At 72.6% G+C, this 115,343-nt stretch carries 96 protein-coding genes, 1 rRNA gene and 3 pseudogenes (1 of these 100 running past the window's edge); 57 read left to right on the forward strand and 43 right to left on the reverse strand.

The genetic code is table 11. From position 1 onward, the window contains the following. Positions 1–188: 188 nt before the first annotated feature. From rrf to ACFY12_RS05230, 3 genes and pseudogenes are all read left to right on the forward strand, one after another. A 5S ribosomal RNA gene (rrf, locus tag ACFY12_RS05220) occupies positions 189–305 on the forward strand. A gap of 201 nt (positions 306–506) precedes the next feature. Further along, positions 507–1,421: pseudogene (locus ACFY12_RS05225) on the forward strand (hypothetical protein); the annotation flags it as partial. A 21-nt stretch (positions 1,422–1,442) separates the two neighbouring features. Continuing rightward, on the forward strand, positions 1,443–2,330 hold the full coding sequence (locus ACFY12_RS05230; RefSeq protein WP_390715049.1) for a hypothetical protein: 888 nt from the start codon (positions 1,443–1,445) through the stop codon (positions 2,328–2,330). Positions 2,331–2,425: 95 nt separating this feature from the next. Here the strand turns inward: ACFY12_RS05230 and ACFY12_RS05235 are convergent, their stop codons facing one another. The 5 genes and pseudogenes from ACFY12_RS05235 to ACFY12_RS05255 form a co-directional block, all read right to left on the reverse strand. Beyond that, positions 2,426–4,231: an IucA/IucC family protein gene (locus ACFY12_RS05235; RefSeq protein ID WP_390715050.1), complete on the reverse strand. Its 1,806-nt coding sequence runs from the start codon at positions 4,229–4,231 to the stop codon at positions 2,426–2,428. A 105-nt stretch (positions 4,232–4,336) separates the two neighbouring features. Further along, positions 4,337–4,846: pseudogene (locus ACFY12_RS05240) on the reverse strand (GNAT family N-acetyltransferase); the annotation flags it as partial. Next, positions 4,843–6,168 carry a lysine N(6)-hydroxylase/L-ornithine N(5)-oxygenase family protein gene (locus ACFY12_RS05245; protein WP_390714390.1) on the reverse strand — a complete coding sequence of 442 codons (1,326 nt, stop codon included), beginning with the start codon at positions 6,166–6,168 and terminating at the stop codon, positions 4,843–4,845. The gene ACFY12_RS05245 and the pseudogene ACFY12_RS05240, both read right to left, overlap by 4 nt. Before the next feature lie 37 nt (positions 6,169–6,205). After that, positions 6,206–7,732: a pyridoxal phosphate-dependent decarboxylase family protein gene (locus tag ACFY12_RS05250; RefSeq protein ID WP_390714391.1), complete on the reverse strand. Its 1,527-nt coding sequence runs from the start codon at positions 7,730–7,732 to the stop codon at positions 6,206–6,208. A gap of 183 nt (positions 7,733–7,915) precedes the next feature. Next, entirely contained in the window at positions 7,916–9,229 is a 1,314-nt protein-coding gene (locus ACFY12_RS05255) for a DUF1015 family protein (RefSeq protein WP_390714392.1), read from the reverse strand. Positions 9,230–9,395: 166 nt separating this feature from the next. On the opposite strand from ACFY12_RS05255, the gene ACFY12_RS05260 reads away from it, so the two are divergent. Continuing rightward, the gene (locus ACFY12_RS05260; protein WP_390714393.1) at positions 9,396–10,445 is read left to right on the forward strand and encodes an HAD-IIA family hydrolase; all 1,050 of its coding nucleotides are present in this window, start codon (positions 9,396–9,398) and stop codon (positions 10,443–10,445) included. A 61-nt stretch (positions 10,446–10,506) separates the two neighbouring features. On the opposite strand, the gene ACFY12_RS05265 is transcribed toward ACFY12_RS05260, so the two are convergent. Beyond that, positions 10,507–11,397, reverse strand: a complete 891-nt coding sequence (locus tag ACFY12_RS05265) for a siderophore-interacting protein (protein ID WP_390714394.1) — start codon at positions 11,395–11,397, stop codon at positions 10,507–10,509. An 87-nt stretch (positions 11,398–11,484) separates the two neighbouring features. Beyond that, the gene (locus tag ACFY12_RS05270; protein ID WP_390714395.1) at positions 11,485–12,525 is read right to left on the reverse strand and encodes an ABC transporter substrate-binding protein; all 1,041 of its coding nucleotides are present in this window, start codon (positions 12,523–12,525) and stop codon (positions 11,485–11,487) included. Between the two features lie 67 nt (positions 12,526–12,592). Here ACFY12_RS05270 and ACFY12_RS05275 point away from each other — a divergent pair, with 67 nt between their 5' ends. The 3 genes from ACFY12_RS05275 to ACFY12_RS05285 all read left to right on the forward strand — a co-directional run bounded on the left by ACFY12_RS05275 (position 12,593) and on the right by ACFY12_RS05285 (position 15,940). Beyond that, complete coding sequence (locus ACFY12_RS05275; RefSeq protein ID WP_390715051.1) at positions 12,593–13,651, forward strand: FecCD family ABC transporter permease; 1,059 nt, start codon at positions 12,593–12,595, stop codon at positions 13,649–13,651. A gap of 128 nt (positions 13,652–13,779) precedes the next feature. After that, on the forward strand, positions 13,780–14,835 hold the full coding sequence (locus tag ACFY12_RS05280; RefSeq protein ID WP_390714396.1) for a FecCD family ABC transporter permease: 1,056 nt from the start codon (positions 13,780–13,782) through the stop codon (positions 14,833–14,835). A 175-nt stretch (positions 14,836–15,010) separates the two neighbouring features. Further along, entirely contained in the window at positions 15,011–15,940 is a 930-nt protein-coding gene (locus tag ACFY12_RS05285; protein WP_390714397.1) for an ABC transporter ATP-binding protein, read from the forward strand. Here the strand turns inward: ACFY12_RS05285 and ACFY12_RS05290 are convergent. After that, positions 15,924–16,271 carry an SCP2 sterol-binding domain-containing protein gene (locus tag ACFY12_RS05290; protein ID WP_390714398.1) on the reverse strand — a complete coding sequence of 116 codons (348 nt, stop codon included), beginning with the start codon at positions 16,269–16,271 and terminating at the stop codon, positions 15,924–15,926. The two genes, ACFY12_RS05285 and ACFY12_RS05290, sit on opposite strands and share 17 nt — an antisense overlap. 76 nt (positions 16,272–16,347) lie before the next feature. Between ACFY12_RS05290 and ACFY12_RS05295 the strand changes: the two genes are divergently transcribed. The 6 genes from ACFY12_RS05295 (at position 16,348) to ACFY12_RS05320 (ending at position 23,111) form a co-directional block, all read left to right on the forward strand. After that, on the forward strand, positions 16,348–16,746 hold the full coding sequence (locus ACFY12_RS05295) for a hypothetical protein (protein ID WP_390714399.1): 399 nt from the start codon (positions 16,348–16,350) through the stop codon (positions 16,744–16,746). Between the two features lie 37 nt (positions 16,747–16,783). Then, positions 16,784–17,599, forward strand: coding sequence for a TlyA family RNA methyltransferase (locus tag ACFY12_RS05300; RefSeq protein ID WP_390714400.1), 816 nt, complete (start codon positions 16,784–16,786; stop codon positions 17,597–17,599). A gap of 104 nt (positions 17,600–17,703) precedes the next feature. Next, positions 17,704–18,582 carry an NAD kinase gene (locus ACFY12_RS05305; RefSeq protein ID WP_390715052.1) on the forward strand — a complete coding sequence of 293 codons (879 nt, stop codon included), beginning with the start codon at positions 17,704–17,706 and terminating at the stop codon, positions 18,580–18,582. A gap of 267 nt (positions 18,583–18,849) precedes the next feature. Further along, the gene (recN, locus tag ACFY12_RS05310) at positions 18,850–20,577 is read left to right on the forward strand and encodes a DNA repair protein RecN (RefSeq protein WP_390715053.1); all 1,728 of its coding nucleotides are present in this window, start codon (positions 18,850–18,852) and stop codon (positions 20,575–20,577) included. Between the two features lie 105 nt (positions 20,578–20,682). Further along, entirely contained in the window at positions 20,683–21,546 is an 864-nt protein-coding gene (locus ACFY12_RS05315; RefSeq protein WP_390714401.1) for a hypothetical protein, read from the forward strand. 395 nt (positions 21,547–21,941) lie between these two features. Continuing rightward, positions 21,942–23,111: a glycosyltransferase family 4 protein gene (locus ACFY12_RS05320; protein ID WP_390714402.1), complete on the forward strand. Its 1,170-nt coding sequence runs from the start codon at positions 21,942–21,944 to the stop codon at positions 23,109–23,111. 283 nt (positions 23,112–23,394) lie between these two features. Here the strand turns inward: ACFY12_RS05320 and ACFY12_RS05325 are convergent, their stop codons facing one another. Both ACFY12_RS05325 and ACFY12_RS05330 read right to left on the reverse strand, forming a co-directional pair. Beyond that, on the reverse strand, positions 23,395–25,104 hold the full coding sequence (locus ACFY12_RS05325; protein ID WP_390714403.1) for a PucR family transcriptional regulator: 1,710 nt from the start codon (positions 25,102–25,104) through the stop codon (positions 23,395–23,397). Between the two features lie 66 nt (positions 25,105–25,170). Then, complete coding sequence (locus ACFY12_RS05330) at positions 25,171–27,003, reverse strand: glycoside hydrolase family 15 protein (RefSeq protein WP_390714404.1); 1,833 nt, start codon at positions 27,001–27,003, stop codon at positions 25,171–25,173. Between the two features lie 451 nt (positions 27,004–27,454). Between ACFY12_RS05330 and ACFY12_RS05335 the strand changes: the two genes are divergently transcribed. The 10 genes from ACFY12_RS05335 (at position 27,455) to ACFY12_RS05380 (ending at position 40,521) form a co-directional block, all read left to right on the forward strand. Then, positions 27,455–29,146, forward strand: a complete 1,692-nt coding sequence (locus tag ACFY12_RS05335; protein WP_390714405.1) for a CTP synthase — start codon at positions 27,455–27,457, stop codon at positions 29,144–29,146. A 102-nt stretch (positions 29,147–29,248) separates the two neighbouring features. Further along, positions 29,249–29,875 (forward strand): NUDIX domain-containing protein, encoded by a 627-nt coding sequence (locus ACFY12_RS05340; protein ID WP_390714406.1) that lies wholly within the window; start codon positions 29,249–29,251, stop codon positions 29,873–29,875. A 165-nt stretch (positions 29,876–30,040) separates the two neighbouring features. Next, a complete protein-coding gene (locus ACFY12_RS05345; RefSeq protein ID WP_390714407.1) occupies positions 30,041–32,242 on the forward strand; it encodes a tetratricopeptide repeat protein in 2,202 nt (733 codons plus the stop codon). A 152-nt stretch (positions 32,243–32,394) separates the two neighbouring features. Beyond that, complete coding sequence (ald, locus tag ACFY12_RS05350) at positions 32,395–33,510, forward strand: alanine dehydrogenase (protein WP_390715054.1); 1,116 nt, start codon at positions 32,395–32,397, stop codon at positions 33,508–33,510. Between the two features lie 494 nt (positions 33,511–34,004). After that, positions 34,005–35,021, forward strand: coding sequence for a ParA family protein (locus ACFY12_RS05355; RefSeq protein WP_384439633.1), 1,017 nt, complete (start codon positions 34,005–34,007; stop codon positions 35,019–35,021). Continuing rightward, a complete protein-coding gene (locus tag ACFY12_RS05360) occupies positions 35,018–35,659 on the forward strand; it encodes a hypothetical protein (RefSeq protein ID WP_390714408.1) in 642 nt (213 codons plus the stop codon). Before ACFY12_RS05355 ends, ACFY12_RS05360 begins: the two co-directional genes overlap by 4 nt. A gap of 378 nt (positions 35,660–36,037) precedes the next feature. Next, positions 36,038–37,276, forward strand: coding sequence for a segregation and condensation protein A (locus tag ACFY12_RS05365; RefSeq protein WP_390714409.1), 1,239 nt, complete (start codon positions 36,038–36,040; stop codon positions 37,274–37,276). Continuing rightward, positions 37,273–38,058, forward strand: coding sequence for an SMC-Scp complex subunit ScpB (scpB, locus tag ACFY12_RS05370; RefSeq protein ID WP_390714410.1), 786 nt, complete (start codon positions 37,273–37,275; stop codon positions 38,056–38,058). The genes ACFY12_RS05365 and scpB overlap by 4 nt, the downstream gene beginning before the upstream one ends. Further along, complete coding sequence (locus ACFY12_RS05375) at positions 38,058–39,230, forward strand: pseudouridine synthase (RefSeq protein WP_390714411.1); 1,173 nt, start codon at positions 38,058–38,060, stop codon at positions 39,228–39,230. Before scpB ends, ACFY12_RS05375 begins: the two co-directional genes overlap by 1 nt. Before the next feature lie 193 nt (positions 39,231–39,423). Continuing rightward, on the forward strand, positions 39,424–40,521 hold the full coding sequence (locus tag ACFY12_RS05380) for an ADP-ribosylglycohydrolase family protein (RefSeq protein WP_390714412.1): 1,098 nt from the start codon (positions 39,424–39,426) through the stop codon (positions 40,519–40,521). A 107-nt stretch (positions 40,522–40,628) separates the two neighbouring features. Here the strand turns inward: ACFY12_RS05380 and ACFY12_RS05385 are convergent, their stop codons facing one another. After that, entirely contained in the window at positions 40,629–41,402 is a 774-nt protein-coding gene (locus ACFY12_RS05385) for a DNA polymerase beta superfamily protein (RefSeq protein WP_390714413.1), read from the reverse strand. Positions 41,403–41,683: 281 nt separating this feature from the next. Here ACFY12_RS05385 and ACFY12_RS05390 point away from each other — a divergent pair, with 281 nt between their 5' ends. The 4 genes from ACFY12_RS05390 (at position 41,684) to der (ending at position 45,906) form a co-directional block, all read left to right on the forward strand. Continuing rightward, positions 41,684–42,769, forward strand: a complete 1,086-nt coding sequence (locus ACFY12_RS05390; protein ID WP_390714414.1) for a prephenate dehydrogenase — start codon at positions 41,684–41,686, stop codon at positions 42,767–42,769. A gap of 108 nt (positions 42,770–42,877) precedes the next feature. After that, positions 42,878–43,609 carry a (d)CMP kinase gene (gene cmk / locus ACFY12_RS05395; RefSeq protein WP_390714415.1) on the forward strand — a complete coding sequence of 244 codons (732 nt, stop codon included), beginning with the start codon at positions 42,878–42,880 and terminating at the stop codon, positions 43,607–43,609. Between the two features lie 74 nt (positions 43,610–43,683). Next, positions 43,684–44,352 (forward strand): lysophospholipid acyltransferase family protein, encoded by a 669-nt coding sequence (locus tag ACFY12_RS05400; protein ID WP_390715055.1) that lies wholly within the window; start codon positions 43,684–43,686, stop codon positions 44,350–44,352. 90 nt (positions 44,353–44,442) lie between these two features. Further along, entirely contained in the window at positions 44,443–45,906 is a 1,464-nt protein-coding gene (gene der / locus ACFY12_RS05405; RefSeq protein ID WP_390714416.1) for a ribosome biogenesis GTPase Der, read from the forward strand. Between the two features lie 102 nt (positions 45,907–46,008). On the opposite strand, the gene ACFY12_RS05410 is transcribed toward der, so the two are convergent. Together ACFY12_RS05410 and ACFY12_RS05415 are read right to left on the reverse strand one after the other, a co-directional pair. Next, complete coding sequence (locus tag ACFY12_RS05410) at positions 46,009–46,290, reverse strand: hypothetical protein (RefSeq protein ID WP_390714417.1); 282 nt, start codon at positions 46,288–46,290, stop codon at positions 46,009–46,011. 173 nt (positions 46,291–46,463) lie between these two features. After that, positions 46,464–47,282 (reverse strand): hypothetical protein, encoded by an 819-nt coding sequence (locus tag ACFY12_RS05415; RefSeq protein ID WP_390714418.1) that lies wholly within the window; start codon positions 47,280–47,282, stop codon positions 46,464–46,466. 283 nt (positions 47,283–47,565) lie between these two features. Between ACFY12_RS05415 and ACFY12_RS05420 the strand changes: the two genes are divergently transcribed. Together ACFY12_RS05420 and ACFY12_RS05425 are read left to right on the forward strand one after the other, a co-directional pair. Further along, positions 47,566–48,528, forward strand: a complete 963-nt coding sequence (locus tag ACFY12_RS05420; protein WP_390714419.1) for a transglycosylase family protein — start codon at positions 47,566–47,568, stop codon at positions 48,526–48,528. 407 nt (positions 48,529–48,935) lie between these two features. Continuing rightward, positions 48,936–49,838, forward strand: a complete 903-nt coding sequence (locus tag ACFY12_RS05425; protein ID WP_390714420.1) for a hypothetical protein — start codon at positions 48,936–48,938, stop codon at positions 49,836–49,838. Between the two features lie 42 nt (positions 49,839–49,880). Here the strand turns inward: ACFY12_RS05425 and ctaD are convergent, their stop codons facing one another. Beyond that, positions 49,881–51,560 (reverse strand): cytochrome c oxidase subunit I, encoded by a 1,680-nt coding sequence (gene ctaD / locus ACFY12_RS05430; RefSeq protein ID WP_390714421.1) that lies wholly within the window; start codon positions 51,558–51,560, stop codon positions 49,881–49,883. Positions 51,561–52,163: 603 nt separating this feature from the next. Between ctaD and ACFY12_RS05435 the strand changes: the two genes are divergently transcribed. Next, the gene (locus ACFY12_RS05435; RefSeq protein ID WP_390714422.1) at positions 52,164–52,379 is read left to right on the forward strand and encodes an I78 family peptidase inhibitor; all 216 of its coding nucleotides are present in this window, start codon (positions 52,164–52,166) and stop codon (positions 52,377–52,379) included. Positions 52,380–52,518: 139 nt separating this feature from the next. Here the strand turns inward: ACFY12_RS05435 and ACFY12_RS05440 are convergent, their stop codons facing one another. Together ACFY12_RS05440 and ACFY12_RS05445 are read right to left on the reverse strand one after the other, a co-directional pair. Then, a complete protein-coding gene (locus ACFY12_RS05440) occupies positions 52,519–53,553 on the reverse strand; it encodes a phosphatase PAP2 family protein (protein ID WP_390714423.1) in 1,035 nt (344 codons plus the stop codon). Between the two features lie 297 nt (positions 53,554–53,850). After that, positions 53,851–55,224 (reverse strand): hypothetical protein, encoded by a 1,374-nt coding sequence (locus ACFY12_RS05445; RefSeq protein WP_390714424.1) that lies wholly within the window; start codon positions 55,222–55,224, stop codon positions 53,851–53,853. Between the two features lie 224 nt (positions 55,225–55,448). On the opposite strand from ACFY12_RS05445, the gene ACFY12_RS05450 reads away from it, so the two are divergent. Both ACFY12_RS05450 and ACFY12_RS05455 read left to right on the forward strand, forming a co-directional pair. Then, positions 55,449–57,104: an MFS transporter gene (locus ACFY12_RS05450; RefSeq protein ID WP_390714425.1), complete on the forward strand. Its 1,656-nt coding sequence runs from the start codon at positions 55,449–55,451 to the stop codon at positions 57,102–57,104. Between the two features lie 199 nt (positions 57,105–57,303). Then, positions 57,304–58,509 carry an acyl-CoA dehydrogenase family protein gene (locus ACFY12_RS05455; protein ID WP_390714426.1) on the forward strand — a complete coding sequence of 402 codons (1,206 nt, stop codon included), beginning with the start codon at positions 57,304–57,306 and terminating at the stop codon, positions 58,507–58,509. 128 nt (positions 58,510–58,637) lie between these two features. Here the strand turns inward: ACFY12_RS05455 and ACFY12_RS05460 are convergent, their stop codons facing one another. After that, the gene (locus tag ACFY12_RS05460) at positions 58,638–59,090 is read right to left on the reverse strand and encodes a cell division protein SepF (protein WP_390714427.1); all 453 of its coding nucleotides are present in this window, start codon (positions 59,088–59,090) and stop codon (positions 58,638–58,640) included. A 371-nt stretch (positions 59,091–59,461) separates the two neighbouring features. On the opposite strand from ACFY12_RS05460, the gene ACFY12_RS05465 reads away from it, so the two are divergent. The 3 genes from ACFY12_RS05465 (at position 59,462) to ACFY12_RS05475 (ending at position 63,146) form a co-directional block, all read left to right on the forward strand. Continuing rightward, positions 59,462–60,361 (forward strand): S1 family peptidase, encoded by a 900-nt coding sequence (locus ACFY12_RS05465; RefSeq protein ID WP_390714428.1) that lies wholly within the window; start codon positions 59,462–59,464, stop codon positions 60,359–60,361. A 229-nt stretch (positions 60,362–60,590) separates the two neighbouring features. Next, positions 60,591–61,595 carry a slipin family protein gene (locus tag ACFY12_RS05470; RefSeq protein WP_390714429.1) on the forward strand — a complete coding sequence of 335 codons (1,005 nt, stop codon included), beginning with the start codon at positions 60,591–60,593 and terminating at the stop codon, positions 61,593–61,595. Between the two features lie 486 nt (positions 61,596–62,081). After that, positions 62,082–63,146, forward strand: a complete 1,065-nt coding sequence (locus ACFY12_RS05475) for a S1 family peptidase (RefSeq protein ID WP_390714430.1) — start codon at positions 62,082–62,084, stop codon at positions 63,144–63,146. A gap of 181 nt (positions 63,147–63,327) precedes the next feature. Here ACFY12_RS05475 and ACFY12_RS05480 read toward each other — a convergent pair whose 3' ends face one another. Together ACFY12_RS05480 and ACFY12_RS05485 are read right to left on the reverse strand one after the other, a co-directional pair. Continuing rightward, positions 63,328–63,771, reverse strand: a complete 444-nt coding sequence (locus tag ACFY12_RS05480) for a subtilase-type protease inhibitor (RefSeq protein WP_390714431.1) — start codon at positions 63,769–63,771, stop codon at positions 63,328–63,330. Positions 63,772–64,141: 370 nt separating this feature from the next. Then, complete coding sequence (locus ACFY12_RS05485; protein WP_390714432.1) at positions 64,142–65,221, reverse strand: DUF3533 domain-containing protein; 1,080 nt, start codon at positions 65,219–65,221, stop codon at positions 64,142–64,144. A 284-nt stretch (positions 65,222–65,505) separates the two neighbouring features. On the opposite strand from ACFY12_RS05485, the gene ACFY12_RS05490 reads away from it, so the two are divergent. From ACFY12_RS05490 to ACFY12_RS05500, 3 genes and pseudogenes are all read left to right on the forward strand, one after another. Then, positions 65,506–69,123 (forward strand): DNA polymerase III subunit alpha, encoded by a 3,618-nt coding sequence (locus ACFY12_RS05490; RefSeq protein WP_390714433.1) that lies wholly within the window; start codon positions 65,506–65,508, stop codon positions 69,121–69,123. Further along, positions 69,120–70,240 (forward strand): annotated as a pseudogene (locus tag ACFY12_RS05495) (hypothetical protein). Before ACFY12_RS05490 ends, ACFY12_RS05495 begins: the two are co-directional and overlap by 4 nt. A gap of 342 nt (positions 70,241–70,582) precedes the next feature. Further along, positions 70,583–70,792 carry a hypothetical protein gene (locus ACFY12_RS05500; RefSeq protein WP_390714434.1) on the forward strand — a complete coding sequence of 70 codons (210 nt, stop codon included), beginning with the start codon at positions 70,583–70,585 and terminating at the stop codon, positions 70,790–70,792. Between the two features lie 70 nt (positions 70,793–70,862). Here the strand turns inward: ACFY12_RS05500 and ACFY12_RS05505 are convergent, their stop codons facing one another. After that, positions 70,863–71,444: a TetR/AcrR family transcriptional regulator gene (locus tag ACFY12_RS05505; RefSeq protein ID WP_390714435.1), complete on the reverse strand. Its 582-nt coding sequence runs from the start codon at positions 71,442–71,444 to the stop codon at positions 70,863–70,865. Positions 71,445–71,585: 141 nt separating this feature from the next. Here ACFY12_RS05505 and ACFY12_RS05510 point away from each other — a divergent pair, with 141 nt between their 5' ends. Further along, the gene (locus tag ACFY12_RS05510; RefSeq protein WP_390714436.1) at positions 71,586–72,071 is read left to right on the forward strand and encodes an SRPBCC family protein; all 486 of its coding nucleotides are present in this window, start codon (positions 71,586–71,588) and stop codon (positions 72,069–72,071) included. Positions 72,072–72,104: 33 nt separating this feature from the next. Here ACFY12_RS05510 and ACFY12_RS05515 read toward each other — a convergent pair whose 3' ends face one another. Then, entirely contained in the window at positions 72,105–73,394 is a 1,290-nt protein-coding gene (locus tag ACFY12_RS05515) for an APC family permease (protein WP_390714437.1), read from the reverse strand. Between the two features lie 80 nt (positions 73,395–73,474). On the opposite strand from ACFY12_RS05515, the gene ACFY12_RS05520 reads away from it, so the two are divergent. Then, the gene (locus tag ACFY12_RS05520; protein WP_390714438.1) at positions 73,475–73,942 is read left to right on the forward strand and encodes an Lrp/AsnC family transcriptional regulator; all 468 of its coding nucleotides are present in this window, start codon (positions 73,475–73,477) and stop codon (positions 73,940–73,942) included. A gap of 95 nt (positions 73,943–74,037) precedes the next feature. On the opposite strand, the gene ACFY12_RS05525 is transcribed toward ACFY12_RS05520, so the two are convergent. The 4 genes from ACFY12_RS05525 to ACFY12_RS05540 all read right to left on the reverse strand — a co-directional run bounded on the left by ACFY12_RS05525 (position 74,038) and on the right by ACFY12_RS05540 (position 77,827). Beyond that, positions 74,038–74,364, reverse strand: coding sequence for a phospholipase (locus ACFY12_RS05525; protein ID WP_390714439.1), 327 nt, complete (start codon positions 74,362–74,364; stop codon positions 74,038–74,040). Between the two features lie 230 nt (positions 74,365–74,594). Continuing rightward, positions 74,595–75,617: a helix-turn-helix domain-containing protein gene (locus ACFY12_RS05530; RefSeq protein ID WP_390714440.1), complete on the reverse strand. Its 1,023-nt coding sequence runs from the start codon at positions 75,615–75,617 to the stop codon at positions 74,595–74,597. A gap of 91 nt (positions 75,618–75,708) precedes the next feature. Continuing rightward, on the reverse strand, positions 75,709–76,707 hold the full coding sequence (locus ACFY12_RS05535) for a lytic polysaccharide monooxygenase (RefSeq protein WP_390714441.1): 999 nt from the start codon (positions 76,705–76,707) through the stop codon (positions 75,709–75,711). 181 nt (positions 76,708–76,888) lie between these two features. Continuing rightward, entirely contained in the window at positions 76,889–77,827 is a 939-nt protein-coding gene (locus ACFY12_RS05540) for a GNAT family N-acetyltransferase (RefSeq protein WP_390714442.1), read from the reverse strand. A 242-nt stretch (positions 77,828–78,069) separates the two neighbouring features. On the opposite strand from ACFY12_RS05540, the gene asnB reads away from it, so the two are divergent. From asnB to ddaH, 3 genes are all read left to right on the forward strand, one after another. Then, complete coding sequence (gene asnB, locus ACFY12_RS05545) at positions 78,070–79,920, forward strand: asparagine synthase (glutamine-hydrolyzing) (protein ID WP_390714443.1); 1,851 nt, start codon at positions 78,070–78,072, stop codon at positions 79,918–79,920. Between the two features lie 108 nt (positions 79,921–80,028). Beyond that, the gene (locus tag ACFY12_RS05550) at positions 80,029–80,484 is read left to right on the forward strand and encodes a GntR family transcriptional regulator (protein ID WP_390714444.1); all 456 of its coding nucleotides are present in this window, start codon (positions 80,029–80,031) and stop codon (positions 80,482–80,484) included. A 78-nt stretch (positions 80,485–80,562) separates the two neighbouring features. Then, positions 80,563–81,339 (forward strand): dimethylargininase, encoded by a 777-nt coding sequence (gene ddaH, locus ACFY12_RS05555; RefSeq protein ID WP_390714445.1) that lies wholly within the window; start codon positions 80,563–80,565, stop codon positions 81,337–81,339. 20 nt (positions 81,340–81,359) lie between these two features. Here the strand turns inward: ddaH and ACFY12_RS05560 are convergent, their stop codons facing one another. Beyond that, positions 81,360–82,634 carry a cytochrome P450 gene (locus tag ACFY12_RS05560; RefSeq protein ID WP_390714446.1) on the reverse strand — a complete coding sequence of 425 codons (1,275 nt, stop codon included), beginning with the start codon at positions 82,632–82,634 and terminating at the stop codon, positions 81,360–81,362. Positions 82,635–82,702: 68 nt separating this feature from the next. Beyond that, a complete protein-coding gene (locus ACFY12_RS05565) occupies positions 82,703–83,488 on the reverse strand; it encodes an alpha/beta fold hydrolase (protein ID WP_390714447.1) in 786 nt (261 codons plus the stop codon). Between the two features lie 223 nt (positions 83,489–83,711). On the opposite strand from ACFY12_RS05565, the gene ACFY12_RS05570 reads away from it, so the two are divergent. From ACFY12_RS05570 to ACFY12_RS05585, 4 genes are all read left to right on the forward strand, one after another. Beyond that, positions 83,712–84,485 carry a DUF72 domain-containing protein gene (locus ACFY12_RS05570; protein ID WP_390714448.1) on the forward strand — a complete coding sequence of 258 codons (774 nt, stop codon included), beginning with the start codon at positions 83,712–83,714 and terminating at the stop codon, positions 84,483–84,485. 133 nt (positions 84,486–84,618) lie between these two features. Continuing rightward, positions 84,619–85,329 carry a YoaK family protein gene (locus tag ACFY12_RS05575; protein ID WP_390714449.1) on the forward strand — a complete coding sequence of 237 codons (711 nt, stop codon included), beginning with the start codon at positions 84,619–84,621 and terminating at the stop codon, positions 85,327–85,329. Between the two features lie 172 nt (positions 85,330–85,501). After that, on the forward strand, positions 85,502–86,308 hold the full coding sequence (locus ACFY12_RS05580) for an SGNH/GDSL hydrolase family protein (protein WP_390714450.1): 807 nt from the start codon (positions 85,502–85,504) through the stop codon (positions 86,306–86,308). Between the two features lie 274 nt (positions 86,309–86,582). Beyond that, positions 86,583–86,846 (forward strand): hypothetical protein, encoded by a 264-nt coding sequence (locus ACFY12_RS05585; RefSeq protein WP_390714451.1) that lies wholly within the window; start codon positions 86,583–86,585, stop codon positions 86,844–86,846. A gap of 161 nt (positions 86,847–87,007) precedes the next feature. On the opposite strand, the gene ACFY12_RS05590 is transcribed toward ACFY12_RS05585, so the two are convergent. After that, positions 87,008–88,288 (reverse strand): type ISP restriction/modification enzyme, encoded by a 1,281-nt coding sequence (locus ACFY12_RS05590; RefSeq protein ID WP_390714452.1) that lies wholly within the window; start codon positions 88,286–88,288, stop codon positions 87,008–87,010. A 223-nt stretch (positions 88,289–88,511) separates the two neighbouring features. Here ACFY12_RS05590 and ACFY12_RS05595 point away from each other — a divergent pair, with 223 nt between their 5' ends. Next, a complete protein-coding gene (locus tag ACFY12_RS05595) occupies positions 88,512–89,885 on the forward strand; it encodes an MFS transporter (protein WP_390714453.1) in 1,374 nt (457 codons plus the stop codon). 4 nt (positions 89,886–89,889) lie between these two features. Here the strand turns inward: ACFY12_RS05595 and ACFY12_RS05600 are convergent, their stop codons facing one another. Both ACFY12_RS05600 and hmgA read right to left on the reverse strand, forming a co-directional pair. After that, complete coding sequence (locus ACFY12_RS05600; RefSeq protein ID WP_390714454.1) at positions 89,890–90,639, reverse strand: GntR family transcriptional regulator; 750 nt, start codon at positions 90,637–90,639, stop codon at positions 89,890–89,892. Between the two features lie 13 nt (positions 90,640–90,652). After that, the gene (hmgA, locus tag ACFY12_RS05605; protein WP_390714455.1) at positions 90,653–91,978 is read right to left on the reverse strand and encodes a homogentisate 1,2-dioxygenase; all 1,326 of its coding nucleotides are present in this window, start codon (positions 91,976–91,978) and stop codon (positions 90,653–90,655) included. A 680-nt stretch (positions 91,979–92,658) separates the two neighbouring features. Between hmgA and ACFY12_RS05610 the strand changes: the two genes are divergently transcribed. The 4 genes from ACFY12_RS05610 to ACFY12_RS05625 all read left to right on the forward strand — a co-directional run bounded on the left by ACFY12_RS05610 (position 92,659) and on the right by ACFY12_RS05625 (position 97,792). Then, positions 92,659–94,071: a CitMHS family transporter gene (locus tag ACFY12_RS05610; protein ID WP_390714456.1), complete on the forward strand. Its 1,413-nt coding sequence runs from the start codon at positions 92,659–92,661 to the stop codon at positions 94,069–94,071. A 121-nt stretch (positions 94,072–94,192) separates the two neighbouring features. After that, positions 94,193–95,605, forward strand: coding sequence for an aldehyde dehydrogenase family protein (locus tag ACFY12_RS05615; protein ID WP_390714457.1), 1,413 nt, complete (start codon positions 94,193–94,195; stop codon positions 95,603–95,605). Positions 95,606–95,685: 80 nt separating this feature from the next. Beyond that, complete coding sequence (locus tag ACFY12_RS05620; RefSeq protein WP_390714458.1) at positions 95,686–96,786, forward strand: Zn-dependent alcohol dehydrogenase; 1,101 nt, start codon at positions 95,686–95,688, stop codon at positions 96,784–96,786. Between the two features lie 133 nt (positions 96,787–96,919). Beyond that, on the forward strand, positions 96,920–97,792 hold the full coding sequence (locus tag ACFY12_RS05625) for a GyrI-like domain-containing protein (RefSeq protein WP_390715056.1): 873 nt from the start codon (positions 96,920–96,922) through the stop codon (positions 97,790–97,792). Positions 97,793–97,897: 105 nt separating this feature from the next. On the opposite strand, the gene ACFY12_RS05630 is transcribed toward ACFY12_RS05625, so the two are convergent. After that, positions 97,898–98,542: a TetR/AcrR family transcriptional regulator gene (locus ACFY12_RS05630; protein WP_390714459.1), complete on the reverse strand. Its 645-nt coding sequence runs from the start codon at positions 98,540–98,542 to the stop codon at positions 97,898–97,900. Positions 98,543–98,785: 243 nt separating this feature from the next. On the opposite strand from ACFY12_RS05630, the gene ACFY12_RS05635 reads away from it, so the two are divergent. Beyond that, positions 98,786–99,430, forward strand: a complete 645-nt coding sequence (locus tag ACFY12_RS05635) for a TetR/AcrR family transcriptional regulator (RefSeq protein ID WP_390714460.1) — start codon at positions 98,786–98,788, stop codon at positions 99,428–99,430. On the opposite strand, the gene ACFY12_RS05640 is transcribed toward ACFY12_RS05635, so the two are convergent. Continuing rightward, complete coding sequence (locus ACFY12_RS05640; RefSeq protein WP_390714461.1) at positions 99,411–99,872, reverse strand: MaoC family dehydratase; 462 nt, start codon at positions 99,870–99,872, stop codon at positions 99,411–99,413. The two genes, ACFY12_RS05635 and ACFY12_RS05640, sit on opposite strands and share 20 nt — an antisense overlap. A 116-nt stretch (positions 99,873–99,988) precedes the next feature. On the opposite strand from ACFY12_RS05640, the gene soxR reads away from it, so the two are divergent. Further along, positions 99,989–100,534 carry a redox-sensitive transcriptional activator SoxR gene (gene soxR, locus ACFY12_RS05645; RefSeq protein WP_390714462.1) on the forward strand — a complete coding sequence of 182 codons (546 nt, stop codon included), beginning with the start codon at positions 99,989–99,991 and terminating at the stop codon, positions 100,532–100,534. A 15-nt stretch (positions 100,535–100,549) separates the two neighbouring features. Here soxR and ACFY12_RS05650 read toward each other — a convergent pair whose 3' ends face one another. From ACFY12_RS05650 to ACFY12_RS05665, 4 genes are all read right to left on the reverse strand, one after another. After that, the gene (locus tag ACFY12_RS05650) at positions 100,550–101,992 is read right to left on the reverse strand and encodes an amidase (protein ID WP_390714463.1); all 1,443 of its coding nucleotides are present in this window, start codon (positions 101,990–101,992) and stop codon (positions 100,550–100,552) included. Between the two features lie 131 nt (positions 101,993–102,123). Beyond that, on the reverse strand, positions 102,124–102,765 hold the full coding sequence (locus tag ACFY12_RS05655) for a hypothetical protein (RefSeq protein WP_390714464.1): 642 nt from the start codon (positions 102,763–102,765) through the stop codon (positions 102,124–102,126). A gap of 112 nt (positions 102,766–102,877) precedes the next feature. Then, positions 102,878–104,221: an MFS transporter gene (locus ACFY12_RS05660; protein WP_390714465.1), complete on the reverse strand. Its 1,344-nt coding sequence runs from the start codon at positions 104,219–104,221 to the stop codon at positions 102,878–102,880. 155 nt (positions 104,222–104,376) lie between these two features. Next, the gene (locus ACFY12_RS05665) at positions 104,377–105,663 is read right to left on the reverse strand and encodes an exo-beta-N-acetylmuramidase NamZ domain-containing protein (RefSeq protein ID WP_390714466.1); all 1,287 of its coding nucleotides are present in this window, start codon (positions 105,661–105,663) and stop codon (positions 104,377–104,379) included. A gap of 196 nt (positions 105,664–105,859) precedes the next feature. Here ACFY12_RS05665 and ACFY12_RS05670 point away from each other — a divergent pair, with 196 nt between their 5' ends. Beyond that, positions 105,860–106,633, forward strand: a complete 774-nt coding sequence (locus tag ACFY12_RS05670) for an SDR family oxidoreductase (protein WP_390714467.1) — start codon at positions 105,860–105,862, stop codon at positions 106,631–106,633. Between the two features lie 86 nt (positions 106,634–106,719). Continuing rightward, on the forward strand, positions 106,720–107,343 hold the full coding sequence (locus ACFY12_RS05675) for a TetR/AcrR family transcriptional regulator (protein ID WP_390714468.1): 624 nt from the start codon (positions 106,720–106,722) through the stop codon (positions 107,341–107,343). A 136-nt stretch (positions 107,344–107,479) separates the two neighbouring features. Here the strand turns inward: ACFY12_RS05675 and ACFY12_RS05680 are convergent, their stop codons facing one another. The 7 genes from ACFY12_RS05680 to ACFY12_RS05710 form a co-directional block, all read right to left on the reverse strand. After that, complete coding sequence (locus ACFY12_RS05680) at positions 107,480–107,617, reverse strand: hypothetical protein (RefSeq protein WP_390714469.1); 138 nt, start codon at positions 107,615–107,617, stop codon at positions 107,480–107,482. A 43-nt stretch (positions 107,618–107,660) separates the two neighbouring features. After that, complete coding sequence (locus tag ACFY12_RS05685) at positions 107,661–108,257, reverse strand: molybdenum cofactor guanylyltransferase (protein WP_390714470.1); 597 nt, start codon at positions 108,255–108,257, stop codon at positions 107,661–107,663. A 320-nt stretch (positions 108,258–108,577) separates the two neighbouring features. Further along, complete coding sequence (locus ACFY12_RS05690; RefSeq protein ID WP_390714471.1) at positions 108,578–109,816, reverse strand: acyl-CoA dehydrogenase family protein; 1,239 nt, start codon at positions 109,814–109,816, stop codon at positions 108,578–108,580. 8 nt (positions 109,817–109,824) lie between these two features. Then, complete coding sequence (locus ACFY12_RS05695) at positions 109,825–110,847, reverse strand: phosphotransferase family protein (RefSeq protein WP_390714472.1); 1,023 nt, start codon at positions 110,845–110,847, stop codon at positions 109,825–109,827. Between the two features lie 198 nt (positions 110,848–111,045). After that, positions 111,046–112,002 carry an MBL fold metallo-hydrolase gene (locus tag ACFY12_RS05700; RefSeq protein WP_390714473.1) on the reverse strand — a complete coding sequence of 319 codons (957 nt, stop codon included), beginning with the start codon at positions 112,000–112,002 and terminating at the stop codon, positions 111,046–111,048. Positions 112,003–112,175: 173 nt separating this feature from the next. Then, on the reverse strand, positions 112,176–112,745 hold the full coding sequence (locus ACFY12_RS05705) for an NUDIX hydrolase (RefSeq protein ID WP_390714474.1): 570 nt from the start codon (positions 112,743–112,745) through the stop codon (positions 112,176–112,178). Positions 112,746–112,759: 14 nt separating this feature from the next. Next, positions 112,760–113,656: a DMT family transporter gene (locus ACFY12_RS05710; protein WP_390714475.1), complete on the reverse strand. Its 897-nt coding sequence runs from the start codon at positions 113,654–113,656 to the stop codon at positions 112,760–112,762. Positions 113,657–113,958: 302 nt separating this feature from the next. Between ACFY12_RS05710 and ACFY12_RS05715 the strand changes: the two genes are divergently transcribed. After that, positions 113,959–115,343, forward strand: partial view of an FAD-binding dehydrogenase gene (locus ACFY12_RS05715; RefSeq protein ID WP_390714476.1) — the 5' portion only. The gene runs 265 nt beyond the window's last position; 1,385 of the gene's 1,650 nt are visible here — the first part of the coding sequence; it begins with the start codon at positions 113,959–113,961; the stop codon falls past the right edge of the window.

The following is a 115,343-nucleotide window of genomic DNA, read 5'->3' on the forward strand; positions in this document are numbered from 1 at the left end:
GGTTGATAGGCCAGATATGGAAGCATCGTAAGGTGTGGAGTTGACTGGTACTAATAGGCCGAGGGCTTGTCCTCAGTTGCTCGCGTCCACTGTGTGGTTCCCGGGTTGCGAACAGTCGCAGCGTCGGTTGAACCAAGTTTCACTTACTTAACTGAAGAGTGTGCTTGTTCGCTCGAACCCGATAGGGTTTCGGTGGTCATAGCGTTAGGGAAACGCCCGGTTACATTCCGAACCCGGAAGCTAAGCCTTTCCGCGCCGATGGTACTGCAGGGGGGACCCTGTGGGAGAGTAGGACGCCGCCGAACAATCTTTCAAGGACCCTTGGTCCCAGCGTACATGCTGGGACCAAGGGTCCTTTTGCTGTTTTGAAACATGCACAGCCCGAAGCGCGCCGAACCGTTCGGTGCGTGAGAATGAATGCAGTACCGAAGACAGGAGTCACGTCGATGTCCACCAACTCTTCCGACGATCGTTCGGAGCGCCGGCCGCAGCGGCGTGACGACGGTGACCGCGGTGGTTTCCGGCGTGACGACCGGGGGCCGCGTCGCGACAGCCGTGGTGGCGACCGCGGTGAGCAGCGCGGCGGCTTCCGACGCGATGAGCGGGCCGGCGGCGGACGCGGGGGCTTCCGCCGCGATGACCGCGACCGCTCCTCCGGCGGTGACCGTTCCTACGGCGGCGACCGCGGGGGATTCCGCGGGGGTGACCGCCGCGACGAGCGGGGCGGGGAGCGTTCCTCGTTCCGGCGCGATGACCGGCCGTTCGGCGGTGGCCGTGGTGGCGACCGTGGTGAGCGCGGCGGCTACCGACGTGATGACCGTGGCGGTGAGCGGGGCGGATTCCGTCGGGACGACCGCGGCGGTGAGCGCGGCGGTGAGCGCGGTGGGTTCCGTAGGGACGACCGCTTCTCCGGACGTGACCGTGGCGGCGAGCGGGGCGGGTTCCGCCGCGATGACCGACGGGACGACCGGCGTGACGAGCGCCGCGACGACCGGGGCGGATTCCGTCGGGATGACGAGCGCGGTGGCTTCCGCCGGGACGAGCGTCGATATGAGCGACGTGACGACCGTCGGGATGATCGGCGTGACGAGCGGCGTGACGAGCGGCCTTCGTTCCGTCGGGATGACCGGCGCGACGACCGGCGTGACGACCGTGGGGGCGCGCAGCGGGGCGGGTTCCGTCGCGATGACCGGGGCGGTGACCGTGGCGGTGAGCGCGGCGGCGGCCGTGGTGGTTTCCGGCGTGACGACCGGGGGCCGCGTCGGGACGACCGCGGCGGGTTCCGTCGGGACGACGAGCGCGGTGGCTTCCGGCGTGACGACCGCGGTGGCTTCCGGCGCGATGACGAGCGTGGCGGGCGGCGTCCGTACGGCGGCGACCGCGGGGGATTCCGCGGTGGTGACCGTCGCGACGAGCGGCGGGACCGGGAGCCGATCAAGCGGCTGCCGATTCCGGAGGACGTCACCGGTGAGGAGATCGACAAGGACGTGCGGCAGGAGCTGATGAGCCTGCCGAAGACGCTCGCCGAGGATGTCGCCAAGAACCTGGTGATGGTCGCCAGGATGCTGGACGAGGACCCGCAGAAGGCGTACGGGTACTCGCGGGTGGCGTTGCGGCTGGCGTCCAGGGTCGCGGCGGTGCGCGAGGCCGCCGGCTTCGCGGCGTACGCGGCCGGCAAGTACAGCGAGGCGCTCGCCGAGTTCCGTGCGGCGCGGCGGATGACCGGCGGTGTGGAGCTGTGGCCCGTCATGGCGGACTGCGAGCGTGGTCTGGGCCGGCCGGAGAAGGCGCTGGCGATGGCCGGTGAGCCCGAGGTGCAGAAGCTGGACCGGGCCGGTCAGGTCGAGATGCGGCTGGTCGCGGCGGGTGCCCGTCGGGACATGGGGCAGGCGGACGCGGCGGTGGTGACGCTGCAGAGCCCCGAGCTGGCGTCGAACGCCGTGCAGCCGTGGACGGCGCGGCTGCGGTACGCGTACGCCGACGCGCTGCTGGAGGTCGGGCGCGAGGACGAGGCGCGTGACTGGTTCGCCAAGGCGCTGGAGGCGGACCAGGGCGGTACGACGGATGCCTCGGACCGGCTCGCCGAGCTGGACGGTGTGGAGTTCACCGATGTGCTGGAGGACTCCGACGAGGTCGACGAGGCCGAGGAGACCGACGAGGCCGGGGAGAGCACCGGGGACACCGAGAAGGCGAAGGACGCCGCCGGCGGCGGTGAGCGGCGTGACGGCGGTGTGCCGCCCGTGGCGCTCGACGACGATGTGACCGATGAGGTCGTGGAAGTCGTGGACGTTGATGACGCCGCGGAGCGGGAGCGGCCCGAGAAGGGCTAGTGGGTGACGTAAGGCCTGGTGCCCCGAGCCCCGACAGGCAGTGATGAAGGGCGGGATCCCGGAGGGGGTCCCGCCCTTCGTCGTGTGTGGTGGTGTCAGGCCGTGGGCGCGTAACGGGCGATGGGGTTGCGGAGGGTGCCGATGAGCTGGAGGGCGCCCGCCGGGTCCTGGAGGTCGACCATCTGCTGGTTGTTGCGCAGCTGGAGGCGGTTGAGGCAGGAGAGCGCGAACTCGTCGGTGAACATGTCGTACCGGGCGAACTTGTCGGCGAGGTGCGGGTGCGACGTCTGGTAGTCGGTGACGCACTCGGCGACCGTGCGCCAGAAGGTGTCCTCGTCGAGGACACCGCGGTCGGCGAGGGTGCCGGACAGGAAGCGGAAGAAGCAGTCGAAGACGTCGGTGAAGACGGAGAGGAGTTTCTTGTCCTCGGGGACGTCGGCGCGGATGCGTGCGACGGCGGGGGGCAGGACTGCGTCGGGATCCATGACGGCGATCTCCTCGGCGATGTCCTTGAAGATCACGCGGTTCACCACGCCGTCCTCGATGACCAGGATGGCGTTCTCGCCGTGCGGCATGAAGACCAGGTCGTAGGCGTAGAAGGAGTGCAGGACGGGGGTGAGGTACGCGTCGAGGTAGCGGCGCAGCCAGACGGCCGGGGCGAGGCCGGACTCCTCGATGAGGGCGGCGGCGAGGGAGCCGCCGTCGCGGTCGGTGTGGAGGAGCGCGGCCATGGTGGCCAGGCGCTGGCCCGGCTCCAGGGCGGGGACGGGGCTCTCCCGCCAGAGGGCGGCGAGCATCTTCAGGTAGGGGGAGCCCTTGTCGGTGGCGGCCTCGTACTGGCGGTGGTGGTAGCCGATCGCGGCGCGCTCGCGGATGATCGAGAAGCGGGCGGCCCGGAAGGTGTCGTCCGCGTCGATCAGGCGGCCCAGCCAGTCGTTGATGGCGGGGGTGGCCTCCATGTACGCGGCGGAGAGGCCGCGCATGAAGCCCATGTTGAGGACGGAGAGGGCCGTTTTGACGTAGTGCTTCGCCGGGGCGGTGGCGTTGAAGAAGGTGCGGATGGACTGCTGGGCGAGGTACTCGTCGTCGCCGGGGCCCAGGCACACCAGGTGCTGCTGGGCGACCTCGGCGGCGAAGGTGACGGAGAGCTTGTTCCACCACTGCCAGGGGTGGGTGGGGAAGAAGTAGTAGTCGTCGGGGTCGAGGCCGCGGGCGGTGAGCGCGGTGGTGAAGCGGGTGCGGGTGGCCTCGGGGAGTTCGTCGCGGATCAGGGTGTCGTAGTCGAGACCGTCGCCGGCGGTGAAGGTGGCGTGGTCGCGGCGGGCGGCGAGCCAGATCAGGCGGAGGGGGCTGGCGGTCTCGGGGGCGTAGGCGTGGTATTCGTGGATGCCGAAGCCGAGGCGGCCGTTGTTGGCGACGAAGCAGGGGTGGCCCTCGGTCATCCCGGTCTCGATGGCCTGGAAATCGCCGGTGGCGAGCTCGGCGGCGGTGGGCCGGTCCTGGCTGAGTTTGTAGGCGGTGCCGGAGAGGGTGGAGCTGATCTCCTCCAGGTAGACCGGGAGGATCTTGTCGCCGAGGCCCAGGGTGTCGCGGAGTTCGATGAAGAACTCCAGGGCGTCCAGGGGGAGTTCGGTTCCGTCGCGGTGGCGGCTGATGCTGTCGGCGTCGACCTGCCAGTGGTCGAGGGCCTGGCGGCGGGCGGCGAAGCGGTATTCGGTGCCGTCGTCGTCGCTGCGTACGGCGTAGTGGCCGTCCTGCGGCAGGCGCTTGGGGGTGAGCAGCCGCTCATGGGCGAACTCGGCGAGGCCCTTGCGGATCAGCAGGCGGTTGGCCTGGGCCCACATGCGGGGGGTGAGGTGGGCGACGGCGTCCTGGGCGGTCGGCCGGGTGCCGGCGGTCATCGGTTCTCTCCTCGGGTGGCCGGGACGGCGCTCTCCGCGGGCGGCCAGGAACTGGTCGCGGGTGCAGGTGCTGAGCAGGGCTTGTTTGGACGGCAGGTCGACGGTGCGCCGGACCTCGAAGCCGACGGCCTTGTTCAGGGCGTGGACGGCGGTGTTGAGGGCGTCGGGTTCGACGACGACGCGGCGGTGGGCCGGGTCGTCGAAGAGCGCCTCCATGACGGTGGTGATCACGGCGCGGGTGAAGCCGTGGAGGGGGGTGTCGGTGGGGGCGCACAGGAAGTGCATGCCGACGTCGCCGGGTTCGGCGGGATGGATGCCGACCAGTTCGCGGTGGGCGGGGTCGTAGCGCTCCATCAGGAAGGCGGGGGTGCCGTTGTGCAGGCCGAGGAAGGCGTCGTGGTAGGGGTCGGCGGCGATCCGCGCGAACTCCTTCTCGACGTCGGCGGGGTCGCAGTCCTGCATCAGCCAGAAGACGGCTTTGGGGTGGGTGACCCAGGAGTGCAGGAGGGCGGCGTCGGCGGCGGGGTCCACCGGCCGCAGGGAGAATTCCCCCAGAGCGGGGTCGGTGCGGGTGAAGAGGGGAGTGGGGACGGGGGTGGAGAGGGGGGCGTTCATGCGGATATCTCCGTGGGGTGGTGCGGGCCGGCCGGGGCGGCGAACTCCTGGAAGGCGATGGCCTTTTCGACCGGGTAGTACTCGCGGCCGAGCAGCTCGCGGATGAGGCAGGAGTTGCGGTACGCGGCCATACCGAGGTCGGGGGTGACGAAGCCGTGGGTGTGCAGCTCGGCGTTCTGCACGTAGATGCCGTGGCCGGTGGTGTCGATGCTGTAGTTGCGGGCCACGTCGTAGCGGCCGGCGTCGTCCCAGGCGATGCGGTCGCGTACGGGGGTGAGGAAGTCCGGTACGCGGTAGCGGTAGCCGGTGGCGAGGACCAGGCCCTGGGTGTCGAGGGAGAAGCCGGTGTCCTGTTCCTCCTGGCGCAGCCCCAGGGTGTAGGTGCCGGTGGTCTCGTCGTAACGGGCGGTGTGCAGCGCGGTGTTGGTGAGGAGACGGGTGCGGACCGGGCCGTTCAGGTTCTTCTGGTAGAGCAGGTCGTAGATGTCGTTGATCAGCGCGGAATCGATGCCCTTGTAGAGGTGCTTCTGGGTCGCGTTGAGCCGGTCGCGGGTGGCCGGGGGGAGGGCGTGGAAGTAGTCCACGTACTCCGGTGAGGTCATCTCCAGGGTGAGTTTGGTGTACTCGAGGGGGAAGAAGCGCGGGGAGCGGGTGGCCCAGGTGAGGTGGTAGCCGTGGGTGTCGATATCCGTCAGGAGGTCGAAGTAGATCTCCGCGGCGCTCTGGCCGCTGCCGATGAGGGTGATGGACTCCTTGGCCTGGAGGGCGGCCTTGGCGTCCAGGTAGTCGGTGTTGTGCAGCAGGTCGCCGCCGAGGTCCCGGCAGGCGTCGGGGAGGTACGGCGGGGTGCCGGTGCCCAGGACGAGTTTGCGGGCGCGGAAGGTCCGGCGTTCGCCGTCGTGGTCGGCGTGGACGGTGTAGAGCTCCTCGTGCTCGTCGTACGCGACGCCGGTGACGCGGTGGGAGAAGCGGACGGTGCCGAGTTTGCCGGCCGCCCAGCGGCAGTAGTCGTTGAACTCGGCGCGCAGCGGATAGAAGTTCTCGCGGATGTAGAACGAGTAGATCCGGCCCGATTCCTTGAGGTAGTTGAGGAAGGAGAAGGGCGAGGTCGGGTCGGCGAGGGTGACCAGGTCGGCCATGAAGGGCACCTGGAGGTGGCTGCTCTCCAGCATCATGCCGGGGTGCCAGTCGAAGGACGCGCGTTCGTCCAGGAACAGGCCGTTCAGGTCGTCGATCGGCTCGGTGAGGCAGGCCAGGCCCAGGTTGAACGGGCCGAGGCCGATGGCGATGAAGTCGTACGGGGAGGGGTGCGGGGCGGACACAGGGGGCTCCGGGAGGGGGTTGTTCGCTGGCGGAGGGTCACGCGCTGAGCGCGGGCTGCTGCTGCGCGGCGAGGAAGGTGCCGGCGTGTTCGGCGATCAGGTCGAGGACGGTGGCGATGTCCTCGAGGGTGGTCTCCGGATTGAGCAGGGTGAACTTGAGGTAGTGGCGGCCGTCGACCTTGGTGCCGGCGACGATCGCGTCACCGGAGGCGAACAGCGCCTCGCGGGCGTGCAGGTTGACCCGGTCGGTGAGCTCGGCGTCCAGGCCGGTTCCGGGGACGTAGCGGAAGACCAGGGTGCTCAGCTGCGGTTCGACGACGACCTCGAAGCGGGGGTCGTCATGGAGGAGTTTCCAGGCGTCCGCGGCGCGGTCGATGACCTCGTCGAAGAGTTCGCCGATGCCCTGGGCGCCCATGACGCGGAGGGTGAGCCAGAGCTTGAGGGCGTCGAAGCGGCGGGTGGTCTGGATCGACTTGTCGACCTGGTTGGGGATGCGCCGCTCGGCCATCCGGCGCGGGTTGAGGTAGTCCGCGTGGTAGGTGACGTGCCGCAGGGTGGACCGGTCGCGGACCAGGATGGCGCTCGAACTGACCGGCTGGAAGAAGGACTTGTGGTAGTCGACGGTCACCGAGTCGGCGCGTTCGATACCGGCGAGCAGGTCGCGGCGGCGGGAGACCAGCAGGCCGCAGCCGTAGGCGGCGTCGACGTGCATCCAGGCGCCGTACTGGGCGCAGAGGTCGGCGATCTCGGGCAGCGGGTCGATGGAGCCGAAGTCGGTGGTGCCGGAGGTGGCGACGACGGCCATGGGTATCAGGCCGTCGGCGTGGCAGCGGGCCAGGGCGTCGGCCAGGTCGGCGGTGCGCATCCGCTTGTGCTCGTCGGCGGGGACGGCGATGACGGCCTCGGCGCCCATGCCGAGCAGGGTGGCGGCCTTGCGGATGCTGAAGTGGCTGCACTCGGAGGTGAGGATGCGCAGCCGGGGCAGGACGTCGGTGACCCGGGCGTCCGAGGAGCCGGCGCGGGCCAGTTCGCGGCGGCAGGCCTCGTCGCGGGCGAGCAGCATGGCCTGGAGGTTGGACTGGCTGCCGCCGCTGGTGAAGATGCCGTCGGCCCGCTCGCCGAGGCCGATCCGCTGCGCGGTCCAGTCGATCAGCCGGCGTTCGATGAGGGTGCCGCCGGCGCTCTGGTCCCAGGTGTCCAGGGAGGAGTTGACCGCGGAGAGCACCGCCTCGCCGACGAGGGCGGGGATCACCACCGGGCAGTTGAGGTGGGCCAGGTAGCGCGGGTGGTGGAAGTAGACGGCGTCGCGGAGGTAGACGTCCTCGAGTTCGTCGAGCGCGGCGGCGGCGTCGTGGAGCGGGGTGTCGAGGTCGACGGCGGCGACCGTGGGGGCGAGGCCGTCGACGGAGATGCCGGTGAACGGGCGGGCGGTGCCGGCGATCCGGTCGCTGATCCGTTGGACGCTTTCGGTGACCGCGGTGCGGTAGTGCGGGGCCGTGCCGTTGGTGAGCAGGTGTGTCCGGCTGTCGGCCGGGTCCTCGGCGGAGTGCGCGAGGAGACTCATGAAGGTGTCCTCCCTGGTGCGGAGTTGACCACGTCCTGTGCCGGGCGGAGAGCGCGCGGAGTGCACAGGGCAGGGAGACCGCCCCGGCGACGTGGTGAGGTAAGCCTAACCTAACCACGCGCCGGGTCGGATGGGGGCCTCGACGGGCGGGCCCCGGGTGAGGGTGAGTTATCGGATTCTTCGTCAGTTGTCGGACTTGTTCAGGGGGTGAATGCCGGACTCGTCCACGGTGCCGTCGTCGGACTCGTCCAGGATGCGCAGGACCAGTCCGGTGGCCGGCTTGGGCCCGAAGGACGTGGACTTCCGCGGCATCGTCACACCGCACTCCGCGAGCTGACGGACCGTCTCCTCCGAGGTGGCGCGCATCAGGACGGCGGTGCCGCCCTGCCGCACGGCCTGCTCGACGGCGGCCTCGGGGTGGTGCAGGTAGTTGATGTCGGACGGGTGGTCGGGGATGTGCCAGACCTCGTCCAGCAGGACCGAGTGCAGCACGGTGGCGTCCAGCCGCCGCCACGCCTCCGGCCGGTCGCGGCGGATCGTACGGTCCAGCAGCCCGGGGTCGGGACGGTCCAGGAGGTGGAACACGCCCGGCTCGCCGGCCAGGACGAAGGCGGTGCCGGGCGTCTCCTCCAGCGCCTCCAGGGCGGCGGACGGCCCGCCCGTGAGCGTACGGGAGCGGAAGACGCCGTCCAGGTCCGCCAGCGCCTTGGCGGGCGGCAGATGCGGCAGCACCCGGTGGATCGCCCGGACCTGGAGCGGATACCGGTCGGTGTCGACCAGCAGCACCAGGCCGGACGCCCACGGAGAGTCCGCCCCGGCGCCGGGCTGTTGCTCGTAGAGCCGCTGGTAGGTCGCCCAGCGGTGGTGACCGTCGGCGATCAGGGCCTGCCGGTGGGCCAGGTCGGCGTCGATGGCGGCCAGGTCGGCGGGGTCGGTGACCGCCCACAGGCGGTGCCGGAAGCCGTCCTCCGTGGTGGTGGTGAGCAGCGGGTGACCCTCCACCACGCGCTCGATCACCGCCGTGGCGCCGTTCGCAGCGTTCCGGCCACGGTAGGAGAGGAGCAACGGCTCGAAGTTTGCGGCCGCGGCGCGCATCAGAGCGGCGCGGTCCTCGACGACTTCGGGGATCACGTCCTCGTGGGGCAGCACCGGGCCGTCCAGGCACAGCGCGCCGATCAGCCCGCGCTGGAGCACCTCCCCGGCCCGCTGCTCGTAGACGTAGAGCGCCGGCTCCGGGTCCGGCCTCAGCACGCCCTCGGCGCGCCACCGGCGCAGCGTGTCGGCGGCCTGGCGGTGACGTGCGGAGGGGTCCGCGGCGTGCGGGAGGATCAGCCGGACGATGTTGTACGGATCGGCGGTCTCCAGATGGCGCACGCCCTCCGGCCGGACGACCACGTCGTACGGCGGAGAGGTCACGGCGGTGAGGTTGCTGACCCGGTCCGGGGCGTAGCGCAGGCCGCGGAACGGGCGGAGGCGGAGGCCGTCAGTACTCGTCATCCAAGAATGCTATGCCGCGACGGAGATGAGGGAAGATCGGGGGACAGCCCGGGGCAGCCCGGGAGTGGCTGGAAACATCGGTACGCGCGCTGTCGGTATGCGCGGTACGGAACACGGTGCGCCCCGGCGGTCCGGAGCGCGCCCTGGGAACGAGGAGCGGGACGGCATGAACGAGCAGGTGCGCGGGCGGTCGGAAGGGAGCGTGCGGCGTCGGCCCGACGGGTGCCGGAGCGCGCTGAGCGAGGCGTACGACACGGCGCTGCTGGATCTGGACGGGGTCGTCTACGCCGGCGGACAGGCCATCGCGCATGCCGTGGAGTCGCTGACCGCCGCGCGGGGCGGCGGGATGCACCTGGCGTATGTGACGAACAACGCGGCCCGCACCCCGCTGACGGTCGCCGATCAGCTGACCGGCCTCGGACTGCCGACCGGCCCGGACGACGTGATCACCTCGGCGCAGGCGGTGGCCCGGCTGATCTCCGAGCAGGTGCCCGCGGGCGCCCGGGTACTGGCCGTCGGGGGCGAGGGGCTGGTGGTGGCGCTCCGGGAACGCGGTCTGCAGCCGGTCTTCTCCGCGGACGACGATCCGGCGGCGGTGGTCCAGGGCTTCGACCCGACACTGGACTGGGGGCGGCTGGCGGAGGCCGCGTACGCGGTGCAGCGCGGGGTGCCGTGGTTCGCGTCCAACACCGATCTGACCATCCCCAGGGAGCGCGGGATCGCCCCCGGCAACGGTGCACTCGTGGAGGTGGTCCGGACCGCGGCCGGCGGGGCGCCGCAGGTGGCCGGGAAACCGCGGCCGCCGATGCACCGGGAGACCGTGCTGCGGACCGGCGCACAGCGGCCGTTGGTGGTCGGGGACCGTCTCGATACGGACATCGAGGGCGCGTACCACGGTGAGGTCGACGCGCTGCTGGTCCTCACCGGAGTCGCCACCGCCGCCGAGCTGCTGGCGGCCCCGCCGCAGCACCGGCCGGCCTACGTGGACGCCGATCTGCGCGGGCTGCTCGTGCCGCAGCCCGGGGTGACCGAGGACGGCGACGGCTTCCGCTGCGGCGGCTGGCGGGCCGCCCTGGCCGGGGACACGTTCACCGTGGCGGGCGAGGGCGCACCGCTGGACGGACTGCGGGCGCTGTGCGCGGCGGCCTGGACGGCGGCGGGGAACGGGAGGTGTACGGCGGACGCGGGGAAGGCGCTGGCGCGGATAGGGATGTAGCGGTAGTGGGGCGGGGCCCGGTGCGGGTGGGAGCCGGGCCCCGCCGAGCGTCGGCGGCGGCTCAGTCCTCGTCGGACGGTGCCGTGCCCGCCGTCAGCTCCGCGATCAGGTCCTCCTCGGTGGCCCCGCGCCGCCAGTAGCCGGTGAACTTGACGGCCCGGCGGTCGAATCCGCGCTCGCGGACCAGATGGCGGCGCACCGCCTTGATGGTTCCCGCCTCGCCGGCGATCCAGGCGTACGGGGTGCCCTCGGGCAGCTCGGCGGCGCGCAGCGCGTCGAGCACCGGCTCGCCGCCCGCGGCGGCCGCGTGGTCCGGGACGAGCCAGGTGACGTCGGCGTCCGCGAAGGACGGCAGCGGCTGCCGGTCGTCCTCGTGACCGACCTCCAGCCAGACCTTGGCGCGGGTGCCTGGGGAGAGCCAGGACAGGATGCCGGCGATGGCGGGCAGCGCCGTCTCGTCGCCGGTGAGCAGGATCCAGTCGGTGCCGGCCGGCGGGCGGAAGTCGACCCCGCCGTTGTCCTGCACCACGGGGGCGAGCACGGTCAGCCGGTCGCCGGGCCGGGCGCCGGCGGCCCACCGGGAGGCGGGCCCGCCCGCCGTCACCGAGGCCCCGGGGCCGGCGCCGTGCAGCGCGAAGTCCACGTCGAACTCCCCGGTGTGGGGGCGCTGTTCGCGGATCGTGTACGACCGCATCACCGGGCGCTCGGCCGGATCCTGCACCCGCCAGGCGGCGTACCAGCCGTCGCCGGTGTCCTCGAAGACCGGCCGGTCCTGGTGGGGCTGCGGGAGGAAGAGCTTGAAGCGCTGGTCACGACCGCCGGAGGCCAGTTCGTCCAGCCGTTCACCGGCGAAGGTGATCCGCACCATGGACGGGCCGAGCCGCCGGGTGCGGACGACGTGCACATCGAAGAAGCGGAACGGTGCGGTGGCGGGGGCGGCGGTCGTGGTCATTGCGGGTACCTCCCGGAACGGTGGTGGGGGTGGGTGCCGCGGTGGAGCGCGGTGGCGGGTGTTCCACCGCGGCGGTGGAACGGTGCGTCAGCCGACCTTCTTGGCCTTCTCGATCGCCTCGGCCAGCGACTCGATGAGCGGTGCGGACCCGGCGTAGGAGAAGCGCGGCTCGCTGGACCACGGGGTGATCTGGTTCGCCTTGACGGCGGGCAGCTTCGCCCAGGAGGGCTTGGCAGCCAGGTCCTTGGGCTGGAGGGTGGCGGTCCGGTTGTCCAGCAGCAGCACGTCGGCCTGGTACTTGTCGGCGTTCTCCCAGCTCAGGCTCTCGAAGTAGCCGCCCTTGTCCAGGTGGTCGGGCACGATCAGATCGACGCCGAGGGACTTGTAGTACATGAGGTCGGCGCTGATACCGGGGTTGGAGGCGTAGAAGAGGTCGGCGCTGCCGGAGCAGGCGAGCACCTTGACCGGGTGGGCCTTGGCGGCCTGGCGCAGTCGCTCGGAGGCCTTCTCGAAGCGGGCCTTGGCGTCGGTGACCTTCTTGGCCTTGAGGTCGGCGCCGAGCGACTCCGCCAGTTCGGCGTACCGCTCGATGATCTTGACGAGCGGGGTGCGGGAGGAGGTGATCGCGACGGACTTGGCCAGTGCGGTGATCTTGTCCTTGCCGGCGTCCGGGACGAACCACAGCTGGCCCGGCTCGTACATGTTGGTCACCAGCAGATCGGGGCGCAGGCCCGCGTACTTCTCCACGCTGAACTGGTTGTAGGCGTTGCCGATGATGGTGACCTTGTCGACGTCGAGGTCACCGGCCTGCGGATCGGGCTTGCCGTCCTTGAGTTTGGTGGGGCCGAAGACGCCGACGATCTGGTCGTCGATGCCGAAGTCGTGCAGCGCGGCCGCGGTACCGGTGAAGGCGACGATGCGCTGGGGGGTGTTCTTGAGGGAGACCTTCTGCTTACGGTCGTCGGTGAAGGACCACGGACCGCTCCTGGCGCCGTCCTTGGCACCGCCGTCGGCACCCGCCGAGCCTTTGCCCCCACCGCAGGCGGCGAGCAGGGCGCCGATGCCGACGGCGCCGCCCGCGGCCAGGATGCCGCGGCGGGAGGGCGATACGCTTCGGGAGGTGCTCATGTGGGTGCGCTTCTCTCTGGGAGGGCCTGCAGGTCCAATGTGAGGGTAGGCTAACCTAACTCACGTGTTGGTCGACAGTCCCCCCGAAGCAACCACGGCCGCGGCTCCGGCCCCGGTCCCCGCGGCATCCCGACGGCGTCATGTCCTGCGTTCCGCGGGGCTGGTCGTCTCCGTGGCCGTGCTCGCCGTCGTCGTCGTCCTCGGAATAGCCGTCGGCGCCAAGCAGATACCCCTCGACCAGGTATGGCACGGGGTGTTCCACTACAGCGGCGACGACACCGACGTGGTCGTCCACGACCTGCGCGTCCCCCGCACCCTGCTGGGCCTGATCGTCGGCGCCGCCCTCGGCCTCGGCGGCACCGTGATGCAGGCGCTGACCCGGAATCCCCTGGCGGACCCGGGACTTCTGGGCATCAACGCCGGCGCCGCGGCCGCCGTCGTCTCCGCCATCAGCTTCTTCGGCGTCACCTCACTGACCGGCTATGTGTGGTTCGCCTTCGCCGGCGCCGCGGCGGTCTGGGGCGCGGTGTACGTCCTGGGCGGCACCCGTGGCGCCACCCCCGTCCGGCTCGCCCTGGCCGGCACCGCGCTCACCGCCGTCCTCATCGGCTACATCAACGCCGTCAATCTGATGGACAGCGCCGCGCTGGACCGGATGCGCTTCTGGACGGTCGGTTCGCTGGCCTCCGCCACCATGCCGACGGTCACCCAGATCGCACCCTTCCTCGCCGCCGGCGGCGTCCTTGCGCTGCTGATCGCCCGGCCGCTGAACGCCGTCGCGCTCGGCGACGACCAGGCGCGGGCGCTGGGCGCCCGGCTGACCCGCACCCGGGTACTGGCGATGCTCGCCATCACGCTGCTGTGCGGCGGGGCGACCGCCGCCTGCGGCCCGATCGTCTACGTCGGCCTGATGGTTCCGCACGCCGTACGGGCCGTCACCGGGCCCGACCTGCGCTGGATCCTGCCGTACTCCGCGGTGCTCTCACCGGTCCTGCTGCTCGGCGCGGACGTCCTGGGCCGGATCGTGGCCCGGCCGGGCGAGCTCCAGGTCGGCATCGTCACGGCCGTCATCGGCGGCCCGGTCTTCATCTATCTCGTACGGCGACGGAGGATGGCCCAGCTGTGAGCACGACTGTGAAGCGCGGGAAGTCCGTCGGCCCCGGACGGCCCGTGGAGTCGGAAAAGCCCGTGGAGCCCGGGAAGTTGCCTGTGGAATCCGGGAAGTCGGGGAATTCTGTGAAGTCCGGGAGGTCCGTGAAGTCCGCGAAAGGCGCGAAGCCGGTGCGGGCGGTGCGTACCAGGGGAGGGATCTCGTTCCGGCTGGACGTCCGCGCCCTCGTCGTCGGACTGCTGCTGCTGGCCGTCGCTCTCGCCGCCGCCGTCGCGCTGATCGGCTCCGGCGACTACCCGATGACGCCGGCCGAGGTGCTCGCCACGCTGTCCGGCGGCGGCGACGCCGGACAGCAGTTCATCGTCCACGACCTGCGGCTGCCGCGGGTCCTGGTGGGGCTGCTGGTCGGCGCCGCGTTCGGGGTCGCCGGCGCGGTCTTCCAGACCGTCTCCCGCAACCCGTTGGGCAGTCCCGACGTCCTCGGCTTCGCCCAGGGCTCCTCCGCCGGCGCGCTGGTCGCCATCGTCTTCTTCCAGGCCGGGACCTTCGCGGTCGCCGCCGGCGCCATGGCCGGCGGGGTGGCCACCGGACTCGCCATCTTCCTGCTCGCCTGGAAACGCGGCATCCATGGCTGCCGCTTCGTGCTCGTCGGCATCGGGGCCGGCGCGATGCTCTACGCGACGGTGCTCTACCTGATGACCAAGGCGGACATCGTCGACGCGACCCGCGCCACCGTCTGGATGACCGGCTCCCTCAACGGCCGCGACTGGGACCAGGTCTGGCCGCTGGCCGCGGTCTGCGCCGTCTGCCTCCCCCTGGTGCTCTGCCACGGGCGGCCGCTGCGCATGCTGGAGATGGGCGACGACTCCGCGTACGCGCTCGGCGTACGGGTCAACCGGGTCCGTATCGTCGCCCTGCTGGCCGCGGTCGTGCTGGTCGCCGCCGCCACCGCGGCGGCCGGGCCGATCTCCTTCGTGGCGCTCACCGCACCCCAGCTGGCCCGCCGCCTCACCCGGTCGCCCGGGCCCAGCCTGCTGCCCGCCGCCCTCATGGGCGCAGGCCTGCTGGTCGGCGCCGACTGGGTCTCGCAGCAGCTGTTCGGCGCGGATCAGATGCCGGTGGGTGTGCTGACCGGGGTCCTCGGCGGCGGCTACCTGGTGTGGCTGCTGGCGACGGAGCGGAAGGCGGGCCGGATGTGACGGCGGAGACGACCGTGGCCGCGACGGCGGAGACGACCGTGGCTGCGACGGCGGAGACGACCGTGGCTGCGACGGCGGAGACGACCGTGGACCAGTGGACCAGCCGGACCGCGGCGGCGCCCCCACCACCGCAGGGCAACGCAGGACAACCCAGGACAACCCCAGGAGCTTCGAAGTGAGCCGTCTCACGGCTGAGAACCTCACCCTCGCCTACGACCAGCGGGTCATCGCCGAGAACCTCTCGGTCGCCGTCCCCGACCACTCCTTCACGGTCATCGTCGGCCCCAACGCCTGCGGCAAGTCCACCCTGCTGCGGGCGCTCTCGCGGATGCTCAAGCCGGCCGCGGGGTCGGTGCTGCTGGACGGCTCCGCGATCTCCTCGCTCCCGGCGAAGAAGGTCGCCAGGACCCTGGGGCTGCTGCCGCAGTCCTCGACCGCGCCGGACGGGATCACCGTCGCCGACCTGGTGGCCCGCGGCCGCTACCCGCACCAGGGGCTGCTGCGGCAGTGGTCCGCCGCCGACGAGCGGATCGTCCAGGAGTCGATGGCGGCGACCGGCGTCGCCGAGCTCGCCGACCGCTACGTCGACGAGTTGTCCGGCGGACAGCGTCAGCGGGTGTGGATCGCGATGGCGCTCGCTCAGCAGACGCCGCTGTTCCTCCTGGACGAGCCGACGACATACCTGGACATCCAGCACCAGATCGAGGTGCTGGACCTCTGCGCGGAGCTGCACGAGGAGCAGGGGCGGACGCTGGTCGCGGTGCTGCACGACCTCAACCAGGCCGCCCGTTACGCGACCCACCTCATCGCCATGAAGGACGGCGCGGTGGTCGCCGAGGGCGCGCCCGCCGACATCGTCACGGCGGAACTGGTGCGGCGGGTCTTCGGGATCACCTGCCGGGTCATCGAGGACCCGGAGAGCGGGACACCGCTGGTGGTTCCTGCGGCCAGGAAGCCGCTCAGGAAGCCGCGCCGGTCGGGCCAGGGAGACGCCGAGGCCGAGTCCGGGGACGCGGGGGCCGAGGACGGGGCCGTGGGGGCTGACGCCGAGAACGCGGGGGCTGACGCCGAGGACGAGGCCGTGGAGGCTACAGCAGCGTCCTGAGGCGCATCAGGTCGCGCAGCCCGGCTTCCAGCTTGACGCGGCCACTGCCCCACGCCCGGGCGAAGTTCAGCCGCCCGTCGACCAGGGCGACCAGGTCGTCGCCCGCCATGGTCAGCCGGATCTCGGCCTTGTGCGGGGGCGGACCGGCGACGCTGGTGACGTCCCGGAGCGTGCCGTCGGCCAGCCGTCCGACGAAGGTCACATCGAGGTCCGTGATGCGGCAGCTGAGCGAACGGTCGAGCGCGGCGGCGCTGCGCACGCCGCCGTCGGCGGAGGACAGGTTCTGGGCCAGCCGGTCGAGCGCGGCACGGCACTGGTCGAGGGTTGCCATCGCGCCCGACGATACAGCCAGGTCGGGGGCGGCTCGTTCGCCCCGTGACACCGCTCGCCGAGGTAGCGTCGAGGGCATGAACGAGCCGATGCCCGCCGCAGAGCCGGAGCCGGAGCCGGAGGCGGCCCCGGGGGCCGCGCACACCGACGGGACCACGGAAGTCCCGGAGGCCACGGAGGCCACGGAGGCTGCGGAAGCCACGGAGGCCACGGAGGCCGAGCCGGTGGTGCCCGACGGACCGCGGCCGCTCGGCGTGGGCGTGGCACCCACCGGACAGCCCGCGGTCGACGCCGGTCTGCGGCGCCTCGCCGACGCCGACCACCTCCCGTCGAGCGGACACCTCCAGGTGTACGAGGATGTGCACCGTGGACTGCGCGAGGTGCTGGCCGGCCTCGACCGGCACCCCGGGCCGCCCGCACCGTCCCCGGCCCCTCCGGGGACGGCTTCCCCCACGCCGGCAAGCCGACGTCCGTGACGGCGGACGACGTACGACAACAGGAGCTGAACCACAGGTGGCAGGAGTGGCACGACGCCGACTCGACGCGGAGCTGGTGCGCCGCAAGCTGGCCCGCTCGCGCGAGCACGCGAGCCAGCTGATCGCCGCGGGCCGGGTGACCGTCGGCGGCACCACCGCGACCAAACCGGCCACCCAGGTGGAGACCAGCGCCGCCCTGGTCGTCCGCGCCGACGAGAACGACCCCGAATACGTCTCGCGCGGCGGCCACAAGCTCGCCGGCGCCCTCGCCGCCTTCGTCCCGCGCGGACTGCGGATCGAGGGCCGGCGGGCGCTGGACGCGGGCGCCTCGACCGGCGGGTTCACCGATGTGCTGCTGCGGGCCGGCGCCGGTCATGTCGTCGCCGTCGACGTCGGATACGGACAGCTCGCCTGGTCGCTGCAGAGCGACGAGCGGGTCACCGTCAAGGACCGCACCAACGTGCGCGAGCTGACGCTGGAGGCGATCGACTCGCAGCCCGTCGACCTCGTCGTGGGCGATCTCTCCTTCATCCCGCTGGGGCTCGTCCTGCCCGCGCTGGTCGGCTGTACGGCACCGGACGCGGACCTCGTGCTGATGGTGAAGCCGCAGTTCGAGGTCGGCAAGGAGCGGCTGGGCAGCGGCGGGGTGGTGCGCAGCGCGGCGCTGCGCGCCGAGGCGGTGCGCGCCGTAGCCGGGCGCGCGGCCGAACTGGGACTCGGCGTACTCGGCGTGGTGGCGAGCCCGCTCCCTGGACCTTCCGGGAATGTCGAGTACTTTCTGTGGCTGCGCGCCGGGGCGCCTGCACTCGACCCGGCGGATGTCGACCGTGCAGTGGCGGAGGGGCCTCGTTGACCACTACCCAGGCAGTTGAGGACAGCGCAGTTGTCGAAGGCAGCGCAGTTGTCGAAGTCAGCGCAGCACACGAGAACACCGGAGACACCGGAGCCGGCCGGACGGTGTTCCTCCTCGCGCACACCGGCCGCCCCGCGGCCATCCGCAGCGCCGAACTCGTCGTCCAGGGGCTGCTGCGCAGCGGCATCGGGGTGCGGGTGCTGGCGGAGGAGGCCGCGGACCTGCCGCTGCCGCCGGAGGTCCAGCGCGTCGAGACGGAGCAGTGCGCCGCCGAGGGCTGCGAACTGCTGGTGGTCCTGGGCGGCGACGGCACACTGCTGCGCGGTGCGGACTTCGCCAGGACGTCCGGGGTGCCGATGCTCGGCGTCAACCTCGGCCGGGTCGGCTTCCTCGCCGAGGCCGAGCGTGACGACCTCGACAAGGTCGTCGACCGGGTCGTCACCCGCGCCTATGAGGTCGAGGAACGGATGACGCTCGACGTCCTCGTCCGCAACAACGGCACCGTCGTCCACACCGACTGGGCCCTCAACGAGGCGTCGGTGGAGAAGGCCGCGCGGGAGCGGATGCTGGAGGTCGTGACCGAGGTCGACGGCCGGCCCGTCTCGCGCTTCGGCGGCGACGGAGTGGTCTGCGCGACCCCGACCGGCTCGACCGCCTACGCCTTCTCGGCCGGCGGTCCGGTGGTCTGGCCCGAGGTCGAGGCGCTGCTGATGGTCCCGATCAGCGCCCACGCCCTCTTCGCCAAGCCGCTGGTCACCTCGCCGCGCTCGGTCCTCGCCGTCGAGGTCCAGCCCAAGACCCCGCACGGCGTGCTCTGGTGCGACGGCCGCCGCAGTGTCGAACTCCCCGCCGGCGCCCGCGTCGAGGTCCGCCGGGGCGCCGTCCCCGTACGCCTGGCGCGGCTGCACCACGCCTCCTTCACGGACCGTCTGGTCGCCAAGTTCGCCCTCCCGGTGGCGGGGTGGCGGGGCGCACCGCAGTAGGCGCACCGGCCCGTGGCAACGGTGCACCGGCCTCGACGGCGGTGCACCGGCCTCGACGGCCGAGCGACAGTGGATCTTCTCCGGATCTTCTCCGCGCGGTACTTGGATCTTCTTCGCGTGCTTCTTCGATCTTCTTCGCCCGGTACTTGGATCTTCTTCGCGCGGAATTCCGGAAGCGCTGGTCCGCGGGCCGGGGACGGAGGAGAAGGGGGAGGCCGTCGCGGGGTGCCCCCGGGACCTCGTAAGGTCATACCCGTGTTGGAGGAGATGCGGATCCGGTCCCTGGGCGTCATTGACGACGCCGTAGTCGAGCTGTCCCCCGGCTTCACGGCGGTGACCGGCGAGACGGGCGCCGGCAAGACCATGGTCGTCACCAGCCTCGGCCTGCTGCTCGGCGGGCGGGCCGACCCCGCCCTGGTGCGGATCGGCGCCCGGTCGGCGGTTGTGGAGGGCAGGATCGGCGTCGGCCCCGGGACCCCCGCCGCGATACGGGCGGAGGAGGCGGGCGCCGAGCTGGACGACGGCGCGCTGCTGATCAGCCGCACCGTCTCCGCCGAGGGCCGCTCGCGCGCCCACGTGGGCGGCCGCTCCGTACCGGTCGGCCTGCTGGGGGAGTTGGCCGACGAACTGGTCGCCGTACACGGCCAGACCGACCAGCAGGGCCTGCTGCGGCCGGCCCGCCAGCGCCAGGCCCTGGACCGCTACGCCGGAGACGCGGTGGCCGTTCCGCTCACCGGGTACACCGCCGCCCACCGTCGGCTGCGCGCCGTCACCGCCGAGCTGGACGAGCTGATCACCCGGGCCCGTGAGCGCTCCCAGGAAGCCGATCTGCTGCGCTTCGGCCTCGACGAGATCGCCGCGGTCGAACCGCAGCCCGGCGAGGACGCCGAACTGGCCGCCGAGGCCGAGCGGCTCGGGCATGCCGAGGCACTGGCCTCCGCCGCCACCGCCGCGCACACCGCGCTGGCCGGCAACCCCGAGGATCCCGAGGGCGTCGACGGCACCACCCTGGTCGCCGGCGCGCACCGGGCGCTGGAGGCGGTACGCGGCCACGACCAGGAGCTCGCCGTGCTGTCCGACCGGCTCGGCGAGATCGGCATCCTGATGGCGGATGTGGCGGGCGAGCTCGCCGGCTACGCCGACAACCTGGACGCCGACCCGCTGCGGCTCGCCGTGGTCGAGGAACGCCGCGCCGCCCTGAACCACCTCACCCGTAAATACGGCGAGGACATCACGGCCGTACTGGCGTGGTCCGAGCGGAGCGCCGCCCGGCTCGCCGAACTGGACGGCGACGACGACCGGATCGGCGAGCTGACCGCCGAACGGGACGCGCTGCGCGCCGAACTCGGCGAGCTGGCACAGACCTTGACCGACGCCCGCACCGACTCGGCGAAGCGTTTCGCGGACGCGGTCACCGCCGAACTCGCCGAACTGGCCATGCCGCACGCCCGGGTGACCGTCGAGATCCGCCAGACCGAGGTGCCCGAGGACGCCGACGGCATCGAGGTCGGCGGCCGGACCGTGGCCTACGGACCGGCCGGTGCCGACGAGGTCGAACTCCTCCTGGCCCCGCACCCGGGCGCACCGCCCCGCCCGATAGCCAAGGGGGCGTCCGGGGGCGAGCTCTCCCGGGTGATGCTCGCCGTCGAGGTGGTCTTCGCCGGCTCCGATCCCGTACCGACGTACCTCTTCGACGAGGTCGACGCGGGCGTCGGCGGCAAGGCGGCCGTCGAGGTCGGCCGGCGGCTGGCCAGGCTCGCCAAGTCGGCGCAGGTCGTGGTCGTCACGCACCTTCCGCAGGTCGCGGCGTTCGCGGACCGGCAGCTGCTGGTGGCGAAGACCAACGACGGCTCGGTCACCAGGAGCGGTGTCACCGTCCTGGAGGGCGAGGAGCGGGTCCGCGAACTCTCCCGCATGCTGGCCGGCCAGGAGGACTCCGAAACGGCTCGCGCGCATGCGGAGGAACTGCTGGAGACGGCGCGTACGGGCCGCTAGCACCGGCCTCCAGGGGCGGCTTTTCAGGGGGCCGGCTCTCCAGCTCGCCAGGGTGCGGCGGGGGCCGGGCGGAAGTGGAAGAACGGGAAAAAGGGGGAGTGGGGCATGGTGAGGGCGGGTGGCAAGGTGCTGGGGCGGGTCTCGGCGCTGCTGGCCGGGGCAGCGGCGACCCGGGTCACGTACACGGCGCTGAGGAGCCGGCCGCCGGGCGGTGCCGTCCGGTGGGAGCGCGAGAACCACTCCGGCCGGACCGTCCACCTGCACGCCGGGCTCGCCACGGCCGCCGGTACCGCGCTCGCCGCCGCCACCGCCCCCGGGCTGCCCGCCCGGGTCCGGACCGCGGCGGCGCTGGCCGTGCTGGCCGCCGGGAGCTGCGGGGCGTACGACGACGTCTTCGGCGCCGGTGACCCACGGCGCGGATTCCGGGCGCACCTCTCGGCGCTGCGGGACGGCGAGGTCACCAGCGGCGCGGTGAAGCTCTTCGGGATCGGCGCCGCCGGACTGGCGGCCGGTGCCCTCCTGCAGGAACGTGCGGCCGACAAGCTGCTGGCCGGTGTGGTGATCGCGGGCTCCGCGCATCTGGTGAACCTCCTGGACGTACGTCCGGGCCGGGCGGCCGGTGCCGTACTGGCCCTCGGCACGCCCGGCCTGCTGCGAAGCGGACCGGCCGGGCCACTGTCCGCCGCGCCCGTCGGGGCCGTGGCCGCCGTCGTCGGCGACGACATGGGGGAGCGCACGATGCTCGGGGACGCCGGGGCGCATGCGCTCGGCGCGGCCCTCGGCCTCGCCGTTGTAGCGGCATGGGGGTCCCCCCGGGCATGGGGGTCCCCCCGCGCGAGCGGAGCCGAGCGTGGGGGAGGAGCCGGGAGTGGGGGAGGCCGTACCGGGCTGGCCGCACACGCCGTCGGCCTGGTCGCCGCCGCGGCGGCGGGGGATCGCGTCAGCCGGGCGGCGGCCGCGGGGTTCTGAGGGCGGGCCACGGGCCTGCGGAGCCTCGGCGTACGCGCCCCGCAGAGGCGCGGTGGGCGCGCTCCGGGGAGCGGATCACCCGTAGGGACCGTTCGTCCGCGCGGGCGGTTTGTCGCCCATGTGGGTGATCCGGTGGGCGCTGGAGTGAGACTTCCCACCGGAACAGCGTGCGAACGATGCCGAATTGACGCCGCCGGGCTGGCATCCTGGGCGCGGTGCGCAGTTCCGGTGGGCCGGCCCGTCGTGCCCGTGTCCGGACGGGCTCACCGTGCCCGTGTCCGGGTGGGTGGACGGCCGCCCGGCCGCGCGCAACCGCAGTTCCCGCTGTCCGCTGTCCGCCGACCGGCCTCCCGGTACGGACGGTCCGCTTCCCCCGACTCAGGAGTCCCCGCCACGTGATCAGTACCCCGACCTCGACGCACGGGCTGTCGCCGCTGCGCACGGTCCAGGTGCTGGGGCACGGCAGCGCGGGCAGTGCGGCACATGTCCGCTCGCTGGCCGAAGGGCTGGTCGCCCGTGGGGTACGGGTGACCGTCTGCGCCACACCGGAGGCCGAGGAGGCCTATGACTTCACCGGCGCGGGCGCGCGGTTCGTGCACGTCCCGCCGCGGGCGGACCCGGCGAGCGTGGCCTTGCTGCGCAGCGCCTGCTGGGACGCCGATCTGGTCCACGCGCACGGCCTGCGGGCCGGACTGCGCGCCTCCACGGCGCTGCGCGGACTGCGTCCCCCCAGGGGAGGGCGGCGGGTCCCCCTGGTCATGACCTGGCACACGAAGGCACACAGCGAGGGCGCGCGGGCCGGGCTGGTGCATCTGATGGAGCGGAGGGTGGCGCGGGCTGCCGCCGTTGTCCTGGGGGCCTGTTCCGACCTCGTGGACCGGGCACGTGAACGTGGCGCCCGGGATGCCCGGCTGGCACCGGTGGCGATTCCGCGGCCCCGGTCCGGTAACGGGGCCGAGCCCGAGGAGCAGGACCGGACGCGTCACAAGGAGCGTGCCGAACTGGGCGCGGTGGACCGCCCGTTGCTGCTCGCGATCGGCCGCCTCGACCCGAGCCAGGGGCACGACCTGCTGCTGGACGCGGCGCACGCCTGGTGCGCGCTCGACCCGCAACCGCTGGTCGCCATCGCGGGGGAGGGCGGCCGACGGGCCGCGCTGCAGCGGCGGATCGACCTGGAACGGCTGCCCGTCCAGCTGCTCGGCCGCCGTGACGACGTACCCGAACTCCTCGCGGCCGCCGATCTCGTGGTGCTGCCCAGCAGGTGGGAGGCGCGCTCGCTGATCGCCCAGGAGGCACTGCGGGCTGGGGTGCCGCTCGTCGCCACCGACACCGGGGGAACCCGCGAACTCGTCGGCCGGGCCGCGGAACTGGTCCGCTACGGGGATGCCGCCACCCTGGCCCGTACCGTTCTCGCCCTGCTCGCCGACCCGGCGCGCCGGGACGCACTCGCCGAGGCGGGCCGCATCCAGGCGGCCGGCTGGCCCACCGAGAACGACACGGTGGCCCAAGTCCTCAGCGTGTACGACGAGTTGACCCAGCCGCTCCAGTCGATCCAGCCCTTCTAGAGCCTCTCTCCTTCCGGTCTAGAGCCTCTCTCCTTCAGGGCTCCCTCCGGACCTCAGCCTTGTCTCCCTCCGGACCTCAGCCCTGTCTCCCCGGTCGTTGTGCGGCCGGCGGACGGGAACGACGGGAATACCGCCTGGCCCCGCCCGGTTGTGGCCCCGCAGGGGGCCTTCGCGTCCCCTAAGGGATCTGTTCGACCGACCCCTACGGGACGGCCGCCCCCACGGACCGCCCCCACGGGCCGTCCCCACAGGACGCCCCCTCGCGCGAGGCTGGCGTCGTCCGCTACGGCTTGTCCGTGTGGCGTCGGGCGCGCAGGGCCAGGCGGAGGCTCAGCACCGTCTGCGGGTCGTCGAGGTCCGTGCCGAGGAGCTGGGCGATGCGGGCCAGCCGATCGTAGAGCGTCTGGCGGTTGACGTTCAGGTCGCGGGCGGTCTCGGCCTTGCGGCCCGCGCTGGCCAAGTAGGCCTCCAGCGTGGGCAGCAGCGGCTGGCGGGCGCCGCGGTCGTGGGCGAGCAGGGGGCCGAGGGCGCGTTGCACGAAGTCGGTGAGCACGTTCTGCTCGCCGTGTTCCCGCATCCGCCACAGCAGCAGCTCGATGTCCAGCCGTCGGGCGTCGTACCAGGGCTGTTCTGGCAGGCCCTGGGCCGCGGCGGCCGCCTCCGCCGCATGCCGCAGGCCGGGGCCCGCGGCGGCCCAGTCGCCGGCCGCGCCGACGACGACCACCGGGCGGGCCGCCGCCGGCCGGTCCAGGCCCGCGCGGACCACTCCGGCGTGCAGCGCCTCGGCGATCCGGTCGGCGAGCGTGGTGCGGTCGGCGAGCGTGGCGCGGTCCTGGCCGGCGCGCAGCGCGACCAGCAGCGGGACGCGGCCCTCCACAGGGCGTACGCCGAGGAGTACCGGCACTCCGGGGGCGGCGAGTTCCTCGCGCAGCGTCCGGGCGAGGAGGGCCCAGCCGCCCGGGGTGGGGAGGCCGGCGGGCAGCCGCATGACCACCGGGAGTACGACCGGTTCCGGTCCGGGGCGGAACCCCAGCAGACGGGCCTGGGCCGGTGCTTCGGCCGCGGAGATCCGGCCCTCCGCCAGGTCGGCGAGGAAGTCACCGCGGCCCCGGGCGGCGAGCACCTCCTCCTGCCGGGACTGGAGCATTACGACGGCGAGCAGACCGGCGGCCCGTTCGGCGGCGATCCGGTGCACCGGCGCGACGGGGCCGTTGACGGGCAGCAGGACGAGCCGGGCGCGGACCGCGTCGGGCCCGTGGCCCCCGCCGGGGACGTCGATGCGGACGCCGGTGTCGCGCAGCCCCTCCCAGGCCAGCAACGGGTCGGCGTCCGCGGGTCCACTGCGGCCGTCGCCGCCCTCGCCGTCGCCGCCGCCGGTGTCCGGGCCCGCGGCGTACAGGGGGCTGCCGTCGGGGGCCTCCAGGCAGAGGGGATTGCCGGTGAAGACGGCCAGCAGACGCAGCACTTCGGGGGCGCCACCGCCGCGCAGCAGGACGTCGGTGCAGCGCCGCAGGATCTCGTCGGCGCGCCGCAGCACGGCGTAGTGGCTGTTGATGATCTCGGTGTGGATCGCCTCGGTGACCGTGACGTACGGGACTTCGCGGTGCAGCTGGATCAAGGGCAGACCGTGGTCCCGCGCGGCCTCGACCAGCGCCGGGGGCAGTGCCGCGAAACGCGACCCCAGCTCCACGACGAGAGCGGCGATCCCGCGGTCGGCGAGCCTGCGGACGAAGGCACGCTGCTCGGACGGCCGGGACCCCAGGCCCAGACCGGTGGTCAGCAGCAGCTCGCCGCCCTTGAGCAGCGAGGCGATATGCGGGACCTCGCCCGCGTGCACCCAGCGCACCGCGCGGTCCAGCCGGTCCTGGCCGGCCAGCACCTCCGGCAGCCCGCGCCGCAACGCGGGCAGTTCCAGCGCCCTGCGCACGGTGATCTCGGCTTCGACCGCCGCGTTCGCCGCCGCGGTGTCGTCGTCCTTCGCTTCCGGCCCCATGGCGAGGAACCGTACCCGGAGCCCGTCGGCCGGAACGCCGCCGCCGCGACGTCCCGGTACGCCGGACTAGCCCCCGTAGGCCCCGCTGGCCGTCAGCCGCAGCGCCGTGTCGATCAGCGGGACGTGGCTGAACGCCTGCGGGAAGTTGCCCACCTGGCGCTTGGCCTTCGGGTCCCACTCCTCCGCCAGCAGGCCCAGGTCGTTGCGGAGCGAGAGCAGCTTCTCGAAGAGCTTGCGGGCCTCGTCCACCCGGCCGATCATCGCCAGGTCGTCGGCGAGCCAGAACGAGCAGGCCAGGAACGCCCCCTCGTCGCCGGGCAGGCCGTCCACGCCCTCTTCCTCGCCGGCCGTCGGGTAGCGCAGGACGAAGCCGTCCTCGGTGGACAGCTCCCGCTGGATCGCCTCGATCGTGCCGATGACGCGCTTGTCGTCCGGCGGCAGGAAGCCCATCTGCGGGATCAGCAGCAGCGACGCGTCCAGCTCCCGCGAGCCGTAGGACTGGGTGAAGGTGTTGCGTTCCTTGTCGTAGCCCTTCTCGCAGACGTCCCGGTGGATCGTCTCGCGCAGGTCCTTCCAGCGCTCCAGCGGGCCGTCGACGTCGCCGGACTCGATCAGCTTGACCGTGCGGTCCACCGCCACCCAGGTCATGATCTTGGAGTGGACGAAGTGCCGGCGCGGACCGCGGACCTCCCAGATGCCCTCGTCCGGCTCGTCCCAGTGCTTCTCCACCCACTGGATCAGCTTGATCTGGAGGAGGGAGGCGTAGTCGTTACGGGACAGCCCGGTCATATGAGCCAGATGCAGCGCCTCGATGACCTCGCCGTAGACGTCCAGCTGGAGCTGGCCGGCGGCGCCGTTGCCGACCCGTACGGGCTGCGAATTCTCGTACCCGGGAAGCCAGTTGAGCTCGTTCTCGCCCAACTCCCGCTCGCCGGCGATGCCGTACATGATCTGGAGGTTGTCCGGGTCGCCGGCCACCGCCCGCAGCAGCCACTCCCGCCAGGCCCGCGCCTCCTCGCGGTAGCCGGTGCGCAGGAGGGACGACAGGGTGATGGCGGCGTCGCGGAGCCAGGTGAAGCGGTAGTCCCAGTTGCGGACGCCGCCGATGCACTCGGGCAGGGAGGTGGTCGGCGCGGCGACGATGCCGCCGGTGGGGGCGTACGTCAGCGCCTTGAGGGTGATCAGCGAGCGGACCACCGCATCGCGGTACGGGCCGTGGTACGTGCAGTGCTCGACCCACTCGCGCCAGAACTCCTCGGTGGCCTCCAGCGCCCCCTCGGGGTCCGCCACGGCCGGCGGCTGCTTGTGCGAGGGCTCCCAGCTGATGGTGAACGCGATCCGCTCGCCCGGCGAGACGGTGACGTCGGAGAACGTGGTGAGGTCCTTGCCGTACGTCTCGGCCTCGGTGTCCAGCCACACCGAGTCGGGGCCGGCGACCGCGACGGTACGGCCGTCGATCTTGTGCACCCAGGGCACCACCCAGCCGTACGCGAATCGCATCCGCAGCTCCGAGCGCACCGGGACGCGCCCGCTGACGCCCTCCACGATGCGGATCACCTGCGGCGCGCCGTCACGCGGCGGCATGAAGTCGATCACCCGGACGGTGCCGCGCGGGGTGTCCCACTCGGATTCCAGGACGAGCGAATCGCCCCGGTAGCGCCGGCGGTCGGCCGGCCGCGGTCCGGATCCGTTGACCGGCCCGATCCGCCAGAAACCGTGCTCCTCCGTGCCCAGCAGCCCCGCAAAGACCGCCGGTGAGTCGAAGCGGGGCAGACACAGCCAGTCGACCGTGCCGTCCCGGCACACTAGAGCGGCGGTCTGCATATCGCCGATAAGTGCGTAGTCCTCGATGCGCCCGGCCACGTGCGTCTCCCGTCGAACTGGAGTCACGCCCCCCATGGGACGTTGTGAATCGGTCCGTCCTGCCCATGAAACGTCGCCGAGCAGCGGGACCGGAAATCGGGCGGGGGTGGTGCCTTCCCGGACGGCTCGTTGCGAGTGTCCGAGCAGGATACGACGCACGCGGGTGATCCGCGCGACGCTCGCGAGGAGTGAGGTGCTCCGAACGGGTGGGCTCCGTCACGTGACACTGTCAAGCAGAGCCGTCACACAGCCGTCACGCAGGCGTCACACACGGTCATGGCGGGGCTGTCGGGCGACCCTCGCGCGCACGGCCGGGAGCGACCGCGCCCCGGCGCTGATAGCCTGGTACCCCGTGGACCGGTGGGCCAGCCCGATGCCGCAGCAAGACGACACGGCACCCCCGAACCGCAGCGACGGCACCCCTGACAACACCGGGACGGCGCCTCGTACCTCTCCACCTCGCGACCACGGGAGCTTCCTCTTGGCCATGCCGCCCAAATCTCCGACGACCAAGCACATCTTCGTCACCGGGGGCGTCGCCTCCTCGCTCGGCAAGGGGCTCACCGCCTCCAGCCTGGGCGCGCTCCTGAAGGCGCGCGGCCTGCGGGTCACGATGCAGAAGCTCGACCCGTACCTGAACGTCGACCCCGGCACGATGAACCCGTTCCAGCACGGCGAGGTCTTCGTCACCAACGACGGAGCCGAGACCGACCTGGACATCGGCCACTACGAGCGGTTCCTCGACGTCGACCTCGACGGCAGTGCGAACGTCACCACCGGCCAGGTCTACAGCACCGTGATCGCCAAGGAGCGCCGCGGCGAGTACCTCGGTGACACCGTGCAGGTCATCCCGCACATCACCAACGAGATCAAGCACCGCATCCGGCGGATGGCGACCGAGGACGTCGACGTCGTGATCACCGAGGTCGGCGGCACCGTCGGCGACATCGAGTCGCTGCCGTTCCTGGAGACCGTCCGCCAGGTCCGCCACGAGGTCGGCCGGGACAACGTCTTCGTCGTGCACATCTCGCTGCTCCCCTACATCGGGCCGTCCGGCGAGCTGAAGACCAAGCCGACCCAGCACTCGGTCGCCGCGCTGCGCAACATCGGCATCCAGCCCGACGCGATCGTGCTGCGCGCCGACCGCGAGGTGCCCACCGCCATCAAGCGCAAGATCTCGCTGATGTGCGATGTGGACGAGGCCGCGGTGGTCGCCGCCATCGACGCCCCCTCGATCTACGACATCCCCAAGGTCCTGCACGCCGAGGGCCTGGACGCCTACGTCGTGCGCAAGCTGGACCTGCCGTTCCGCGATGTGGACTGGACCGTGTGGGCGGACCTGCTCGACCGCGTCCACAACCCCGACCACGAGGTCAACGTCGCGCTGGTCGGCAAGTACATCGACCTGCCCGACGCCTACCTCTCGGTCACCGAGGCGCTGCGGGCCGGCGGCTTCGCGAACAAGGCCCGGGTGAAGGTCAAGTGGGTCGCCTCCGACGACTGCAAGACCGCCAAGGGCGCCGCCGAGCAGCTCGCAGACTGCGACGCGATCTGCATCCCCGGCGGCTTCGGCGACCGCGGTGTGGACGGCAAGGTCGGCGCGATCACCTACGCCCGCGAGAACAAGATCCCGCTGCTGGGCCTCTGCCTGGGCCTCCAGTGCGTGGTCATCGAGGCGGCCCGCAACCTGGCCGGCATCGAGGGCGCCAACTCCACCGAGTTCGACTCGGCCGCCGCCCACCCGGTCATCTCCACGATGGCCGAGCAGCTGGACATCGTCGCCGGTGAGGGCGACATGGGCGGCACGATGCGGCTGGGCATGTACCCCGCCAAGCTCGCCGAGGGCTCGATCGTCCGCGAGGTCTACGACGGCCAGGCGTACGTCGAGGAGCGCCACCGCCACCGCTACGAGGTCAACAACGCCTACCGCGGTGAGCTGGAGAAGAAGGCCGGGCTGCAGTTCTCCGGCACCTCCCCGGACAACAAGCTCGTCGAGTACGTCGAGTACCCGCGCGAGACGCACCCCTACCTGGTCGCCACCCAGGCGCACCCGGAGCTGCGCTCCCGCCCGACCCGCCCGCACCCGCTCTTCGCCGGACTGGTGAAGGCCGCGGTCGCGCGCAAGACGGGCGCCGGGCAGCCCGCGGGTGCCGCGAAGAAGGCGGGCGCCGCGAAGTAGGCGGAGCCACGGCGGATACCGTTGCCGGGGTACGGACTCGATCTGCGAGGCCGTGCCCCGGTTTCGCGTGGCCGACGCGCAAGGCACAAGGGAGGACGCACCATGGCGATCGAGGACACCCCGGAGGAGTGGACGGTCACCTCGACCACGACACCGTTCACCGGGAACAAGACCAGTGTGCGCACCGACGAGGTCGTGATGCCGGACGGCACCGCCGTCACCCGCGACTACCAGGTCCACCCCGGTTCCGTGGCGGTGCTCGCCCTGGACGGCGAGGGCCGGGTGCTGGTGCTGCGCCAGTACCGCCACCCCGTACGCCACCGGCTCTGGGAGATCCCCGCCGGGCTGCTCGACGTCCCCGGTGAGAACCCGCTGCACGCGGCGCAGCGCGAGCTGTACGAGGAGGCGCACGTCAAGGCCGAGGACTGGCGGGTGCTGACCGACGTCTACCCCACGCCGGGCGGCTGTGACGAGGCGGTCCGGATCTTCCTGGCCCGCGAGCTGTCCGAGGCCGAGGGGGAGCGGTTCGAGGTCTCCGAGGAGGAGGCCGACATGGAGCTGGCGCGGGTACCTGTCGAAGATCTCGTACGGGGCGTGCTCGCCGGTGAGCTGCACAACAACTGCCTGGCGATGGGGGTGCTGGCGCTCACCGCGGCGCAGCGCGGCGCGGGCCCGGACGCGCTGCGGCCGGCCGACGCGCCGTGGCCGGCCCGGCCCTTCGAGGCCTGATCCGCTGCTGAGACCCGTGTCGTCGGCCGGATGATCCGCCGATCCGATCGAGTGAGCAACCGCCCTGCTCCGTACGGCACGTGACAGGCCGTGAACTACGCTCGACAGCGATCCCGTGCGCACTCGCGACGGGCTCGTACGCGCGGCTGGACGGGAGCGTGACCGGTGACGGAGCAGGCGGTGGACGGGGGGCACGTCCCGCCCGGGCCGCGGGACGGGTCCGCCGCGGCGGCACCGGGCCGGCGGATGCCCCAGGCGCGGCGGGCGGACGGCGCCGCCGTCCGCCCGGGCGCCCCCGCGGCCGCCCCCGCGCCGGACACCACCGGCTTCGCCGGGCGCCACCGTGAGCTCAGGGAGCTGCACGCCGAGATCGCCCGGGCCGGCCTGGACACCCTCTCCGGGCGCAAGGGCGCCCGCAGCCGGGTGCTGCTGATCGCCGGCCGTCCCGGCTCCGGCCGTACCGCGCTGGCCGAGCGGCTGCTGCGCGAGCTGGCCGGCGACTACCCGGACGGGGTGCTGCGGGCGGCGCTGACCGGGCCCGGCGGCGAGCGGCCCGGCACCGCCCGCGTCGCGCGCGAGCTGCTGGCCGCCCTCGGGGAGCAGCCGGCGCCGGGCGCGTGCGAGGACGAGCTGACCGAGCGGCTGCGCGGTGCGCTCACCGGGCGCCGGGCCCTGCTCTTCCTGGACGACGCCCCGGGTGCGGACGCCGTCGCACCGCTGCTGCCGGACGCCCCGGACTGCCTGGTCGTGGTGGTCTCCCAGGGGCCGCTGACCGGCATCCCGGACGTCCGGCCGTGCGTGCTGGGCGGCCTGGACGGACCGGCCTGCGTCGAGATCCTCAGCCGGTACGCCGGGCCGACCCGGATCACCGTCGACCCGCGGACCGCCGAGAGCGTCGCCGAGGAGTGCGGCGGGCAGCCGGCGGCGCTGATCCTGGCCGGCGCCTGGCTCGCCGCCCGCCCCAGGGCGTCCGTCTCCGATCTGCGCCAGGGGCTGCGCGCCGTCCCGCTGCCCGGGGACCTGCCCCGCGCCGCCCGCCCGCTGTTCCGCGCCTTCCACCTCGCCCAGGCGGCGCTGCCGGCGCCCGCCGCCCGGATACTGCGGCTGAGCACCCTGGCCCCGGCCGGCCTCGTGGACGCGCAGATCGCCTCCGCGCTGGCCGGCTGTTCGGTGCCGGTGGCCGCCACGGTGCTGGACGACCTGGCCGCGCTCGGCCTGCTGCGGCCGGTGCCCGCCGAGCACGGCGCTTCCCCCAAGTTCTCGACTCCGCTCGAACAGGGGGGACCCCCATCCGGGCCGCCGCTGCCCGACGCCGCGCTCCACACCCCGTACCGGCTCCCCGGCTCCCTCGCCCCGCTCGTCCGCGAGCTGCTCCACGCGCAGGAGCGGCCCGCCGACATCCAGCTGGCCCGGGCCCGGATGCTGGAGCGGACCGTACGGCTGCTGCACTCCTGCCGGGCGATGGCCGAACCGGCCGGTTCCCCCGCCCGCCAGAAGGCCGACGGGCTGCCGCGCTCGCTGCGCTTCTCCTCCCGGGCCGCCGCCGCGCACTGGCTGCGCGGCCGGCGCGGCGCGCTCCTCGACGCGGCCGGGGTCGCGGTGGCGGACGGGGGACTCGACACGCTGGACCGGCGGCTGGTGGCCGCGCTGACCCGGACGCTGCTGGCGCACGAGGGCGCCGAGGCCGCCGCGCCGGACCTCTACGGGCTGCACGAGCTGGTCCTCCGGGTCGCCGAGCGGCGCGGGCTGGCCCGTGAGCAGGCTGCCGCGCTGCTGAACCTCGCGGACCTGGACGGCCGGGCGGGGCGCCCGGAGCAGGCGGCCGTCCGCTACCGGGGCGCGCTGGAGGCGGCCCGTTCGGCGCGGGACCCGGTGGCCGCCGGCCGGGCGCTGGAGTCACTGGGCGGTACGTACACCGAGCTGGGCGACTGGCAGCGGGCCGCCGACTGGTACGGGCGGGCGCTGGAGCTGCGGCTGGCCCGTGGCGAGCGCGCGGACGCGGCTCGGCTGCACGGCCGGACCGGCGCCGCGTACGCGTGCGCGGCCCGGTGGGACGAGGCGCTCAGGGAGTGGCGGGCGGCCGCCAGGACGTACCGCCGGCTCGGCGACCCGGCAGGCCGGGCGCGGGCGGCCGGTGAGATGGCGGGGGTCCAGGAGCGCGCGGGGCGGCCGGAGGAGGCGCTGCGGACCCGCCTGGAGGCCCTCGAAACGGCCCGGAAGGCGGAGGACGGGCGGCTGGAGGCGGAGCTGCGGCTGCGGATCGCGGACACCCTCGACCGGCTCGGGGACCCCGCGGCGGCGCGGCTGCACCGCGACGCGGGGGAGCGACTCCTGGAAGATCACCCCGATCACCTACGAAACCGGTAGCGCATCTCGCAGAAATTAGTGCTTTGCAAGGCTAGACAACAGCAGATCCTTCAATAGACTGGCTGGGCCGCGTACGGCGCGGTCAGTTCCGTCATGCATTGCGGGAGGGGATAATTCCTCCTGCACCCTCCCATTCAAGGACCGTGATCGACGTGAAGGTCGGCATCCCCCGCGAGGTCAAGAACAACGAGTTCCGCGTGGCCATCACGCCCGCCGGAGTCCACGAGCTCGTCCGCCACGGCCACCAGGTCTTCATCGAGAAGGACGCCGGTCTCGGCTCGTCCATCACGAACGAGGAGTACGTCTCCGCCGGTGCCACCATCCTGGACACCGCCGATGAGGTCTGGGGCACCGCTGACCTGCTGCTCAAGGTCAAGGAGCCGATCGCGGAGGAGTACCACCGCCTCCGCAAGGACCAGACGCTCTTCACCTACCTGCACCTGGCCGCCTCCCAGGAGTGCACCGACGCCCTGCTGCAGTCCGGCACCACCGCCATCGCCTACGAGACCGTCGAGACGGCCGGCCGCCAGCTGCCGCTGCTCGCCCCGATGTCCGAGGTCGCGGGCCGGATCGCCCCGCAGGTCGGCGCGTACCACCTGATGCGTCAGGCCGGCGGCCGTGGTGTGCTGCCCGGTGGCGTCCCCGGTGTGGCCGCGGGCAAGGCCGTCGTCATCGGCGGCGGCGTCTCCGGCTGGAACGCCGTGCAGATCGCCGTGGGCCTCGGCTTCCACGTCACCCTGCTCGACAAGGACATCAACAAGCTCCGCGAGGCCGACAAGATCTTCGGCACCAAGGTGCAGACGATCGTCTCCAACGCCTACGAGCTGGAGAAGGCCGTCGTCGAGGCCGACCTCGTCGTCGGTGCCGTCCTGATCCCCGGTGCCAAGGCCCCCAAGCTGGTCACCAACGAGCTCGTCGCCAAGATGAAGCCCGGAAGTGTCCTTGTCGACATCGCCATCGACCAGGGCGGCTGCTTCGAGGACTCCCGTCCCACCACGCACGCCGAGCCGACCTTCGAGGTCCACAACTCGGTCTTCTACTGCGTCGCCAACATGCCCGGCGCGGTGCCGAACACCTCCACCTACGCGCTCACCAACGCCACGCTGCCCTACATCGTGGAGCTGGCGAACCGCGGCTGGGTCGAGGCGCTGCGCCGTGACCCGGCGCTGGCCAAGGGGCTGAACACGCACGACGGCAAGGTGGTCTACCCGTCCGTCGCCGAGGCCCACGGCCTCGAGTGCGTCGAGCTGCGCACCCTCCTCGGCTGAGACGGGGCGTCAACAAGCGGCGTCAATGCCGCACCTCCGGCCGGGCCTTGGCGACAGGGCCCGGCCGGTCGCATATCCGGCCCCCGGCGCGTACCGTTCCGGAACGTCGTCTCTCAACTCGCCGTGAACGTAACCCTTTAACCGATTCGCGCACTCCCGGAACTCCGAAGGGATCCCGCCTGCGCTCTTGACATCGAAGGGTCCGGTTACCGACACATCGTGCCGGGTCCGGTGGATTGTGTTGCTGCGGACGCCCGACACGCCATAGAGTCGCCAACCGTCGGCATGGTGCCACGCTGACCTATCGATAAAGTTTCCTGGTCACGTCCAAGGAGGTAAGACGACTTGTGAATGAGTCGACATTTACTCCCGGAGGTCGTCACCCAGGAGCGGTCGCACGGGGCCAGGGTCCCTCGGGGCTCGAGGCTGTCGGCTCCGTAGCGGTCCACACCTTCGCAGCGCACCACAGCATTTCCACGACAGCCCACCAGAGTATGGACGGCCATCACGTGAACGCCATGGCCGGCGACCGGGGCAGTGGAGAACCCGCCCGTCTCGCCGACTACGACGACCTGCCCCAGGGGCACTTCTACGATCCGGACGCGGAGTACGAGCCGGACCCCGAATACGCCGCGACGCTCGCGCCGGACGCCGCGCGCCAGCGCCGCGAACGCGTCGGCCCGACCGGACGCCCGCTCCCTTACTTCCCCATCCCGGGACCGCTGTCGGAGCACGGCCCGGCCAAGATCATCGCGATGTGCAACCAGAAGGGCGGGGTGGGCAAGACCACCTCGACCATCAACCTGGGCGCCGCACTCGCCGAATACGGACGACGGGTGCTGCTCGTCGACTTCGACCCGCAGGGCGCCCTGTCGGTCGGACTCGGCGTCAACCCCATGGAGCTCGACCTGACGGTCTACAACCTGCTCATGGAGCGGGGCATGTCGGCCGACGAGGTGCTCCTGAAGACCGCGGTCCCCAACATGGACCTGCTGCCCAGCAATATCGACTTGTCGGCGGCAGAGGTGCAGCTGGTCAGCGAGGTCGCCCGTGAGTCGACGCTGCAGCGCGCCCTGAAGCCGCTGCTGGCCGACTACGACTACATCGTCATCGACTGCCAGCCGTCCCTCGGCCTGCTCACCGTCAACGCCCTGACGGCCGCTCACAAGGTCATCGTGCCGCTGGAGTGCGAGTTCTTCGCGCTGCGCGGTGTGGCGCTGCTCACCGAGACGATCGAGAAGGTTCAGGAGCGGCTCAACCCCGAGCTGGAGCTGGACGGCATCCTGGCGACGATGTACGACTCCCGTACCGTGCACAGCCGCGAGGTGCTGGCGCGCGTCGTGGAGGCCTTCGACGACCACGTCTACCACACCGTCATCGGCCGTACGGTCCGCTTCCCGGAGACCACCGTCGCGGGCGAGCCGATCACCACGTACGCCTCCAACTCCGTCGGTGCCGCCGCCTATCGCCAGCTCGCCAGGGAGGTGCTCGCCCGGTGTCACGCCGAGTGAGTCTGCCGGGAGCCGACGAACTCTTCCGCACCACCGGGGGAGTGGGGCTGCAGCCCTCCAGCCCCCGTCGCGCCGCGAACGGTTCGGCGGCCGCGGTCAACGGCGAGGCCCCGCGGGTGCCCGCGCCGGGCGGCGAGCCCGAGCAGGCCACGGAGGCACCGGAGACGACCGCCCCTGCCCGGCAGCGGCGGCAGAGCGGCGATACGGACACCCCGGCGACGGCCGCTGACGGCGGACCGGCCACCCCGCCCCGGGTGCCCTCGGTCACGCCCGCGGCCGAACACGGCGGGCGCGAGCAGGACGGGGACGGCGGCAAGGCCCACCGCGCCCAGCCGGGCCAGGTCACGGCGGACGCCGCCGCGGCCGCCGCACAGGCGGGCGGCCAGGGCCGCCGCCGGGGCACCCGCGGCGCCAACCGCCGCCCCAGCGGCCGGGAACGGCACGACGAGAAGATCACCGTCTATGTCTCCGCCGAGGAGCTCATGGACCTCGAGCACGCGCGCCTGGTGCTGCGCGGTGAACACGGCCTCGCGGTCGACCGGGGCCGGATCGTCCGCGAGGCGGTCGCCGTCGTCCTCGCCGACCTGGAATCCCGCGGCGACGCCAGCATCCTCGTACGGCGCTTGCGCGGGCGTTAGACACGGCGCCTGCACGGTGCCGGGACGCCTGCACGGTGCCGGGTTGCCGGGCGCGGTGCCGGGTTGCCGGGTGCGGCTGCCCGCGTGGGCGGAATACCGTCCGCCCCTGGTTCGTTGTGGCCCCGCAGGGGGCCCTCGCGTCCCTTAGGGGATCTGTTCGACCGTCCCTTACGGGGAGTCCCCCGTCCCCCTGAGGGAGACCTCCGACCTTCCTGAGGGAAACCCCCGACCTTCCTGAGGGAAGACCTCTGAGGGCCCGCCGCGCGGCCTGGAGCGTGTCCCGGGTGCGTACGGGATAGCCTGCCTCTCCGGCGGGCTTCCCGCCCGTGACCAGCCCGTCGCCCCTCCCGGCACGGGACCGCAGCACCCTGGACCGCGATGCCGACGACCAACGACGATGCCCCCGTGCCCCGCGCCCGCAGACGACTCGGGCGCGGGCCCGGTGCGGGGGCGGCGGATCCGGAGGCGCCGGCGGTGGATTCGGAGGCACTGGCGGTGGCGCCGGTGGCGCCGGTGGGGCCGGAGCTTGCGGAGGCCGGTGAGGGGCCGGATTCCGGTGCGTCCCCAGTGGTGGCTGGTTCCGTGGAGCCGACCGAGAGGGACGGCGGGGGCGGCAAGGGCAGTGAGGGCGGCGAGGACGGCGCGGGCGCTGACGGCGGCGACGGAACGTTCACGCTGCGGCTCGACAACTTCGAGGGCCCCTTCGACCTCTTGCTGCAGCTGATCTCCAAGCACAAGCTGGACATCACCGAAGTCGCGCTCTCCAAGGTGACCGACGAATTCATGGCGCACATCCGTGCCATGGGTCCGGACTGGGACCTGGACCAGACGACGGAGTTCCTCGTCGTCGCGGCGACCCTGCTCGACCTGAAGGCGGCCCGGCTGCTGCCCGCCGCCGAGGTGGAGGACGAGGCCGACCTCGCGCTCCTGGAGGCCCGCGACCTGCTGTTCGCGCGGCTGCTCCAGTACCGCGCGTACAAGCAGATCGCGGACATCTTCCAGGGGCGGCTCGCGGACGAGGCCCGGCGGTACCCCCGTACGGTCGGGTTGGAGCCGCACCACGCCGAGCTGCTGCCCGAGGTCGTGATCAGCATCGGCGCGGAGGGTTTCGCCAAGCTCGCGGTGAAGGCGATGCAGCCCAAGGCCGCACCGCAGGTCTACGTCGACCACATCCACGCCCCGTTGGTGAGCGTGCGGGAGCAGGCCGAGGTGGTGATGGCGCGGCTGCGCGAGGCGGGCGTGAGCAGCTTCCAGGAACTGACCGCGGACGCTCCGGACACCCTCACCGTCGTGGCGCGCTTCCTGGCCCTCCTGGAGCTCTACCGGGAGCGGGTGGTGGCGCTGGACCAGGAGGAGGCCCTCGGCGCGCTCACGGTCCGCTGGACGGGCGCGGAGGGCGCTGCGCCGAGGGTGACGGACGAGTTCGACCAGGACCACCCGTCCGGCGAGGAACCGCTCGACCAGGAACCGTCCGACCATGAACCGCTCGACGAGGAACCGTCCGATCACGAACCGTCCGGCCAAGAACCGGGCGAGCACACCGCCGCAGGGGGAGAGCGGGAACAGCCCCGGCGAGCGGAACGCGCACGAGCGGAAGCGGAAGAGGAGCAGGGATGAGCGGCGCGGCCGGTGGCGGCGGGACGGACGACGGGGCCACGGAGGCCGGCGGAGCCGCGGAGGCTCACCGGGCCACGGAAACCCGCCGGGCCGCCGAGGAGGCGTACGACGTCACGGAGGCCGCCGGCGCGGACGGTGCCGGCCCCCGGGAGCGGCCCGAGGTGCCGGCCGGCGCGCTGGGCGTCGCCGAGCTGGACCTCAAGCCCGCGCTGGAGGCCGTCCTCATGGTCGTCGACGAGCCGGCGACCGAGGAGCACCTGGCCAGGGTGCTGCTGCGGCCCCGGCGAGCGGTCGCGCTGGCACTGCGCGAGCTCTCCGACGACTACACCCGCCAGGGCCGCGGTTTCGATCTCCGCCTGGTGGCCGGCGGCTGGCGCTTCTACTCCCGTGCCGAGTACGCGGACGCGGTGGAGGCGTTCGTCCTGGACGGCCAGCAGGCCCGGCTCACGCAGGCCGCATTGGAGACTCTGGCCGTGGTCGCGTACCGTCAGCCGGTCAGCCGTTCCCGGGTCTCGGCCGTTCGCGGTGTGAACTGTGACGGTGTGATGCGCACGCTCCTCCAGCGCGGCCTGGTGGAGGAGGCGGGGACGGAACCTGAAACAGGTGCGATCCTGTACAGGACGACGAATTACTTTCTGGAGCGGATGGGCCTGCGCGGCCTGGACGAGCTCCCCGAGCTCGCACCGTTCCTCCCGGAGGCGGAAGCCGTCGAGAGCGACTCCGCGGAAGGTATCCCGTCGTTCGACGTAGACGACAGCGGCGACTCTCAGACGGATCATTGATGCGAAGCAGCGGCAGGAACAGCAGGGACAGCGGGCGCGGCAATTACCGCGGTGCGGGCAACAAGAGGGACGACAAGCAGCAGCGCGCCGGCCGCCCGCGTCCCGAGGAGCGCCGCTACGACGTGGGCGGACAGGGCGGACAGGGCGATGGCCGCGGCGGCCCGGCGGGCTCCCGTGACGAGCGCCGGGGCGGCGGCAAGGCCGGCGGGCAGACCGGCGGCGGCCGGGGCGCGGCGGCCCGCGGCGGTGCCAAGGGCGGTCCCCGTAGGGGCGCCGCCGACACGACGGGCCGTCCCGGCGGCAAGGGCGGCGGCCCCCGGGGCGGCGCCGGCCGGCCCGGCCGGGGCCAGGCGCCCGCACGGCCCCGCGAGTACGACGCGCAGATCGAGGAGCGCAACCGCGCCCGGCACAACAAGCCGCGGGTCACGACGCCCAAGACGTTCGGTGAGCAGGAGGGCGAGCGGCTGCAGAAGGTGCTGGCCAGGGCCGGTATGGGCTCGCGGCGGGCCTGTGAGGAGCTGATCGACCAGGCGCGGGTCGAGGTCAACGGCCGGATCGTCACCGAGCAGGGCGTCCGGGTCGACCCGGAGAAGGACGAGATCAAGGTCGACGGCCTGACGGTCGCCACCCAGTCGTACCTCTTCTTCGCCCTCAACAAGCCGGCCGGTGTGGTCTCCACGATGGAGGACCCGGACGGCCGCCAGTGCCTGGGCGACTACGTCACCAACCGCGAGACGCGGCTGTTCCACGTGGGCCGGCTGGACACCGAGACCGAGGGCATCATCCTGCTCACCAACCACGGCGAGCTGGCGCACCGCCTGACGCACCCCCGCTACGGCGTCAAGAAGACCTACCTCGCGGCGATCCAGGGTCCGCTCCCGCGCGACCTCGGCAAGCGGCTGAAGGACGGTATCCAGCTCGAGGACGGCTACGCCCGCGCCGACCACTTCCGGGTCGTCGAGAACACCGGCAAGAACTACCTCGTCGAGGTGAGCCTCCACGAGGGCCGTAAGCACATCGTGCGCCGGATGCTCGCCGAGGCCGGCTTCCCGGTCGACAAGCTGGTGCGTACGGCCTTCGGTCCGATCACGCTGGGCGACCAGAAGTCGGGCTGGCTGCGCCGGATGACCAACACGGAGGTCGGGATGCTGATGCGCGAGGTGGAGCTGTAGGGGGACCCTGTAGGGGCGTTCCCGCAGGGGTTACCACTCCCGTACCCGCCCACCACTGGCGCGGCGCCCGTCGGAATCCGGCTTGTGGTGCCGCGCCCCCACATCCGGCTTGCGGTGCCGCGCCCCCACATCCGGCTTGCGGTGCCGCGCCCCCACCCCTTAACGTCACCATGACGATTAAGGGGTGGTTTTCATGGGGTTCGAGTGCGAGTCGGCAAGGCCCGCCGGGGCGGCGGCGTCCGCCGCCACCGGCGCGCTCATCGGCCTGGCGCTCGGCGATGCGCTGGGCTTTCCGACGGAGTTCGACGACGTACCGGCGATCCTCGCCACGTACGGCCCGTGGCGGCGGATGGCGCTCCCCGACCCCGCCCTCGTCACCGACGACACCCAGATGACCCTGGCGCTGGGGCGTGGGCTGCGTACGGCGCTGGAGCACGGCGAGCTGCGCCCGCGGAGCCTCGTCCGTCCGGTGCGCGAGGAGTACGTCGCCTGGTGGCGCTCGCCCGACAACGACCGGGCACCGGGCGCCACCTGCCTGCGCGCCTGCGAACTGCTCAGCGACCCGGAGCGGCCCTGGGCCGAGGCCGGCCGGATCGGGTCGAAGGGGTGCGGCGCCAATATGCGGGTCGCGCCCGTCGGGCTCGTACCGGGGCTGAGTCCGAGGCAACGCTCCGGCGCCGCCCAGCTCCAGTCCGCGCTGACCCATGGGCACCCCACCGCGCTCGCCGCCGGCGACCTGACCGCGTACGCGGTCCGCGCACTCGCCGACGGCGCGCCGCCCGCCGGGCTGCCCGGCCTGCTCCGCACGTACGCCCTCGATCAGCGCACCGTCTATCGGGAGGACTGGCTGGGCGACCTGTGGCGGCGCGCCCAGGACCCCTCCGCGACGGCGTTCATCGTCCGGGGCTGGGACGAGTGCCTCGGCGCCCTGGACCGGCTCGACGCGGCGCTCGCCGCGCCGGACCCGGAGGCAGACCCGTGCCTGGCCACGGGCGCAGGCTGGATCGCGGAGGAGGCGCTGGCCACCGGCCTGCTGTGCTTCCTGCTCTTCCCCGGCGAGCCGCTCACCGCGCTGCGCCGGGCCGCCTGCAGCTCCGGCGACTCCGACTCGATCGCCTGCCTGACCGGCGCCTTCGCGGGCGCCTGGGGCGGAGCCGGCGCCTGGCCCGAGGAATGGGCCGCCCGTATCGAGTACCGCGCGGAACTGCTGGCACTGGGGGAAGCCTGGGACGTCCGGGATACCCGGGATGTCCGGGACGCCGAGGAACACGGTGGTCCGGCGGATGCCTGAGACATGGCTCCGGATGCCTCAGGACATGGCTCCGGATGCCTGAGGACAGGGCTCCGGCGCCCGGTCGCCCGCGCCGGAGCCCTGTCCTCAGGCGCCCGGGCGCGGCTTCAGTGGCCGAGGGCTGAGGATTGCCGGGCCCGGAACAGGAAGTCCGCGATCCGGGCCCGGTCCGGCTCGGCCGGCAGCGGCGACCGGGACACCGCTTCCTCGGCCTCCTCGGCCAGCCGCGCGATGCGCTGCTCGACCGCCTCCCAGGGCACCTCCCCACGCCTGACCGCCAGCAGCCGCTCCCGCTCGGGTCCGACGTCCAGCGTGAGCACGCCGGTACGGAGCAGATCGCGTGAGCCGGCCAGCAGGCGCAGCAGATGCATGGCGGGCTTCCAGCGGGGTGTGCCGCGCTGCCGCAGATCGGCCTGGAGCCGCCGGAGCTGACCGGTGGCGTAGCCCGCGAAGGTGCGGTGGACCTCCCGGGACAGGAAGGCGTCGCGCAGCGCGAGCAGTTCCTGGCCGGTGGCGTCGACGCGCTCCACAAGGGGGGAGTGCAGACACTCCAGGGCGGTGGGGTTGGCCCGCAGCGCCAGCTCGCAGAAGCGTTCCAGCTCCCAGGAGAACTCTTCCTCGCGGGGGCCCTCCACATGCGTCGGCGGCTTCTCGAAGCCCCAGAAGAGCCGGGTCGGGGCCTGGTACACCCCGCGCCGGTCGGTGTCGCTGCTCTCCGTCGCCAGTCCGAAGGCGCGCGAGCCCATCACACACGCGTAGACGGTGTGCTCGGCGACCAGGGAGTGACCCGTGGCGGTGGGGGTGGGCGCGGACGCACGTCGGGAGGCGTACGCGGCGGAGGAGTGCGGGGAGGGGGAGGAGGTCGTGGCGGCTTCCGGCATGACGGCGATTGTGGCTGGTCAGGAGGGTGGACGCCACCGATTTGGAGGACGGACGCCACCGGGTTGGCGGGTGGCACGGAGCCGGGAAACCTCGCGGCGCACGGGCCCGGCGAACGGGGCACCTCACCGCGCACGGCCCGTGGTCACCCGCCGCGTACGGAATGTCAGTGCCGCTGGTTACGCTGATCAGTGCGTGCACAGGAGCGTGACTGCGCAGGAGCGTGACGCGGCACACGACATAAGGGGAGCAGTGACGTGGCGGCACGAAAGGACATCGCGCAGTGAGGACCGCACTCGTCATAGGAACGGGCCTGATCGGCACCTCGGTCGCCCTCGCGCTCCACGGGCGCGGTGTGCAGGTGTTCCTGGAGGACCACGACCAGGCCCAGGCCCTGACGGCCGCCGCGCTCGGCGCGGGCGTCGCCGAGGCACCGCCGGGGCCGGTCGACCTGGCCGTCGTGGCCGTACCGCCGGCCCATGTCGCGACCACGCTGGCCGGGGTCGTCCGGCGCGGCGCGGCGCGGGCGTACATCGACGTCGCCAGCGTCAAGGGCGGCCCGCGCCGGGAACTGGAGGCGATGGGCTGCGATCTGACCGGCTACCTCGGTACGCACCCGATGGCCGGCAAGGAGCGCTCCGGCCCGCTGGCCGCCACCGCCGACCTCTTCGAGGGCCGCCCGTGGGTGCTGACCCCGGCCCCCGGCGGCGACACCGAGGTGCTCAACCTCGCCCTGGAGCTGGTGGCGCTGTGCCGGGCCGTCCCGGTGGTGATGGACGCGGACGCCCATGACCGCGCCGTCGCCCTGGTCTCGCACACCCCGCAGCTGCTCTCCAGCCTCGTCGCCGCCCGCCTCGAGGGAGCCGACGAGACCGCGGTACGCCTCTGCGGCCAGGGCATCCGCGATGTGACGCGGATCGCGGCCTCCGATCCCGGGATGTGGATCGAGATCCTCTCCGCCAACCCCGGCCCGGTCGCCGATGTGCTGTCCGAGATCGCCGCCGATCTGGACGAGACGGTACGGTCCCTGCGCGCCCTGGACTCCGCCGACGAGGACAAGCGCGGCACCGGTGCCGGCGGTATCGAGGACGTGCTGCGGCGGGGCAACGCCGGCCGCGAGCGGGTCCCCGGCAAACACGGCGCCGCCCCGGCCGCGTACGAGATCGTCGCGGTCCACATCGGCGACCAGCCCGGCGAGCTGGCCCGGATCTTCGCCGACGCCGGCCGGGCCGGGGTCAACATCGAGGACGTCCGCATCGAGCACGCCACCGGCCAGCAGGCGGGCTTCATCCAGCTCATGGTCGAGCCGCAGGCGGTGCCCGGGCTCACCGCGGAGCTGCGGGAGCGGGGGTGGTCGATCCGGCGATGACTCCGTGGACGGCGCCGTGCGGGTGAGCCAGTAACCTTGTGCGGGGCTCTTACGGCCCCGGACCGCCCGCTGGACCCCCGCCCCGTGTGCAAGACGTGGACAAGAAAGGTGTTCGTCACCGTGGAAACCGCCGCTCGGACCGCCCCGGCTGCAGTGATTGTCGCCATCGACGGCCCCGCAGGCACGGGCAAGTCCAGCACGTCCAAGGCCGTCGCCGCCAAGCTGGGCCTCGGCTACCTCGACACCGGCGCCCAGTACCGCGCGATCACGTGGTGGATGCTGAGCAACGGCATCGACGTCCAGGACGCCGTGGCCGTGGCCGACGCCGCCACCAAGCCCGTGATCGTCTCCGGCACCGATCCGGCCGCCCCCACCATCACGGTCGACGGGCTGGACGCCGCGGGCCCGATCCGTACCCAGGAGGTCACCGCCGCGGTCAGCGCCGTCAGCGCGGTCCCCGAGGTGCGGGCCCTGATCACCGAGCTGCAGCGCACCATCGCCATGACCGCCCACGGCGGCATCGTCGTCGAGGGCCGGGACATCGGCAGCACGGTCCTGCCGGACGCCGACCTGAAGATCTTCCTCACCGCCTCCCCCGAGGCGCGGGCGGCCCGTCGCAGCGGCGAGCTCAAGGGCAAGGAGGCCACGGACCTGGCCGCCACCCGCGAGGCGCTGATCAAGCGGGACACCGCTGATGCGTCCCGGAAGACCTCCCCGCTGGCCAAGGCGGACGACGCCGTCGAGGTCGACACCACCGAGCTGACGCTGGAGCAGGTCATCGAGTGCGTGGTCACCCTCATCGAGGGCGTCAGCGCCGAAAAGGCGGGACTCGCCCGGTGACCGAACCTGGCAGGACACCGACACCGCACGCCACGGGCAGCGGCACGGACCGCCGTTCCGGCCTCCGCAGCGCCATGGGCGCCTGGGCCGGCCGCCGTTCCGGTGCTCCCAGCGCTTCGGGCGCCGGGGTCGGCCGGCGGATCGGCATCGGCCTGATGTACGGGCTGTGGCGGCCACGGGTGCTGGGCGCCTGGCGGGTGCCGTCCGCCGGGCCGGTGATCCTCGCCGTCAACCACTCGCACGGTATCGACGGCCCGATGCTGATGGGCACCGCGCCCCGGCCGGTGCACTTCCTGATCAAGAAGGAAGCCTTCGTCGGCCCGCTGGACCCGTTCCTGCGGGGCATCGGGCAGCTGAAGGTGGACCGCGACTCCCCCGACCGCAAGGCGATCACCGACGCGCTCGGCGTGCTGGAGCGCGGCGGGGTGCTGGGGATCTTCCCGGAAGGCACCCGCGGCGAGGGCGACTTCGCCTCGCTGCGGGCCGGCCTGGCGTACTTCGCGGTGCGCTCCGGCGCTCCCGTCGTACCGGTGGCGGTCCTCGGCGGCAAGGACCGGCACAGCAGACTGACCCACGCGCTGCCCCCGCTGCGCGCCCGCGTCGACGTCGTCTTCGGCGACGCCTTCCCCGCGGGCGACGGCAGCGGGCGGCGCACCCGTAGGGCGCTCGACGAGGCGACCGTACGGATCCAGGAGCGGCTGACCGCCCACCTGGCCGAGGCCAGGCGCCTGACCGGGCGCTGAACCACACTTGAGTAGTGGGCCGCGACGAGCGGGCCCACCGATGACCACGCGGCGGTGAGCCGCACAGTGAATGCGTGAGGAACGGACTTCATGAACGACCAGATCCCCACCGGCGACGAGCACGGTGCGCTTGGCGACGCCGAGTACGCGGAGTTCATGGAGCTCGCCGCGCAGGAGGGCTTCGACCTCGAAGAGGTCGAGGGTGACATCGCCGCAGCCGGCCACGGCCCGCTGCCCGTCCTCGCCGTCATCGGCCGCCCCAACGTCGGTAAGTCGACATTGGTGAACCGCATCATCGGCCGCCGTGAGGCGGTCGTCGAGGACCGGCCCGGCGTCACCCGCGACCGGGTCACCTACGAGGCCGACTGGAACGGCCGCCGCTTCAAGGTCGTCGACACCGGCGGCTGGGAGCAGGACGTGCTCGGCATCGACGCGTCCGTGGCGATGCAGGCCGAGTTCGCCATCGAAGCCGCGGACGCGGTCGTCTTCGTCGTCGACTCCAAGGTCGGTGCGACCGACACCGACGAGGCCGTCGTCAAGCTGCTGCGCCGGTCCGGCAAGCCGGTCGTGCTGGCCGCCAACAAGGTCGACGGCGCGTCCGGCGAGGCCGACGCCGCCATGCTGTGGTCGCTGGGTCTCGGCGAGCCGTACCCGGTCTCCGCGCTGCACGGCCGGGGCACCGGCGACATGCTCGACGCCGCGCTGGAGGCGCTGCCCGAGGCGCCCGCGCAGACCTTCGGCGCGGCCGTCGGCGGCCCCCGCCGGATCGCGCTGATCGGCCGTCCCAACGTCGGCAAGTCCTCGCTGCTGAACAAGGTCGCCGGCGAGGAGCGGGTGGTGGTCAACGAGCTGGCCGGCACCACCCGTGACCCGGTCGACGAGATGATCGAACTGGGCGGCAAGACCTGGAAGTTCGTGGACACCGCCGGTATCCGCCGCCGGGTGCACCTCCAGGAGGGCGCCGACTACTACGCCTCGCTGCGCACCGCGGCGGCCGTGGAGAAGGCCGAGGTCGCGGTCGTCCTGATCGACGCCTCCGAATCCATCAGCGTCCAGGACCAGCGGATCATCACGATGGCCGTGGAGGCCGGGCGCGCCCTGGTCATCGCGTACAACAAGTGGGACACCCTCGACGAGGAGCGCCGCTTCTACCTGGAGCGGGAGATCGAGCGGGACCTCGTGCAGGTCCCGTGGGCGATGCGGGTGAACGTCTCCGCGCGCACCGGCCGCCACATGGAGAAGCTCGTCCCGGCGATCGAGACCGCGCTGGCCGGCTGGGAGACCCGTATCCCGACGGGGCGTCTGAACGCCTTCCTCGGCGAGATCGTCGCCTCCCACCCGCACCCGATCCGCGGCGGCAAGCAGCCCCGCATCCTCTTCGGCACCCAGGCCGGCACCAAGCCCCCGCGCTTCGTCCTCTTCGCCTCCGGCTTCCTCGAGGCCGGCTACCGCCGCTTCGTCGAGCGCCGGCTGCGCGAGGAGTTCGGCTTCGAGGGAACGCCGATCCACATCTCGGTGCGGGTACGCGAGAAGCGCGGCAGCAAGAAGAAGTAGGGCGACAAGAAGAAGCAGCGGGCGCGGCCGCGGCCCGGAGGCCGCCGCGTGCCCCGCGGCCGGCCGGGGCGGGAACGCCCCCGGCCGGCCGCGGGGCCGGGCTCAGTGACGGGGACGGGTGTCCCGAGGGCCCGGGGGCAGGGCCGGGAGGTGGCCGGCCCTGGGGTGGTACGGCTGGCGGCCGACGACCTCCCAGTGGCCCGTGGACGCCGTCGTACGGCCCCAGCTCCCGCGCAGCACCTCCGGGAGCTCCGGCTCGTCCGTGCGGTCCCCGGGCAGGGCGCGGAAGGCGCGGCGGTACTCGGCGTACAGCGCGTCATAGATCGGCGTCGCCGAACCGCGGTCGCCGGAGGGCGCCGGCCGGTGTTCGTGCGAGGAGCGCATGCCGGGGATCGGATGGGGGTACGGGGCGCGGGCGGAGGGGTCGTATGCGTGCACGTATGTGCCAACGACCCTGATGGCCCAGGGATGCGGTCTCACTGCGGAAATGGCTGATCGCGGGGGCGGGACCGGCCGGATCGGCGGTCCCGCCCCCGCGATCGGGTGCGGACGGACGGTCAGGTGCCGGCCAGCGGCATCGCCGCGGCGACCAGGATCCGGTTCCTGGCGGCCTTCTCCAGCGCCTGCCGCATCAGGTCCTCGCGCGGCTGCTGGCCGATGGTGCCCGCGGGCGCCGCGTACATCAGCACGGTCCGGGTCTTGGTGGCGGCCTGGCGCCAGCCGTCGGAGACGGGCAGCGGCTGGTGGGCCTGCCACCAGGCGGCCTGGCTGCCGGCGTTGCCCGGCTGCAGCACGGCGTGCAGTTTGCCCATGGCCAGCAGCGCGGACCAGCCGTGGATCGTGACGGGCAGCTGGTTCACGTCCTCCACCTGCTGGAAGCCCTGCTCCATGAGGAGGGTGAGGAACTCGTCCTGCTGGCCGGTCGAGCCGGGGCGGACGATCGGGCCGTCCGGCTCGACGACGAGGGCGGGGCGCAGATCTTCCCCCACCAGCACCAGACCGCAGGTGATGCCGAGCGTGGCCTGGCGTCCGCTCGCGGGGGCCGGAGCGGCGGGAGCGGCCGGCGCGGGCTCCGGGGCCGGGGGGGCCGGGGCGGGCTCCTCTCCGGTGATGGAGCGCACGGCTCCCTGGAGCTGCTCCTCCGATACCGGGACGACCTGCGAGGGGATGCACGTGGCGTGGGCGAACGCGAGCACCGCGGTCTCCTCGCCCACGAACAGGACGGTGCTGGTGCGCTCCTGCTCACTGTCCCCGGGGGTCCGGCAGGAGGTGCAGTCGTAGTTGCCGGGGGCGCCGTCACCGTCCAGCAGCCGGTCGGCTTCTTCGTCGCCGATCTCGGCGCGAACGTCGGCGCTGACGTCGAGCATGCGCGGCACGGGGGCTCCTCGATCTCTGTGCGTCTGCCGGGCGGTCTCCCGGCTTGTACAAGGACAACGGGTGATCTGCGGCAGGGGTCACGCGGCGACGGGAACAGAATCGAACCAATCCCCGCACAGTGGGAAACCATGGAAAGGCGTCCGAAAAGCGATCACATACCGCCAACTTCTGCGCAAAACCCGGCGCAGTCGGGCGCTTTCCGTACACCGGACCGGGTGGGGCCGGGCCGGGGCGGGCGCGGCGCCCTGGCCAGCGGCGGACGGCTGCCTACCGTCACCGGCTATGTCGGACAACTCTTCGGCGCCGCGGCGCTTCGTGGGATCCGTCGGGCGGTTCACCGCGGTCGTCGCCGCCCTGGTGCTGTGGCTCCCCGGGGGTGCCGCGGTCGGTGAGCCGTACGGGGGCGGGGGCGGCGGTGACGGAGGCGGGGGCGGGGGGAAGACCCGGCACGGGTGTGCCGAGGACGAGTGGCCCTGGACCTGTCTCGCCGACTGCGAGAGCGGCGGCGACTGGCGCAGCAACACCGGCAACAGGTTCTACGGCGGCCTGCAGTTCTGGCAGCCCACCTGGGAGGACTTCGGCGGCCTCGCCTTCGCGCCGCGGGCCGACCTCGCCTCCCGCGACGAGCAGATCGAGGTCGCGAAGCGGGTCCAGGCGGCGCAGGGCTGGCGCGCCTGGCCGGTGTGCGCCAAGCGGTACGGACTGATCGGCGACGGCGACGGCGGGGGTGGCGGTGGAGAGGACAGCGCGGAGGAGAGCGGCGGGAAGGGCAGCCGGACGTACGTCGTGCGACCGGGGGACTCCCTCGGCTCCATCGCCGCCGCGCACCGTGTGCCGGGCGGCTGGCGTGCGCTGTACAAGGCCAACCGGAAGATCATCGGACGCGACTCCAGACGGCTGCAGGTCGGGACCCGGCTGAGACTTCCGCGGGGCACGGACCAAGACGGCCCGCAGGCGGTACCGGACGTTCCGCAGGCGGTACCGGTCCAGCCCGGGAGCGGTGAGTCCTGGCCGGCGGCGGACGACATGAGGCAGGGCGGCGCCACCGGGCTGGACGGCGCGGCCGGGCTCGACGGCATGGGCGCCATCGGCGGGGCGGGCGGCGACGGCGCGTCGTCGGACCCGGCCGGCGACGTGATCGTTCCCCGTGCCGAGATGTTCGAGCCCGCCATGGAGGATGCGCTGTCGTGGCAGGACGGGTCACGCGGGCGCCGGAGCCCGCACGCCCGGCGGAGGACGCCGTAGGGAGCGTGGGGACGCGCTCCGCGGCCGACGCCCCGCGGGCGGCACTCTGGGGGGCTCTGTGGGGGGACTCCGCAGTGCGCACCTCTGGTGCGGACGCCAAAAGAAGCGAAGAGGTTCCCTGGCGCCGCTATCGATGACCTAACTTTTGCGGCACATCTTGGTCAAAGCGCCCAACCGGGAACGTCCTTCCCCGGTCTTTCCGTTCAGCGAGTTGGACGCTTTGTGCTGTCAGGAGGGGAGCGCGAAGCGGTCAGCGGGGGGGCGCAGGGACAATCCGGAAGACCAGGGACGCAGGGACGGATGTACAGCTCATTCCTGATTCACCGTGCGTACGGCACCGGGCCCGCCCCGGTCTTCCACGCCGGCGGCAGCGGCACGCGCGCCGCACGGAGAGGGGTGCGGACGGCATGACCGCATCGAGCCGGCCGACCGCGACCGGGGGAGAGGCGGCCGCGGACGCCGTGACCGGGCAGGCCGACCTGCGGGCCGACTGCATCGCGGACTCGGCGGGCGGCCTCACCTTCGACCTGACGGCTCCTCAGGACGCCGCCGGTTCCTGGAGCGCGGCGCTGGTGCTGCGGCGGCGCGGCGGTGACGGCGCGGACGACGAGATGCGGCTGCCGCTCGGCCCGAACGGCGCCGGCCGGCTGCGCGCCGTGCTGCCCAGCACCGTCGCCCTCGCCGAGGGCCGCTGGAACGCCTACGCGGACCTCGGCGACGGCCAGGACCCCCGCCCCTTGCAGCTCGGCGTCAACGACCTCGGCTCGCTGGTGGACCGCCGCCCCCTGGCGGGCATCGGCCGGCTCGGCGTACGCATCCCGTACGCCACCGCCTTCGGCGACCTCGCGCTGCGCAGCTGGCTGCGCGGTCCGCACGCGGAGGCCGGCGACATCCTCGTGGCGCCCGACGGGATGACGGTCTCCGGCCGGCTCTACGGCGCGGTTCCGGCCGCCGGGGCCCGGGCCGAGGCTCGCGCGCGCCGCGTCCCCGGGGCGCCGGACGCCGAGTTGGCCACGGTCACCGCCCCGCTCGCCGTCGACGGCGCGGACTTCACCTTCACGCTGTCCTACGAGGAACTGGCCGGCCACTGGGAAGCGGGCGGCAGTCGCTGGGACCTGTGGCTGCGCCCCGCCGAGGGCGCCCACCCGGTCCGGCTGGCCCGGCTGCTGGACGATGTCGCGGACAAGAAGCAGGCCGTCAGCTACCCGGCGCTTCCGGTGCGGGCCGCCACCGGGCGGTTCCGCATCGGCCCCTATTACACGCTCGACAACGACCTGGCCATACGGGTCACCGGACCGGACGGAAGCTGACCCGGGGACGGGAGATACGGAAGCTGACCCGGGGACGGGAGATCAGGGACCGGCCGCCCCGGGCGCCGGTGCCGGCGACGGGTGGCCGGCCATCTCCGGGTGGTGCAGGTCGAATGCCGGGGACTCGGAGCGGATCCTCGGGAGCGAGGTGAAGTTGTGCCGGGGCGGCGGCGAGGAGGTCGCCCACTCCAGGGAACGGCCGAAGCCCCAGGGGTCGTCCCGGTCGACCAGGGCGCCGTACCGCGTGGTCTTCCAGACGTTGTAGAGGAACGGCAGGGTGGACAGGCCCAGCAGGAAGGCGCCGATGGTGGAGACGGTGTTGAGGGCGGTGAAGCCGTCGGCGGCCAGGTAGTCGGCGTAGCGGCGCGGCATACCGCCCACGCCCAGCCAGTGATGGACGAGGAAGGTGACCTGGAAGCCGGTGAACATCGTCCAGAAGTGGATCTTCCCCAGCCGTTCGTCGAGCATCCGGCCGGTGAACTTCGGCCACCAGAAGTAGAAGCCGGCGTAGGTGGCGAAGGCGACCGTCCCGAAGACGACGTAGTGGAAGTGGCCGACGACGAAGTACGAGTCGGTGACCTGGAAGTCCATCGGCGGTGAGGCCAGGATGACGCCGGTCAGCCCGCCGAACAGGAAGGTCACCAGGAAGCCGGCCGCCCACAGCATCGGCGTCTCGAAGGACAGCGAGCCGTTCCACATGGTGCCGATCCAGTTGAAGAACTTCACCCCGGTCGGCGCCGCGATCAGGAACGACATCAGGGAGAAGAACGGCAGCAGCACCGCGCCGGTCACGAACATGTGGTGGGCCCAGACCATGACCGACAGCGCCGTGATGGCCATCGTCGCGCCGATCAGCATGGGGTAGCCGAAGACCGGCTTGCGGGAGAAGACCGGGATGATCTCCGTGATGATGCCGAAGAACGGCAGCGCGATGATGTAGACCTCGGGGTGGCCGAAGAACCAGAACAGGTGCTGCCACAGCAGCGCACCGCCCCACTTCGCCTCGAACACCACCGCACCGAACCGCCGGTCCGCCTCCAGCACCAGCAGCGTGGCCGCCAGGACCGGGAAGGCCATCAGGACCAGGACCGAGGTGAAGAGGGTGTTCCAGGTGAACACCGGCATCCGGAACATCGTCATGCCGGGCGCCCGCATCACGGCGATCGTGGCGATGAAGTTGACCGAGGCGAGGATGGTGCCGAAGCCGGACAGCGCCAGGCCCATGATCCACATGTCGATGCCGTGGCCGGGTGAGCGGATCTGGGAGTTCAGCGGCGCGTAGGCCGTCCACCCGAACGCCGCTCCGCCGGTATGGGTGAGGAAGCTGCCCACCACGATCAGCCCGCCGAAGAGGTAGAGCCAGTACGAGAGCATGTTCAGCCGGGGGAAGGCCACATCGGGCGCACCGATCTGCAGCGGCACGATCTCGTTGGCGAAGCCGGAGAAGGCGGGGGTGGCGAACAGCAGCAGCATGACCGTGCCGTGCATGGTGAACGCCTGGTTGTACTGCTCGGCGTTGATCAGCTGCAGCCCCGGACGGGCCAGTTCGGCGCGCATCACCAGCGCCAGCACCCCGCCCACCAGGAAGAAGCCGAACGAGGTGATCAGGTAGAGGTGCCCGATCTTCTTGTGGTCGGTGGTGGTCAGCCAGTCGACGACCACCGCCCCGCGGCGGTGCGCCGCCGGGCGCGGGCCGCTCGCCCGGCCGGTGTCCGTAACCATCCGCTGCGCCTTGTCCGTCGAAGGAGTGCCGAAGGGGTGTCGAAGGGGTGCCCCAGGGGTACCGGAAGGGGTACTCGGCGGCATGATCCCCGGGCGTGGAGCCCGGCGCGAGGGGGCGCTCCGGTCCGTTCCGGTGGGATCCGGAAGCCGACGGGCCGGGCGGGGCGCGCGCGGGGAGGAGGCACGGGGGAGGCCGTGCCGGGAAGTTCCGAGGGCGGCCGCGCCGCGCGGAAGTGCGTTCCGGTGGCCGGGAATGTGCGGGAAATGTGTGGGGAATGCGTCCCGTTGGCTTATTTTCGGACGTCCGATAAAAGACGCCGGGCGGCGGGAATGCGGCGGCGCCCCGAAGGTCGTATTCCGGTGGCTTCGCCGCCTTCCCGGAAGCGCCCGCACTCCGTTACGTAATTGATCACGGCGGAATTCCGGCGGCTTTGTTTTCCACCCGGTCGAGGTGCGACACGGCGCGTACGGGTGACAGAACTCCGGGCAAACGCAGGAGCGTTCGCTGTAACACAAGTGTGACCATCACCGGACCGGAAAGTCATCGACGTGTGGGACGGCCGGCCCTTCCGCGAGCCGATCAGGGCGCCTACGGTGGCTGCCATGGCTGATGTACCGACCCTCCCGGAGAACCCTCAGGACGACCCCGAGGCGTATGTCGGCCTCGGCCGGCAGGACGCCGAGGAGCGGGCCCGGTCGCGGGGCTGGACCACCGTCCGCTCGCTCGCGCCGGGCACGGTCATCACGATGGAGTTCCTCGCCGGGCGGCTCAACTTCGAGGTCAAGGACGGCACGGTGCACCGCTGCTGGCCCGGCTAGCGCGGGTCGCGTCCGCGGGGCACGTACCGCCGCAGGACGACGAAGGCCCCGGACGCCCTCCGGTTCAGGAGGAGCGGCCGGGGCCTTCGCCGCGGGGCAGGGTGTGCGTACCGGCCCCGCGGACCGGGGGAGGGGCTGGTCAGCCGCTTCCGTTGCGGCCGCGCCCGGAGGACGGGCTCAGCGGCGTGGTGCGCGGGAAGCGGTCCGCGTGCGGCGGCCGGCGGCTGCCCGCCGGGGTGACCGGGGTGCGTTCGGAACGGATCGTGTACGGACGCGCCGGGTGGTGCGGCCAGCCGTCCGGCGGGCGGCTCGCGGACCGGCCGCCCGATCCCGCGCCGATCGCCTCGCGCACCAGTACCTCGCCGTCGGGGGAGATGCGCTGCGGGGACACCCCCGGGGCCAGCGGACCGGCCGGCAGCGGACCGCGCAGCGAACCGGGGCGCAGCCGCAGCCAGAGCCGCAGGATGATGCCCATGAGGCGGTCCTCCACCCAGGTGACGCCGGGCTCCAGCCACGGCATCGCCAGCAGGACGAGCAGGCCAGCGGCCCAGCCGAGCAGCACATCGCTGACCCAGTGCGTACCGAGGTAGACGGTCGTCATGCCGACGCCCAGCGCGCCCAGCGCGGCGATCACCGACAGCGTGCGGCGGCGCAGCGGCGTGGTCGCCAGATAGGCCAGCACACCCCAGGTGACCACGGCGTTCGCGGTGTGGCCGGAGGGGAATATGTCGCCGCCGAGCCCCATCTCGGTGGAGCCGACGGAGGTCGCGTAGTGCGGGCCGAGCCGGCCCATGCCGAGCTTGGCGGCGCCCACGGTCATGTTCAGCAGCAGCAGCGAGGCGCCGAGTACCAGCAGCGGGTGGAGGTTGCGCTGCCGCCAGCAGCGCCAGCCGAGCCAGGCCGCCACCGCCACCGCGGTCGGCCCGCGCTGTCCGAGCACCACGAAGTAGTCGAGGAAGGCGTGCATCTCCGGCCACTGCTTGTACGGCCGGAAGAACATGACCTGCCAGTCGAAGGCGACCAGCCATGAACTGGTCAGCACTCCGATCACGATCGCCGCGTACACCGCCAGAGTGCCGCCGAACAGCCATTGGCGGGTCCGGGTCATCCGGGGTGGCCGGGCGCGATCGGTCGGGCGCTCCTCCATCTGGTCGAGCTTCTCATCGGTACGCACTCAATCGACGTTACCGCGTGTGATGAAGGCACCTGGCCAAACCGTGCGCTTTGTAATGACGATGTGATGTGGAATGGGTCTCAAACGAGGCGGCGGGGCAGGGCTTTGAAAGTGAATTCACAGCGATTCTCCATCCCTTCGAGCCATCCGCGTGTCGTCACGCTCAGCGCCTTATCGGGTTTTCTCCGGCGGAGTTTATCTTTCCTTCGTCCGAGTGTCGCGCGGGGTTTCCCCGGTGCCGGAAGGGGCGGAAGGGGATCATTCGTTCCCCCGGCCTTCCCGCCGACCGGAAGATGATCATGGCGGGCCCGAACCGTTCAGCCAGAACGCGCCGTAGACCGCGGAGCCCACCGCCAGCAGCCCGACGACCAGCCCGGACCACACCGGGCGCCACCGCGCGAGCCCCGCCGCCGGCGGCAGCAGCAGCGGATAGGCCGGGAGCATCAGCCGGGGCTTGGACCCGAAGTAGCCCTTGGCGGCGAGCGCGAGCAGCAGCACCAGCCCGCCGTAGACCGCCAGCGGCAGCGGCTGCCCCCGCCGTACGCCGTGGACGTACAGCCAGATCACCAGGCCGACGCCGGCCAGCAGCCCGAGCCCGGCCGCGAACCCGGGCCCCGTCAGCTGGTCCCGGAGGAAGCCGGCGAACGCCAGACCGCCGTCGAAGCCGTTGCCCCAGCCGCCCTGGACCTCCAGGTAGCCGGTCAGCGAGCCCTGCCGCGCCGCCACCCACAGGAAGTAGCCGCACCAGCCGAGCGGCGCCAGCAGCACACCGGCTGCCATGCCGGGACGCGCCCGGAGCGCCGCCCGCAGCCGTATGGGCCTGTGCCGGAAGTCCCGTCTGCTCCGCGCCGCCCGGCACGCACGCTCGCTGCGTTGTCGGGATCGCCCCGATACGTCCAGTATCGGGGCGACCCTCCGTCTTGCGATCGCACGCACCGGACGCCGCGGAGCCCGCCCTTCAGGCGGACGACGGGACTTCCGGCACAGGCCCATGCCGCCCCCGGCCCGCTCGCGCCACAGCGTCACCGCCGCGGTGATCCACACCGCCGCGACCACCGCCGCGCCCACCGGCCGGGTCAGCCCGGCCAGCGAGGCCAGCGCCCCCGCCCACACCCAGCGCCCGGTCAGTACGGCGTACCCGGCCCAGGCCGCGAGCGCGGTGAACAGCGACTCGGAGTAGGCCATCGACTGCACGACCCCGACCGGCAGCGCGGCCCACAGTGCTGCCAGCGCCACCCCGGCCCGCGGCCCGTGCAGCCGCTCACCGGTCACGTACAGCGCCCACGCCGCCGCCAGTGACGACAGCCAGGCCACGACCATCCCGGCGTCGGCGGGGGAGAGCGGCGAGACCGCCGACAGCCCTCGCTCCAGCCACGGCAGCAGCGGGAAGAACGCCAGGCTGGAGTGGACCTCGCCGTCCGGCAGCTGGACCGCGAAGCCATAGCCCTGCTCGGCGACCCGGGTGTACCAGAGCGAGTCCCAGCGGGTGGTCAGCAGCGCGTGCCAGTCCCTGCCCTCGGCGGCGGACCACCCGGCGAGGACCACGAGGCCCAGCAGCCGGATCGCCGCGTACGCCGCCAGCGCGGGGGCGGCACGGCGCAGCGCGGCCCCCGCGGCGGAGCCGCCGGGCGCGGTCCGGCCGGTGACGGAAACCGGGGCAAGATCTTTCATCCGGACGATTATCGACGATGGACCAGGTGGCCGAAGAACGCCCGGCGCCGGAGGGCGGGGGAACGTACGGCGCTGCGATGCGCGTCTCATCGTGAGGTGAGCCACGCGGGCCCCTCGGGGACTCGCGTAGTCTGACGACTCAAACTCGCCCGTGCCACCGGTTCCACCGGGGCGTTTTTTCGCGCCCTGATCCGTGGCCGCGAGAGCATGACTGGAGGTGCTGCATGTCCGGGACGACCGCGTCCGGCAGTGAGCGGACGGCTGGTGTTGCCCGGCTTTCAGACGGCGGTGCGAACCGCTGGACCGTGCTGATCGTGCTCTGCGTCAGCCTGCTCTTCGTCGCGCTGGACACCACGATCCTGTACGTCGCCGTGCCGTCGGTCACCGAGGACCTGCGGCCGGGACCGGTGGAGCTGCTCTGGATCGTCGACGTCTATCCGCTGATCGCGGCGTCGCTGCTGATCCTCTTCGGCACCCTCGGCGACCGCGTCGGCCGCCGCCGGGTCCTCCTCCTCGGCTACGGCCTGTTCGGCCTGGCCTCGGCCCTCGCGGCGCTCGCGCCCAACCCGCAGATCCTGATGGTGGCCCGGGCCCTGCTCGGCATCGGCGGCGCGATGATCATGCCCGCGACACTGTCGATTCTGCGCCAGGTCTTCCCCGACCGGCGGGAGCGCGCGGTCGCCATCGGGGTGTGGAGCGCGGTGGCCGCGGTCGGCGCCGCGGTCGGCCCGGTCCTCGGCGGCTTCCTCGTCGAGAACTTCTGGTGGGGCTCGGTCTTTCTGATCAACATCCCGATGATGACCGTGATGCTGCTGGTGGGGCGGTGGCTGCTGCCCGAGTCGCGCGGTGAGCGCAATGGCCCCTGGGACGTGACCGGCGCGGTCGTCGCCTCGCTCGGTGTGCTGGGCATCGTCCTCGGTGTCAAGCGGATCGGCAGCGGCGAGGCCGTGATCGGCCCGACCACGCTGCTCCCCATCATCCTCGGCACCGCCCTGCTGATCGTCTTCGTACGCCGCCAGCGCCGGCGCGCGCACCCGCTGATCGATATGCGGCTGTTCGCCCGCCCCGCGTTCGGCACCTCCGTCGGCTGCATCGTGCTGGCCATGCTCGCCCTGGTGGGCCTCCAGCTGATCGCCGTCCAGTACCTCCAGCTCGTCCTGGGGCTCAGCCCGCTGCAGACCGGCCTGCGGATGCTGCCGCTGGTCTTCTCGGCGATGGCCGCCGGCCTGACCGGCTCGAAGATGCTGCACGCCCTCGGCCCGCGTGTCATGGTCTCGCTCGGCTTCGTGCTGACCGCCGCCGCGGTGCTCACCCTGACCGCGATGAGCGACCACGACCAGCCCTGGCTGCTGTCCGGCGGCTTCGTCCTGCTCGGCTTCGGCTTCCAGTCCACGCTGTTCGGCGCGTACGAGTCGATGCTCAGCGAGGCCCCCGCGGAGCAGTCCGGCGGTGCCGCCGCCATCGGTGAGACCTCCTACCAGCTCGGTGCCGGCATCGGGGTCGCCCTGCTCGGCAGCGTCATGAACGCCGCCTACGCGCCCGGTCTGGCCCAGGTCGCCGGGGTCCCCGCCAGGGCCTCCGAGGCGGCCGCGCACTCCCTCGGCGAGGCCTACAAGGTGGCCGCCGGCCTGAGCGGCGCCGCCCGGGACGTGCTGCGGGAGGCCGCCCGTGACGCCTTCGTCCGCGGGCTGCACACCACCCTGGTCTCCAGCGCCGTACTGCTGCTGATCGGTGCGGCGATCGCGCTGCGGCTGCCGCGCCGGGCCGCGGAGTCCACGGAGCGCGCGGAAGGCGAGGCCGCCGCCGGCGAGAGCACGGCGCGGGCCACCGGACCGGGCAGCGGCGAGCCCGCGTCGGCGAGCTCCGGCTCCCGCCCCTGAGCGGAGCTCCGGCTCCCGCCCCTGAGCGGCCGCACCAGGGCCGGTCGTCACCAGGTCTTCACCGCACGCCGGTCGTCACCGGGTCTCCACCGCACGGCGGTGACCCTTGCCGCGCGGCACCCCGGGCCGTACCGTCGAACGCACGCGTAACTACCACTGCTAGTTTTCGTTGCGAGCGCTGACCCGCCGGAGGCCCGCCATGTCCGCCACGCCGTCCTCAGCTTCCCCGACGCTCCCGCCGTTCGACCCCGGCGACCCCCTGGGCATCGACGACCTGCTCACGGACGAGGACCGCGCGGTCCGCGACACCGTCCGCCAGTGGGCCGCCGACCGCGTTCTGCCGCACATTGCCGAGTGGTACGAGGCCGGCGAACTGCCCACCCTCCGCGAACTCACCCGCGAGCTCGGCTCGATCGGCGCGCTCGGAATGTCCCTCACCGGATACGGCTGCGCCGGCGCCTCCGCCGTCCAGTACGGCCTGGCCTGCCTGGAGCTGGAGGCCGCCGACTCCGGCATCCGCTCGCTGGTCTCCGTCCAGGGCTCGCTCGCCATGTACGCGATCTGGCGCTTCGGCTCCGAGGAGCAGAAGCAGCGGTGGCTGCCCGCGATGGCGTCCGGCGAGGTCATCGGCTGCTTCGGGCTGACCGAGCCCGACGCCGGCTCCGACCCGGCATCCCTGCGCACGTACGCGAAGCGGGACGGCACGGACTGGGTGCTCAACGGGCGCAAGATGTGGATCACCAACGGCTCGGTGGCCGGGGTCGCGGTCGTCTGGGCGCAGACCGACGACGGCATCCGCGGCTTCGCCGTGCCGACCGGGACCCCCGGCTTCTCGGCCTCCGACATCAAGCACAAGTGGTCCCTGCGCGCGTCGGTGACCAGCGAACTCGTCCTGGACGACGTACGGCTGCCGGCTGACGCGGTGCTTCCCGGGGCCACCGGCCTGCGCGGCCCGCTCGGCTGCCTGAGCCACGCCCGTTACGGCATCGTCTGGGGCTCCATGGGCGCCGCCCGCGCCGGCTTCGAGGCGGCGCTAGAGTACGCCAGGACCCGGGAGCAGTTCGGCAAGCCCATCGGCGGCTTCCAGCTCACCCAGGCCAAGCTCGCCGACATGGCCGTCGAACTGCACAAGGGCATCCTGCTCGCCCACCATCTGGGGCGGCGGATGGACGCGGGGCGGCTGCGCCCCGAGCAGGTCAGCTTCGGCAAGCTGAACAATGTACGGGAGGCGATCGAGATCTGCCGCACGGCCCGGACGATTCTCGGCGCCAACGGGATCTCTCTGGAGTACCCCGTGATGCGGCATGCGACGAACCTCGAGTCGGTGCTCACCTACGAGGGCACCGTCGAGATGCACCAGCTGGTGCTGGGCAAGGCTCTCACCGGGCTGGACGCTTTCCGGTAGGCGGGGCCTGCCCCGGGCGGCTTGTCCTGGGTGGCCTGTCCGTCAACTCCGGTTACCGCGTGGCCCCGAGGCGGCCCCCGGCCGGAATGACCATCCGGCTTCCCCCGCTCCCCCCGGCCTCCCCATGCTCAACTCTGGTTGAAGAAGCCCCCGTTGCGGTGGTCGCGGGTCTCGCCGCTGCACACCTGGTAGTCGGCGGGGGTGAGCAGGAACACGCGGGTGGCGACCCGTTCGATCGACCCGCGCAGGCCGAAGGTCAGACCGGCCGCGAAATCCACCACACGCTTGGCGTCGGCGGGCTCCATGGACGTCAGATTGACGATCACCGGGACGCCGTCCCGGAACAGCTCGCCGATACCGCGGGCGTCCCGGAAGCTCTCCGGAGTGACCGTGGCGATGCGGGTGCCCTGGTCCTGGGCGGTTTCGTCGGCGACCCGGACCCGCGGGTCGGTCACCCAGGGATTGCTGCCGCCCTGGCCGCCGGCATCGGGTCCCTCGGCGTAGTCGTCGTCGTAGTAGCGCTCGTCGTCACTGTCGTCGACGAGGCCAAGCCAGGCGCTCGCCTTGCGTACCGATCCCATTGACGCCTCCTCTCACCCGCGGTGTCTGTGTGTCCGACCCCTATCGTCGTCCATGAGGCCGAGGGTGTGCCAAGTGGATAGCCGCCGCACGGGGGGTTCGTGACACATCTGGTGCAAAGAGGGTGGCACACCATCACCTTGCGCGCCCCGTAGGGCAACTGACGATACGAAGAGTGCGAACGTGATCACTTTCGGTACCGATATCGGTACCACCTCTTGCGCGCCAGCGGTAGTACGCCCGAAACTCCGCTCAGCGCTTGTCAGGGGCACGTAAAAACAGATGTGCGGATTGATGTGCGGATTTCCGTGCCCTTCGGCTGCGCCTCACCGGGCTGCTCACCCGCGGCCCCCGATCCCCCTCGGAGGAATCAGTGAGGAACGAGCGCACCACCCCCCGCAGCGGCGTACCCAGACGCATCCGGCTGACCGCCGTCGCGTCCGGAATAGCGGCCATCGGGGCCCTCGCCGTCCCCGCGGCCCACGCCCAGAACCCCGCCCCCGACCGGACGTTCGGCGCGGCCCAGCTGTCGGCCGCCGCTGACGCGGTACGTACCGCGGATGTCGCCGGTACCGCCTGGCGGGTCGACGACACCACCCGCACCCTGGTCGTCACCGCCGACCGCACCGTCTCCCAGGACGAGATCGCCCGGATCCGGCGGGCCGCGGGCGGCAACGCCGCCGCGATCCGTATCGACCGGATCGCGGGCACCCTCCGCAAGTACATCTCCGGCGGCGACCCCATCCACGCCCCCAGCTGGCGCTGCTCGCTGGGCTTCAACGTCCGCAAGGGCAGTACCTATTACTTCCTGACGGCCGGACACTGCACCGACGGCAGCCCGCCCTGGACCACCGGTTCCGGGAGTTCCCTCGGCAGGACCGTCGGCAGCAGCTTCCCCGGCGACGACTACGGCATCGTCCAGTACACCGGCTCGACCGATCACCCGGGCACCGTCGGCAGCCAGGACATCACCAGCGCCGCCACCCCGGGCGTCGGCCAGACCGTCACCCGGCGCGGCTCGACCACCGGCATCCACAGCGGCCGGGTCACCGGCCTGAACGCCACCGTCAACTACGGCAACGGCGACATCGTCCGCGGGCTCATCCAGACCACCGTCTGCGCCGAACCCGGCGACAGCGGCGGACCCCTCTACTCGGGGACCACGGCGCTGGGTCTCACCTCCGGCGGCAGCGGCGACTGCCGGTCCGGCGGCACCACCTTCTTCCAGCCCGTCACCGAGGCGCTCGACCGGTACGGCGTGAGCGTCTACTGACGCCGCTGACACCGACCGGCTGATCCGTGTACGGACGTCCCGCCGGCACCCCGGGCCCGGGTCCGGCGGGACGGAGCCCCGTATCGCCGGTGTACGAGGGGCCGCCCCGCGAGCCTCGACCCCTCTCCGGGCCGGGCATACCATGGAAAGCGGCTCGATTCGGGCGGCATGCGACCGCATCGACGACATACGGCAGACATCGGCATACGGCAGATATCAGGGAGCCGTGATGGTCGAAGAACTGGTGCAGACCGCGGTGGGGCTGGGGTTCGCCGGCGCCGTGTATTTCATGGCGGCGGCCCGCGTGGTCAAGCAGTACGAACGCGGTGTGGTGCTCCGGCTGGGGCGGCTGCGCTCGGCGGTGCGGGAGCCCGGCTTCACCATGATCATTCCGGGCATCGACCGGATGCACAAGGTCAATATGCAGATCGTCACGATGCCGGTGCCCGCACAGGAGGGCATCACCCGCGACAACGTCACAGTCCGGGTGGACGCGGTGGTCTACTTCAAGGTCGTGGACGCCGCCGATGCGGTCATCCGGGTCGAGGACTACCGCTTCGCGGTCTCCCAGATGGCCCAGACCTCACTGCGGTCGATCATCGGCAAGAGCGAGCTGGACGATCTGCTGTCGAACAGGGAGAAGCTCAACCAGGGCCTGGAGCTGATGATGGACAGCCCGGCCATCGGCTGGGGAGTGACCGTCGACCGGGTCGAGATCAAGGACGTCTCGCTGCCGGAGACCATGAAGCGCTCGATGGCCCGCCAGGCGGAGGCGACCCGGGACCGGCGCGCCCGGGTGATCAACGCTGACGCCGAGCTGCAGGCGTCGAAGAAGCTGGCCGAGGCCGCCGCGGCGATGTCCGACCAGCCCGCGGCGCTGCAACTGCGGCTGCTGCAGACCGTGGTGGCGGTCGCCGCTGAGAAGAACTCCACCCTGGTCCTGCCCTTCCCCGTGGAGCTGCTGCGGTTCCTGGAACGCTCCGGGCTGGAGTCCAAGGCGCAGACCGAGCTGGCCGTGGCCGAGGCGGAGGCCGCGCGGGAGCGACTGGCACAGGCATCCGCACCCGCCGGCGAGCCGACTTCAGGCGGGCCGGCCTCCGGCGGGCCGGCTGCCGCCGAACCGCAGGCTGCCGCTGAACCGCAGGCCGCCGCCGAGGCGTCGCGCGTCGAGGGCACCGCGACCGAGCCGCCGCCGGTACTGGAGGAGCTCCCGAAGGCGGAGAACCTGCCCTGAGCCGCGGGCCCCTGAGCCATGAGCCTCTGAGCCGTGGGCCCCTGAGTCATAGGCCCCTGAGCCATGGACCCCTGAGCCATGGGCCTCTGAAGACATGGGCCCCTGAACCGTAGACCGCATCCTTCGCCGTACGGACCCGTCGCCGCGGGTGCGTACGGCGCGTCGCTTTCCGGCCAGTTCCGGTCGTCACAAACCCGCTCGGCCCCGGCCGCTCCGCATGCCCTCTGATGTCCGCACTCAGAACCGCTGTGCGCGGATATCGGTGTGACGACCTTGTGAGAAAAGTGTGAATTCCCTTACGTGGGACCGGAATTGGGTCTTGTGCATGAGTGAGACGGGTGGGAATACTCAAGAGCACACGTTGGCATGGACGCGACTCCCCGGGCGCTGCTGACGGGGCGGCTCCGTCCGTGTCCCGAACACTCACTCTCCGGGCCCACGCGACTCCCCACAGTCCGGGCCCTTCCCCCCACGGGAGGCTCTGAGTTGAAGCATCGACGCATACCCAAGCGACGTGTCCTGATAGCCGGCGCCGGGGCGCTCGCGCTCGCCGCCACCGGCACCCTCACCCTCGCCAGCGCCCATGCGGCCCCGGCCCCCACCGCGGCCCGGCTGACCCCGGCCGCGGCGACAGCCCTGGCATCCCAGTTCAAGACCGGTACGGCTGGCGCGTTCTACGACGCCCGGGCCGGGAAGCTGGTGGTCAACGTCGTCGACGAGGCGGCGGCCCGTACCGTGCGGGCGAAGGGCGCGGAGGCCCGGATCGTCCAGCACACCCAGGCCCAGCTCGACGCGGCCCGGCACACCCTGAAGGCGAAGGCGACCGTTCCCGGTACGTCCTGGAGCATGGACCCGCGGACCAACAAGGTCGTGGTCACCGCCGACCGCACGGTCAAGGGCGCCGCGCTCGACCGGCTCACCAAGGTCGTGGGCAGTCTGGGCGACAAGGCCGAACTCCGCCGCACCAAGGGAGAGTTCAAGCGCTTCATCGCCGGCGGCGACGCGATCTGGGGGGACAGCGCCCGCTGTTCGCTCGGCTTCAACGTCGTCAAGGGCGGCCAGCCGTACTTCCTGACCGCCGGTCACTGCGGCAACGCGGTCAAGAGCTGGTCCGACAAGCAGGGCGGCCAGGAGATCGCCACCACCGAGGAGTCCAGCTTCCCCGGTAACGACTACTCCATCGCGAAGTACACGGGCGACACCCCGCACCCGAGCGAGGTCGACCTCTACAACGGCAGCACCCAGAAGATCACCAAGGCCGCGGAAGGCACGGTCGGCGAGAAGGTGCAGCGCAGCGGCAGCACCACCCAGGTGCATGACGGGTCGGTCAAGGCGCTCAACGCCACCGTCAACTACCAGGAGGGGACCGTCGAGGGCCTGATCCAGACCGACGTCTGCGCCGAGCCCGGTGACAGCGGCGGCGCGCTCTTCGACGGCGAGACCGCGCTCGGCCTCACCTCCGGTGGCAGTGGCGACTGCTCCGGCGGCGGCGAGACCTTCTTCCAGCCGGTGCCCGAGGCCCTGCAGGCCTACGGGGCGGAGATCGGCTGACGGGTCCGACGGGTCCGACAGGTCCGACAGGTATGGCGCATGACGAGCGGCACCGGCCCCCGGACGGGCGCGACGTCCGGGGGCCGGTGCCGTGCTCCGGTGCCGTACGCGGAGGCCTCCGGGCATCGCCGTCCGATGCCCGGGGACCGTCCGGTGCCCGGAGGCCTTGGCCATGGCGCGGTCAGAACAGGAAGACCGAGCCGGTGCCGCCGGCCATCGTGCAGGCGTTGGCGAAGGTGTACGTGTACGACACCCGCTTGCCCTGCCATACGCCGTCCGCGGTGACCAGTATCGGTGCCCACTCCTTCGTGCACACGCGCTCCGACACGGTGGTGTTGGTCACCTTGTCGAAGTCACCGGATACCGCGCGTAGTTGGGTACAGGCGGCCTTCGGGGCCGGGTGGCTGCCGGTCGCCGTCGGCGCGCAGCTGAGCGTCACCGCGCGCTGCACCGTGGCGGTCGCGCGGCTTTCGCCCTGACCGACGGTCAGCACCAGTTCCGTCGGCGCGTAGAGCCCACCGGACCGTCCGGACTGCGCCGGCGCGGCGACAGCCTGTGCGGTGGTGGCCAGGGTGCCGAGAACCAGGGCCGTACCGAGCGCGATCGCCCCAGCGATGTACCGCATGACAACACTCCTTTGTGTTTGCGGGTGCAGATGCCGAACGGGAGTCTGGCCCAACCGCACTCCGAAAGCATCTGGATCTCGCACCGGGGCGATTGCTTTGAGTCGATGAGCGGGAGCTGAGGGTAATGGCGGGAACGCATCGCAGGCGGTGCGGGGGAGCCGGGAGGAATCATGTGCGGCCAGCCGGAATGCCGGGTTCGCCGTGCTGGTGGCAAGAAAGGTTCGGACCCGGAAGGTAGGAATCCGGCCGCCGACCGGTCGTTCGGGAGGATTTCGATCTCCGGTGATTGGCCGAAGAGCAGGGCCGGAGGCGGCCTCCGTCCGGCCCGGGCGGCCGGCCGGGGTAAGAGCCGCCTGCCCTCGGTCCGCCTTACTCCGGCAAAGTCCCGTTCTCCCGCTTTCCCGAAGTCCCGTTCTCCCGCTTTCCGTTCTCCTGCTTCCGGAAAGCCGAGAGGATCATGGTGAGCGCCGTGCCGCCCGCCGCCCAGGCGGAGAGCACCAGAAGGGAACAGGTCAGCGCGTTGCCGTGGAAGTAGGCGAGTGAGCGGGCCGACCAGGTGCCGGCTCCGGGCGGCAGCGCGGGGCCGATCTCCCGCCAGAAGGGCGGCAGCAAGGGGTACGGATAGGCGCCGCCCGCGCTCGGGTTGCCGAGGATGACGATCAGCAGGATCGCCAGGCCGATGCCGATGAGGCCCAGCAGGGCCTGGCAGGCCAGGGTGGTGGCGCCGACCGCGAAGACGATCAGGGCGCCCAGGCCCCACAGTCCGGGGAAGGAGCCGGGCAGTGCGCCCAGGACCGGTCCGACGACGATCGCGCCGGCCAGCCCGGCGGCGATCGCGTACACGGCGAGCGCGGCCAGCCGGATGACCGCCCGGTGCGTGTTGGAGGGGCGCGCCCCGGCGCTGATCGCGAGGATCGCGGCGCACAGATAGCCGCCGACGCACCAGCCGACGACGAGGTAGAAGGCGGAGAGGCTGCGGCTGTCGCCCGGGGTGGCGGGGGCCACGTCCACGGTGTGCACGGTGCGGTTCCGGGCCTTCTCGGCCGTGCGGACGACCAGTTCGACCGCCTGGGAGAGGGAGGCGCCGCCGCCGCTGGCCACCAGCAGCCGGTCGGTGCTGCCGCGCGGGTCGACGATCAGGGCGCCGTCGATCTCCCGGTCGGCGATCTGCTGCCGCGCCGCCCGCTCGGAGTCGAGCGGGCGCGGGTCCAGAGGGGAGCCGGGCAGGCGGTCCAGCTCGGTCACCAGCTGTCCGCGGACGGGTGCGGGGGCGGCCACGCCGAGCGGTACGTCGGCCGGCCGGGGCTGGTGGAAGGCCCCGGTGTACGACGTGATGAACGCGGTCATCAGGCCCAGGACGCCGAGCACCAGCAGGAAGGCGTGCGGGGTCACCGCGCTCTTCACCTCCCCGAGGAAGGTGGTGCGGGCGCCGTCGTCCGTCGTGGCCATGCGTCGCTCCTCGTCGCAGATGCGACTGCCGGTGCACCGGTACAAGGGCCATCTTGCGGTCGGTGGCCGGGTGGCGCAGATCGGGCGGGTCGATCGGGTGGATGGTCGGGCGGGTCGATCGGGTGGGTGGTCGGGAGTGGTCAGGGGGGCGATCGGGGGAGTGGTCGGGGGAAGTGGTCGGGCCACCGCAGCGTTCGTACGAATGTTCGATCGCGGGGTATGGTGGAGGGGAGGAGCAAGAGACAGCAGGTCAGCTGGGGGCGGATGAGGTGCAGGAGGTGCGGATGCCGGGGTTCACGCATCTGCACACCGCTTCGGGCTTCTCCCTGCGCTACGGCGCCTCCCACCCGGAGCGGCTCGTCGAGCGCGCCGCCGAGCGCGGTATGGGTGCCCTCGCGCTCACCGACCGGGACGCGCTCTCCGGAGCCGTACGCTTCGCCAGGGCCGCCGCCGGGGCCGGTGTCCGGCCGCTGTTCGGTGCCGACCTCGCCGTGGCGGACCGGGCGGGCGACCGGCAGCCGGTGCGGGCTGCCGCGGCGCGGCGCCGGACCCCGGTCCGCGGCGGCGCCTTCCTCGACGAGTCCGCCGCCCGCGCGGTCTTCCTGGCCCGCGACGGAGCGGCCGGCTGGGCCGCCCTGTGCCGGCTGGTCTCAGCGGCCCACGCCCATGCCCACGCCCACGCCCACGCCCACCGGGCCGAGCGGCCCGTCCTCCCGTGGGACGCCCTGGAGGCCGCCCCGGACGGCCTGACCGTGCTGCTCGGACCGGACTCCGAGGTCGGCCGGGCGCTCTCCGCCGGCCGCCCGGACCGCGCCGCCCGGCTCCTCGCGCCCTGGCGCGAGCTGTACGGCGAGGCGCTCCGCCTGGAGGTCGTCGACCACGGCCGGCCCGGCAGCGGCCCCGGCTCCGCGCGGCTCGCCGCCCGCACCCTCGGCTTCGCCGTCGACCAGCGCGTCCACGCCGTGCTGAGCAACGCGGTCCGCTACGCCGACCCCGGCCAGGGCCCGGTCGCCGACGTCCTGGACTCCGCCCGCCGCCTGGTGCCGGTCGACCCGTACCGCCCCGAGAGCTGGGACAGCGGCGAACGCTGGCTCAAGGACACCGCCGCGATGGCCGCGACCGCCGAGCGGATCGCCGAGGCGGCCGGCTTCCGCCGTGAACTGGCGCACCGGCTGCTCGCCATGACCGAGGAGACCGCCGGTGCCTGCCGGGTCGACCCTCGGGACGACATCGGGCTCGGCCGGATCCACTTCCCCGAGCCCCGGCTGGTCGGCGCCGGACACCGCACCGCCGCCCGGGTGCTGCGCTCCCGCTGCACCGCCGGAATGGTGCTGCGCGGCTACGACCAGGACCGTACGCGCTGGGCGCGGCTGCACGACGAGCTGCGGACGATCGAACGTCTCGGCTATCCCTCCTACTTCCTGACGGTCGCTCAAGTCGTGGACGACATATGGGAGATGGGTGTACGGGTCGCGGCCCGCGGGTCCGGCGCCGGATCGCTGGTCAACCACCTCCTGGGGATCGCGCACGCCGATCCGGTCGAGCACGGGCTGCTGATGGAGCGCTTCCTGTCCGGACGGCGGGCGGCGCTGCCGGATATCGACATCGATGTGGAGTCCGCCCGCCGGCTGGAGGTCTACCGCGCGATCTTCGACCGCTTCGGCACCGAGCGGGTCGCCACGGTCTCGATGCCCGAGACCTACCGGGTACGGCACGCCGTACGGGACGTGGGCGCCGCCCTGGGCATGGACCCGGCGCGGGTGGACCGGCTCGCCAAGGCCTTCCCGCACATCCGCGCCCGCGATGCACGGGCGGCGCTGGCCGAACTGCCGGAGCTGCGCGGTGTACGGGAGGCCGGCACCGAACGGCTGTGGCAGCTGGTCGAGGCGCTGGACGCGCTGCCGCGCGGGATCGCCATGCACCCGTGCGGGGTGCTGCTCTCGGACGCCACCCTGCTGGACCGTACGCCCACCGTGCCGACCAGCGGTGAAGGCTTCCCGATGTCCCAGTTCGACAAGGACGACGTGGAGGAACTGGGGCTGCTCAAGCTCGATGTGCTGGGCGTACGGATGCAGTCCGCGATGGCCCACGCGGTCGCCGAGATCGGCCGGGCCACCGGGCGGCGGATCGACCTCGACGACCCCGCGCAGGTGCCGCCCGGCGACCCGGCCACCTACAGCCTGATCCGCTCGACCGAGACGCTCGGCTGCTTCCAGATCGAGTCGCCGGGCCAGCGCGACCTGATCGGGCGGCTGCAGCCGGCCACCTTCCACGACCTGGTCGTCGACATCTCCCTCTTCCGGCCCGGACCGGTCGCCGCCGACATGGTGCGGCCCTTCATCGAGGCTCGGCGCGGCCGCGCGCCCGTCCGCTATCCGCACCCCGACCTGGAGAAACCGCTGCGCGAGACCTATGGGGTGGTGGTCTTCCACGAGCAGATCATCGAGGTGCTGCGGATCATGACGGGCTGTGCGCGGGACGAGGCGGACGAGCGGCGGCGCGCGCTGTCGGACCCGGAGCGGCAGGGCGAGGTGCGCACCTGGTTCGCCCGGTGCGCCGAGCGGCGCGGCTACCCGCCCGACGTGATCGCGCGCACCTGGGAGATCGTCGAGGCCTTCGGCTCGTACGGCTTCTGCAAGGCGCATGCGGTGGCGTTCGCGGTGCCCACCTACCAGTCCGCCTGGCTCAAGGCGCACCACCCCGCCGCCTTCTACGCCGGGCTGCTCACCCACGACCCGGGGATGTATCCCAAGCGGCTGCTGCTGGCGGATGCCCGGCGGCGCGGGGTGCCGGTACTGCCGTTGGACGTGAACCGGTCGGCGGTCACCCATCGGATCGAACTGGTGTCCGGTAATGCTGGTGGTTCCGGTGGCGTCTGGGGGCTGCGGCTGGCCCTCTCCGACGTCCACGGGATGAGCGGGGCCGAGGCGCGGCGCATCGCGGCCGGGCAGCCCTACCACTCCCTCCAGGACCTGTGGCAGCGGGCCCGGCCGTCCCGCCCGGTCGCCGAACGCCTCGCCCGGGTCGGCGCGTTGGACGCCTTCGGCGCGAACCGGCGGGATCTGCTGCTGTACCTCGCCGAGCTGCACCACCACGGGCGGCATGCGCCCGGCGGCCAGCTGACGCTCCATACGGACCCGGCGCTCTATGCGGGCCAGGAGGAACGGGCCGAAGCGGCTGAACTGGTCGAACAGGTCGAGCCGGTCGAGCCGGCGGGCCTGCCCGACCTGAGCGACGTCGAACGGCTCAGCGCCGAGCTGGGCGTCCTCGGCATGGACGCCTCCCGCCACCTGATGACCGATCACCGGGAGTTCCTCGCCGAGCTGGGCGTCCTGCCGGCCCGGCTGCTGCAACGCGCCCGGAACGGGGAGACGGTGCTGGTCGCCGGGGCCAAGGCGGCCACCCAGACTCCGTCGGTCCGCTCCGGCCGCCGGATCATCTTCACCACCCTCGACGACAGCACGGGCCTGGTCGACTGCGCCTTCTTCGACGACAGTCACGAGCAGTGCGCCCGCACCGTCTTCCACTCCTGGCTGCTGCTGGTACGCGGTACGGTCCAGCGGCGCGGCCCGCGCAGCCTCAGTGTGGTCGGCGCCGCCGCCTGGAACCTCGCCGAACTGGCCGAACTCCGCCGTACGGGCGGTCTGGCGGCGGTCACCGCCCGGCTCACGGAGGAGCCGGGGGAGGAGCGGGGGGAGGCGCGGGAGAAGGGGTCCGGGAAGGCGCCTGGACGGGAGCCCGGGACGGGGCCCGGGGCAGGGCCCGAGAAGGCCGCCGCGGGCCGCACCATCCGGCTGGAGACCGGCTACGAGCTGCACCCCTGGGCCGACCTCCAGCCCCCGGGTGAACGCGCCGCCACCGGCCGCAAGTTGTGGCACTCCAGCCCGGGGAGCGCGGGATGAACTCCTCCGATGCCGGCACCGTTGCCGGGCCGCCCGCCGCGCCGCCGCCGGAACCCCCCGGTGCGAGTACCGGCTCCACCTCCACTGGAGCGGCTGACGCCGCGCCTCCTGCCGCGCGGCCGCCGGGCGTGCTCCACATCCGCTTCTTCCACACCGACGGCACCCCCGTCGGCGCCGGGCAGTACGAGCAACTGCTCCGGCTGCTCGCCCAGTTCACCCCGGTGGCCGAGGCGCTTCCGCCGGACGCCGCGCTGGCCGATGTACGCGGTGCGCTGCGCTACTTCGGCCGGGACGCGGCGGGCGTCGCCGAGCTGATCCGGCTGCGCGCGCTGTCTGGTGCGGCGTACGGTGCACGATCGGGATCGCCGCCAACCCGCTGCTCGCCCGGATGGCGGCCCAGGGGGCGGCACCCGGGGAGACCCGGGCCGTCCCCGGCGACGCCGGCACCGTCGCGGCCTTCCTCGACCGCCGGCCCGCCTCGGCGCTGCACGGTGTCGGCCCGGCGGCCGCGCGCGCCCTGTCCGCGTACGGACTCGACAGCGTCGGCCGGATCGCCGCCGCACCGCCCGCGACCCTGCAGCGGATCCTCGGCGCGAAGACCGGCCGGGCCGTCCACGAGCGGGCCCGCGGCATCGACCCGACGCCGGTGGTGCCCAACGCCGCCGCCCGCTCGATGGGCGCCGAACACCGCTTCGCGCACGACGAGCTGGATCCGGTCCGGCGCCGCCGGGCGCTGCTCTCGCTCGCCGACGAGCTCGGGGCCCGGCTGCGCGCGAGCGGACAGGTGGCCCGCGCGCTCACCCTCACCGTGCGGTACGCCGACCGTTCCACGACCGTCCGCACCCGGCGGCTGGCCGAACCCACCGCACACGGGCCCGCACTCACCGAGGCGGCCTACGCTCTGCACACCGCGCTCGGACTCCAGCGCGCCCGGGTACGGTCCGTGGCGCTGCGGGCGGAGGACCTGTGCCGCGCCGAACTCGCCGCGCGGCAGCTGACCTTCGACCCGTCCGACGACAAGGCACACCGCATCGAAGCCGCCACGGACCGGGCCAGGGCCCGGTTTGGGGCTGGGGCTGTAGGGCCCGCCGCTGCCCGTCCGCTGCGCTTGGCCTGATTCCCACGTTGTCGGCTTTCCCGCCGCGCTGGTTGCTCGCCGTTGCGCCGTCGCGGCGCCCCGTTTGTTTTTGGCGTTCCTCGCCGTGTCGCCTGGCGGCGGGCCGTTGCCGCTGCGCGGGGCTGTACGTCACGGGTGCGCCCCTCCGAACTTCGTTCTGCGGTGCGCCCCCTCCCGTGGGTGGGTGGAAGAAGACCGGTGGGGGTGCACGTGATCCCCTGCGTGCGCGCAGTGGCTCTGGACGCCACATCTACGTTGACAGCGACGGGACTTACGAAGATCTCCCGTGTCAAGCGTGCGGTCAGCCCTACAGTGGCCCGAAGCCGACGAGGAGGGGTGGACATGGCCGACGATGAGGAGAAGTACTGGGTCAGCCCCGAGTACGAGAATGTTCTTAAGTACTACGTCGGGCAGATGCAAGAGACAGCCAAACGGCGCGGTCTCGTTCCGTGCAACAACTGCCATGGTTTGCGCGTCATCGTGGTGCTCAACCCGGAGACCAAGGAGCCGTTCAACGCTCCCTGCTCCCAGTGCAACGCAGGCGGAAGCTGAGCCGCCCGAACTGCCTCCCGGGCCACCCCGAATCATCTCCGGGCGGGGCGCTCTCCGACAACGTGGGAGGTCAACCAAGAAGCGCATTGGTGCAGTCTTCGGCCAGTTCCTCGGCGTGCGGGGGCAGCGGTTCGCCGGCGCGTAGATGGCGGCGCACAAGCGACAGGGGGAGGTCGATGATCGCGAGGGACACCCGCTCCAGGGCCAGCCTGCCGTGTACGCCCAGTGCCCCGGCCAGGGCCGCCACGGCCGCCCGGACCTGCATGTTCCCCTCGTCGGCCCGGTGCAGATGGTCGTCCGACCAGTCGTCCCGGCCGAATTCGTGCGCCCCGTACAGGAGCAGCGCCGCTTCCTGGGGGTGCGCCCGGCTCCACGCCACGACGTGCCGGGACGCCGCCCGCCCGCCGGCTCGCGGGTCGTCCGAGGACTCCAGCGCCTCGAAGTAACCCTCCTGGAAATGCTCGACGGTACGCAGCCACACCTCGGCGAGCAGCGCCGTCCGGCCGGCGAAGCGGTGGTAGAGCGAGCCGCTGGGCGCACCGACGGCCGCCGCGACCGCGGACATGGTGACGCCGGAGGGGCCGTGCTCGGCGGCCAGCTGCACGGCGGCATCGAGGAGTTGTGTCATATCGAATCGGGGTGGCCTGGCCATGTTCTGGAGGGTACTCTCCACTATATTAGAGGGGAATCTCTAGAACTCCTCTGGAGTACGGCCGGGCGTGTCCGGACGCACGCTGCGCGTGCCTGTCGGGCATGTCTCCGGATCTCCGGAGCGAGGCGGAAGGGTTGCGTCATGGGTGTGTACAACGTCCACGAACGGGTGCTGCCGGTGCCCGAGGCCGAGGCCGGCCTGCTGATCGACGGCCTGTCCGGCCGGGACGACCGCCTCTGGCCGGGCGGCCACTGGCCCCCGATGCTGCTCGACGGGCCGCTGGCGCCGGGCACCGCCGGCGGCCACGGCTCCTGGGTCCGCTACACCGTGGCGGCCTACGTCCCGGGCCGGTGGGTCCGGTTCACCTTCAGCGGACCGCGCGGCTTCGACGGCTTCCACGAGTACACCGTCCACCCGCTCGGCCCGGACCGCACGCTGCTGCGCCACACCCTGGCCATGCGTGCCCGCGGTACGGCCCGGCTCACCTGGCCGCTGGCCTTCCGGCACTTCCACGACGCGGTCCTGGAGGACAGCCTGGACCGCGCCGAACGCGTCTGCACGGGCACCGTCGCCCGGCCGGCCCGATGGAACCGTTACGTCCGCCTGCTGCGCCGCCTCGCCCGGTGAACGTTGCCCGTGGGGGCACCGGATCGCCGCGCCTCAGCGCCGGATCCGCCGCAGCGTCAGGAAGCCGAAGGCGGCGCACGCGAGCATCAGCGGAACCACCAGCAGCCACCCGGAGAAGGCCAGCACCGCCGTCGTCAGCAGGGAGCTCGCCAGTACGCCGCACCACAGGGGAGTGCGGCGCGGCAGCAGTACCAGCGCGGCGGCCAGGCCGGCGAGGGTCACCGCCGCCAGACAGGTGGCGGTGACCCTCATCAGGGTGTCCAGACCGGCGCCGCTGAAGCCGGCCGCCGTCCCGGCCACCAGCGCCGCCCCGCCCAGCACCGCGAGCGAACGCCGCGGCACCTGGCCCGGTGTACCGCCCTTGGCCAGCCAGCGCGGCCCCGCCCCGTCCCGGCCGAGCGCGGCACCGAGCCGGGAGGCCCCCGCCAGGCACGAGTTGACCGCGCCGAAGGTGAGGAAGAGCGCGGCCGCGGCGGCCACCGGGCGCGCGGCGGGCCCCGCGCTCCGGGCCAGCAGCTCGGTCAGCGGGGTGTCGGTATCGGCCGCGGACGGGCCCAGCACACCGATCGTGACCACCGCGAGCCCCAGATAGAGCACGCTGATCACGGCAAGCGTACGGCGCGTCACCCGTGGCAGATCCCGTGCCGGGTCGGCGAATTCCCCCGACAGATGACTGGCCGACTCCCAGCCGGCGAACGCGAAGAACAGCACCGAGGCCGCCGAACCGACCGCGGACCAGCCGCCGGGCATGAACGGAGTGAAGTGCTCCGCGGACACCTGAGGGGCGGCGGCCAGCACCGCGCACAGCAGCACCGCCGCCAGCAGGCCGACGAGCAGCAGCTGCACCCGCCCCGACATCCGCAGTCCCACCGCGTTGGCGGCCAGCGACCCGGCCAGCACCACCGCGGCGACGACGGCCGCCCCCGTATCGCCCCAGCCGGTCGCCTCGGCCACGTACTTCCCGCCGATCCAGGCGGCCGACACCACGGCGAGCGGCGCCGCCCCGTAGAACCACCAGCCCACCACGGCCGCGGCCCGCGGCCCGATCGCCCGGTGGACGTAGGTGGCCACACCGCCGCCATCGGGGAACCGCGCGCCGAGCGCCGCGAACGAGGCGGCCACCGGTACACACATGGCCAGCAGTACCACCCAGGCCAGGATCGAGGCGGGCCCGGCCGCGGCCGCGGCCAGCGACGGCAGGGTCAGGACGCCGGGGCCGAGCACCGCACCGGCATACAGTGCGGTCCCGCTGCCGACGCCGAGGCCGGGCCGCCGCACATCCGCCCGTTCAGGGGCGGCAAGGGTTGTCTCTTGTACGGTCACATCCGCAGAACGTAACGGGACAGTTGATCAAAAAGATCTCTGGCCGAACGAAATTCGGATCTTGCGTCACGATGGGGCCCATGGACGACATTGATTCGGCGATAGTCGGCGAACTGCAGCGCGATGCACGGCAGACCAACCGCGAGCTGGCCCGCACACTCGGCATCGCACCCTCCACCTGCCTGGAGCGGGTCCGTGCCCTGCGCGCCCGTGGTGTGATCACCGGGTACCGCGCCACGGTGGACCTGCGCACCCTCAACCGCCCGGTACAGGCGCTGCTCGCGATCCGCATCCGGCCCATGGGCCGCGAGGTCATCGAGCGCTTCAAGACATTCCTGACCTCGCTGCCGGAGGTGCTCAGCGTCTATGTCGTCGCGGGCGGCGACGACTTCCTGGTCCATGTGGCCGTCCCGGACGTCGACCGGCTGCACGCGCTCCTCATGGACCAGATCTTCCAACGCCGCGAAGTCGTCGACTGCCGCAGCTCGTTCATCTACCAGCACGTGACCAACGCCGTCATCGAGCCGCTGCCACCGAACGGCCCCTGACGGCGCACTGCCGGGGTACGGGTGCGGTACGGCGGAAGCCCGCCCCCGGTATGAGTCGGGGAGCGGGCTCCGCGGAGTGTGCGGCCCGGTCAGGGCTACGAGCCGGCCTTGCTCACCGCTTTGTAGTAGGTGACCGCGAAGCTCTCGCACAGGGTTTTCCGGGCGCCGCTGTACTTGTTGCAGACGTCGAACATGTCCTGTGCGAACCTCAGGTCTATCCGCTTCTTGTACTTCTGGTTGAAGATGTGCTGCTTCTTGAAGTTGCGGTATCCGAAGTCATGCCGCTGGCAGGCCGGAAGGAAGTTGAAACCGCTCGGCTTGTCCGGTGCCCAACTGCAGCCGTCGGAGGACCAGTCGATTCCCTTGTTCTCCCACTCCCGAATCTTCCGGGAGTGCTGAAAGGCGCTCATGGACCCGGTCACGAGCCCATTGATTTTTACCAGGACTTCAGGCGACGCGGCAGCGGCGGGCCGGGCGTCCGCGGCAGCTGCTTCACCGGCCGTGGCCAATCCCCCCGACGTGGCGACAAGTATCAACGCAGCGGCAGACATCAGCTGTTTCCGCACTGGAATTCCCCCTACTGAACTCGTTCGGCGCATCAATTCGCCGAACCGGTGTGGATCAAGAATCCCGTAAGCTCGCGGGAGAGTCGTTAGCACACGGTCCACAAGTTCCTTAGCGGTGAGTCCGATACCTGGGAAGAAGCGGCCTGGCGGAGGGACTGGTGCCGGTGCTCCTTGGGCGTGGTGCCGTAGGCGGCGCGGTGGGCGCGGCTGAAGTCGGCTGCCCGGGGGAATCCCCAGCGTGCGGCGATCGCGTGGATGGGGAGGGTGCGGAGCGCCGGGTCGGCGAGGTCGCGGCGGGCCGCCTCCAGGCGCAGGCGGCGGATCCACAGGGCGACCGTGGCGTCCTCGTCCTGGAAGAGGTGGTGCAGGTAGCTGGTGGAGATGTGGTGCGCCGCGGCGATGCTGCCGGGGGTGAGCCGCGGGTCGTGCAGGTGCTCCCGGATGAACGCCTGGATGCGGAGGGTGAGGGCCCGTCGGTGGGTCTCAGGGGGAAGGCAGGCACCGGCTTCGAGCAGGTGGGCGAAGAGCGCGGCGACCAGGTCGGTCACGAGGGCGGCCAGCCGCGGCCGGTCGGAGGGCCGGTACGCGGCCGGGTCCGCGATCAGCTGGGTGAGGAACCCCGCCAGCAGGGCACCCATTCCTTCCCGGGCCGACACCGGCGCCCCGACGATCCGGCGGGCCATGTCACGAGGCAGCGGCAGCAGGGCCTTGGGCACCTCCAGCGCCACGGTCCGGACCGGATCCCCGGCGCTGTGCACATCGTTCGGCAGCGAGGACGAGCTGATGAACACGTCATGCTGCTTGTACGCGGTCTCCCGGTGCTTCCACACACCCGCCCCGCCCCCGCGGACGACGACGGACAGATGGTAGACCTCGGGGTCGGACTGCCGGATCAGCTTCGGCGTGCGCCGGAAGACCAGCGACTGGAACGAAGCCCGCCATACGGTGACCGCCCCGAGGTCCAGCACCCGCTGGGAAGCCCGGAAGTCGACGGCGTGGTCGCTGCGCAGCTCCATGGGCGCATGCGTACGGCCCAACAGCTCGGCCCAGTAGTCGAATCGGTCCGCCGCGGGCACATCCGCACTCCGGAACACCATCTCGTCCAGCAACTGTCTCCCCCTTGTTCTGCAACCGCTGGTCAAGCGGTTCACTCACGGGGGTGGTGACGGTGCTGCTGAACGCCTCGGTTCCCCTGCCGGGTCAGGCGCGGCTTCGCGCGGCGCGGCGGCGGGCCGCGACGAAGAGCAGCGCGGAGCCTGTGGCGAGGACGGCGGCGCCGCCGACCGCAAGGGCTGCGGTGGAGGAGTCCCCGCCGGTCCGGGCGAGGCTTTCGCCTTGCGCGGCAGGGGCGTTGGCGGGCCTCACCGGTGTGGACTCCGCCTGCGCGTGCTTCCCCTCCGGAGCGCCCCCGTGGCCGTGGCTGGGTCCGTTTCCGTGGTGGTCGCCGCCCCGGCCGTGGTGGTGGTCCACCGTCGACCGGTCGGCCCCCTTGGTGATCTGCTCCTCCGTGGGTGCCCCCGCGGCCGGCGCCGGGGCCTGATCCTTCTTGGTCTTCTCGGCCGTCTTGCCGCCCATGTCGACGTCCGAGCAGGTGTAGAACGCCTCCGGGCTGTCCGAGCGCTGCCAGATGCTGTAGATCAGGTGCCGGCCGGACCGCTCGGGTACCTTCCCGTCGAAGACGTACTCCCCGCCCTTGAGCGCCGGGTCGGTGACCTTCGCGAATGGCTCCGGCTCCAGGTCGGACCACTTCAGCGGCTTGGCCGGGTCGTAGCCTTCCTTGGTGATGTACAGCTCGAAGGAGCCCTTGTGCGGGGCGGTGGCCCGGTAGCGGAACGTGTGGTGGCCGGCCCGCATCGCGGACGACGGCCAGTCGGCGCGCGGCAGGTCCAGGCCCTTGTACGTGGTGTCGCCGGCGCTGCAGAGCTTGCCGTCCGGGATCCTCTCCTTCGACTTCCCGCCGGCGTTGCCGTCCCGTACCCCGTTCCAGTCGTAGAGCGCCTGCGTCCCGCCGACCCGCACGGCGGCCTTGCACGCCGCGGACTTCGGGTTCTCCGGCCCCTCCGCGAAACAGGCCGAGACCCGGCTGACCGGGTCCGACATCGAACCGTGCGCGACGGCAGGGCTCGCGGTGAGCGCGGTCAGCGCGAGCGGGGCGATACCGGTCAGAGCGATCCTGGTGGCCTTACGACGCACGCTCATCGTGGGGGTCTCCTCCATCAGTTGCCAGTGCCGACTTGCGCCCCGCACGCTAGCCCCGCCGACCTGCGGTTCTGAGCCGTGAACGGCGATCGGAGCGATCTTTATGCCGGGCTTAAGGCGGCCTTGAGCGAGGGCACAGGAAGAACCGGAAGACCGGCCCGGGGCCGTTTCCGGATGAGCGCTAGCCGACCGTGTCCCGCCCCAACTCCCGTACGTACCGCCATTCGTCGCCGAGCGGCCGGTAGCCGAAGGCCTGGTTGATCGCCAGCATCGGGGCGTTGGCCGCGTCGTTGCCGGTGAAGGCGTCGGTGCAGCCGGCGTCGCGGGCGCGGTGGAGTGAGGCGGTCTTGGCCAGCCGGGCCAGGCCCCGGCCGCGGAAGGCGCGACGGGTGCCGGTCATGGCCGACGTATAGCGGCCCCGGCCGTCGGTCGCGGCCAGGGTGAAGGAGACGACCTCACCGTCGAGGGTCACCACCGACGTCAGGTCCAGGTCCATGAGCGGGTGTTCCCAGGTGTGCCGCAGCCAGTCCTCGTACGTCGTGGCGTCGGCCGGGACATCACCCGGTTCGTCGGCGGCGGCCTCGGCCTCCACCGCGTACAGCGGCCGCGGATCTGCGTCCAGGTCCGTGCCGGTGAGCAGCCGGACGCCGGGCGGCAGCGGGGAGGGCAGCGGCGGCAGGACGGCCGCCGTGAGGTCGAGCCGGAGGATGCGGCCCGCGCGGGTGCGGCGGTAGCCGTGGCGCTCCGCGAAGGAGCGCGACCGGGGGTCGTCGTCGGCCCAGGCGTAGAGGTGGGTCGCGCCGGCCGCGGCGAGGTGCTCCTCGGCCGCGGCGAGCAGGGCGTGGCCGACGCCGTGGCCCCGGTGGTCCGGATGGACCCGCGGGGTGGCCTCGGCCTGGCCCGGGACGCTGCTGTCGTGCAGCAGCGACGCGCGGAGAGCGCCGACGACCCTGCCGTCCCGCTCGGCGACGAACAGCCGCCGGCGCTGCGCCGCGGCGGCGGTGGAGATCTCCCAGGCGACGCCCTGCGGAGTGGCGAGCAGATGAGGCACGGCGAGCCGCCGCACATCGGCGACGGCCTTGGCGTCGGCGGGGCGGAAGTCGCGCACGGTGAGTGTCATAACGGCGGACGGTACGCGCCGGAGGTCCCCGTCTGCCGCTGCTTTTCCGTGGGTCGCCTTCCGGGGAGGGCGGCGTCCGTGCCGCTTTCCGTACCGCGGTGTGCGAGTGACTCATTCCGGACGGTCGCCGCAAGTTTGAGTGGCCTGTACATCTATGTCGGCGTACGGTGAGCGGGCGGGGTGATCGAGCGGGCCGTCGCCGTACCGCGGCCGCCCGCCGGCAGAGGGAAGGAGCCGCGAAGATGTGCGGAATCACCGGATGGATCTCCTACGACAACGACCTGACGACCCAGCGCCCCACGCTCGACGCGATGACCGGGACCATGGCCTGCCGCGGCCCCGACGCCGGCGGCGTCTGGCTCGACACCCACGCCGGGTTCGGCCACCGCCGGCTCGCCGTCATCGACATCGAGGGCGGAAAGCAGCCGATGACCGTCGAACGCGACGGCCGCACCCAGATCGTCACCACCTACAGCGGCGAGGTCTACAACTACCGCGAGCTCCGCGCCGAACTGGAGCGGCTCGGCCACACGTTCCGCACCAGCAGCGACACCGAAGTGGTGCTGCACGCCTACCTCCAGTGGGGCGACGCGTTCGCCGAGCGCCTCAACGGCATGTACGCCTTCGCCCTCTGGGACCCCCGTACCGAAGAACTCCTCCTGGTCCGCGACCGGATGGGCATCAAGCCGCTCTACTACCACCCCACCCCCGACGGAGTGCTGTTCGGCTCCGAACCCAAGGCGATCCTCGCCCACCCCTCCGTACGCCCCGTCGTCGACGCCGAGGGCCTCGCCGAGCTGATCACCTTCACCAAGACCCCCGGTCACGCCGTCTACAAGGGCATGCACGAGGTCCGCCCCGGCCATCTGGTCCGGGTGAACCGCGGCGGACTGACCGTCAAGCGCTACTGGGCCCTGGAGGCCCGCGAGCACACCGACGACCTCGACACCACCGTCGCCCGCATACGTGAGCTGCTCGACGACATCGTCGCCCGCCAGCTGATCGCCGACGTGCCGCTGTGCACCCTGCTCTCCGGCGGCCTCGACTCGTCCGCCATCACCGCGCTCTCCGCCAAGGCGCTCGCCGCCCAGGGCGCCGGCCCGGTGCGCTCGTTCGCCGTCGACTTCACCGGCTACACCGAGAACTTCACCCCCGACGACCTCCGCGGTACCCCCGACGGACCCTACGCCCACGCCCTGGCCGAACACGTCGGCTCCGAGCACCGTGACATCGTCCTGGACACCGCCGCGCTCATGGACCCCGGCCATCGCGCCGCGGTCATCGCCGCCCGCGACCTGCCCAACGGCTTCGGCGACGGCGACACCTCCCTCTACCTGCTGTTCAAAGCCGTCCGCGAACAGTCCACGGTCGCCCTCTCCGGCGAGTCCGCCGACGAGATCTTCGGCGGCTACCGCTGGTTCCACGACCCCGCGGCCGTCGGCGCCGACACCTTCCCCTGGGTCGCCGCCGGCCTCGCCAGCACCTTCACCGGCGGCCACGCCACCCGCGAGGGGCTCCTGGACACCGGCCTCCTCGGCAAACTCGACCTGCCCGGCTACGAGGCCCGCCGCTACCGCGAGGCGCTCACCGAAGTGCCCTACCTCGACAGCGACGCCGGCCACCAGCGGCGGATGCGCGAGGTCAGCTACCTCCACCTGACCCGCTTCGTCCAGATCCTGCTCGACCGCAAGGACCGCGCCAGCATGGCCGTCGGGCTGGAGGTCCGGGTCCCGTTCTGCGATCACCGCCTCGTCGAGTACGTCTTCAACACCCCCTGGTCGATGAAGACCTTCGACGGCCGGGAGAAGTCGCTGCTGCGCGCCGCCACCCGCGACGTCCTGCCCGACCTGGTCGCCGACCGCGTGAAGAGCCCCTACCCCGCCACCCAGGACCCGCGCTACAACGAGGCGCTGCGCGCCGGGCTGCGGGAGGTGGCCGCCGACCGGGACGCCCCCGTCCGGCCCCTGCTGGACGGCGCCGCCCTCACGGAAGCCACCGCCGACGGCGCGGCCGACGACATCCGCCCGGGCGCCGAACTGGTCCTCGGGATGAACACCTGGCTGCGGACCACGGGCACCACCCTGGAACTGTGACACCGGTGACACCGGAACGGTGACGCCGGGTACCCGAGGTACCTGACACCGGGTACCCGGGTACCTGTCATCGGCGGCGCTCCTGGCGCACAATGGATGCGACAAAGCATGCGCACCTCGCCTCACCTCACGCACAGCACAGCACAGCACCAGGAGCGCCCCGTGTCCCCGCACGCCCCCACCCCCGCCGTCGTCGGCCTCACCATCGATCCGGCGTCCGCCGTCGCACCGTTCGAGCAGGTCCGCACCCAGATCGCGGACCGGGCCAGGGACGGCGGCCTGCCGGTCGGCTACCGGCTCCCCACCGTCCGCGGCCTCGCCGAGGACCTCGGCCTGGCCCCCAACACCGTCGCCAAGGCCTACCGCGCCCTGGAGACCGACGGCGTGATCGAGACCCGCGGCCGCAACGGCAGCTTCATCGCCGCGGCCGGCGACGCCGCCGACAAGGAAGGCGCCGCGGCCGCCGAGGCCTACGCCCGCCGCGTCCGGCGACTCGGCCTCGACCACCGCGCCGCCCTCGCCGCCGTACAGGACGCCCTGCGCGCCACGTACGGCGACGACTGAGAAGCCCGACGGAAAGACCTGACGTCAAGACTCGACGTCAAAGCCCGACGCCAAGGCCCGACGGAAAGGCCCTCGCCCATGCCCAGCCGACAGGCCCTCGTCCGCCGCCCCGGCCCCCGTCTGGCCGAGGGCCTGGTCACCCATATCGACCGGCGCCCCGTCGACCCCGGCCTCGCCCTCCGCCAGTGGGAGACCTACGCAGGGACACTGCGCGACCACGGCTGGCACACCGCCGAAGTGGCCCCCGCCGACGACTGCCCCGACGCGGTCTTCGTCGAGGACACCATGGTCATGTTCCGCAACGTCGCCCTGCTCGCCCGCCCCGGTGCCGGGCAGCGCCGCCCCGAGATACCCGCCGCCCGTGCCGCCGCCGAAGCCCTCGGCTGCTCCGTCAACGAGATACGCCCGCCCGGCACCCTCGACGGCGGCGACATCCTCAAGGTCGGCGACACCGTCTACGTCGGCCGCGGCGGCCGCACCAACGCCGACGGAGTACGCCAGCTCCGCGCCGCTTTCGAACCGCTGGGCGCCCGCGTGACGGCCGTACCGGTCACCCGCGTCCTGCACCTCAAATCCGCCGTGACCGCGCTCCCGGACGGCACCGTCATCGGCTACCCGCCCCTGGTCGACGACCCGGCCGTCTTCCCCCGCTTCCGGCCCGTCCCCGAGGAGTCCGGCGCCCATGTCGTCCTGCTCGGCGGCGGCAGACTGCTGATGGCGGCCGGCGCTCCGCGCAGCGCGGAGCTCTTCACCGAACTCGGCTACGAGCCGGTCGTGGTGGACATCAGCGAGTTCGAGAAACTGGAGGGCTGCGTCACCTGCCTGTCCGTACGCCTCCGCGAGCTGTATGCGTAACGGGCCGACGGCGCCCGCCTCTACACCTGCAGACGCAGCGACTTCACCCCGTTGATGAAGTTCGAGACGAGGTGCTGCGGCGGGGCGGCGAGCGACAGGGCGGGCAGCAGGCGCGTGGTCTCCTCGTAGAACAGGCGGAGTTGGAGGCGGGCGAGGTGGGCGCCCAGGCAGATGTGCGGGCCGTCGCCGAACGAGACATGGGGGTTGGGGGTGCGGGACAGGTCCAGCCGGTGCGGGGCGGTGAAGACCCGCTCGTCGTGGTTCGCCGAGCCGTGGAAGACGACCACCTTGTCGCCGGCCGCGATCGGGCGGCCGGCCAGTTCGGTGTCGTACGCCGCGGTCCGGCGGAAGCTGAGCACCGGCGGATGCCGGCGCAGCAGCTCCTCCACGCACGGGCCCAGGTCCGCCGTTCCGGCCAGTACCCCCGCGCGCAGCGTCCGGTACGCGGCCGGATGACGGGCGAGTGCCAGCAGACCACCGGGGGCCGCGCTGCGGACCGTGTCGTTCCCCGCGATGGTGAGCAGGAAGAAGAACATCTCCAGCTCGGGCACGGTCAGTTCGGGGTCGTGCGCGAGCACCGTCATGATGTCGTCGGCCGGATGGCGGCGCTTGTGGGCGGCCAGCTCACGGGCGAAGCCGAACATGTCCCGCAGCATGGCGGGGGAGCGCGGGTCGGCGGGCCGGCCGTCCGGGCCGGACACCGGGGGGCCGGCCTCGTCCGGGTCCTGGTAGCCGATCACCCGCCGGGTCCACTCCAGGAGCAGCCCGCGTTCACCGGCCGGCACCCCGAGCAGATCGGCCAGGTTGAGCAGGGCGTAGTCGTCGGTGACGGTGGCGACGACATCGCACTCGCCACCACCGTCACCGCCACCGGCGCGGGCCGCGCCGACCGCCGCCGTCAGCAGGCCGCGGGCCCGCTCGCGGACGACGGTGCCGAAGCGGCCGACCCGGCCCGGGGTGAACGCCCGGCTCACCACGCGGCGCAGCCGCCCATGCCCCGGGGGATCCTGATTGAGCATCATCCGGCGGAGGAACGGCAGGTCGGCCGGGTCGGGATCACGGATCTGGGTGGCACCCAGGCAGGAGGAGAAGGTACGGGAGTCCTTCAGGACCCGCACCACGTCGCGGTGGCGGGTGACCGCCCAGAACCCGGGGCCGGCCGGCCAGCCCAGCACCTCGGGCTCGTCCTGCCAGGCCACCGGGTGGTGGTCGCGCAGCCGGCGGTACGCGGCGTGCGGCAGGCCGTGGGCGTAGCCGCGGGGGTCGAAGACGTCCGGTACGGGCGATGACCGCACCGGCGGCGTCAGAGGTCCGGCCCCTCCGGGCTGCTGGACCGGAGAGGCCGGACGTTCCGGGGGCACCGTCATGCGGTGTCCGGGCCGCCGCCGTCGCCGCGCAGGAAGTCCTCGACAACCCGGAGCAGCTCCAGCGGGGTCTCGTCCATGGCATAGTGCCCGGCCGACGGCAGCTCGACCAGGCGGCTCTCCGCGTACCACTGCATCCAGGTCTGCCGCGCCAGTTCGGCCGACAGGGCGGGGTCCAGCGTTCCGGTCACCGCCAGCGCCGGTACCGCCGATCCCGCGACCTCGTCGGCGAACCCCTCGGTGGCCCAGGAGTCCAGCCAGGCACGGAACGCCTTGGGGTCGCTGCACTCCATCGACCGGCGCACCATCCGGTCCAGCCAGGCGGCGGGCCGCCGGCCGCCCGTGGTGAGGTCGATGATGGTCCGCCGGTTCTCCGGGGTGTGCGCCGCGGCGGAGAACAGCTCCCACTGCTCGGGCGGCAGCGGCAGGCCGGACGCGGGCACCGGCGAGATCCCGACCAGGCGCCGGACGCGGTGCGGTGCCGTGGCCAGCACCCGCTGGACGACGCTGCCGCCCATCGAATGCCCGACCGCCGAGAACCGGTCCCAGCCCAGCCGGTCGGCGAGTGCCAGCACATCGGCCGCCCCCTCGGCGGTGGTGTATGCGCCGCCCGCCTCCTTCGCCTCGCCGTAGCCGCGGAGGTCGACCAGCGCGTACTGGAACGCCTCCCGGTCGAGGTCCGGAACGATCGGGTCGTAGGCGGACCGGTCGGCGAACCAGCCGTGGACGGCGACGACCTTGTGCGGCCCCGTGCCGTGCAGGGTGTGGGGCAGGACGAACGTCACGCGCACTCCAGAGTTTCTCGAGGGGGGACGGCCAGAGAGGTCGAGGTGACGGGGGATCAGGACCGGTGGAACGACTGCCGACATGGGCCGCGGGAAGCGGTGCCGCCTGTCGACCACATTGACCGTAACCTCCCCGACACGCAAGAGCGCCACGGCCGCCGGGCCGGTGACACTGAGGGCGTCGGCCGATAGGGTCCGGCCCGCGAGGGGCAGGGATCCGGGCATGACCGTGCTCGTCGGAACGTCCGGCTGGCAGTACAAGGACTGGCGGGGGCTCCTCTACCCCGAGGACCGGCCGCAGCGGCTCTGGCTGGAGGAGTACGCGCGGCGGTTCGCCACCGTCGAGAGCAACGCCGCCTTCTACCGCCTGCCCGAGGAGAAGACCTTCGCCGACTGGCGGGACCGGACCCCCGAAGGGTTTGTGATGGCCGTCAAGGCCAGCCGCTATCTGACCCACATCAAGCGGCTGCGCGATCCGCAGGAGCCGGTCCGGCGGCTGCTGTCGCACGCCGCCGCCCTCGGGCCCCGGCTCGGCCCCGTCCTGCTCCAGCTGCCGCCCACGCTGCACGCGGACGCCGGTCTGCTGGACGACTGCCTCGCCTGCTTCCCGAGCGGTACGCGGGTCGCCGTCGAGCCCCGGCACGGCTCGTGGTGGACGGCGGAGATCCGCACCGTGCTGGAGCGGCGGGGCGCCGCGCTGTGCTGGGCGGACCAGCGGGCGAGGCCGGTGACGCCGCTCTGGCGGACCGCCGACTGGGGGTATCTGCGCTTCCACGAGGGCCGCGCGGAACCCTGGCCGCGCTACGGCAGGCAGGCGCTGACCACCTGGGCGCGGCGGATCGCCGACACCTGGCCGGACCGGGCCGACGTCTACACGTACTTCAACAACGACCCGGGCGGGGCGGCCGTCCTCGACGCGGCCGCCTTCGCCCGCGCCGTCTCGGCCGCGGGCCGCTCCGTGACCCGTACGCCGTCCGCGCGCGGGGCCGCGTCCTGAGGTCCCGTCATCCCGCGGTCGAAGCGCACCCCTGAACGGGCGGGGCGCCCACAGACGGCGCAATGGCGGTGGTGTGTGCCGGGTGTTCGGACACTGAGGGCGATGTGTCCGCCGGCCGGAAGGAGCCGGGTCCGTGGAGCCGCCGACCGGAACCGCGCTGACCGTGATCATGGTGGGGCTGACGGTGGTCACCGGTGTCCTGGACGCGGTCGGCTTCCTGGCGCTCGGTCACGTCTTCACCGGCAACCAGACCGGCAATCTGCTCCTCCTGGGCTTCGGGATCGCCGGGCAGGGCGGCCTGCCGGTGGCGGCGCCGGTGGTCTCGCTCGCTGCCTTCGCCCTGGGCGCGGCCCTGGGGGCCCGGCTGGAGTCGTCGCTGGCCCGGCGCCGGCGGCCGTGGTTCCCGTCGGCGCTGGTGGCGGAGGCGGCGCTGCTGGCCGGGGCGGCGACCGCCGCCTGGGAGCCGGGTGTCGCCCGTGGGCTGCCGCCGGGCCGGCGTGCTGCCGCGATCGGGCTGATGGCGGCGGCGATGGGCGTGCGGAATGTCACCGCTCTCCGGGCCGCCGCTCCGGACCTCCCCACCACCGTGGCGACTCGGGTGATGACGTCGCTGATCGGCGGGTCGCCGCTGGGGCACGACGAGCGGCTGGGGTACGGCACCCGTGCCGGGGGGCGTCGACTGGCCTCGGTGGGTGCGATGTTCGCCGGCGGTCTCGTCGGGGCCGTGCTGATCGGTCTGGGCACCCGTCCGATGCTGGTGCTCCTGCTGGTGGCGGCTTTTGTGGCGGCCACCGCGCTGGTCGTGTCCGGCCTCACCCGCCGCCGTGCGGCCACCGCGGACTGACGCTCCGCCAGGTGGGGCGTACGGCCTCGTGGCGCGATGACCGGGCGGTGAACGGCCGTCCGTGCCGGGGGACTCGACGTGAACTGCGGAATGACTTTTGGCATGGACACTTCCGGCGGCTCGACTGGCTTGCTACGACAGATGTGGCAGAGATCCTGCTAAGGGAGGTTTCATGAGACTGTCCCGATTCGCGGCCCTGACGTCCGCCTTTCTCGTCACCTCGGCACTCGCGCTCACCGGCGCGAGCGCCGCCGCGTCCGCCCAACTCCCCACCGCAACCGGCTATGTGGCACTAGGCGACTCGTACTCCTCGGGCGTCGGGGCCGGCAGCTACGACAGCGACAGCGGCTCCTGCAAGCGCAGCGCCAAGGCCTATCCGGCCCTCTGGGCCGCCGACAACTCCCCCTCGTCCTTCTCCTTCACCGCCTGTTCGGGGGCCCGAACGGGTGATGTGCTGAACAATCAGCTCGGGCCGCTCAACGGCACCACCGGTCTGGTCAGCATCACCATCGGCGGCAACGACGCCGGCTTCGGCGACGCCATGAAGACCTGCGCCCTCCAGGGCGAGAGCGCCTGCCTGGCCCGGGTCGCCGAAGCCCGGAAGTACATCACCACCACCCTGCCCGGCCGGCTCGACACCGTGTACGGCGCCATCACCGGGAAGGCCCCGGCCGCCCGTGTGGTGGTCCTGGGCTACCCACGCCTCTACCAGCTGGGCGGCAGCTGTGCCGCCGGCCTCTCCGAGAAGTCCCGGGCCGCGCTCAACGCCGCCGCCGACGACATCAACGACGTCACGGCCAAACGCGCCGCCGACCACGGCTTCGGCTTCGCCGATGTCACCCGCACCTTCACCGGTCACGAGCTCTGCTCCGGCAGCCCGTGGCTGCACAGTGTGACCATCCCCGTCGACGAGTCCTACCACCCCACCGCCGCCGGCCAGTCGGGCGGCTATCTGCCGGTGCTCGGCTCCGCTGCGTGACGAACCGCGCACCGCGCGCGGAGGGGAGACGGTGAGATCCCGGTCTCTCCTCCGCGCACTCCGGCGCCCCGTCAGGCGCCTCGCACGCCTCCCGGAGCCTCCCGACGGTCACTCAACTCGCCCTGGTAAACGGCCCGTAGATGACATTCCGTATGGTGTCCGTCAACGTCACAGCGAGGCAGGTGATTCCGCTGACCGGTCTGCACGCGTGTACTCCGGGAGAGATAGGGTTACCCTGCCCGGGCCGGGTGCCCTCGTAAGGGTGGGGAGATTTATGGAACAGATAACAATGCGTAGCAGGGCGCGAGTCCCTGCCATCACGTGCGGGAACAGCGCGACCAGCGCGCGGCTCGACCGCCATCTCGCGGTGCTGGGCGGGCCCGCCCTCCCGCAGCGCGAGACGGAGGGCGCGACGTCGCTGATGCAGGAGCTCACCGCGCGTGACCACATGCGGACGAGGGGCGCCCGTGGCGCCAGGGTGTCGCTGTTCGCCCCGCTGCGCAGGCTGCGGCGCTCGCTCTTCGGCGGACGCGGCTGACGGCGACGCCCCTTCGCGGCATCCCGGGTGGCCGGCCCGCCCCGCCCGGCCGGTTCCGCTCCGAACCCCCTGTCACTCCGTGACGGGGGGTTCTTCGGGTTCAGCCTCGCGGGACGCGTCCGGTGTCCGTGCCGTGCCGCCGCTCACCGGCACGCCGCCGCTCACAGCAGTGCGAACTGCCCCTCCGGCCCCTCTTCCTGATGGTCGAGGACGGATGCCGGGCGGCGGGCGGCCGGCGGCACCGGCAGCACCCCCGCCGCCCGCAGGCCGTCCTCGCTCAGCTGCGGCCCGTCCGCGACGAGGGAGCCCAACTCCGCCCGCCGCGGCTCCAGTTCCGCCAGCAGCGCCAGTACGGTGATCAGCTCCAGCAGCTCCGAGGTCCACCGCTGCGGCCAGTCCGCGGGGCGCACCGCGGCCAGCGAACCGGCCTCGGCGGCCTCCGCCTCCGCCCCCGCCCCGTCCTCCGGCACCCCGGCGCGCCGCGCGAACCACGCCTCCAGGACCCGTACCCCACCCGTGCGGAACTCCCAGGCCCCCGCCGGCACCGGCGCGATCCGGCCGCCGTCCAGCAGCAGTGCCTCCCCTTCCGGGTCGTAGCCGAGGGTCCGGGGCATCCCGCGCGCGGGGAGCGCGGCGCGCACGTACGGGCGGCGGCCGCCGGGCAGCCGCGGCCGCTCGCCGGAGCCGGGCGCGCGCTGCTGCCCCGGCCCGGAGGCGTGAGCGCCACGGGTGGTGAGCCACAGCAGCCGCTCTCCGAGCGCGACCCCGCGCTCCCAGAGTTCCGGGTCGGCGGTCAGCGGCACCACGACGCCGTCGGGGGAGTGGCGGGCACCGGCCGTCGCCCAGGCGAGCAGATCCGTGGGGTCCACCGGCCGGTCCAGGCGGCGGGCGAGCAGGGCGAGCAGGCCCGGTGCGAGGTCGGGCTCCCGGCCGCCGGGCCGCCGGTAGAGGGGGTGGATCCGGCCGGGGCGGCCGGCCGGGGAGCGCCCGTCGGGCAGCAGCGCCGAGCACACCACCGGCGGGCCGGACGGCTGGGGCGGCGGCGCCGACTCCACCGCGTACAGCTGCCGTTCGCCGGCCACCCGCCACAGCTCCGGGCGGGCGGCGTCGATCAGCCGGTGGTCGGGCAGCAGCCACTGCTGGTCGAACGGACCGTGGAGGATCCGCACCGGCTCGGGGCACGGTCCGCCCGCCCGGTACAGCCGCCCGGTCGGTGTGGCCTGGCCCGGCAGCTGGCCGACCGCGGAGTACAGGGTCCGGGCGCGCGACGGCCGGAACAGCCGCTCGCGGTCCACCGCGTCCTCGGCGTCCACCAGCGCCCGCCACCGGGCGCGCAGGGTGTCCGGATCCGGCGCCATCACCCAGGAACGGCCCAGCCGCAGCGGCGCCACGGACCACGGCATCAGATCGGACAGCCGTGGCGCGTCCTGCTTCGCCGTCACGCGGAGCCCCTCCCCGGACCGTTCGGATGACCCGGGCATGGTACCCACCGGACCGGACCTCACCAGAGGCCCGCGGGTTCGTCCGGCGGCCCGATGCGGTCTTCCGCTTGCTGATCTTGAAGGGGTACGGTCCTGGCCGTACGCCCGGCCGCACGATGGGGATCCCCCGCGCCGTTCAGGCGTGGGGCCCCTCGTGCCGGGACCTGCTCAGGGGAGGACCGTCATGACGGACACCACCACGCCGGCACGGTGTGGGGGGCAACGGGCCGCCGCCCGGCTGGACCGGCTGCCGCCGTCCCGCTGGCACCGCCGGATCACCTTCATCGTCGGCATCGGCGCCTTCTTCGACCTCTACGAGATCTTCCTCGGCGGCGTGCTGGCCGCCGTCCTCGCCGACCAGTGGCACCTCGGGCACACCGCCAAATCCTCGGTGATCGCGGCCGGCTTCCTCGGCATGTTCGTCGGCGCCGGTGTGCTGTCGGTGCTCGCCGACCGGCTGGGCCGGCGCCGGATGCTCCTGATCAGCCTCTGCGCCTACTCCCTCTTCTCGCTGCTGAGCGCCGCCGCCCCGGACCTGCCGTGGCTGCTGGCCCTGCGCTTCCTCTCCGGTCTCGGCCTCGGCGCCGAACTCGTCCTCATCGACACCTACCTCGCCGAGTTCCTGCCCCGGGCGGTACGCGGCCGCTATATGGCCTGGGCCTACACCCTGGGTTTCGTCGCGGTACCGGTCGCCGCGCTGCTCGGCGCGCGGCTGGTGGCCGCCCACCGGCTGCTGGGCATCGAGGGCTGGCGCTGGCTGCTGGTCGCCGGCGCCCTCGGGGCCGGCTTCCTCCAGCTGATGCGCCGTCAACTCCCGGAGTCCCCACGCTGGCTCACCGTGCGCGGACGGGACGGCGAGGCCGGACGGATCGTGGCGGGGATCGAGGAACGGGTGGCCCGGGAGACCGGCGGCAGCCTGCCGTCCGTGGCGGAGACGGAGAGCATTCCGGAGCGGAGGGTGCCCCTGGGCGAGATGTTCCGCGGCGACCACCGGCGGCGGACCGTCATGTGGTGGATCTTCCAGGTGCTGCAGACCGTCGGCTACTACGGCTTCGGGACCCTGGCGCCGGTGGTGCTCACCGCCAAGGGCCACACCGTCACCGCGTCCCTCCTCTACGCCGCGCTGAGCTTCTGCGGCTACCCGCTCGGCTCCGCGCTGTCGATCCCGCTCATCGACCGCGTCGAGCGCCGCACCCTGATCATCGCCTCGGCGCTCGGCATCGCCGGCTGCGGCCTGGCGTTCGGCTTCGCCGACGCCACCTGGGCCATCATCACCTTCGGCTTCCTCCTCACCGTGTGCAGCAACATCTTCTCCAACGCCTTCCACGTCTACCAGACCGAGATCTTCCCGACCGCCCTGCGCGGCAGCGCCATCGGCATCGCCTACTCACTCTCCCGGCTCACCTCGGTCGCCTTGCCGTTCGTCGCGCTGACCGTGCTCACCCGCCTCGGGCCGGCCGCCGTGTTCACCGGCTCCGCCGCGCTGATGCTGCTGCTCTGCCTGGACGTGGCGCTGCTGGGCCCCCGTACCACGGGACGGAGCCTGGAACGCGTCTGACGGATCAGTGCGCGTCCAGCGTCACGGTGAAGGAGAAACGGTCGCCCCGGTAGTGGATCCGCGCGACATCGACGACCCGGCCGTCCTCGTCATAGGTGACGCCGGTGTAGTGCAGGATCGGGCTGAGCAGCGGAATCCGCAGCAGCCGGGCGGTCTCCGGGTCGGCCAGCCGCGCCTCGACGGTGTCGGTGATCCGGCTGATCCGTACCCCGGCCGTGTCCCGCAGGACCTTCGTCATCGGCCGGCGCAGCAGCTCGGCCGGATCGATCCGGGCGGCGACCTCGGGCCGTACGTAGTTGCGCGCGTGGTTGGTCGGCTCGCCCGTCTCCTCGTCGCCGCGCAGCCGGAGGTAGCCGGCCACCTCCGCCAAGTCCGGGAAGTGCTCGGCCAGTTCGGCCGGTACCCCGGTCGGCCCGTGCTCCAGCAGTTCGGTGCGCATACCGGACTGCTGGGCCACGATCGCGTCCACCGAGCCGAGCAGCCGCACCGGCGCCCCGCGCCGCGCGCTCGGCTCGATGAACGTACCCCGCCGCCGGTGCCGGCTGATCAGGCCCTCCGCCTCCAGCTCCTTGAGGGCCTGGCGCATGGTCAGCACGCTCACCCCGTAGTGCGCGGCCAGCGCGTCCTCGGTCGGCAGCCGCAGCGGTGCTTCGGGCGAGCGGCCCAATATGGAGGCGCGCAGCGACTGCGAGACCTGGTACCACAGCGGCAGTTTGCGGTTCAGATCGAGCGAGTCGGGAGCGAAGGTGGTCACGGGGTCCCCGGTGTCACAGGCGGAAGTGGCGCTGGAGACCCTGCCATACGCCGTCGTAGCCGCGCTGAAGGTGTCCGGCGTCCCGGGCCTGCCCGGTCAGCGTCAGCGGCCAGCGGGTCTCGAACATGAAAGCCAGCCCGTCGTCGACCTTCTGCGGCACCAGCTCGGCGGCGCTCGCCCGGTCGAAGGTCTCCCGGTCGGGCCCGTGCGCCGACATCATGTTGTGCAGCGACCCGCCGCCGGGCACGAACCCCTCGGCCTTCGCGTCATACGCGCCCTCGATCAACCCCATGTACTCACTCATCACATTGCGGTGGAAGTACGGCGGCCGGAAGGTGTCCTCGCCGACCAGCCAGCGCGGCGCGAAGACCACGAAATCCACGCCCGCCAGACCCGGGGTGTCCGAGGGGGAGGTCAGCACGGTGAAGACGGACGGGTCGGGGTGGTCGTAGCTGATGGACCCGATGACATTGAAGCGCCGCAGGTCGTAGACGTACGGAACGTGATTGCCGTGCCAGGCGACCACATCCAGCGGGGAGTGGTCGTAGGTGGCGGTCCAGAGGTTCCCGCAGAACTTGTTGACGACCTCGACCGGACCCTCGACGTCCTCGTACGCGGCGGCCGGCGCGCGGAAGTCCCTGGGGTTGGCCAGGCCGTTGGCACCGATCGGGCCGAGGTCGGGGAGCTGGAAGGGCCGTCCGTAGTTCTCGCAGACATAGCCGCGCGCGGTGGCGTCCAGCAGCTCGACCCGGAAGCGCACGCCTCGCGGGACCAGCGCCACCTCGCCCGGTTCGGCGCGCAGCAGCCCGAGTTCGGTACGCAGCAGCAGCCCGCCCCGCTCCGGCACGATCAGCAGCTCGCCGTCCGCGTCACCGAACACCCGCCGGTTCATAGAGGTGTTGGCGTGATACAGGTGCACCGCCATCCCGCTCCGCTGGGCCGCGTCCCCGTTGCCGCCCAGTGTCCATAGCCCGTCGAGGAAGTCCGTGGGGCCCTCGGGGGCCGGCAGCGGGTTCCAGCGCAGCCGGTTGGGGTCGGGGACGCACTCGGTGAACGGCGCCGAGCGGACCGCGCGCTGCTCGGCGCGGATGAACGGCGGATGCGCGGCCGACGGGCGGATGCGGTAGAGCCAGGAGCGGTGGTTACGGTCCCGCGGCTCGGTGAACGCCGACCCGCTGAGCTGCTCGGCGTACAGACCGAACGGCGCCCGCTGGGGGGAGTTGCGCCCCACCGGCAGCGCCCCCGGGACAGCCTCCGAGCTGTGCTCATTGCCGAAGCCGGTGGCGTACGCCAGCCCCTCGGCCGTCTTCCTCGCCTGCTCGTTGCCGGTGCTTGCCATGGCGCGCTCCTGCCTGCTGGGAATCCTATGGAGCACCTTAGGATTCCCGCAGTGTTCTTGACTAGGATCCCCACGTTTTCGGCCGTCCCGCCGCGGGGGTTTCTCGCCGTTGCGCCTGCGGCGGGCGTGGGTTGGTCGGGTGCGGGTCCGCTCCTCCGGACTTCGTCCTGCGGAGCGGCCCCTCCCGGGAGTGGGAGGGAAAACGGTGAGTGGGGGTGTGCCTGAGTGGTCCACTGCGCGCACATGACGGATGACGTACACCCCCACCGGTCTCCTTCCACCCACCCACGGGAGGGGGCGCACCGCAGAACGAAGTTCGGAGGGGCGCACCCGTGACGTACAGCCCCGCGCAGCGGAACAGCCCGCCGCCAGGCGCCACGGCGGGACGGCCGACAACGTGGGAAGTCAGCCAAGCGCAGCGGAACGGCCCGCCGCCAGGCGCCACGGCGGGACGGCCGACAACGTGGGAAGTCAGCCAAGCGCAGCGGAACGGCCCGCCGCCAGGCGCCACGGCGAGGCGGAGGTACGGCGCCGCAGATAAAAACGTGGGAAGCAAGCCAAGCGCAGCGAAACGTTTTGCGGTTATTGCTCGCGCGTCAAGTCCTTGTTACCAAGATTTCCCGCACTTAACGTCGCGCCTGTTCCAGCAGATGTTCAAGGGTGAACGTGAGGTACCCCCGATGCTGACAATCCTCGGATTTGTCATGATCGCTACGTTTCTGGCGCTGATCATGGCGAAGAAGATGTCACCGATGGCAGCGCTCGTGCTGATCCCCGCGCTGTTCTGTGTCCTGGCCGGCCAGGGCGCGCACCTGGGGGAGTACGTCCTCAAGGGCATCGGCGACCTGGCCCCCACGGCCGCGATGCTGATGTTCGCCATCCTCTACTTCGGGGTGATGATCGACGTAGGGCTCTTCGACCCGGTCGTCCGCGGCATCCTGAAGTTCTGCCACGCCGACCCGGTGCGCGTGGTGGTCGGTACCGCGCTGCTCGCCGCGATCGTCTCGCTCGACGGTGACGGCTCCACCACCTTCATGATCACCGTGTCCGCGCTCTACCCGCTCTACAAGCGGCTGAAGATGAGCCTGGTCGTGATGACCGGTGTCGCCGCCACCGCGAACGGCGTGATGAACACCCTTCCCTGGGGCGGCCCGACCGCCCGCGCCGCCACCGCGCTCAAGCTCGACGCCGGCGACATCTTCATCCCGATGGTCCCCGCGCTCGCCGTCGGCCTGGCCGCGGTCTTCGCCCTCGCGTACGTCCTCGGCCGGCGCGAGCGCAAGCGGCTGGGCGTGCTGACGCTCGGCGACACCCGGGCCGTGGCCGTGGCGGAGAAGGAGACCGAACAGGAACAGGTCCTCGTCGGCACGGGCGGCGCCCCCTCCGCGCTGCCCGCCACAGGCGGCTCCGCGGGCACCACCGGCTCCGGCAGCGGCACCCAGAGCCCGGACCTCCAGGGCCTCGACCCCCGGCGTGCCACCCTGCGTCCCAAGCTCTACTGGTTCAACGCCGCGCTCACCGTCGCGCTGCTCACCCTGCTGATCCTCCAGACCCTGCCGATCCCGGTCCTCTTCCTGCTCGGCGCGGCCATCGCCCTGACCGTCAACTTCCCCCGCATGACCGACCAGAAGGCCCGGGTCGCCGCCCACGCGGAGAACGTCCTCAACGTCGCCGGCATGGTCTTCGCCGCCGCAGTCTTCACCGGCGTGCTCACCGGCACCGGCATGGTCGAGCACATGGCCCGCTGGCTGATCGGCGGCATCCCCGACGCGCTCGGCCCGCACATGGGCATCGTCACCGGCGTCCTCAGCATCCCGCTCACGTACTTCATGTCCAACGACGGCTTCTACTTCGGCATCGTCCCGATCCTCGCCGAGGCCGGCGCCGCGCACGGCGTGACGCCTGTCGAGATCGCCCGCGCCTCCCTCGTCGGCCAGGCCCTGCACATGTCCAGCCCGCTGGTCCCCGCCGCCTACGTCCTGGTCGGCATGGCCAAGGTCGAGTTCGGCGACCACACGAAGTTCACCGTCAAATGGGCCGCGCTCACCTCGCTCGTGGTCCTGGGGGCGGGCCTCCTCTTCGGCATCCTGTGATCCGTCCGGTCCCCGCGGTGTGATCTGTCCGGTCCCCTGCGGTCGGTGGCGGGCATCATGACCACCCCCGTTATCGTTCTCCCCGCCAGCCACAGGAACAGCCGCGTGAAGGGACCAGTACGTGAGGCAGCACGACGCGATGTACATCGACGGAACCTGGCGGTCCGCCGAGGGCAGCGGCACGATCGAGGTCGTCGACCCGGCCGGCGAGCGGGTCATCGCCACCGTCCCGGCCGGATCCGCCCAGGACGTGGACGCCGCCGTGCGTGCCGCCCGCACCGCTCTCCCGGGCTGGGCCGCCACCCCGCCCGGGGAGCGCGCCGCCCTGCTGACCGCGCTGCGCGACCAGCTCGCCGCGCGCGCCGAGGAGTTCGCCGCGACCATCACCGCCGAGCTGGGATCGCCGCTCGGTTTCAGTACGCGGGTGCAGGCCGGCGTGCCGGTCAAGGTGGTCGGTTCGTACGCCGAACTGGCCGCGTCGTACGCGTTCGAGGAGAAGGTCGGCAACTCCACCGTCCTCCACGAACCGGTCGGTGTGGTCGGCGCTATCACGCCGTGGAACTATCCGCTGCACCAGATCACCAACAAGGCCGCCCCGGCGTTCGCCGCGGGCTGCACGGTCGTGCTGAAGCCCGCCGAGGACACCCCGCTCACCGCCCAGCTGTTCGCGGAGTGCGTGGCCGCGGCGGGTTTTCCGGCCGGTGTCTTCAACCTCGTCACCGGCCTCGGTACGGTCGCCGGCCAGGCGCTGGCCGAGCACGAGGGCGTGGACCTGGTCTCCTTCACCGGCTCGACGGCCGTGGGCAGGAAGATCGGCGCGATCGCGGGCGGCGCCGTCAAACGCGTCGCCCTCGAACTGGGCGGCAAATCGGCCAATGTCATCCTCCCCGGTGCCGACCTGGCCAAGGCCGTCCGCACCAACGTCGCCGACGTCATGCGCAACTCCGGCCAGTCCTGCAACGCGCTGACCCGGATGCTCGTCCACGCCGACCAGTACGAGGAGGCCGTGGCCCTCGCCGCCGCGGAGGCCGACACCTACACCCCGGGCGACCCGACGGCCGAGGGCACCCGCCTCGGCCCGGTCGTCAGCGCTGCACAGCGCGACCGCGTCCGCGGCTATATCGAGCAGGGCATCGCCGAGGGCGCGAAGGTCGTGGCGGGCGGCCCGGAGGCACCCCTGGAGACCGGCTACTACGTCAAGCCGACGGTCTTCGCCGAGGTCACCCCGGACATGACCATCGCCCAGGAGGAGATCTTCGGGCCGGTGCTGTCGATCCTGAGGTACGCGGACGAGGACGAGGCCCTCCGCATCGCCAACGGCACCGTCTACGGCCTGGCGGGCGCGGTCTGGGCGGGCGACGAGGCCGAGGCGGTGGCCTTCGCCCGCCGGCTCGACACCGGTCAGGTCGACATCAACGGCGGCCGCTTCAACCTGCTCGCCCCGTTCGGCGGTTACAAGCAGTCCGGTATCGGCCGGGAGCTGGGCCGGCACGGCCTGGCCGAGTACCTGCAGACCAAGTCGCTCCAGTTCTGACCCGCGCGGCGGGGCGGGCCGGCTCCCCGCTCCGCCCCGCCGCGCGGCAGCCCCCCGCCCCGAAGCCCCGAGGAGACGCCGTGGTCCGCGCCGCCGTACTGCCCGCCGTCAACGCCCCGCTCCAGGTCACCGACATCGACCTGCCGGCACCCGGCCCCGGCCAGGTCCGGATCAGGCTCGCCGCCGCCGGGGTCTGCCACTCCGACCTCTTGCTGTCCAACGGCACCCTGCGCCAGCCCGCGCCGGCCGTCCTCGGGCACGAGGGCGCCGGGACCGTCATCGAGGCCGGCCCGGGGGTGACCACCGTGGCCCCCGGCGATCCGGTCGTCCTCAACTGGGCGCCCTCCTGCGGCGCCTGCCACTTCTGCGGCCTGGCCGAGCCCTGGCTCTGCGCCGACTCCGGCCGCGCCGCGAACGCCCCCTACGCCCGGACCGCCGCCGACGGCACAGACCTCTACCCCGGGCTGGGCACCGCCGCCTTCGCGGCGGAGACGGTCGTGCCCGCGTCCGCCGCGCTGCCGCTGCCGCCCGGGGTGCCGCTCACCGACGCCGCCCTGCTGGGCTGCGCGGTACTCACCGGCTGGGGCGCCGTGCACCACAGCGCCCAGGTGCGCGCGGGGGAGTCGGTGGTGGTTTTCGGCGCCGGCGGGGTGGGCCTGGCCACGCTGCAGGCCGCCCGGATCGCCGGGGCGGGCCCGATCGTGGCCGTGGACGTCTCCCCGGCGAAGGAGGAGCTGGCCAGCGCCGCCGGCGCCACCGAGTTCGTCGTGGCCGACGGCGCCGCGTTCTTCGAGAAGGACGGCGCCAAGCGGATCCGCGCGCTCACCGGAGGAGTCGGCGCCGATGTCGCCGTCGAGTGCGTGGGCCGCGCCGAGACCATCCGTACGGCCTGGTCGTCCACCCGTCGCGGCGGCCGTACGACGGTCGTCGGCATCGGCGGACAGGATCAGCGGGTGTCCTTCTCCGCCCTCGAACTCTTCTACTTCGGGCGGACCCTCTCCGGCTGCGTCTACGGCAACAGCGATCCGGCCCGCGACCTCCCCGTCATCGCGGACCATGTCCGCTCCGGCGCCCTCGACCTCTCCGGCCTGGTCACCGACCGGATCGGCCTCGACGACATCCCGGCCGCCTTCGACGCCATGCTGGCCGGCACGGGCGGGCGGGCACTGGTGGTCTTCTAGCGCGGTCCGCGGCGGTCTGCCCGGGCGCGTAGGGGTGGCCGCGGTACCCGACCGCACCGGGCGCAGAATGTCGGGTCCGGGAGGGGCGTTCCTTCCTAACGTGGGTGATGTCAGAGGAAGGAAGGAGACCGGGGTGCTGGACCGGCTCAACCAGGCCATGGAGCACATCGAGGCCCGCCTCGACCAGCGGATCGAGGCGGGCGACCTGGCCCGGATCGCGACGACGTCGGAGTACCACTTCCGGCGGCTGTTCTCCGCGCTGGCGGGCATGCCGCTGTCGGAGTACATCCGCCGCCGGCGGCTGACCCTCGCGGGCGCCGAGGTGCTCGCCGGGGAGCGGACGCTCCTGGAGATCGCGATCCGGTACGGGTACGGCTCGGGGGAGGCGTTCGCGCGGGCGTTCCGCGCCCTGCACGGCGTCGGGCCCGGTGAGGCCCGGCGGTCCGGTGCGGCTCTGCGGTCCCAGCCCCGGATGTCCTTCCGCCTCACCGTCGAGGGGAGCAGCACCATGCGGTACCGGGTCGTGGAGAAGGGCGAGTTCCGGGTCGTCGGCAAGAAGGCCCGCGTTCCGCTCGTCCACGAGGGGGAGAACCCGCATATCGCCGAGCACATCCGCAGCATCGGGCCGGAGACCGTACGGCGCATCGCCGCCCTGTCCGACCAGGAGCCGGACGGCATCGTCTCGGCGGTCGTACGCCTCTCCGACAGCTATGACGAGGGCGCCGAACTCGACTACTACCACGCGGTGGTGACCGGCGCCGACGCGCCCGAGGACCTCGACACCCTCACCGTCCCCGCGGGCACCTGGGCCGTCTTCGAGAACTCCGGCCCGTATCCGCAGGCGCTGCAGTTCCTGTGGCGGGACGTGTTCACCCAGTGGTTCCCGTCGAACCCGTACGTCAGCAGGCCGGGACCGGAGCTGCTGTGGACCCGGCTGTCGGCGGACCACAAGGAGGCGGACGCCCAGCTGTGGATCCCCGTGGAGCGGACCACGGCCACGGGATGAGCGGTCACAGGCCCGCGGGCCGGGCAGGCCGCGGGCGGTCGGCGGGGCGGTGAGCAGGGCGGTGAGCGGCCCGGGGGTGCGGATGGCCCCCCGGCCCGTCAGCCATCAGCCGGCCGGCGGTACGCGTTCCGGTCCGTGCAGGGCCAGACCGTCCACCAGCGCCCGCAGCCCGGTCTCGAACGCGCCCTCGTCCACCCGGCGTTGGTGCTCCGCGAGCAGATGCGCCTGGCCCAGGTGCGGGTAGTCGGCGGGGTCGTACGCCTCCGGGTCGTCCACGAAGCCGCGGGCGAACGAGGCCAGCGCGGAGCCCGCCACGAAGTACCGGACCGCCGCGCAGATCCGGGTGGCCTGCGCCGGCGGCCAGCCCGCCCCGACCATCCCGCCGAAGGCCGCGTCGGCCATCTTCAGACCGGCGGGGCGGCGGCCGGGGCCCCGGGCCAGGAACGGCACGATGTGCGGATGGGCGGCGAGCGCCGCGCGGTACGAACGGGCCCAGGCCAGCAGTCCGGTGCGCCAGTCCGCACCCGTCCCGAACGCCGACACGTCGACGGTGGCGATGACCGTGTCGGCGACCGCGTCGAGGATCTCGTCCTTGGTCGCGAAGTGGTTGTACAGGGACGGGCCGCTGACGCCCAGCTCCGCCGCCAGCCGCCGGGTGGAGAGCGCCGGCAGCCCTTCGGCGTCGATCAGCTCCAGCGCCGTGGCGACGATGCGCGCACGGCTCAGGAGCGGCTTGCGGGGACGGGCCATGCCCCACATGGTAGAGGCCGCGGCCCGGAAACTAGCGGTGATAGTTGAGCCGCCGGGCCACCGGAGACGGTGCTCGGGGCCTGCCCCGTCGGAGACCCGCCCGACCCGCCGGAGACCCAGGGAGACCCAGCGGGGAACCATCGGGGACCCATCGGACAGGCCCTAAGCGGTTGCTCAGTAGCCCGGTATGGTGTTCGATCCGTCAGAGGAACGTCCCTGGCGGATCGAGGAGCGGGGTGCGCGATGGGTGCGGCGGCACGGCGGGCTGCGGAGGAGCACGAGGAGTGGGCCGGCGTCACCCCGGACGCCGCCCGGCGCCTGGTCGCCGCCGCCGTCCGGGCGTTCGCCGAGCGCGGCTACCACGCCACCACCACCCGTGACATCGCCGGCCGCGCCGGGATGAGCCCGGCCGCCCTCTACATCCACTACAAGACCAAGGAGGAGCTGCTCTACCGCATCAGCGGTATCGGCCACGAGAAGGCGCTGCGCATCATGGGCGCCGCCGCCGAGGCCGAGGGCAGCGCCACCGAGCGGCTGCGGGACGCCGTCCGGACGTTCGCCCGCTGGCACGCCGAGCACCACACCACCGCCCGGGTCATCCAGTACGAACTCCAGGCGCTGAGCCCGGCGCACTACACCGAGATCGCCGGACTGCGCCGCCGGACCGACCGGTTGCTGCGGCAGATCGTCCAGGACGGCGCGGACAGCGGGGAGTTCCGGGTCGACGACGTGCCGGGCACCACCCTCGCGGTGCTGTCCCTCTGCGTGGACGTGGCCCGCTGGTTCTCGGCGGACGGCCCGCGGACGCCCGACGAGGTCGGCACGCTCTACGCCGACCTCGTCCTGCGCATGGTGGGCGCCCGGCCGCCTACAGGTAGTAGCGGCTGACCGTCTCCGCGACGCACACCGGCTTCTCGCCGCCCTCCCGCTCGACCGTCACCACCATGGTGAGCTGTACGCCGTCCCGGACCTCGGACACCTCCGCGATCCGGGCCGAGGCGCGCAGCCGGGAGCCGACGGGGACGATGGCGGGGAAACGCACCTTGTCGGTGCCGTAGTTGATGCCCATCCGCACGTTGTCGACCCGCATCAGCTGCGGTACGAGGGCGGGCAGCAGTGAGAGCGTCAGATAGCCGTGGGCGATCGTGGTGCCGAACGGGCCGGTCCTGGCCCTCTCCTCGTCCACATGGATCCACTGGTGATCGCCGGTGGCCTCGGCGAACCAGTCGATCCGCCGCTGGTCCACCTCCAGCCAGTCACTCGGGCCCAGCTCCTCGCCGACCGCTCCCCGCAGCTCGTCGACCGATCCGAACACCCGGGGCTCTGCCATCTCCGTCCGCCTCCTCGGCTAAGCGCTTGCTCAGCATGCGGGTGCGGGCACCCGCTGTCAACGCCCGGGAAGCGGCCGGCGGCCGGGCCGGCGGGGCACCCCTTTAGGGTTGACGGGTGCCTCAGCTTCCGTACCAGGTTCATGAGCTCTCCGTCGGCCAGCTCTCCGCGCGCAGCGGCGCCGCGGTGTCCGCGCTGCACTTCTACGAGTCCAAGGGGCTGATCAGCAGCACCCGGACCGCCGGTAACCAGCGCCGCTACACCCGCGACGCGCTGCGCCGGGTCGCCTTCGTCCGGGCCGCGCAGCGGGTCGGGATCCCGCTGGCGGTCATCCGCGACGCGCTGGCGGAGCTGCCGGACGAGCGCACCCCCAACCGCGCCGACTGGGCCCGGCTCTCCGAGGTCTGGCGCGCCGAGCTCGAGGAGCGGATCAGTCAACTCGTGGAGTTGCGCGACCACTTGAGCGACTGCATCGGCTGCGGCTGCCTGTCGCTGGAGACCTGCGCTCTGTCCAACCCGTACGACAACCTCGGCGCACAGGGACCCGGCGCCCGGCGGCTGCGCGTCGACCGCCGCACCGAGAAGGCGGAGCGCCGTGAGCACCCGGAGAGCCTCGAGTGCCCGGAGAATTCCGAGTGCCCGGAGAATCCGGAGAAGGTCTAGTCGCGGGCGGTCACCTCACCACGCGGGCGGTTTGCGGGCCGCCCACGGACGGGCCTGCTCCAGTTGCGCGGACAGGGCGATCAGCGTCGCCTCGTCGCCGTACCGGCCGGCCAGCATCACCCCGATGGGCAGCCCCTCGGCGTTCCACTGCAGCGGGACGTTCACCGCGGGCTGACCGGTGGCGTTGCTGACCGCGGTGAAGGGCGTGAACGCCCCGATCGCCGCGAACTCGGCCTGGGGATCGGCGTCGTCGCGCAGACCGCCGACCGCCGTCGGCGGCGCGGCCAGGGTCGGCGAGAGCACCACGTCGTAGCCGGTGCCGGGCGTCATCAGCCCGTCCGCCAGGGACTGGGTGAGCGAGCGGAAGGCGTGCATCGACAGGGCGAAGTCCATGCCGGAGACCTCGGCGCCGCGGTCGCGCAGATAGCGGGTGAGCGGCATCAGCAGCTCCTCGCCCCCGGGTGGCACCGGACGGATCGCGGCCAGTACGGACCAGACCCGGGTGAAGGCGACGAGCAGCGTGTTGTCCGACGGCAGCGACAACTCCTCGACCTCATGGCCGAGTCCGGTCAGCAGCGCCGCGGTGTCGGTGACGGCCGCGCGGCAGTCGGGGTGCACCCGCACGCCCGGCAGGGGCGTCTCCGTCAGGCAGGCGATCCGCAGCCGGCCGGGGTCGCGCAGCGCGTACGAGGTGAAGGTCTCGCCGGGCGGCAGCGGCGGCGCCGCGTACGGGTCACCGGGCATCGCGCCCGCCATGACGTCCAGCAGGGCGGCCGCGTCGGCGACCGTACGGGCCAGCGGGCCGGAGGTCGCCAGGCCGCTGATGTCGTGCAGCAGCGGGCCGCCGCTGATCCGGCCGCGGCTGGGCTTGATGCCGTACAGCCCGCACACCGAGGCCGGGATCCGGATCGAGCCGCCGCCGTCGCTGGCGTGCGCCAGCGGCGCCAGCCCGGCGGCCACCGCCGCGGCCGCCCCACCGCTGGAGCCGCCCGCCGAACGGGTCAGGTCCCAGGGCGTGCGGGCGGGCGGCGCGAGGCCGTTCTCGGTGTAGCAGGGCAGCCCGAATTCGGGGGTGTTGGTCTTGCCGAGCAGGATCGTGCCGCCCGCCCGCAGCCTGTCGACGACATGGTCGTCGACGGTCGGCACATGGTCGGCCAACGCCCGCGAGCCCATGGTGCAGCGCACCCCGGCGACCTGGGTGAGGTCCTTCACGGGGACCGGGACACCGTGCAGCGGCGGGAGTTCGCGGCCCTCGCGGCGCGCCGATACGGCCTCGCTCTCGGCCTCCGCGGCCTGCTTGCGGGCGATCTGCGGGGTACGGGTGAGGAATGCGCCCATCGTGTCGTCGAGCCGGTCGATCCGTGCGAGGTAGTGCTCGGTGAGCTCGACGGGGGAGAGCTCGCCGGTCCGGATCCCCTCGGCCTGTTCGAGCGCGGTCAGATCGTGCAGTTCGGCCATGGACGTCCACCTCTCCTGGGAGTGCCTCCCCATGCCCTTGGGACATGGGGAGGCTACCCGTACTACGGCCCTGATGCCGTACAGATGGACGTTTTCCGGCACAACGGCCGGGCGTTACCGCTCACTCACGCTCAGGCTGCCGCGAACGCCCCTGTTCCCCGGGCCTGGTGGGCGGCCCGCAACGTCTCGGGTGTCAGGATCGACACCGGGGCCAGCACCCCGCACCGCCGGCAGGCCGGCCCGGGAAGCGAGTGGTACGGGGTGCCCGCGGTGTGCGGGGCGTCCGCGGTCCCGGGGGGCCAGGCGAAGCGGGTGCCGCCGCACACCGGGCAGTCGTGGCGCGGCCGCCCCTCCTCCAGCGCCACGATCATGCTGCGCAGGACCACCGCCAGCCGGGCGGCCGGGTGCCGCTGCGGCGACGCGCACGGCACGATGTCGCAGCCGCCCCAGGTCCGCCGGTGCCAGTCGTCGAGCGCGCCGGGCTGCCGGATGCCGTGGTGCTTCTCCTTGCGGCGCCGGGCGGCGAACTCCTCCTCGTACGCGAGCCAGAGGGTACGGGCCTCCTCCAGTTCGTCGAGCGCGGCGATCAGCCGCTCCGGGTCGGGATCGCGGTCCTGGGCGGCGATACCGGCCCGGGTGCACAGATGGTGCCAGGTCGCCCGGTGGCCGTAAGGGGCGAACCGTTCAAGGCACTTGCGCAGGGCGGTACGACGCCGCTGGGTGACGATTCGTGGATCGCGGACCTGTTCTGCGAGGGCTCTGAAACCGGCCAATTCATCCCACCTCCATGGGGAGGACCCGACTGGACGGGGATGGGACGCAGCCATGGGCGACCCGGATCCCTCGAATATCCGTACGGTTGTCCGTAGGGTGGGTTGTCGCTCGTCAGAGCAGCTCCCGCTCCCGGGTCTCCGGCAGCGCGAGGACGCACACCAGCGAGATGACCGCCATCGCGCTCACGTACCAGCCCACCGACGCCGAGCCGAATGCCGACTGTAGCCGGGTGGCGACCAGCGGGGCCACCGCCCCGCCCAGCACACCGCCCAGGTTGTAGGCGAGCGAGGCGCCCGAGTAGCGCACCGTCGTCCCGAACAGCTCCGGCAGGTACGCGCCCATCGGGCCGTACACCACGCCCATGCAGAACAGCGCACCGCCCATGCCCACCGCGATCAGCACCGGACGGCCGGTGTCCAGCAGCGGGAAGAGCGCCGGGCCCCAGAGGGCCGCCAGGCCGGTGCCCGCCAGGATCAGCCGGCGGCGGCCGGCGCCGTCGGAGCGGGTGGCGGCGAGCCAGGTACCGGCCGCCAGGAAGAGGCAGGCCACGAGGGAGAGCCCCAGCATGGTGCTGCGGGGGAGACCGAGGGTGCCGGTGGTGTAGGCGAGGCAGTAGGTGGTGGCCGTGTAGAACAGGCCGTACGCGACGATCATGCCGCCCGCGCCCAGCAGCAGTTCCCGCGGATGGCGGCGCAGCACATCGACGGCGGGTACCCGGCCGGTCTCCCGGGCGGCCATCGCCTTGGCGAACACCGGTGTCTCGCTGATCTTCAGCCGTACGAACAGCCCCACGCCGACCAGCAGGAAGGACAGCAGGAACGGCACCCGCCAGCCCCACGACCGGAACGCGGCGTCGTCGAGAACGGACGACAGCAGCCAGAACACCCCGGTCGCCGCGAAGAACCCCACGGACGGGCCGAGTTGAGGGAAGGCGGCGTACAGCCCCCGGCGCCCGCGCGGCGCGTGCTCGACCGCGAGCAGCGCCGCCCCGCCCCACTCCCCGCCCAGCCCGATGCCCTGCAGGAACCGCAGGGCGACCAGCAGCAGCGGCGCCCAGAGGCCCCAGGTCCCGTACCCGGGCAGCACTCCCACCAACGCTGTTGACAGCCCCATCAGCAACAGGGAGACGACCAGCACCGACTTACGGCCCACCCGGTCGCCGAAGTGCCCGAAAAGCACCGACCCCAGAGGCCGGGCGACGAACGCCACGGCATAGGTGGAGAAGGACGCGAGGGTCGCGTTGACCGGATCGAGGGCCGGGAAGAACGCCTGGTTGAGGACGAGCGCGGCGGCGGTCCCGTAGATGTAGAAGTCGTAGAACTCGATGGCCGTCCCGATGAACGAGGCCACCGCCACACGGCGGAGACGCTCACCCCCGCCGGCGCCGTCGGCTCTGTCCCCCGCGGCCGGCGCACCGGCCGCCGCGCTCTGCGCTGTTGTCGCATCACTGTTCACCAGCGCACTTTCCTGGCCGGTGGAGGGCCGGGTCAAGAGGTGAAGTGATCTGTCTCGTTCCCCGGGACGGCCGGGACGACAGGGCCTGGTGCAGACACTTCCCCATCCCTGTCCCTATCCCAATCCCTATCCCTATCCCTGTCTCTTCCCCATCCCTATGCGTAGCGCAGGTATCGGCGCCGCAGCTCGCGGAACTCCCGTAGCCGCTCCTGCCAGGCGTCGGCGATCTCGTCCGGTCCGGCACCGGCGTCGATCATCGTCCGGACGGCCGGTGAGCCGGTGAGCCGGTCGATGTGATGGCCCGGCAGCCAGGCGAAGCCGTGCCAGACCCGCCGGGCGGTGACCAGGAGCCCGATACCGGTACGGACCGGGTCGAACGACGCGCGGTCGTGGACGTGGAGCTGGACGCCGCCGATGGTCTTGCCCTGGAACTTGGAGAACGTGGGGGCGAAGTAGGCCTCCCTGAAGTGCACACCGGGCAGGTCGAGTGCGTTGGCGGCGGTGGCCCAGCGGCGGTCGATACCGTCGGCACCGAGGAGTTCGAAGGGGCGGGTGGTACCGCGCCCCTCGGAGAGGTTGGTGCCCTCGAAGAGGCAGGTGCCGGAGTAGACCAGGGCGGTGTCCGGGGTGGGCATGTTGGGGCTCGGCGGTACCCAGGGCAGGCCCGTCGCGTCGTGGAAGTCGCCGCGCCGCCAGCCGGTCATCGGCACGGTCTCCAGCTCGACCGGGCGCCCCGCGGCACGGGGCACGAACTCGCCGTTGAACAGCAGGGCGAGTTCGGCCACCGTCATTCCGTGCGCCTGCGCGATCGGCTCCCGGCCGACGAAGGAGGCGTACGCCTTGTCCAGTACGGGGCCGGTGGCGCGGCGGCCGGTGACCGGATTGGGACGGTCGAGGACCACGAACCGCTTGCCGGCGAGGACGGCTGCCACCATGCAGTCGTACAGCGTCCAGATGTAGGTGTAGAACCGCGCGCCGACGTCCTGGATGTCGAAGACGACGGTGTCCACACCGGAGTCGGTGAAGATGCCGGCGAGTTCCCGGCCGCTCTTGTCGTAGGTGTCGTAGACCGGCAGTCCGGTGGCCGGGTCGTCGTAGCGGCCCTCGGAGTCACCCGCCTGGGCGGTGCCGCGGAAGCCGTGCTCCGGGCCGAAGACGGCGGTCAGCCGTACCCGCTCGTCGGCGTGCATCACATCCACGATGTGCCGGATTCCCCGACCGCCCACGGACACCACGCCGGTGGGGTTGGTGACGATGCCGACCCGGCGGCCTTCCAGGAGGCGGTAACCGTCGGCGGCCAGCCGGTCGAAGCCGGTGCGCACCCGCCGGCCGCCGTCCGTCGCCGGTGCCGCGCCGGCGGGGCCGGCGGCCGCGGCCAGGGCCGGGCCGGCCGCTCCGGCCGCCGCCAGACGCCCCAGCAGTACGCGTCTCGAGAGCGCCATCCGCACACCTCCGTGATCACAGAGTCCCTCGGGTACGTGTCGTGCGCACGCTAACGCGCCGGACGGTGAGCGGGAACAGGGCGCGCAGCGCGGCGACAGGGGTACCTCCCGGGCAGGAGGGCCGGACCCTTCCGCGGCCACATACCGACTGGTTAGTCTGCCGTCACCCGCATCCAGCGACCGAGGGAGACCCAGCGTGGAAGCCGTACGGGACAAGGCCGTTGTCGTCACCGGAGCGGGCGGCGGCATCGGCGCCGCACTGGCCCGCCGGTTCGCCGCCGAGGGCGCCCGGGTCGCGGTCAACGACCTGGACGAGCAGAAGGCGCGGCGGACCGCCGACGAGATCGGCGCGGTCGTCGTCCCCGGCGACGCCTCCACCATCGTCCCGGCCGCCCGGGCGGCACTCGGCGGCACCGTCGACGTCTTCTGCGCCAACGCCGGCGTCGGCACCGGCGGCGGGCCCGAAGCGTCCGAGGACGCATGGGCGCTGGCCTGGGACGTCAACGTCATGGCCCATGTCCGCGCGGCGCGCGAACTGCTGCCGGAGTGGCTGGCGCGCGGCAGCGGGCGCTTCGTCTCCACCGTCTCCGCCGCCGGCCTGCTCACCATGGTCGCCGCGGCCCCGTACAGCGTCACCAAGCACGGTGCGTACGCCTTCGCCGAGTGGCTCTCGCTCACCTACCGGCACCGCGGTATCGACGTCCACGCCATCTGCCCCCAGGGCGTCCGCACGGGCATGCTGGCCGCCACCGGGGCCGCCGGGGACCTCGTCCTGGCCCCCACGGCCATCGAGCCCGAGGACGTCGCCGAGGCGCTGTTCACGGCGATGGCCGAGGGCCGCTTCCTGGTGCTGCCGCACCCGGAGGTCGCCGGCCACTACACCGCGCGGGCCGCCGACCCCGACCGCTGGCTCGGAGGCATGAACCACCTCCAGCGGAAGCTGGAGGCGACCGAGGGCGGCACGCGATGACTTCCGAAGACCGTGAATGGCAAGATCCTCAGGGCGTGGCGTGACGACGAACGAGGCGACGTGACGACGAAGGACAGGTGAGGGCGATGGCCGGCACGAAGCACGGCGACGGCAGCGACGGCGGTACCGGCCGCTGCGGCGCGAAGCCGGTGGCCCAGCGGCTGCTGGCCACCGCCACCCGGCTCTTCGCCGAGCAGGGGTACGACCGCACCTCCGTCCAGGAGATCGTCGACGCGGCAGGCGTCACCAAGGGCGCCCTGTACCACTACTTCGGCTCCAAGGACGATCTGCTGCACGAGGTGTACGGCCGGGTGCTGCGCCTCCAGCAGGAGCGGCTGGACCACTTCGCGGAGGCCGACGCGCCGGTGGAGCGGCGGCTGCGGGACGCCGCCGCCGATGTCGTCGTCACCACCATCGAGAACCTCGACGACACCAAGATCTTCTTCCGCTCGATGCACCACCTCGGCCCGGAGAAGGACAAGCAGGTCCGCGCCGAACGGCGGCGCTACCACGAGCGCTTCCGGGCCCTGATCGAGGAGGGCCAGCGCGGCGGCGTGTTCACCGACGCCGTGCCCGCCGACCTCATCGTCGACTACCACTTCGGGTCGGTGCACCATCTCGGCACGTGGTACCGCGAGGACGGACCGCTCAGCCCGCGGCAGGTGGCGGACCATCTGGCGGATCTGCTGATGCGGGCGTTGCGGCCGTAGGGCCGGTGCCGGAGGCCCCGCCGTCCGCCCGCCCGGTCGGGCGGGACCTCCGCCCCAGACCCTGGGTCCGCTCGGCGCCCCCCTGACGAGCTGGAAGCCGAGGCCGAGAAGGCCACCCACCAGACCGTCGGCAGAGTCATCCGGCAGAACCGGCAGAACCGGCAGGTCGCGGCAGCGGTTCCAGCAGGGTTGCCGCCTTCTTGTACCAGAGGGCGCCGAAGACCAGGGCAGTGCGCTCGACGGCGCCGACGTGCCGCAGGATCTCCGGGGCCACGGCAGCCACCCCTTGACGGTTGTCGGCGGAATCGAGGGCGATGTCACCCGGCGTTCAGCTTCAGCCGGGCCCGGGCCAGAGCCACCGCTTCCCAGGTGTCGCAGTCGAAAGAGACTCCACCGACATCCGGGACATGCCGCAGGACAAGAGCGTTGGTCAGCAGACGGATCGGCAGGTCCGTCAACGCCCCGTGCTGGGCCAGGGTCAGCCGGAGCCCCTGCCGCACCGCCGCGGTCCGGTATGCGGCGAACAGCGGATTGTCCCGGCCTTGTGTCTCCAGCATGACCGCGCCCTCGACGCCGGAACCGGCCGTCTGCCGCAGCAGCTCCGTGACCAGTTCCTGCCGTACGAAGGGGAGATCCGCCGCGAGGACCACCACGAACGGAGCCCGTACCCACCGCACTCCCTCGGCCAGCGCGGCGAGCGGCCCGGCGTGCACCGGCTGCTCCCGTACATGGTGTACCGGACGGACGGTGGCCCGGCGCGGGCCCACCACAATCGTCCTCCCCGCCCCGGCACATGCCTGAATCGCCCGGTCGAGCAACGACACACCGCCGACGGACACCATCGGCTTGTCCGCGCCGCCCAGACGCCGGGCCCGCCCTCCCGCCAGCACCACCGCGTCATAGCACTCGCGCACTTCGCCCGCGGCCCCTTCATCTTCATCAGCGCCGTCGCCGGACGAGTTCCTTGCCGGCCGGTCGGCACCACGCATATCCATCCGTCCCACCCCGCCTCTGAGTAACCCGGGTTCCCGGCAGACCATGCGTGGACCGCCGGTAACGCTCTGGGGCGTGACCTCCTTCTCCGCCTGCCGATTCCACACTGCCCGTTCGGCAGGTGTGACGACACATTCCGGGACGCCCTGCCCCGCGGCACGGTCCGTCCCGTGCGGTCCCCGGCAGCGGACGGTACTGCCGTAGGACCGCTACCGGTACTCGTCGGCTGGGGGTCCGGGGGTTATCCCCCGGTGTACTGCCGCAGCTCCCGGCGGGCGAGCGACCGCTGATGCACCTCGTCCGGACCGTCGGCGATCATCAGGGTGCGTGCCCCCGCGTACAGCTCGGCCAGCGGGAAGTCCTGGCTCACGCCGCCCGCGCCGTACAGCTGGATCGCGCGGTCGATGATGCCGACCACCGCGCGCGGCGTGGCGATCTTGATGGCCTGGATCTCGGTGTGGGCACCCCTGTTGCCCACGGTGTCCATCAGCCAGGCCGTCTTCAGCACCAGCAGCCGCAGCTGCTCCACCGTCACCCGGGCGTCCGCGATCCACTCCTGGACCACGCCCTGCCGCGCCAGCGGCTCGCCGAACGCCGTACGGGACACGGCCCGCCGGCACATCAGCTCGATCGCCCGCTCGGCCATACCGATCAGCCGCATGCAGTGGTGGATCCGGCCGGGGCCGAGCCGGGCCTGGGCGATGGCGAAGCCGCCGCCCTCCTCGCCGATCAGATTGCCCACGGGGACCCGGACGTTCTCGAAGAGCACCTCGGCGTGGCCGCCGTGCCAGTGGTCCTCGTAGCCGAAGACCTGCATCGCGCGCTTGACGGTGACGCCCGGGATGTCGCGCGGGACGAGGACCATCGACTGCTGGCGGCGGATGTCGGCACCTTCCGGATCCGTCTTCCCCATCACGATGAAGATCTCGCACTGCGGGTTCATCGCCCCGGAGATGTACCACTTACGGCCGTTGACGACGTACGTGTCGTCCTGCCGCGCGATATGCGTCTCGATATTGGTGGCGTCCGACGAGGCCACCTCCGGCTCGGTCATCGCGAACGCCGACCGGATCTCACCGGCCAGCAGCGGTTCCAGCCACCGCTTCCTCTGCTCGTCGGTCCCGAACTGCGCCAGGACCTCCATGTTCCCGGTGTCCGGCGCCGCACAGTTCAGCGCCGTGGGCGCCAACTGCGGGCTGCGGCCGGTGATTTCGGCCAGCGGTGCGTACTGGAGATTGGTCAGCCCCGCGCCGTACTCCTCGTCCGGCAGGCTGTGCTGGTCCACAAAGAACAGATTCCACAGCCCCTGCTTGCGGGCCTCGGCCTTCAGCTCCGCCACCACCGCCGGGGTGTCCCACGGGGACGCCAGTCCCGCCCGCTGCTCCCGCGCGGTCCGCTCGGCCGGGTATACATGCTCGTCCATGAACGCCAGGAGCCGTGCGCGCAGCTCCTCCGTACGGGCGTCGAACGCGAAGTCCATCGGATGCCTCAGCCTTCCTTGAGCGTGGTCAGTCCGTGGTCGATGAAGACCGGCGCCAGCTCACCGATCCGGTCGAAGCCCGCGCCGACGGTCCGGCCGAGGGTGAAGCGGTAGTGGATGCCTTCGAGGATCACCGCGAGCTTGAACCAGGCGAACGCCGTGTACCAGGCGATGGCCGAGGTGTCCCGGCCGGAGCGCGCCGCGTACCGCTCGATCAGCTCGCCGGGGGAGGGGTGGCCCGGCGCGCCGCTGGTGGTGCTGACCGGCGACTCGGCCAGGCCCAGGTCCGTGCTGTACATCGCCAGCAGGCCCACATCGGTCAGCGGATCACCGAGCGTGGACATCTCCCAGTCAAGTACGGCCGTGAGGGTGTCATCGGCGCCGACCAGGACGTTGTCGAGGCGGTAGTCGCCGTGCACGACGGCCGGCGCGGGGGAGGCCGGCAGTGTCCGGCCCAGTGTCCGGTGCAGCTCGTCGATCCCCGGCAGCTCACGGCTCCTGGAAGACGCCAACTGCTTGGCCCAGCGCCGCAGTTGGCGTTCCAGGAAGCCGTCCGGCCGGCCGAAGTCGCCGAGCCCGGCCGCCTCCGGGTCCACCGCGTGCAGTTCGACGAGCGTGTCGACCAGGGAGAGGACCACGGCGCGGGTGCGCTCGGCGCCGAGCTGCGCGAGCTGCGCGGTGGTCCGGTACGGCACGCCCTCCACCAGCTCCATCACATAGAACGGCGCACCGATCACCGTCTCGTCCTCGCACAGCAGCAGCGCCCCGGGCACCGGTACCGGCGTCGGGCGCAGTGCGCTGATCACGCGGTGCTCACGCCGCATGTCGTGCGCGGTGGCCAGGACGTGGCCGAGCGGCGGGCGCCGCAGCACCCAGTGGGAGGTGCCGTCGGTGATCCGGTAGGTGAGGTTGGACCGGCCGCCCTCGATCAGCTCACCGCGCAGCGGTCCGCACACCAGCCCCGGCCGCTCCCGGTCCAGATACTCCCTGAGCGGCTCCGGATCGAGTCCCGGGGTGTTGCCCTTGCTCATCGCGCTCCTCCGTCGTACGGATGGGACGGTTCCGCGGCCGGTCCACGGACGGGCGGTGTCCTGGCCGGCGCCTCGGACGGCCGTCGTCGCCTCGCCCCGATCATGCCGACTAGTCGGTATGGCGTCCAGTGCCGTTCCGTGGGGAGTCCGTCACGCGGCGGCGCACCGTCGCCTTCCAGCCACCATCCGCCAGGCGGTTCACGCGTGACAGGCCACCGGCACCCCGCCGTTCAGCACCGTCATGTCCCCGAACCCGGCCACCACGTCGAGCGGGGAACCCGGCGCCGCGCCCGCCAGCTCCGCGTACGCCCGGTGCAGATTCGCCACCAGCCGCTCGGGCTCCGCCAGCTCCGCGAACGGGCCGAGATCCGCCCCCCGGGCCGCCTCCAGCGGCGTGCGCCCGGCCGCCCGGCCCTCCTCCGCCAGCCGTCCGACGAACTCCAGATAGCGCTCGACACCGTCGTACACCTCGGGTCCGGCCACCGGGCCGTGCCCGGGCACGACGACCGCCGCGTCCAGGGACCGCAGCAGCCGAAGCGCCCGCAGCGAACCGGCCAGCGACCCCATGAACAGGAACGGCGTGCCGCCGTGGAAGACCAGGTCACCGGCGAAGACCACGCGCTGCCGGGGCAGCCAGACGATGGTGTCGCCGGTGGTGTGCGCCACCCCCGGGTGGATCAGCCGGACCTCGGTCCCGCCGACGTGGAGCGTGAGCTCCTCGCGGTAGGTGACGGTCGGCGGGGTGAGCCGGATGTCGCCGTACTCCACCTGCGGCCACACCGCGTGCAGCTGGTGCCCGGCAGCCAGCAGTTCGCTGCGGCAGGCGGCGTGCCCGACGATCGTGGCCTCGGGCGTGAAGACGCTGTTGCCGTAGGTGTGGTCGCCGTGGTGGTGGGTGTTGACCAGGAGGCGGGGCGTCGGTGCCCCGCTCTCCGCGATCCGGCGGCGCAGCAGCTGCGCCCGGCGTTCGGTGGCGGCGGTGTCCACGACGAGCGTGGCGTCCCCGTCGGTGACGAACCCGGCGTTGTTCAGGCACCAGCCGCCGTCCGGCTGGATGAAGGCGTGGACGCCGGCGGCGAGTTCGGTGAGGTACGGCTCGGGGACGTGCCCCCGCGTGCTCCGCCCCTTCGCGGCCGGTGCCGTCGTCTCGCACATATGCAGGCGCCCCCTTGCTGGTGATGACCCGTCATCGCTGGTGATGACCCGTCACCGCCCACCCTAGGAGACACCGGCCGCCGCCACACCGGCGACCGCGCCCCGACAGTCCCGCCACACCGGCGACCGCGCCCCGACAGTCCCGCCGGCCCGGTACCGGCTCCCCCGCCGTATCAGACCGTGCCCGACTCCCGGCGGGCCAGCAGCTCCCGGTACGCCGCCATTCCGTCCGGTACCCACGGCCACTCGTCCAGCCGCCGGATCAGCTCCTCCTCGGTGAGGAACGCGTACCAGTCGATCTCCGTCTCCTGCGGGGCGACCGGCAGCGTGCAGCGCACCTGGTAGACCGCGGACCACCAGCTGTGCTCGGCGGTCTCGTAGAGGAACTTGAACAGCGGCTCCGGCGGCCGGAGGCCCCGCACCCCCAGTTCCTCCTCCGCCTCCCGCAGCGCCGCCTGGTCGTAGGTCTCACCGGCGCCGACGACCCCGCCCACGAACATGTCGTAGTGCGAGGGAAAGACCAGCTTGCGGGCGGTCCGGCGGTGCACGAAGATCCGGTCCTCGGCGTCCCGGACGAGCACGAAGGCACAGCGGGTACGCATCCTGCGGGCGTACGTCTCACTGCGCGGGGCCTGCCCCATGACCTCGTCGTTCTCGTCGACGACGTCGAGTATCTCGTCCGCGTCGAGCGGTTGTTGATCGGACTCCGGCCGTTGAGCAGACTCCGGCCGTCGATCGGACATCGGTTGTTGATCGGTCATGGGGCCATACAACCACCGGGAGCCGGAGCCGTACGCCCCGTCCCCGGAGGCATCGCCGGATGGGTGCCGATCAGCACGATGCCCGAGACGACGGCCACGATCCCGGCCGCCTCCCAGGCCAGCGCTCCGGGCGTCACCTGCAACCGGTCGCCGAGGAAACCCACCCCGCAGGCGATCCCGGCCAGCGGCTGGGCGGCGGTCAGCGCGGGCAGCGACAGCCGCAGCGGCGCCGACTCGAAGGCACTCTGCACGAACAGCAGCGACAGCACACCGAGCACCACAATGGCGTACGGCTGCCAGCTGATGAGGAGAACGGGCCAGCCGCCCCGCCCGAAACGCTCGGCGCTGATCCGGGTCAGCGCGTCCTGCAGGCCGTAGAGCAGGCCCGCCGCGACACCCAGCAACGAGGCCTCCAGGCTCACATGCACCAACTCGTGCTTGGCGACGGCCGCCAGCAGCAGGGAGAGGCCCAGCACCACCCCCATGATCAGCCACTGCCACAGCGGGTCGGCGCTTCTGCTGCCGCCCCGCGGACGCCCGGCCACGATGAAGGCCGTCACCCCGCCCGCCAGCAGCCACAGCCCGGCCCATCCGCTGCGGCCGAGCCGCTGCCGGGTCAGCCGCCGCGACAACGCCATCGCGAACAGCAGATTGGTCGCCAGCAACGGCTCCACCAGAGTGATGTCACCCATCCCCAGCGCCACCGCGCCGAGCGCCATCCCCGCCACCATCAGCCCGATCCCGGCCACCCACAGCGGCATCCGCACCAGGTCCAGCAGCAGCCGGAAGTGGAGGTAGTCCTTCATCGGCGCGTGCTGTGCGGCGGCCTGCTGGAGAACGAAACCGAGCCCCAGACAGCAGGCCGCGCCGAGGGCGAGCAGTATCACCGTCACGTCGCACACCTCGTATATCGCGCGTGGGCGGGTCCGCGCCTGGGAACGGCCGTCCGGCGGCGGGCGCGGGACGGCCCCGGCCATCCACCATTCTCCCGCGCGGCCCCGCGGACCGCCCGGCGATCGGACGGCCGCCGGGCGGACGGCACCGACCGGCCTGCCCGTTCTCAGCCGGCTCGCCATCGGCCACGCCGGTGACCGGCCGGCCGGTGATCCATGGTTGACGCGGCAGTCGGGTGCGCTGAGGATCGTGCACCACGGTGGTCGGTACGCGCCGGCCTGCCCCGGTGAGGAGAAGCCGAATGGCGTACGACGCTGATGTGATCGTGATCGGAGCGGGGCTCGCGGGCCTGGCCGCCACCGCGGAGCTGGTGGACGCCGGCCGTAAGGTCATCCTGCTCGACCAGGAGCCCGAACAGTCCCTCGGCGGGCAGGCACACTGGTCCTTCGGCGGCCTCTTCCTGGTCGGCTCGCCCGAGCAGCGCCGGCTGCGGATCCGCGACAGCCACGCGCTGGCCTGGCAGGACTGGCTCGGCACGGCCGGCTTCGACCGGCCCGAGGACCACTGGCCGCGCAAGTGGGCCGAGGCGTACGTCGACTTCGCGGCCGGGGAGAAACGCTCCTGGCTGCACCGGCAGGGCGTACGGTTCTTCCCCGTCGTCGGCTGGGCCGAGCGCGGCGGCTACGACGCGACCGGGCACGGCAACTCCGTCCCCCGCTTCCACGTCACCTGGGGCACCGGACCCGGCCTGGTCGCGCCGTTCGAACGCCGGGTACGGGCGGGCGCGGCCCGCGGCCTGGTCCAGCTGCGCTTCCGGCACCGCGTCACCGGACTGTCCCGCACCGCGGGCCAGGTGGACACGGTCAGCGGCGAGATCCTCCAGCCCTCCGACGCCGCCCGCGGCAGGCCCAGCAGCCGCGAGGTGACCGGCGCCTTCGAACTGCGGGCGCAGGCCGTGGTCATCACCTCCGGCGGCATCGGGGGCAACCACGAGCTGGTACGCGCCTGCTGGCCCGCACGGCTGGGCAAGCCTCCCCGGCGGATGCTGTCCGGGGTGCCGGCGCACGTCGACGGCGAGATGCTCGGCGTCACCGAGGCGGCCGGCGGCCGGATCATCAACCGCGACCGGATGTGGCACTACACCGAGGGCATCGACAACTGGAACCCGATCTGGCCGCGGCACGGCATCCGGATCCTCCCCGGGCCCTCGTCCCTGTGGCTGGACGCCCACGGCAGGCGGCTGCCCGTACCGCTCTTCCCCGGCTTCGACACCCTCGGCACCCTCCAGCACATCATGAAGACCGGCCACGACCACACCTGGTTCGTCCTCACCCGGAAGATCGTCGAGAAGGAGTTCACCCTCTCGGGCTCCGAGCAGAACCCCGACCTGACCGGCAAGAACATCTGCCAGGTACTCGGCCGGGCCCTGGCCGGCACCCCCGGGCCGGTGCAGGCGTTCCTGGACCACGGCGCGGACTTCGTCGTCGAACGCTCGCTCACCGCACTCGTACGGCGGATGAACGCGCTCACCGAGGAACCGCTGATCGACGAGGCCGCGCTGCGCCACGAGATCGAGGCCCGCGACCGCGAGGTCACCCACCCCTTCACCAAGGACCTCCAGCTCACCGCCGTCCGCGGGGCCCGCGCCTACCTCGGCGACCGGCTCATCCGCACCGCCGCCCCGCA

It is taken from the genome of Streptomyces sp. NPDC001339 (assembly GCF_042895955.1).
Taxonomy (GTDB): Bacteria; Actinomycetota; Actinomycetes; order Streptomycetales; family Streptomycetaceae; genus Streptomyces.

Coding starts and splice junctions, on each gene's coding strand:
- ddaH (WP_390714445.1), top strand. CDS start 80,563: ATGCCCAGCCGACAGGCCCTCGTCCGCCGCCCCGGCCCCCGTCTGGCC.
- ACFY12_RS05535 (WP_390714441.1), bottom strand. CDS start 76,707: ATGAGCGTGCGTCGTAAGGCCACCAGGATCGCTCTGACCGGTATCGCC.
- der (WP_390714416.1), top strand. CDS start 44,443: ATGAACGACCAGATCCCCACCGGCGACGAGCACGGTGCGCTTGGCGAC.
- ACFY12_RS05290 (WP_390714398.1), bottom strand. CDS start 16,271: ATGGCAACCCTCGACCAGTGCCGTGCCGCGCTCGACCGGCTGGCCCAG.
- ACFY12_RS05500 (WP_390714434.1), top strand. CDS start 70,583: ATGGCCGACGATGAGGAGAAGTACTGGGTCAGCCCCGAGTACGAGAAT.
- ACFY12_RS05505 (WP_390714435.1), bottom strand. CDS start 71,444: ATGGCCAGGCCACCCCGATTCGATATGACACAACTCCTCGATGCCGCC.
- ACFY12_RS05610 (WP_390714456.1), top strand. CDS start 92,659: ATGCTGACAATCCTCGGATTTGTCATGATCGCTACGTTTCTGGCGCTG.
- ACFY12_RS05260 (WP_390714393.1), top strand. CDS start 9,396: ATGAACGAGCAGGTGCGCGGGCGGTCGGAAGGGAGCGTGCGGCGTCGG.
- ACFY12_RS05470 (WP_390714429.1), top strand. CDS start 60,591: ATGGTCGAAGAACTGGTGCAGACCGCGGTGGGGCTGGGGTTCGCCGGC.
- ACFY12_RS05355 (WP_384439633.1), top strand. CDS start 34,005: ATGGACGGCCATCACGTGAACGCCATGGCCGGCGACCGGGGCAGTGGA.
- ACFY12_RS05445 (WP_390714424.1), bottom strand. CDS start 55,224: ATGAAAGATCTTGCCCCGGTTTCCGTCACCGGCCGGACCGCGCCCGGC.
- ACFY12_RS05665 (WP_390714466.1), bottom strand. CDS start 105,663: ATGGCGCTCTCGAGACGCGTACTGCTGGGGCGTCTGGCGGCGGCCGGA.
- ACFY12_RS05635 (WP_390714460.1), top strand. CDS start 98,786: ATGGGTGCGGCGGCACGGCGGGCTGCGGAGGAGCACGAGGAGTGGGCC.
- ACFY12_RS05700 (WP_390714473.1), bottom strand. CDS start 112,002: ATGTGCGAGACGACGGCACCGGCCGCGAAGGGGCGGAGCACGCGGGGG.
- ACFY12_RS05420 (WP_390714419.1), top strand. CDS start 47,566: ATGTCGGACAACTCTTCGGCGCCGCGGCGCTTCGTGGGATCCGTCGGG.
- ACFY12_RS05485 (WP_390714432.1), bottom strand. CDS start 65,221: ATGGCCACGACGGACGACGGCGCCCGCACCACCTTCCTCGGGGAGGTG.
- ACFY12_RS05375 (WP_390714411.1), top strand. CDS start 38,058: ATGCGAAGCAGCGGCAGGAACAGCAGGGACAGCGGGCGCGGCAATTAC.
- ACFY12_RS05380 (WP_390714412.1), top strand. CDS start 39,424: ATGGGGTTCGAGTGCGAGTCGGCAAGGCCCGCCGGGGCGGCGGCGTCC.
- ACFY12_RS05650 (WP_390714463.1), bottom strand. CDS start 101,992: ATGGCCGAACTGCACGATCTGACCGCGCTCGAACAGGCCGAGGGGATC.
- ctaD (WP_390714421.1), bottom strand. CDS start 51,560: ATGGTTACGGACACCGGCCGGGCGAGCGGCCCGCGCCCGGCGGCGCAC.
- ACFY12_RS05295 (WP_390714399.1), top strand. CDS start 16,348: ATGAACGAGCCGATGCCCGCCGCAGAGCCGGAGCCGGAGCCGGAGGCG.
- ACFY12_RS05490 (WP_390714433.1), top strand. CDS start 65,506: ATGCCGGGGTTCACGCATCTGCACACCGCTTCGGGCTTCTCCCTGCGC.
- ACFY12_RS05630 (WP_390714459.1), bottom strand. CDS start 98,542: ATGGCCCGTCCCCGCAAGCCGCTCCTGAGCCGTGCGCGCATCGTCGCC.
- ACFY12_RS05460 (WP_390714427.1), bottom strand. CDS start 59,090: ATGGGATCGGTACGCAAGGCGAGCGCCTGGCTTGGCCTCGTCGACGAC.
- ACFY12_RS05510 (WP_390714436.1), top strand. CDS start 71,586: ATGGGTGTGTACAACGTCCACGAACGGGTGCTGCCGGTGCCCGAGGCC.
- ACFY12_RS05315 (WP_390714401.1), top strand. CDS start 20,683: ATGGTGAGGGCGGGTGGCAAGGTGCTGGGGCGGGTCTCGGCGCTGCTG.
- ACFY12_RS05335 (WP_390714405.1), top strand. CDS start 27,455: ATGCCGCCCAAATCTCCGACGACCAAGCACATCTTCGTCACCGGGGGC.
- ACFY12_RS05595 (WP_390714453.1), top strand. CDS start 88,512: ATGACGGACACCACCACGCCGGCACGGTGTGGGGGGCAACGGGCCGCC.
- ACFY12_RS05450 (WP_390714425.1), top strand. CDS start 55,449: ATGTCCGGGACGACCGCGTCCGGCAGTGAGCGGACGGCTGGTGTTGCC.
- ACFY12_RS05270 (WP_390714395.1), bottom strand. CDS start 12,525: ATGAGCACCTCCCGAAGCGTATCGCCCTCCCGCCGCGGCATCCTGGCC.
- ACFY12_RS05550 (WP_390714444.1), top strand. CDS start 80,029: ATGCGCACCTCGCCTCACCTCACGCACAGCACAGCACAGCACCAGGAG.
- ACFY12_RS05520 (WP_390714438.1), top strand. CDS start 73,475: ATGGACGACATTGATTCGGCGATAGTCGGCGAACTGCAGCGCGATGCA.
- ACFY12_RS05640 (WP_390714461.1), bottom strand. CDS start 99,872: ATGGCAGAGCCCCGGGTGTTCGGATCGGTCGACGAGCTGCGGGGAGCG.
- ACFY12_RS05585 (WP_390714451.1), top strand. CDS start 86,583: ATGGAACAGATAACAATGCGTAGCAGGGCGCGAGTCCCTGCCATCACG.
- ACFY12_RS05705 (WP_390714474.1), bottom strand. CDS start 112,745: ATGTCCGATCGACGGCCGGAGTCTGCTCAACGGCCGGAGTCCGATCAA.
- ACFY12_RS05425 (WP_390714420.1), top strand. CDS start 48,936: ATGACCGCATCGAGCCGGCCGACCGCGACCGGGGGAGAGGCGGCCGCG.
- recN (WP_390715053.1), top strand. CDS start 18,850: ATGCGGATCCGGTCCCTGGGCGTCATTGACGACGCCGTAGTCGAGCTG.
- ACFY12_RS05330 (WP_390714404.1), bottom strand. CDS start 27,003: ATGGGGGGCGTGACTCCAGTTCGACGGGAGACGCACGTGGCCGGGCGC.
- ACFY12_RS05385 (WP_390714413.1), bottom strand. CDS start 41,402: ATGCCGGAAGCCGCCACGACCTCCTCCCCCTCCCCGCACTCCTCCGCC.
- ACFY12_RS05695 (WP_390714472.1), bottom strand. CDS start 110,847: ATGAGCAAGGGCAACACCCCGGGACTCGATCCGGAGCCGCTCAGGGAG.
- ACFY12_RS05435 (WP_390714422.1), top strand. CDS start 52,164: ATGGCTGATGTACCGACCCTCCCGGAGAACCCTCAGGACGACCCCGAG.
- ACFY12_RS05540 (WP_390714442.1), bottom strand. CDS start 77,827: ATGACACTCACCGTGCGCGACTTCCGCCCCGCCGACGCCAAGGCCGTC.
- ACFY12_RS05400 (WP_390715055.1), top strand. CDS start 43,684: ATGGGCGCCTGGGCCGGCCGCCGTTCCGGTGCTCCCAGCGCTTCGGGC.
- ACFY12_RS05325 (WP_390714403.1), bottom strand. CDS start 25,104: ATGGGGCCGGAAGCGAAGGACGACGACACCGCGGCGGCGAACGCGGCG.
- ACFY12_RS05455 (WP_390714426.1), top strand. CDS start 57,304: ATGTCCGCCACGCCGTCCTCAGCTTCCCCGACGCTCCCGCCGTTCGAC.
- ACFY12_RS05255 (WP_390714392.1), bottom strand. CDS start 9,229: ATGACGAGTACTGACGGCCTCCGCCTCCGCCCGTTCCGCGGCCTGCGC.
- ACFY12_RS05580 (WP_390714450.1), top strand. CDS start 85,502: ATGAGACTGTCCCGATTCGCGGCCCTGACGTCCGCCTTTCTCGTCACC.
- ACFY12_RS05250 (WP_390714391.1), bottom strand. CDS start 7,732: ATGAGTCTCCTCGCGCACTCCGCCGAGGACCCGGCCGACAGCCGGACA.
- ACFY12_RS05570 (WP_390714448.1), top strand. CDS start 83,712: ATGACCGTGCTCGTCGGAACGTCCGGCTGGCAGTACAAGGACTGGCGG.
- ACFY12_RS05235 (WP_390715050.1), bottom strand. CDS start 4,231: ATGACCGCCGGCACCCGGCCGACCGCCCAGGACGCCGTCGCCCACCTC.
- ACFY12_RS05265 (WP_390714394.1), bottom strand. CDS start 11,397: ATGACCACGACCGCCGCCCCCGCCACCGCACCGTTCCGCTTCTTCGAT.
- hmgA (WP_390714455.1), bottom strand. CDS start 91,978: ATGGCAAGCACCGGCAACGAGCAGGCGAGGAAGACGGCCGAGGGGCTG.
- scpB (WP_390714410.1), top strand. CDS start 37,273: ATGAGCGGCGCGGCCGGTGGCGGCGGGACGGACGACGGGGCCACGGAG.
- ACFY12_RS05480 (WP_390714431.1), bottom strand. CDS start 63,771: ATGCGGTACATCGCTGGGGCGATCGCGCTCGGTACGGCCCTGGTTCTC.
- ACFY12_RS05340 (WP_390714406.1), top strand. CDS start 29,249: ATGGCGATCGAGGACACCCCGGAGGAGTGGACGGTCACCTCGACCACG.
- asnB (WP_390714443.1), top strand. CDS start 78,070: ATGTGCGGAATCACCGGATGGATCTCCTACGACAACGACCTGACGACC.
- ACFY12_RS05410 (WP_390714417.1), bottom strand. CDS start 46,290: ATGCGCTCCTCGCACGAACACCGGCCGGCGCCCTCCGGCGACCGCGGT.
- ACFY12_RS05365 (WP_390714409.1), top strand. CDS start 36,038: ATGCCGACGACCAACGACGATGCCCCCGTGCCCCGCGCCCGCAGACGA.
- ACFY12_RS05690 (WP_390714471.1), bottom strand. CDS start 109,816: ATGGACTTCGCGTTCGACGCCCGTACGGAGGAGCTGCGCGCACGGCTC.
- ACFY12_RS05675 (WP_390714468.1), top strand. CDS start 106,720: ATGGCCGGCACGAAGCACGGCGACGGCAGCGACGGCGGTACCGGCCGC.